This window comes from Hyphomonas johnsonii MHS-2 (assembly GCF_000685275.1).
Taxonomy (GTDB): Bacteria; Pseudomonadota; Alphaproteobacteria; order Caulobacterales; family Hyphomonadaceae; genus Hyphomonas; species Hyphomonas johnsonii.
On sequence record NZ_ARYK01000011.1, the window covers coordinates 1 to 90530 of the forward strand.

The following is a 90530-nucleotide window of genomic DNA, read 5'->3' on the forward strand; positions in this document are numbered from 1 at the left end:
CCGGAATCGGGCCTGGCTCCAGGCGGGTCGGCCATTCTTATCGCTATGCGAACATTTACAGCGTTTGGGTAGCCTGCCGTCACATTCATTGGCAGCATAACGGTATACCAACTCGAGATAGCGGCCTTTGGAGGAGTTTGAGTAATGGGTTTTGGCAACATGACGAGACGCGGCGCAATCGCAGGTGGATCTGCCGCTGGGGCGCTTGCCCTGACAGGATTTACCACCGGGTCCGAACAGCTTGCTGCGAGTGCTGCGGCCCCGTCAGATCCGTCCGCTGACCGTGTGCTGGCAAAATACCGCGCGCCCGAAAAGTTGAGCCACATGTTTGAGGCGCCCAAGCTGCTGAACACTGAGCGCGCCTACGCCATCATGGACAAGTACGGCCTGGATGGTCTGGTCGCCTCCGTTCCCCATAATATCCAATACCTGTCCAGCCATCTCGGGCCGATGACGATGATGGGGCGCTCGTTCTCTGTTTACGCCTTCTTTCCGCGCAACGAGTCTGCGCCACCTGCGCTCATCGTCCCGGGCAGCATGGTCTACCACCTGGATTATCGGCCGACCTGGATGCCGATCGAGGTCTATACTTTCCCGGGTGGTTCCACCACGGGCAAGGCAGATCCCCTGCCGTCGCCCTGGGCGCGCAGACTGCGGCCGGAAACCTTCAATGATCGCGATCTCCTGCTCATGGCAATCTATGCCGAGTTCGAGGGACGAACCAGCGCGAGCCCGCTGAGCGGCCTGGCCAAGGCGCTTACGAATGCAGGCCTTGCCAAGGGAAAGATCGGTTTTGACGATCCCCGTGTCGGATCGTGGCTCAATCAGGAATTGCTGCCGGATGTTCAATCGGTCGATGCGCTCAATATCTTTCCCGAAATCCGCATGGTGAAGACGCCGAATGAACTGACTCTCCTGCGCGAGGCTTCAGTGAAGAATGAGGAGGCGCTGCTTTATGCGATCCATAATTCGAACGTAGGCGACCGTCTTGATGATATCGAGCAGCACCACAATACCCGTTGGGGTGCGCTCGGCGGTGATTCCCTGTGGTGCGTTACAAACCAGAGCGGCCTGGCCTCCGGGCGGATCGCAAAGGATACCGTCACAAAGATCGACAGCGTCGGGCAGTATGAGGGCTACAGGGGCGATGTCGGACGCACGGTCGTCTGGGGAACGCCGACAGATGAAGTTATCTTGCGTCTTGAGACAAACTCCAAGGCCCTTGCGACTGTTTATGATGCCATCCATCCAGGCATGACGTTTGCCGAATCGGGCAAGATCGTCGCGGACGTCTTTGCCGAGGCAGGCATTCCGGGTGTCGGTGGGCCACATCCTGTTGGCCTTCAGCACACAGACCAACCATGGTCGACCGGCGCGGACGATGTGAAGCGTCTCCACGAATTGATGATTTTTGAAGAGAACATGGTTTTCACCATGGACGTTCCTTACCACGAGCCTGGTCTTGGAACATCGCATGTTGAAGACATGATGGTCGTGAAGGCGAATGGTGGGTGCGAGCCCCTGTCGTCCGGCGACACCAGTCTGATCGTAAGACCAGCCTAGTATCGAAGGCAGTCAATCGTCAGCAATTGCAGGTCTTTCCGAGGTGCCTCGGAGGGAAACGGGGAAGTGCGTCCGCCAGTGAGGAAAATACGGAATTTCACGGGCGCGCTAATCAAGAGAAACCAACATAACTCTAACGGGGTTCGGACAATGCAATACAAAGAAAGACTTCTCGTCGCGACACTTTTGACTTCTACCAGCCTGGCTGCATTTGCAGTCCCGGCCTGGTCGCAGGACGCCGGAGCGTCTGGCGAAGAGGCCGTGGAGGGATCACGGAGACTGGAGAATGTCGTCGTGACAGCTCGCAAGGCCGAGGAATCGCTGATCGATATTCCACTTGCTGTGACAGCCATTACGTCCGCCCAGATCGAAGCACGCGACATCGAGAATATCGATGATATTGCCGCTTACACGCCGGGCTTCTCCAACCAGAGCCAGTCTGTCGGCCGCAACGACCGCGGGTTCAAGCAGTTTGTCATCCGTGGCATCATTCCCAATTCCGGCCTGGCAACGCGCGCGGCCGCAACAATGTTCGTGGACGGCGCGCCTGTGAGCGGCGGCAATATTTCCGGAATCTCGGACATCGAGCGTATTGAAGTTGTCAAAGGGCCGCAGAGTGCCTTCTTCGGGCGCGCCACCTTTGCCGGGGCAATCAACCTGGTGACGCGAACGCCGTCATTTACGTACCAGGGCAAGGCGTCCGTCGATTACTCGAGCTTCAACACTGTTGACACGACGGCAACCATCGAGGGCCCCCTGGTCGAGGACAAGCTGGCATTCCGCCTGAATGGCCGGTTTTACAATACCGAAGGGGCGTTCTCCAATTACGGCAATCCGGGCGACCGGCTTGGCGCCCGCTCGACGGAGTCGATTAGTGGGACGCTTTACGCCACGCCAACGCCGCAACTCACAGCCCGGCTTTTCGCAACGGCCTTTACCGATAGCGACGGATCAGCTGCAAACGGACAGTTCGGGAGTGCCCAGCATAACTGCTTTACGGGAACCGTGGACTATTTTTGCGGCGAGCTCGGAACGGTGCCGTTCACCTCTATCCGGCGTGAAGATGACATTCGCCCGGCCGCATACGACCTGATGAAGAATGGCACGACGCTGCATGGCGGGAACTTCATTGACCATCTCGGGCTCGAGCGTGAGGCCAAGCAGGTCCGTTTCCTGGCCGACTATGATTTCGAGAGCGGTTACACGCTGAGCGGTATCGCCGCCTACAGTGACAACAAGTGGGCCTTCCTCCAGACCCCGGCCCACTTCGACCCCACGGCATTTCCCAAGGCCGGCCTCTTCGGCGATGAATACAACCTGGTGCTTGGCAACACGCGGGATGAAGACATGACGCTGGAGGTCCGGTTGACGTCGCCCCAGGATCAGGCGCTTCGGTGGACTGCCGGCATCAATTACGTTGACGCCGAGACGAACAACCTCACGCCAGGCGTGATTTCCATCGGCTACCGCATCCTGTCGCAGCACACGGTCAATTCGAACCAGACGACCGGTTATTTCGGCTCTGTTGCATATGACTTTTCAGACAGACTGACAGTGACGGCGGAAGGCCGCTACCAGGTTGATGACGTGTATCAGCAAACACGGTCGGGCGACTTTCCCGAATATGCGGAGAAGTACGAGTCCTTCACGCCGCGCCTGATTGCAGAATACAAGCCGACCGACGAGACGACACTCTATGCGTCTTATTCCGAAGGCCGGCGGCCAGGCGAATTCAATACGCGCTACTTCGCTTTCTCTCCCGAGATCCAGGCTCAGCTGTCGTCCCAGACGGCTGTGTACCCGGCCGTCCCTGAAGATGAGCTTGAAATGTACGAAGTGGGCTTCAAAGGCACCGCCTTCGACAACCGGGCACGCTTCACATTGGCAGCCTATATGGGCGAATGGTCCAACCGGCACATTCCGCAATACCTGTTCTATGAAGAAGACGGTGATCGTATCGACGTCCAGTTGACGGCGCCCGACGGTATCGTGGATCTGAAGGGTATCGAGCTGGAAGGCGCGTTCCAGGCGTCAGATGAGTGGATGCTAGAGGGCACATTCAACGTGGCTGATACAGAGATTGTGCGGACGATTTGTGCTGAATGCCAGATCATTACCGGCGATCTGTCTCCGGAAGGCACACAGCTTCCATACTATCCGAAATATTCCGGAACGTTCGCTGCGACGTACGAACGGCCGGTCTGGAATGGTGAGTATAACGGCTTTGCCCGCATGGATTACATCTATACCGGACGCCAGTATGCGACAGAATCAAATCTCGCCTGGGTTGGAGATTCCCATGTCGTCAACCTGCGCGTGGGTGTCGACACGGGAAAGTACCGTGTGGAAGTTTACGGCACCAACCTGCTTGATGATGATACGCCTGTCAGTCTGGCCCGGGGAACGGAGCCTGTGACAAACCTCCAGGCGATCACTGTTTCCCTGCGCAATCCGCCGACGGTCGGTATCCGTGGTTCGGTCAACTTCTGAGCCATTTGACAAGAGGGCGCGGCTGACTTCAGCTGCGCCCTTTTCTTGCTTTTACCGGGGTGCATTTTGATGAACGATGACGAAGCTGATGGCACGCGCGATGCCATCCGACGTGGTGCGCCACTCGATTTCGCGATCATGGGTGCAATTGGCGGCCTCTACATGGCTTTCATGCTGGCATGCGTCTGGGCGCCGGAATGGCTTGGCTCGCGTACGGCTTTCACCGGTCCGCTTTCAGTTGGTCTTGTGCTGGGCCTCGGCCTGGTCGTCATCATTGTATTCTCCGCGATCGGGTATGACATGCTTCGCCGCAGGCAGGAGAAGGACGTGAAGCGCGCGTCGGAGCCGGGCGCATGAACGTCACAGCCTTTGTCATATTCCTCGCTTTCGTTGTCGTGACCTTGGGCATCACGACCTGGGCATCCCGTCGAAGCAGCTCACGCAGTGATTTTTATACTGCGGGCGGAAATATCACCGGCTTCCAGAACGGCCTCGCATTTTCCGGGGATTTCCTCTCTGCAGCAGCTTTGCTCGGCGTGGCCGGCCTTTACTATCAGGCCGGTATGGATGGGCTGATCTATGGTCTGGGAGCGCTCATTGGCTGGCCGGCCTTGCTCTTCCTGTTTGCCGACCGGTTGAGGAAACTGGGGCGCTTTACGCTGACCGACGTCCTCTCGTCTCAACTGTCAGATCCTGGCGTTCGTATCTTCGCGTCAGTGGCCAACCTGATCGTGCTCCTTTTCTACATGGTGTCCCAGGTGGTTGCGGCGGGCCTGCTCGTTGACCTGTTGCTGGGCATCGATTTCACGATTTCGGCCCTCCTGGTGGGTGCGTTGATGATCTGTTACGTCGTGTTCGGCGGCATGGTTGCGACCACATGGGTCCAGATCACCAAGGCAGCGCTGCTCATCTTTGCCGCCTTCCTTCTCGGGTTTCTCGTGCTTCTTCGCTTTGACTTTGATATCCAGTCGATATTCACGATGGCAATGGACAAGCACCCGGCGGGCGAGAAGATCATGGCACCGGGCGGCCTGGTAACAGGGACGGGGGCGGCGATCTCACTTGGCCTGACCCTCATGTTCGGGCCTGCAGGGCTTCCCCACATCCTCATGCGCTTCTTCACTGTCCCCAATGCGGCAGAGGCGCGCAAGTCTGCCCTGATTGCCATCCTGATCATTGGCAGCTTCTGCTTCCTGATGATCATCATCGGGTTCGGCGCGATAGCGCTATTGTCAGGAGACCCGGCATTCCTGGATGAGACCGGCAACATGGTGGGGGGCGGCAATATGGTGGCATTGCACCTGGCCGATGCCCTCGGGGGGAACCTGATGCTGGGCTTTGTGTCGGCTGTGGCATTTGCGACCATTCTGGCGGTTGTGGCAGGCATTACGCTTGCTGCTGCGGCGACCATTTCACACGACATCTATTCGACACTGGTGAAAAAGGGGGCTCAGACGGAAGCAGAAGAGCTTCGCGTCTCGCGCTGGGCAGCAGTTGGGTTCGGGGTCGTGAGCATCGCTCTCAGCCTCGCCTTCCAGCACGAGAATGTGACGTTCCTGTCCGTATTCGCATTCGCCATCGCAGCCAGTGCCACCTTCCCCATCCTGTTGCTTTGCCTGTTCTGGAAGGGCCTGACGGGACCAGGCGCGGTATGGGGAGGTGTTGCAGGACTTCTGACGGCGCTCATCCTGCTGATCCTCGGTCCCTCGATCTGGGTGTCGGTCCTTGGACATGACACGCCGGTGTTTCCCTACCAGTACCCAACCATCGTTGCGATGCCGACGACTTTCGTCGTTGCTTTCATTGTCTCGATGATCGGGCGCTCCCAGGCAGTGCCCGGGCAGGCTGAAACGATCTGAAGGCCGTATTTGGGCCACCGGCGGGTGGCAGGGAGCTGCAGCGCAGCCTCGCGCTGTCGCTGGGCGAGCAATCCGGGATTACGTCACGCATGCCCTGCGGATTGATGGCACGTTCGCCTCGGACATTGGATCAGGAGCGGAGACATCATCATGCCAGCCTTCATTGTTGCGACTGTCGAGATACAGGATCTGGACAAGTTCAAAGCCTATGCCACGACGATTGCTGGGCTTGCCGAGCAGTATGGCGGCGAATCTGTCGTCAAGGGAGCAGCGATCGACGTGCTGGAGGGGAGCGCGCCAGCAGGTGAACGGATCGTGGTCACCCGCTTTCCGGATGAAGCGTCCGCCCGCGCCTATATTGCCGACCCTGTCTATGCCGACGGCAAGGCGAGGCGCGCTGGCGCGGCCACTGTGTGCATGCGGCTCGTCGTAACCTGATCTCACGCCACCGGCGGCGGACAGGGTGAGATCAAAGGGAAGGAGAAGCCTGGTGAAAAAATCTGCGCAAGTGTTGGTCATAGGCGCTGGACCTGTCGGAACGGTCGCCGCCTACAAGCTGGCTGAAAGCGGCATCGACGTGATGCTCGTGGAGGCAAATCCGGACTGCCCTGAGGATCTGCGCGCATCGACGCTGCATCCTCCCACCCTGGAAATGCTGGAGGCCATGGGCATCTTTCAGGAGATCGACGCGATGGGGCTTCGCGCCCCAGTCTATCAGTACAGGGACAGGAAATCCGGAGAGACCTTCGAGTTTGATCTGGGGGAATTGTCCGACCTGACCCCCTTTCCCTTCCGGATGCAATGCGAGCAGTTCAAGTTGAGTCGCCTTCTTGCGGGCCGCCTTGCCGCACATCCTCGCGCACAGGTCCGGTTTGGTGAGCATGTCGTGTCCATGGAACAGGATGATGATGGCGTGACAGTCAATGTGGAAACACAAGGCGGGGAGGCTGCCTACCGTGTGGAATACGTGATCGGGTGTGACGGGGCCGGATCGGTTGCGCGCAAGCAGATCGGTATTGGTTTCGGCGGCTTCACCTATCCAGAGAAATTCGTGACTTACAGCACGACAGCGCCCCTGGAATCATATCTTCCCGGACTTGCGCAGGTCAATTATGTCGCCGATCCCGACGAATGGATGGTGCTTTTGCGGGTGCCGTCAGTGTGGCGTGTGCTTGTGCCGGCGCCGGATGCAGACGACCAGTCACTCGTCTCCGACGCGCGTACCAGCGACGTGTTCGAACGCCTCACGGGGGACGGATCGATACGGACCGAGCATCGTACCATCTACAATGTCCACCAGCGTGTGGCGGAGCAATATTTCCGGGGACGGGTCATTCTCGCTGGCGATGCGGCGCATCTCAACAACCCCCTTGGGGGATTCGGAATGAACTCGGGAATCCATGATGCATGGAACCTCTGCGAGAAGCTGACCTCTGTGTTGCTTGCGAATGCTGAGGCGCCGGCGCTGCTGGCACAATACGAACGGCAGAGACGCAGTGTCATGCTGTCTTTTGTCCAGGAACAGACCATCCGGAACAAGCGCCAGCTTGAAAACAAGGACCCTGAAGCGCGCAAGGCTTATGTCAACGATCTGCGCGCCATCCTGCTCGATGACGAGCGCCGCCGGGCATATCTCAAGGGACAGTCCATGATCACCAGTTACGGTCAGGAACGGGCTATCGCCTGAAGGCGCGCGCGAGGCGCGGCGGACACGAAATCTGATCTAGAGCTAGGATGCCGATCGCGCCGCCAGGACGCCGATCGCCCATTCCAGACTGACAACTTCTGCATACTTGGCATGAAGATCAAACAGGTTCGAATTGTGTGGGGCCTCGTGGCGATCACCGCAGGCTTCCTGGACGACAAAAGGGGCGAAGCCGTGCTGGAGCGCATCCAGCGCGCTCGCGCGAACACATCCGGATGTCGAAAAGCCTGCGATAAGGACAGTATCGACCTTCAGGGCCGACAATGTACTGGCCAGGCTCGTCCCGAAAAACGCAGACGCATATTGCTTCATCAACACGATGTCATTCGGGCCCGGTGCGAGTTCGTCCGGGAATCTGCCGAACGGGGATCCGGCCTCGAAGTGACGCAGGGCAGGTACCTTCTTGAAAAAGAGGCCCCCGTCCACGCCACCCGCCTGATAGTGGACGCCCGAAAGCACGACGGGAATACCCGCAGCGACAGAGGCGGCACGCAGGTGAACGGCAGCCTTGAGCGCAGTGTGTGCGCTGTCCCCGGCGTACAGGGGGCAGGCCGGATCCAGATAGGCCATTACCATGTCGACGATCACCAGCGCAGGCCGGGTGCCAAAAGCGAGATGACCGGAAAAGCCTGCGTGTTCGTAGTCGGAATCAAGCTCGGTCATGTTTCAGCCTCATATCTTGCACCTAGTGCGTCGTATTCTTCGAGGCCGAGCTGCTCGTTGAGTTCATGCAGGGACATAATCGTGCCGGACAGAGATGTTGTCTCGCCGGTTTCGCCGAGATGTTGCAGGGAGCGTGTGCCGGATTGCACCATGCCGCCCAGAATAATCAACGGATGGAGGGCAAGCGCGATACCAAACCCGGACAGCTCATCGCGTGTGGATACCGGGCTTCCAGTGCCATCCACCAGGTTGTGGATGGTTGGCACCCTGGCGGCCAGGCGGTCCCCGATCATGGCCAGCTCCGTGATCGAACGCGGCCCTTCGACAAAGATGAGATCGGCGCCTGCTTCGAGATAGGCATCTGCGCGGTCGAGCGCGCCGTGAATGCCCTCAATCGCAAGTGCGTCTGTTCGCGCCGAGATCAGGGTTGTTTCGCTCTTGCGGGCATCCACGCACGCTTCAATTTTCGCGGCCGCCTCCCGGACGGGAATGACTGACTTTCCGGAAAGGTGTCCGCAGCGCTTCGGGTAGGTCTGGTCCTCGATCTGGATCGCCGTTGCGCCGGCCGATTCGAGCGACCGGACAGCACGCCGGGCATGGATGGCGTTTCCGAAACCGGTATCTGCATCCACGATCAACATCGCGCCCGTGGCGTCCGCAATGCGCGCGGTCGCGTCCACCAGCGTGGCGAGATCGAGAAACCCGAGATCGGGCAGCCCCATGCGCGACATTGTAAGCGCAGCGCCAGACAGGAACTGGACATCGAATCCGGCCCGGCTGGCCAGGGTGGAGGACAAGCCATCCCACACGCCCGGAACAGACAAGCAGCCCTTTGCGGCCGCGGCGCGGTTGGCGAGGTATGCCTTGAGGGTCACCTGTCCTGACCGGGTATGTGTGTCTCGTGGCATGTCAGATAGTGATCCGCAATTTCTTCACGCGTGGCGAACCAGACGCCCGGAAGCGATTTGGCGTGTTCGATGAATTCCCTCAGGGCACGGATTCGAAAGGCGCGCCCCGAGACGTGCGGGTGCAGCCCGACATTCATGATCCGGCCGGATTTTCCGCCTTCTTCATACAGTACATCGAGCTCATCAATGAGGATGTCCCTGAACTCGTCGGTGGTGTGATTGCGCCGCGTGAGAAGGGTGAAGTCGTTTATTTCGTTGGAATAGGGGACAGACACAATCGGCCCATTGTCAGTCCGGATAAGATAGGGCTGATCGTCGTTCATGATGTCGCAATAGAACTTGAAACCGTTTTGCTTGAGAATGCCACACGTGTTCAGGGTTCCGCGCAGGCTGGAGGACAGCCAGCCTGCGGGCTTACGGCCAACATGGCGCTCGTACATCTCGATGGAGCGCGTGATGATGTCGCTTTCCCCGGCCGGGTCGTGGGCATAATCGGTGAGCAGTTCGCCTTGCTCCCAATTGTGCGCAAGCAATTCCCAGCCGCGGGCGAGACAGGCTTCGACCATCTCGCTTCGCCGCTCGAACGTCACGGCATTCGTCGTGCACGATGCTTTCACACCGAGTTCGTCGAACAGGTCATAGAGGCGCCAGATGCCGATTCTCTGACCGTACTCGCGCCAGGAATAATTGGGGTAATCGGGTACATTTCCCGGCAATGTCGCCGGAAGAATCGGCGGCCCGCCGGCGTAGTAGGGCTGGTCTGTCTCCTTGACCAGGTCCCAGGTTTCCAGATTGAAGGTCAAGATGAGCGCGACCCGCGCATCATTGGGCCAGGTCAGCTTGCCTCTCCTGGGAAGCGGTACGTAGTCATAATCCATTGTCGGCCCCTAAAATTCTTCCAGTAACCTGCCATACCCGGCAATTTTGTCGTGGATCCCCATGGACCTGAGTGCATGCCAGTAGGTTGCTGTATTTATTGCGATTACGGGCTTTTCCAGCCAGAATTCGGCTATGCCTGCGACCTTTGCGAAGGCCAGGTTGGTGCCGCACTGGATGACGGCGTCGGCGCCCTCTGACACGTCCTGTGCCGCCCGTTTGAGCGTGCGCGGCGTCTCATGCGCGATTTTCATCGGCGAGGGCGACTTGAGGCCGATCAGGTTGACCACTTCAAAGCCGAGGTCTTCGAAGAATTTCCTGACATTGCGATCACCGATCGGAGCATAGGGTGTGACGATGCCGATTTTCCTGATGTTTCCATAGGCGGCAATTGCCGCTTCGACAGCAGTCGAGCCCATGATCACCGGAACACCGCCGGTTCGCTCCAGCATTTTTTTGTACAGGCGCTCAGCACCCGAAGCGCCATCCCAGAACGTCTCGGCGGACATGCCCATGATCAGGCAGCCCGGGTCCATGGTCATCGCCACGTCAACGCTGTCCATGGTTGCATTGCGGATATTGTTCAGCATCACCATGAAGCTGTCATCATCGGTGACGCTGGAATCGGGAATCGGGATGCGGCAAAAGTGATTGGTTACGCCATGCGGACGAAAGTCGTCATATTCCGGCTGTACGCTCGTGTTGGTCGACGGCGCGATCACCGAATACTTCATGCGCCATCCCAGGGAATCAGTCAGCTCAAGATCCTCCACTAAAAGGCGTCCAGTCTCCGGGCCGGCCCATTTCGTCAGACGGGCTGACGTGTCCGGTCATCGACAGTGTTCGCCATTTCAACTTCGGAGCATGATTGCCGCTTCAACGGGTTCTGCACACCAGAATTGGTGAAATGGTCGCGTGGTGAACATTCGCGGAGTGCGCTTTGCCAGCGCGAAAATCATTGATCATCATGCCCTGTTTCCAAAGGAGATGCTGCATGGCTTCGGGTGCTGGAGAGTTCCGAAATGGTTGGCGGGCGATTGTTGCGTGTGCGGCAGGCGTTGGCGTGGGGCTGACCGGGCTTCCGTTCTATACCTTTGGTATATTCATCACGCCGCTGTCAGATGACATGGGCTGGAGTCGGTCAATGATCGCGGCAGGCATGCTCTGCCTGAATGCCGGGGTCATATTCGTCGGCCCGCTGATTGGCCTGCTCATGGACCGGTTCGGCGTGAGGCTGATCGCCATCCCTTCGCTGATCGGCGTGGCGGTGGGTTTTTTCCTCTTGTCACTCTCCGGCCCGACGATCGGCAGTTTCTACATGGCGTGGTTGGCTGTTGCGGTGCTGGGCGCCGGAACCACCCCGCTGACCTGGACCCGCGCAATCTCGGAGCGTTTTGATCGCGCCCGCGGCCTGGCCCTGGGATTGACGCTTCTCGGCACCGGCCTTGCGAGCATTTTCGGCCCGCCCCTCATCCAGGAGCTGATTGCAACCGGTGGCTGGAGGAGCGGGTATCGCGGCATGGCTGGGTTCGTTCTTTTCGTCGCCGTGCCGCTCGCGGTGTTCGGATTGTGGCAACGCCGGGAACCGGTCGCCGCAAGAACCAGGGTGGCGGGCGTCGGTGCGGGCATGACATGGCCAGAGGCGGTCAAGACCAAGCGGTTCTGGTTGATCGCAGGCGGGATATTCCTAGTTATCGTCGGCCAGGCCAGTTCGACCGTGCATTTCGTGCCCTTGCTGCGCGACCGCGGGATCGAGGCGGGCACGGCGGCCGGTGTGGCGGGCCTGTTCGGGGCGTCGGTCATCATTGGCAGGATCGTGGTCGGCTATCTGCTTGACCGGTTTCATGGACCGAAGATTGCACGGATATTTCTCAGCCTGCCTGCACTTGCGCTTCTCTTGCTGATCTGGCGGTCCGATCTTGCAACTGCGCGTGTCGCGGCCGTCCTCCTCGGCATTGCAGCGGGCGCGGAAGTCGACCTGCTGGCCTATTTCGTCAGTCGGTATTTCGGGCTGCGGAGCTATGGTGCGATTTATGGAACGGCCCTGTCTGCCTTCGGTCTCGGCGCTGGCTTCGGTCCGACCCTAGCGGGCCATGCCTATGATGTCGCGGGTAACTATGATGGCGCGCTCGTCGCAGGCGTTTGTGTGTTCCTGGCAGGCGTCGCCTGTCTCGGCTTCCTCGGCCGCTATCCTGCATTCACCTCAGACAGCGAGGCCCGAAAGGTGGTGTCGGACGTTTTGAAATAGCGGGACGGGTTCCTGGCCATGTCAGGAGGCACATCACCAGCAGCGATCACCAGACGCTGGTTCCCCCACAATGCCAGTTCATGCGGCACAGTCAGCAATGACGATACTAGTCTGTCGAAACCATTTTTATGGTTTTCCACGCAGCGGTCTTTGCTTGATCAGGGGGAACGCCGAGCATTCGGAGTTGGTATTCGGCAGCGCGAGAGCCTCCCTCCTCGCCGATTTCGCCCCTGAGTCTTGCGAGTAGGAAGGCGTTCGAAATTCCCCCCATCGAATCGATCAACAGGGAGTCGACCGTGACGCTGAAGACGCCTTGACGGACACCCAGCTCGAGATCGCGTCTCAGGAATTCGGTGACTTGGCGGCGTAATTCGGGAACCGACTGGTAAGCACGGAAAAACGTCCAGCCCCAATTCATGCGTTCGCTCCCGACGTGGATGAACTGACGCGTCCCTCTTGCGACGCGTTCGACTGCGTTTTCGATCCCCGTCATGTCTGCTTCGAGTTGCCTGGCAATGTCGGTTGCGACCCGTGCCGTCACAACCGACGTGATATCCTCCTTGTCCTTGAAGTGACTATAGAATGTTCCGTTGGCGACGCCGGCTGTGCGGGTAATTTCGTTGACGGAGGCGGCTTCGAATCCGACGCGGGCAAAGACAGCGATCGCGGCGTCCATGAGCTGGGCCCGTGTACGCTCGCTCTTTCCAAGATTGCTCGCTTCGATAGCAAAAAGTTTGTCAGACACATCGGCCCCCATTCTGACCTGCTCCATACCGCAATAACGGGTAGTTGACAAATGTCTCAAAAATGAGGAGCATCCCAAAAATGAGCGATCTCCCAAAAAAAGGGGGCGGTGTTTACCTGGTTCTTTGGTCCCGGACAGGGCGGGCCAATCGCTCTCAAATAAGACCGCCAAAAGCGGCATGGGGAGGAAAAAATGAAAAAGAGTATCTGCGTTTCGGCGAAGCTTTGGGTGAGCCTTTCAGCACTCGCTGTGGCGGTGGGCCCATTTGCAATGGCCCAGGAAGCAAGAGAACCTTCCGCCGATACGACAATCACATTCGACAAGGTCGTGGTAACTGCGCGCAAGCGTGAGGAGCGCCTTCAGGATGTGCCTGTCGTTGTGTCTGCTTTTGACAAGAAGCAACTTGAAGCGTTTGGATCCAGCGGATTTGAGGATATTTCGGACTTCACGCCGTCGCTTGTAATTGACGAGAGCGGGGGGGCCGGTCTTGGCATGGTGGTGCTTCGGGGCATCTCCACTGGCGAGCTCAATACAACGAGTGACCAGGCCGTCTCCATCAACGTTGATGGCGTCCAGTGGAGCAACGCCATGGCGTTGCGTTTTGGGCAATATGACGTTGAGCAGATCGAAGTCCTGAAGGGACCTCAGGCGCTGTTCTTCGGAAAGAACAGTCCTGCGGGCATTCTCTCGTTGCGGACCAGTGATCCAACAACCGATCCGTTTGTGCAGCTGCGGATCGGATACGAGGAAAACGCAGAACAGGTTAGCGGAGAGGCAATATTTTCAGGTCCCGTGACGGACACGCTGGCCGGCAGGCTGGTCCTGCGCGTTTCGGATCAGTCCGGTCCCTTCAGGAATCTGGCGCCGGGCGTTGCCTATCCGAGCACGCCGGACGTTGAAGAGCACTTTGCGCGCCTCAGCCTGATGTGGCAGCCGAGCGACCGGCTTAGCGCTCGCTTCAAACTGGGTCTTGCCGAAACCAAGGGGTCCAATCAAGGTGTTGAGGGCCGGTTCGGGTGCGATACGTCGGGGTTGCCGGCACCAATCAGCGGTCCGATCGAGACTTGCCAGGTGGACGAAGACTTCGTCAAATCCGACCCGGATCCGAATCTGGCAACTGTGTCCGACAAATTCCGGGCAAAGCCGTCTGGCGAAACGTCGATGGTCCTGAGCTCGCTTGAGATCAACTACGATGTCACAGACTCTCTGACGGTTACAAGTCTCACCGGATATTCGGATCTGAAGAATTTCGACTATTCGAACCTCCTGCCAATCCTTCCTGTCCTTTTTGTCAGCGGGCGAGACCAAAAGGAACAGTCGCTTTCCCAGGAATTCAGGTTGGCCAGCAATTCTGATGGCCCCCTGAATTTCATGGTAGGAATGTTTGCGGACGACCGTAAGATCGATGCTGGACGTGCCATGTTGGTGCCGGCGCCGGCCCCGCCTTTCCCCGCCGGCGCAAGCCTGCTGTTTGAAAACGACCAGACCGTGGACGCCAATTCAGCGTCTGTATTCGGGCAGTTGATCTGGGATTTGAGTGATACACTCGAATTGTCCGGCGGCGCTCGCTACACGGAAGAAACCAAGAAGCTGTCGGGGCGCGGTGCATTGACACCCACCGGGTTCGGTCTTGTCTTGCCAGGCGTTTATACCCCGCCTGTGGTCGGATCGGGCCCATTCATGGCGTCCCCGGATGAACTGACATACGAGAACCTGTCACCAGAACTCACGCTGGCCTGGCGCCCCAACACGAACCTGACGCTGTTCGGCAGTTACAAGGAGGGTTTCAAGTCTGGTGGCTTCAACACGTCAGTGACCGGCGGTGCAACCCTTGCAACCGTGCCCAGCGATCAGAGCTTCAATGAAGAGTTGGTCAAGGGGTTCGAGATCGGCGTGAAGTCGGAGCCGGTGCCGGGACTCCTGCTGAACGGCGCAGTTTTCACCTATGACTATGATGACATCCAGTTGACCACATTTGACCTGACCGGAGGCGGAATTGCCACTCGGGTCGTCAACGCAGCTGAAGCGAAGACGCAGGGCGTCGAGCTCGATACCCGCTGGCAACCGGAGACCATCCAGGGGCTGTCCGTCCTGGGAAGCCTTGCGTACACGGATGCAAAATACACCAGCGATCTCTTCTTCCAGTGTAACGGAATGCAGATCGCAGGATTGCTCCCTGGTTGCGACTATGTCGCTCAACCGGGTGGGATTGCACCTGTCACGCCAGGGACAGGCGACGCCCAGAATCTGAAGGGGGAATCGCTATTGAGAGCACCCGAATGGTCGGGGTCTCTGGGCTTCCTTTACGATTCGGCGCTGACTGAAACGCTGCGCTACAAGTTCAACGGCAATGCCAGTTATACCAGCAGTTTCGACAGCAATGTCAGGTACGATCCAAGGGCGGTTCAGGACCCGTTCTGGATTCTGAACGCAAGTTTCGGGATCTACTCGGCCGACGGGCGCTGGTCGCTGGATCTGATTGGACGCAACCTGACCAATGAGATCGTGATGTCGGGCAGTGGCGGTGTCCTGCCGGCAGGTGGCACGGTTGCCAATGTGTCGCCGGGCGAACTTCAGGGACCCGCCGGGCGTCCGCGATCAGTCCTTTTGCAACTGACCTATCGTCCCTTCAGCCGCGACAGGTAACCTCCGCCTTGTTGCCTGGGCGCTGACATTCGGCGCCTGGGCAATTTTTTTCCTCCTTCACAGCGGAGTGTCTTGTGAAACTTGCAACCTTTATCCACCATGACGTGCAGCGTATCGGCATCGTTGTTCACGACGGTCTGATCGATCTGTCAGCTGCTGCACCAGAATTGCCGCGCGACATGATTGGCTTCCTTGAGGCCGGAGATGCGGCCATGGCGCGCGCGCGTGCCATTTCCAAAAAACCAGACCACCTGCTGGCCCTCGACGCCGTTGCATTGCAGGCGCCTGTGCCAAGGCCGGGTAAGGTGCTGGGTATTGGATTGAATTATGCTGACCATGTTGCCGAGTCGGGGCGCACTCCGCCTGAACACCAGATATGGTTCAACAAGCAGCGCGAAAGTATCACGGGGCCCGGCGCAGAGATTGTCCTGCCTTCCGTGTCCCCCATGCTCGATTATGAAGTCGAGCTCTGCTTCATTATCGGCAAAAGCTGCCGTCATGTTCCGAAAGACAGGGCCCATGAGGTCATTGCGGGGTTCTGCATCGGCAATGACGTGACCGTTCGTGATTGGCAATTGCGTACACCGACAATGACGATTGGCAAATCCTTCGACACGCACGGTCCGCTTGGTCCGTGGTTGGTCACGTCAGACGAAGTCGGAGACCCACACGCGCTTGATCTTAAGTGCTGGGTCAACGGCGAATTGCGTCAGAGTTCGAACACCAGGCACCTGATTTATGATTGCTATGATCAGGTTAGCCACCTAACCCAGGCTTTCACGCTGTCTCCCGGGGACGTCATATTCTCGGGAACGCCGGGCGGTGTCGGCATGGCCCAGAAGCCGCCTCGTTTCCTGAAGACAGGAGACAGTGTGCGGCTGGAAATCGACAAGCTGGGCCGACTGGAAAACTGCGTCGCTGCTGAAACGCTCGAGGTGCGGATCGATGACTGAGGTCACCAGCGTGACGACATCCGTCAGACCACCGCGGGTAGGGCTGTATCCCTACTACGTTCTGGTCCTCTTGATGCTGGTTACGATGATCAACTTCATCGACCGTCAGCTGATTGCGATCCTGTCACCGTCCATCCAGGCCGATCTGGGGCTGACGGACTGGCAGATGGGAGCGGTCAAAGGCATCTTTTTTGCCTTGCTGTATGCCTTTCTGGGCATTCCGATTGCCCGCCTCGCGGATCGGACGAACCGGACAGCGATCGTGGCCTCGGCGATTGCGGGGTGGTCTGTTTTCACCATGTTGTGTGGTGCGACGCAGAACTTCATGCAGCTCGCGATGGCGCGCGTGGGCGTCAGTATCGGCGAAGCCGGTGGCACCGCACCGGCACATTCGATCCTGTCTGATTACTTCCCGAAGGAGCAGCGAGGGTTTGCCCTGTCGGTGGTCAATATCGGTGTGCCGTTGGGCATTGGATTTTCGTTCCTCGGTGGCGGCTGGCTCGTAACGACGTTCGATTGGCGCACGACGTGCGTGATCATGGGCATTCCGGGGCTGCTAGTTGCGCTTTTGGTCGCGATAACTGTCCGGGAGCCGGAGCGGGGGCGGCTGGACCTAGAGCCGCCGACCGGCCGGTCGCCCAGGAAGCCCTCAAGTGATCTGTCCGAGATCTTGAAGACAGCCAGACACATGCTTGCGATTCCAACCTTCAGGGCCTTCGCGATTGCCGGGGCAATCGCCGCCATGGCGAGTTACGCGAAGAGCACATGGATCGTCGACTTCTTTACCCGTGCACACGCAGATGTTCCGCCGATGTATGTTTTTACTGCACTCGGACTGACCCAGGCGGTGGCGAACACAGCCGGCATATTCCTCAGCGGGTATCTGGTCGACCGCCTGTCGAAGCGAACCCGGGCAGTGTACGCATGGGTGCCCGCAATCTGTCTCGGGATACTGTTTCCGCTCTGGGGCTTGTGCCTATGGGTGGACTCCTTCTGGGTCGCGATCGCCCTCCAGGTGCCTATCTGCTTCTTCGGAAGTACATTCCTGGGGCCAAGTTTTGCGCTTGCCCAGACGCTTTCACCGGTTGCGGTGCGGTCCGTCACTGCGGCCCTCTTCCTGCTCATCATCAATCTGGTCGGAATGGGGCTCGGTCCGACATTCGTGGGCTTTCTGTCCAGTGGGCTCATGGCGCAGTTCGGGCCGGATTACAGCCTGAGGATCGCGCTGAGCGCGCTGCTGGCAGGCTACCTCGTCGCATCGGTCATCTACATGCGCGCGTCCGAGGGGATCGACGCAGACTGGGCGCGCGCCACGGGCCATCAGCACAACAAGGCAGACCATCAGTAGCGATACGTCACGACACAGCGCGGCGCTCGGGCGTCAATATTTCCAAGAAAGGTTCTATCATGACCAAATTACCGATCATCAAAGTCCGGGACGTCATCTTTCCCAGACTGCAGGCGCCTGACCTCGATGCGATGGAAGCCTTCCTCCTCGATTTCGGGATGCTGCGGGCACGCCGAACGCAAGACACGCTTTATATGCGCGGCGCAGGCGCGGCACCGTTCGTCCACGTGACCCATTTGGGACCGGCTGGATTTCGCGGATTTGCCTTTGAAGCAGCTTCACGCGAGGACCTCGAGAAAATTGCGGCATCTGACGGCTTTTCCAAGATCGAGGAGCTCGATTCGCCCGGGAAGGGCTGGCGAACGGTTGCCATCGACCCGATTGGCCTGGAGGTGGAGGTCGTATTCGGGATAGAACAAGCGCCCCCCAGCGAGGCTATTGAAGCGCGCAAGCTCAATATGGGAACCCGATTTCAGCGGATCGGGGAAGCACAACGCATCGGGCGGGGCCCCAGCCGCATCAAACGGTTCGGCCACCTGCAACTCAACGTTCCGGACCCGCAGGCCTCTTTCACATGGTATCATGAGCGTTTCGGGATCCTGATCTCCGATACGATCGACCTGGCCCCGAATACGCCCGTCGCCATGTTCAATCGGTGCGACAAGGGAGGCGAACCGGCCGACCATCATACGATCCTGTTCACCAACAGTGCGTCGACCACCAACGCGATTCCCGGGCTCAATCATGTGTCCTGGGAGGTGTTCGATTTCGACGACGTGCTGGCAGGGCACGAATACCTGGAAGCAAAGAAGCGAACTGCCGAGTGGGGCGTAGGTCGCCACCTGCTCGGAAGTCAGGTCTTTGATTACTGGAGCGACCCCTGGGGACATATCCATGAGCATTGGACAGACGGCGACCAGCTTGATGCTTCGACGCCGGCTGGCTCACATGGCTTGCATGACGCTGCAGCCAGCCAGTGGGGACCGGATGTGCCCGAATCATACCGGCGGACAAGCGCGAAAGTGGTTGCAGGATGATGGTCGACATTCCCGTTCTCATCGTCGGAGGTGGGCCCGTTGGCCTTATGGGGGCTCATCTTTTCGACCAACGGGGCATCTCGGCACTTGTCGCCGAGCGGTATCCCGGGCGGCTCGGAGCACCCAAAGCACACGCATTGAATGCCCGTTCGCTTGAAATCTGTTGCGCCGCTGGTCTGCCCATGGACGACATTCACGCTGCGAGGACGGCCGCAGATGAGGGGGCATTCGTCAGGTTTGTCACCAATCTCTCTGGCCAGGAGATCGGGCGCTTGCCCTATGAACGGCAGGACGATGCCGTGCGTGAGTACACGCCATGGCCGCTGATAAACATACAACAACCCAGGTTCGAACGGATCCTGGAGAAAGAACTGGAGGGCAAGTCACATGTGCGCTTGCAGCGCCAACTGGAATGGCTCGGCTGTGACGCTGTTACCGACAGTGTTGTATCACGCCTGCATGACCATGCCTCCGGCCAGGACATCACGTTGCGGAGCCGCTACCTGATTGGCGCAGATGGTGCTGCAAGCCAGGTGCGGGACGCGGCCGCGATCACCATGAAAGGTCCGGGATCACTCGCGCACAATGTTTCAATTCATTTTGAAGCTGATCTCAGCGAAGTGGTGAAAGACCGCCCAGCGATCCTCTATTTCATGTTCGGACTTGGAACCGGAACTGTGCTGATCGCCTATGACATCAAGAGCACGTGGGTGCTGATGCATTCCTACAACCCGGCACGTGAATCGTACGACCATTTTGACACGTCCACCTGCGAGCGGCTTGTGCGTCAGGCGATCGGGCGGGATGTACCCTTTACGATCAAGGGCATAAATCCATGGACGATGGCGGCCCAGGTCGCGAGTGAGTACCGATCCAGGAATATATTTCTCGCAGGAGATGCAGCGCATCGCTTTCCGCCGTCCGGCGGTCTTGGACTGAACACCGGCCTCGCCGACATAGAAAATCTCGCATGGAAGATCGCTGCAGTCGAGCGCGGGGAGGCGGGTGATCGCCTGCTGAACACCTATGATGAAGAACGCCGGTATGTTGCCAAGACCAATACCGGACAGAGCGTGGCGAATTCGATGCGGATGCGTGTGTTGCTGCAGGCTCTCGGCCAGGAGTTCGGAAAGGACCTTGATGGTGCCGGCCTGAGCGCCTCCCTTTCAGACCCATCCCGGAAGTCGGCAATCGATGCAGCGGTCCTTCACCAGAAGGAACACTTCGACAGCCTACGCCTGCAACTGGGATACATCTATGGCGACAAGCGCGACATGGACGAAGGGAGCCCTATAGACCGCTATGAGCCGAAAGCGGTCGTCGGGGCATACCTTCCGCATACGCTTTTGGATACCGGGCGATCTACTCACGATCTTGTCGAGCCTGTCGGTCTGACATTGATCGCAGCGCCAGATGCTGAAGTTCTCGCCGATGAGGCGTGGGACTTCGACATGCCTGTGACGGCGAAAATCGAGGGGCGTGATTTCGAAGTCAGCGGGGCGCCCTGGTGGCAGCGCATGGGTATCGGGCGAGATGGCTGGCTCCTTGTCAGGCCAGACCGCCACATTCTGCTCGTTGGAAAGGCTCTGACATCCGGCACGGCGACTTTGATAGCGCAGTCAGTTTCCGAATGGTCGGGCGGCGCCGTGCACCCATGCGCGGAGGTCGCGTAATGAAACTCGGAATAGAAGGAAAGAAGGCGCTGGTGTGCGCGTCTTCAAAAGGCCTGGGCTATGCGTGTGCGCTTGCGTTGTCGCGGGAAGGCGCGCGGGTCACGATCAATGGCCGCGACGAAGCAACGCTTGGTTTGGCAAGAGACAGCATCGAATCAGAGACCGGGCATCCTGTCGACATGATCGTTGCGGATGTCAGCTCGCAGGAAGGGCGGGAGCGCATCGTCGAGACAAGTCAGGATACCGACATATTGGTCAATAATAATGGTGGCCCGCCGCCAGGTTCCTTTGAAAACTGGAGCGAAGAGGATTGGACTGGGGCGGTTCAGGCAAACATGATCCCTGCCTTGATGCTGATCAAAAACCTGTTACCTGGCATGCGCTCGCGCGCGTTCGGTCGGATCGTCAACATTACCAGCGCAATGGTGAAATCTCCCCGGGCACCGATGGCGCTTTCAGCGGCCGCCCGCACAGGACTGACTGCGGCGTGCAAGGCGATCGTGCCTGAGATTGCGCGCGACAATGTCACGATCAACTTCATGCTTCCTGAACGTTTCGACACTGACCGCCAGGTCGGCATGGCAAAGCTGTTGGCAAAGCGGCGGCAGATATCCTACGCCGACGCCCGGATCGAGATTGCCAATTCGATTGCTGCGCGCCGCTTCGGCCGCCCAGACGAGTTCGGGGCGACATGCGCGTTCCTTTGCAGTGAGCATGCGGGGTTCATTTCCGGTCAGAATATTCAGCTTGATGGAGGATCCTATGCCGGCCTGTTTTGACCGAGCCTGTCGGCCGCCCCGGAAAGCCCGCAGCGCGCCTCTATTCGGCTCAGCACTGATGGCGCTCTTCCTGACGAGCCTGGTGGCGGCCTGTTCATCGCCTGCGACGAGGGCGGGAGAACCGGTCGATCCGGTAGAGGCGGCTGAACGGGCAGTGCCCAACATCATTATCCTTCTGGCGGACGACATGGGATGGAATGACGTTGGTTTCCACGGGAGCGAAATCCGGACACCCAATCTCGACCGCCTGGCCGCAGAAGGTGTCGTCCTCGACCGGTTCTATGTGCAGCCAACATGCAGTCCCACACGGTCTGCGCTGATGACCGGGAAGGCGGCCTTTCGCCTCGGCGTCTTTGCGCCGCTGTCGAAAAACAACGCCACAGGCCTTCCGATCAGCGAGACCCTGCTGCCGGAATACTTGAAGACAGCGGGATACAGCACCGCGTTAACCGGAAAGTGGCACCTCGGGGCGCGTCACAGGGCCTATCTTCCGAACCAACGGGGCTTTGACTATTTCTACGGAAACCTTACCGGCGGAATTGGGTATTGGGACCACGTCCATGGAGGCGGGTATGATCTCCAGCGTAATGGGGTGGCTGCCCGGGATAGCGGCTACATAACGGACCTGATCGGTCATGACGCAAGGAGAGTCATCCGATCACGCAAGGCAAATCAGCCTTTCTTCCTGTATGTCGCGTTCAACGCCCCGCACCTTCCAAATGAGGCGCCCGAGCAAGCGATTGCGCAATATGGCCCGATCGACCGGCAGGACCGGCGTGTTCATGCCGCCATGGTAAGTGAACTGGACCGGCAGGTCGGGCAGATCCTCGATACACTGGAAGACGAAGGAATCCTGGACAACACGCTCATCTGGTTCATGAGCGACAATGGCGGGCTCATCGAGGCGCCGCAATCTGTCCGGAACATGACAGACGCCGAGAGGCGGGCGCACCTCGAGACGCAATATGGCGTGCCGGTGTCCCAGCGCTTCCTCGATTTCGTTCGCATCAACCAGACCGAAGGCGGGTCCGACAATGGGCCATTGAAAGGCGGGAAAGGAACCGTGTGGGAAGGTGGGACGCGGGTTCCGTCCGTCGTCTACTGGAAGGGGACGCTGGCGCCGGGGCACCGGCCCGACATGGTGACGGTCCAGGATGTCCTGCCGACCCTCCTGTCGGTTGCGGGCCTTGCGAAACCCGCTGCGCCGATTGATGGGCGGGACGTCTGGCCTCTCATCCAGTCCGGGGCCACGCCTGATGAACGCGCCTATGTGGTTCAGGCGCGTCATGGCGGCCTGGACCTCGCTTTGTATCAGTATCCATGGAAACTCGTTCAGCCATCAACAGGAGCGGCCATGCTGTTCGATGTCGAGGCGGACCCTTCAGAGAGCAGGGACCTTGCAGCAGACTATCCCGACATTCTGGCCGCTCTTCAAAAAGTCCTGACCGACTTTCCACGAGGGAGAGACGTCGCCGAACCGTTCGACAGGATCATGCAGGATCCGGACTTTTTCGGCGGCGAAGAAGACCGTGTGCCCTGGGCGGACCAGGTGGTTGACGACTGAGCGGGACACCCCAGGAAGGACGACGGTTTGTACACATTGTATGGTGCGCTTGGATCCCCTTACTCCATGAAAATGCGGGCGCTTTTGAGATATCGCCGCCTGCCGCATATATGGGCGCATGGAAAATCTGCAGCGGCCGCGCGTAAGCAGGTCAAGGTGCCGGTCATCCCGATTCTTGAAATGCCGGACGGGACATTTCGCAACGACTCCACGCCACTCATCTACGAACTTGAGGCAATTCACCAGGCGAGATCGGTCGTTCCCGTTGACCCGGCAGCTGCCTTCCTCGCGCACCTGCTGGAGGACTTCGCGGACGAATGGATGACAAAGGCGATGTTCGCCTATCGGTGGCTGGATCCGGTTGGCAGTGTTCAGGTAAGCAGATGGCTCTCATTCGATGCGCTTGAGGGGGGCGGCCTGCAGCAGAGCCAGGCCCATGCTGAGGCTTTCAGGAAACGCCAGGTCGACCGCATTGGACTCGTCGGCTGTACGCCCGGGAATTTCGCTCTGATCGAGGCAACGACGCGGGGTGTGCTTGCCGCGCTGGAAGCGCATGTGGTTGACGGGACCTGCTTCTTTGGCGACCGCCCGAGTCTCGCTGAGTTTGCCCTGTTTGGGCAGATATCCCAGCTCGGGACTGATCCTGCCTCACAAAAAATGATGCAAGGCGACTATCCCTATACGTATCGATGGCTTTTGCACATGGATGACATGTCTGGCTGCGAAGGTGACTGGCACGGCCCAGCGGACTTCACGCCGCAGGTGGTCGAGCGATTGCTGGCCATCGTGGGCGAAGTTTACCTTCCATTCCTGGTGTCCAATTCTAGGGCAATTCTGGCAGGGTCGGAAGAATTGTCCCTATCTGCAATGGGATGCACATATACCCAACCGGTCTTCAGGTATCAGATGAAGTGCCTGGCAGAAATTCGCAGGCATTATGCGAAGATTCCCGCGTCTGAAAAAGCAACCCTGACGGAGCTTCTCCAGAGAACTGGATGTCTGGACTACGTGCAGGAGGCAGCCTGACTGAACCTGAATCCTTTTTAGTGGCCAGCGGGACGACTCTGCAAGTTCGCCCGCCGCAGCCTCATGACAACAGCCATTGCGATGAGAGAGGTACCCTGCAGTGCGAGAATTCCTTCAAATAGAAAATACCGGCCATGTGCGGACAATTTCGCTCAACAGGCCGGAGCGGAAGAATGCGCTCAATGATGAGCTGGCATGGGCGATCGTGCAGGCGATCGAAGCCGCGGCATCCGATGACTCCGTGTGGGTGGTAGCTCTGAAGGGGGCGGGGGATGCGTTCTGTTCAGGGCTTGATCTGTCGGGCAATACACCCTTTTCGGCCCTCACTCCGCAAACCGCCCTGATTGACGATCTGCACTGGGTTGGCCGGTTTCTCCTGTCCATCAGGAAGCTGTGCGACAAGCCGGTTGTCGGGGGGATAAATGGCGCTGCTGTTGGAGCGGGCCTTGGCCTCGCAATGGCGACGGACGTCCGGTTGGTAAGCCGGAACGCCAAACTCATTGCCGGTTACACCCGTATCGGCGGGTCGCCGGATGCTGGGCTCACGATCACACTCACAGAGGCCATGGGCTATGAAAAGGCGCTGCGCTTCATGATGGAAAACCGGACGGTCGACGGCGCGGCAGCGGTCGATCTGGGGCTCGCTGGTGAAGTGGTAGACGCGGCCGACTTTGAAGCTCGACTGGAAGAATACTGCCAGGAGCTCTGTCAATGGTCGCCCATTGCCCTGCGCCTTCTCAAACGGGGGTTGGTCAAGGCGCTGGAGTCTTCCGACATGGAACAGCAGCTTCGCTATGAATTGGCAAACATCCGCAGGGCATTTGCAAGTGAGGACGCAAGGGAAGCGCGCCAGGCGTTTTCCGAGAAACGTATTCCGGTTTTTGAAGGGCGGTAGGACACATCATGAAATGGCATTTCGCTGACGTACTGGAGACGGTTACCGCCCTCGTGCCCGACCACCCCGCGCTTGTTTCCGATCATCGGGTCCGAAGCTGGCGAGCCTATGAAGACCGCGCCTCGCGGCTCGCAAAGGCGCTTGTTTCGTCCGGTCTGGAACCTGGTGCAAAAGTTGCCATTTATGCCCGGAATTCCAGTGAATTTCTCGAAGCCCAGTTTGCTGTCTTCAAGGCGCGGGCTGTGCCGGTCAATGTGAACTACCGGTATGTCGAAGATGAACTCAGATACTTGTTCTGCAATGCTGATGTTGAAGCTGTCTTCTTTGATGCAGGATTTGCCGCGAGGCTGGCGGCGATACAGGATGATATCCCGCGGCTGAAGCTAAAGGTCGTGATCGGCGATGCGCCGGGCCTGGGCCTGCCAGACGCGGAGCCGTACGAGCAGCTCGTCTCCCGCCATGAGCGCCTGGATCGTCTGCGCTACGATGAGACGGATCGTTACATGTTGTATACAGGCGGGACGACCGGCATGCCGAAGGGGGTCGTCTATGAACATAAGGGCCTGATCACGGGTCTATTGGGAACACTGCTTGGCCCCGACACGCCAGTGACGCCTGAGGTGCTGATTGAGCGGGTCCGGCAACTGGCAGCCAGCGGGGAGGGGCCCGTATCGATGCCGGTCTGTCCACTCATGCATGCGACGGGTATGTGGATCGGTGCATTTCGGGCGCATTTTCTTGGCGGTGCAGTGGCGACTCTGGACAGTGAAGTGTTCGATCCGCATGCTGTCTGGTCTTTCATTGAGCGTCACCGGGTGAGCGCAATCGCGATTGTCGGAGATGCCTTTGCGCGGCCGCTGCTCGCAGCGCTCCAGGAGGCCGACGAGCAAGGCCGTCCATACGACGTATCCGCTCTGAGGTCGATTGGATCGTCGGGGGTCATGTTTTCATCCGAAGTCAAAATGGGGTTGCTCGCCTACGCAGATGTCCAGATCCGCGATGCCATAGGTTCGACCGAGGGAAGCATGGGGGCTTCAATTGTCTCGAGGCAATCGCCGCCAGGGCAAACCGCGCAGTTTGCGTTCAATCGCACGACCCGAGTGTTCAACGAAAGGGATTTGGATGTCACTCCAGGTTCGGATGAAATCGGAATGATCGCCAATGGTGGCTTCGTGCCGGTCGAATACTACAAGGATCCTGAAAAGAGCGCCCGAACATTTCGGGAGGTTGGCGGTCAGCGCTACGCGTTTTCAGGTGACTTTGCAAAGGTCGCTGCGGACGGCACCTTGATCCTGTTGGGGCGCGGTTCGAACTGCATCAACACAGGCGGTGAAAAAGTGTTTCCCGAGGAAGTCGAGGAGGCCCTCAAGGGGCATGACTCAATCTGGGACGCCCTGGTTGTTGGGGTGCCGGATAAGCGGTTCGGGGAAAAGGTGGTTGCGGTTGTGTCACCCGCGCCCGGCATGTGTGTCGATACCGATGCCGTTGACGCGTTCGTCCGCCAGCGTATCGCAGGATACAAAACGCCTCGGAAAGTGATTGAAGTTGCAGACATTCGCCGGGCGGACAATGGCAAGGGTGACTATGGATGGGCAAAGGCCATCGCACTCGAGGTATTGGAAAATTGAAACAGATGGAGGTTGAGGCGTGTCGTTTGTGCTGACCGTCTCGGGACACAGGAAATGACCGGCCACACATCGCGCCCGATCCTGGCGCAGGCCGCGGTGTGGGCGGCAGTTACCGTCTTCACTCTGGTAGGCTGTGATCGCGCGCCTGCTGGTGAGACAGCGCCAGCGCGCACCGAGCCAAGCTGCCCGGCTGCGCCTGGCGTCCAGACAGTAGACGTCCCGTCTGGTGATTTCCTGATGGGTTCGCAAGATACCTATCCGGAAGAAGCTCCGGTGCGTGCAACGGAAGTTGCAGCGTTTTCCCTGGACGCAACGGAGGTGACCAATGCTGAGTTTTCCGAATTTGTGGGCGCGACAGGCTATACGACCGTAGCTGAGCGAAAGCCAGATCCGGCCAGAGTTCCCAGAGGTGCGCCACGTGAGTTCTTCCTGCCGGGGGCTGTTGTGTTCACTCAACCTGACACGCCGACGCAGACGTGGTGGCGCTATGTTCCCGGTGCAAACTGGCGTCATCCGGAAGGGCCCGGTAGCGATATTCGCGGGAAAGCGAACTATCCTGTCGTACAGGTCGCCTATTCTGATGCATCTGCCTACGCGGCCTGGAAAGGCCGGCGCCTGCCGAGCGAAGCTGAATGGGAGTACGCGGCCCGTTCAGGCCGCGCGGCGACACGTTACGCATGGGGCGATGAGGCCGACTCGAAAGGCTCCCGGCGGGCCAACACCTGGCAGGGGCTCTTCCCGATCACGAATACTGCCGATGACGGATTTGAACTGCGGGCGCCTGTTGGATGCTTCGCGCCCACGCCTTGGGGACTCTACGACATGATCGGGAATGTTTGGGAGTGGACGAGCACGCCATATGGCGCCGGAATCGCACAACAGGGCGAACCGGTACTCGCCATCAAGGGCGGCTCATTCCTCTGCGCTCCGAACTTCTGCGCGCGGTATCGCCCGCCTGCCAGGCAAGGTCAGGAAGCGGGACTTCCGACAAATCACATTGGCTTTCGCACCGCAAAAAGTGCAGCGCCATCAAGATGACGGCATGCCCCTAGTAGGGATCCAGCGGACTATGATCCCGTGCGGCCCATCTGTAAGGGGCGGGTCAATTCCTATCGTCCTGGACGGCTAGGCACCGCCTCGTGCCCTAGAAAGTGTAAATTCCTAGAGAGTTGCGTGTTTAACATTACAACGTCGATTGAGTTGTGGCGTCAAACAGAATGGCTCACGGGTGCGCAACCGCATGTCTTCCGGATTGTTCCAGCTTCCCACGGTTTCAAAATGCACACCAAAGCGCTGCATATAGACGAAATTGTCATGAAGGGCCTCCCGCTAATGGTCTTCCCAATCAGAGGGGTGGGCGTTCGAGTCCCTCATTGGTCCATGTCCGAAACGCCTCGCTGGACATGACCTTGCGCGGCCAGACCTCAGTCCGAGAGCATTGGCTGTGACGTTCACCGATGAACGTCGTTACTTCGTCGCTGAGGCCAATGTATTTAAGCTGCTTCGTTCCCCTGCCAGCAAGCTTCAGATTCCTACAGTATCGACTGGAAGGCCTGAATCTTGTTTGCAAGAATTTTCATGCCTCTCGGCGTTGCAGCGCCGCGCAGGACAAGAGCATAACCAAGAGCTGCGGTTGGCAGGAGCTTGTCAGTTGCGAGTGCGCCCATTGACCATGAGAGCATTACACCGTTTGCAAATAATGACAGCATTCTCTCAAGGGTATCAGCCGGGTAGGCAGGTGCCAGCAGGCCCTCCTGCTGGGCATCAGAAATCAGAGCCTCCCACGCCTGGCTGTTACGCTCCAGACGTTCTGGGGTTGCGAGCCCTGTATCTTTGGCGCCCTGAACATCCAGAAGCGCCTTCCAGAGCGGCCGGTAGAAATCCGGATCTTCCGTGAAATAGCTGGTCGCGAGCGCGTGTGCATCGAACAGGCGTTCAAGCGCATTGTCGGCTTTGAGCTTGCTGAACCGCTCCGCGAAATCGCGCTCGTCCTCGAACACGGCCAAGACCACCGCATGCTTGGAGCCGAACAGGTTGTAGGGCGTTGCCAAGCTAACGTCCGCCCGTTTGGCGATCATGCGCATCGAAAGATCTGTGTCGCCGGTCTCCCGGATCAGATCGCGCGCCGCACGGACAATGCGTGACCTGCGCTCCGCTTTCGCCCGCTCCCGCTTGCCAGGTGCAGCGGTCACCATGATGCCGGACTCAACCACTCTGCTTCACGCCCCTTGCGCGATGCGGTCGATATCCGCCTGGAAGTTCAATGACAACGCCTTCATCATCTCCGTCCGCTCAGGGCCCGGCTTGGGCGGATAGGCTGCCGCATTGCGTTTTTTTCCCCGCAGCCAGTAGTAGATGACCTTGGTCAGATTACGGGGGCTGCCAAGCCATTTGTTCGGATGTTCGAGCATGTGGAATCCACGCATCGCATCACGCAACAGGTCAATGTCATTGCGCACCGCGATCGCAACGCCATCCTCGAAGAAGCTTTCAATCAGTTTTGACCGGAAACGCTTGCGATAGCCGGGGGTGAGCGCCTGGCGGGCGCGTTTGATTGCCCCGCGATCCTGTGTGCGCTGGTTGATGTAGTAGGGCCGCAATTCAGCGTGCAGAAGCTTGTGATAAGTCAGGGCGCGCGCCGCGGGATCCGTGGACTCCGCCAGCGCTTTCCTGAGCAATTGGGCACTCGCTGCTGCGAAGGAACAACCGCGCCCGTAAAGCGGGTTTGTCCGGATCAGGGTATCGCCCAACGCGAAGTATCCTCGCGTAGCGGGCTTGTTGTCGACAACGACATCGCGCCACCGGCTGATGAGATCCCCCATGCCGTGCACGCGCCCGACCGGCACTGACCGCTCGGCATTTGTCCAGGGTGCCAGTCCCGGCATCAGAAGGGTAAGATTGTGGAAAAGGTCCGGGTCCAGGATGGCCTTGCGAAGTTCCATCTCCACTTCCGGAACAGCAATGGTGATCGAGAAGCATCCATTGTCTCCCGGAAACACGCCGAACTTCAGGAATCCCAGATCGCCTGTGGCAGGCGGATTGCCGAGCCTTGGCGGCTCCTCCATGCCAGGCTTGAGGCGGTAGTGCCGTGTGAAATAGAGAATCCCCGAGGATTCCTGTTCTTCCTTGAAATGGATGCACTCTTCCTTGATCTGGTCGATCAGGAAGCCGCTTTTGCCAGAGGAATCCACGACAATGTCAGCTACCAGCGTTTCGTCGTCGTCGTCGAACTTGCCGGAAACGCCCAGCACATCGACGATGCCGTCTTCGGCCTTCTTGGTGACAAGTCGGCGCACCAGGAAACCCGACTTGATTGCAACGTTCGGGAGTGCCTCGACATAGCGGCGCATGGCGAGTTCGAGCGTCGTTCGCCGGCTTGTGATGATGGTCAGTTCGGCATCGTTCGGAACGGGCTGGTAAGATTCCAGCTGCGCTTGCGTGAGCATTGATTCAAATGGAATTTCCCTGACACCCAAATTAAGCAGGTCTTCGAGAAGCCGCGGGTGATCTCGCGTGAGCATTGTCCTGAGCCGGGCCAGGAAGGCATGGCTCTGGCGCAATTGTCCTACGCCCGTATGGCGCCATTCCTCGAACACCGTATCAGGATCGTCGCTCGGGGGTGGGGCATCACGTTCCAGAATGGTGATGCTCCGGCCCGTCTGCGCCAGGGTAAGCGCCGTACAGAGACCACCGATGCCTGCGCCAACGATGATGACTGTTTCGTTCATCCGTCGATCTCTCGCAGGAAGGAAAGGATGGTGTCGTTGACCGCTTCAGGCGCTTCCTGCTGGGTCCAGTGGCCAATTTTCGGGATCAGCTTGTTGATGCGCAGGTCGGTAACGAAGTGCGGCATGATCTTGATCGCTTCTTCTGCCATCATCACGACGCCATCATTGCCACCCGCAACAAAGAACGCCGGTTGGGAGACAGTTTGCGGCGCGTCTTTTGTCAACTCCCAGGTCAGGTCGTGGTTGCGATAGTAGTTCAATGGCCCGCGCATACCGGAGCGTCGGAATTCGCCTTCGTAGAAATCGAGGTCTGCCTCCGTCACCCAGGCCGGGAGCGTCACCGGATCGGGCAAACCGGAGAACATGTCATCATCCTCCGTTTTCACGGGCAGGGCGGTCAAATCTGTTTCGCCGCCCGCCATGACAAGGAACTTCTTCAAGGCGAGGCGAATATCGGCTTCGAACTCCGCTTCGGCCACGCCAGGCTCGAAAAAGTAGAGCTGGTAGAAGAATTGTCCCTTGAACATCTCGCGCATGAGCGCCATCGGCGGCACAAGCGAGCGTGGCATGAACGGAACGGACAAAGCCCCGACGGCCCGCACTACATCAGGATGGTTCAGTGCGGTCGCCCAGGCCGTGGGAGCACCCCAGTCATGCCCGATCACTACGGCCGATTCCTTTCCAAGCGCCGGAACGAGGCCGATAATGTCGTTGACCACCTCGACCTGATTATATGCCTCGATCTCGGCAGGCTTGTCGCTCTTCCCATAGCCGCGCATGTCGGGGGCAACGACGTGATACCCCGCGTCGGCCAGAGGTCTGAACTGGTGCCGCCACGAATACCAGGACTCCGGAAATCCATGGAGCAGCAAGACGAGCGGGCCTTCGCCAGCCTCGGCGATATTCAGCTCTATCCCGTTGGTCCCAATTCGCCGCTGGGACACGCCCGGCCAGCTCATGCCGCAACCGTTTTGGCTTCAGGTCCGGGAAGGACTTCACCACACGCGTCCTTGTATCCGCCTTGCTTCGTCCAGGCGATGGCGCCGCTAACGATCACCGTCTCGATGCCGTGAGAATCGCGAACATAGCGATATCCGTCCCCGGGCACGTCGTTGACGAATTTCTCTTCGCCGCGCTTTACGGTGGCGGGATCAAAAACGGTAATGTCCGCCACATAGCCAGGCTGCAGGAGGCCGCGCTCCGGGATCCCCCAGATCGCCGCTGTATCGGACGTGATCTTCTTCACAGCCGATTCGAGGCTCATTGCCTTCAGGTCACGGACAAAGTGGGAGAAGAGATACCCTGTATCGCCATAGGTCGAGAAAGACAGGATGTGCGCGCCGCCATCGCTTGCGCCAATATGGACGTGGGGGTGATTGAGAAGGCCACCGACAGCGGCGGAGTCATTGTGCCCCATGCCGGATGCCAGGAAGTGGGCGTCCAGGTCTTCTTCCAGTGACAGGTCAATCATCGCTTCAACCGGCGTTGTCCCACGCTGCTCGGCAATCTCTGCCAACGTTTGACCGATATATTTCTGGTTCGCATCCGTTTTTCCGTGACGGAAAACCAGGTTCGGCCAGAGTGGTGCAAGGGCTGCTGCTTCCTCAATCAGCTTCTTGCGATTATCCTTGTCGGCGAAGGCTGCCATGATGTCGTCAGGCGTGCCAAACCGCATGATGTGATACCAGGACGGAAAGCGGATGAACAACAGGCTGGGAACGGCGAAGCTGAAACTGATATCGATCGGCCGGGTTTGAACCTGGGGCCAAACGCGTGCACCCCGCGCAAACTGTTCATCCACACGCTTCATGACCCGCGCCACGGCATCGACGTTGTCTGCGTTCAGAAAGACAGGTGAGAAGGTGGTCGGAATATTGTGCTTCAGCGATGTTTCGGCGAGCTGGTCGAGGCGTGCAATCGTCAGGTCGGCATCATAGAATTCCGGTACGATCTGCAGCACGCGGCCAAATTCACCGAGCACACTGGCAAGCGCATCGATTTCCCGGGCATCCGCAAAGCGACTGGGCACAGGCTGCAGGCGCTCATCCATGTCGACATAGCTTGTCGACAGGCCGACAGCGCCCGCTTCAAGACATTGGCGCAAGACAGCCTGCATGCCCGCGATTTCCGCGTCCGTCGCGGTGCGCTCCATGGCGGCGTCATTCATGACCCAAAGACGGATCACACTGTGGCCGACCAGCGGCGCCACGTTTATGGCAAGATCCTTGCGGATGCGCGTTATGTATTCGCTGAACGTTTCCCAGTCCCATACGACGCCTTCTTCGAAGGCCTTCAGCGGCATTTCTTCGATCTGGTTGAACATGCCCACCAGTTTCATGCGATGCTTGGCCTTGAGGGGGGCGAGCGACAAGGAGCAGTTGCCCGAAACGATGGTTGTTACACCGTGCGAGAGCGCAGGCTTGGCGCAGCCGTCCCACAGCAATTGGGCGTCAAAGTGGGTGTGGGGGTCAATAAAGCCTGGCGTGACCACTTTGTCCGTAGCGTCGATCTCTTCGCGCGCCGCACCGGTTATCTCGCCGATCTCGACGATCCGGTTTCCCTTTACGGCTACATCTGCCTTGTATGCAGGTGCTCCCGAACCATCGACGACATTTCCGTTTCTGATGACAAGATCATGCATTGCCGTATCCTTCTCTCACTGGTCGTTTGAATTCATGAATCTGTTCGAGGACGCTTCGAGCGCGTCACGCACGTGTCCCCATCCTCGCCCGACCAACTGATCGGGGTGTTCTGCACGGCACGATTCCAGCAGGATCCGAACGGCATGTTCGTCCAGCGCGACGGGCGTCTCCCCACCATTCTCGAACCGGATCGTCACCATCAGTCCAGCCTCGCCATCATGCGTGGCAGCCAGCTGGACGCGACTGATGACGGCGCCACTCATCAACTCGCCAACGGCGGCTCGACGAAGATCACGTCGCTGGGAAGGATCGGGTTCGCTGAGCCGGCGTGGCCCATGCCGGCAGCAGCGCGCATGAAGACATGCAGGTTCCAGCTTTGCAGTTTTGCCACCGCTTCATCCTCAGCCAAACCGGGGAGTTCGCGTTTCGCAATTTCGTTCCAGGTGTCTCCTTCAGACGGGAGAATCGATTTTCGCACTTGTGTAAGGCCTTCGACTGCCATGAGTTTTCTTCCCCAGCTTTCCTGCTTCTCGAACGAATTAGAATGCGTTCTAATTTTTGTAGCAAGATGTTCCGTCGGGGAACGGGCGCGAAATCCAGTAAATTTCTTGGCATGGGAGCGACCATTTCGCTGAGAGTGACAGGACTTGATCCTGCGCTACGCGCCGTGCTGCGGCCCGCTGACGGCATGGCACAAAAGGCTCGCGATTATCGAAGACAGGTTGGCAATGGGCAGATGCTGCCTCCATTCCCTTTGCTCAGAGGCAAGCAATCTTCAGCGCTCATGGGGTATATCTACATCATTGTGATGCGCGAGCGGAAATCGGACGTAGATCGTTAGGGGAGTTGGATGACTGCGAGCAAAGCTGTGGCGTAGTGAATTGGGTTCCCCGCCAACTTCCGAGGCCAAATGCGAGAGAGGGGCGCCTCAGTTCGGCTCCCTTTGAAGGCGCCCGTGCGACGGTTATCGGGATTTTCCTGCGTGTAACCAGCTGCCAGGGCAGGAAGTACCAAGGCGTCGGCCTGCCTTGTTGTTCTGGCGATCGGTGAAGCGCACCCAGTCTGCCCGGTTCTGGGATATGCCGCGTACTCTGATCGCAAAGGCGTGGGGTCAATTGTCTGGGGGCGACGGTTTGGCACGAGACGTTCATCTGAGGGCAGGCCCCCGTACTTGGCCCGGAGATCATTCGGTCGATACTGATGTTCAAGAGCGGGCCTTGGTATGAACGTCTTTTAGGGAGTCCTGCCTCCTGTTCAGACCGAAGTTGCTTCCGGCTTGCGATGCGGCCCTGGCGCGAGAATGCACTTCAACAGGCCTGCAGCACGTGCTGGCGAAACGTTGCCCGCAGCAGGTACTTCCCGCCGTGACCTCGTTAGTTCGGATATTGACCATTAGGCAGCCTATACTGCCTACAGCGGTGAATTGCAGGGTGTAAGCAGCGGGGCAGATGATGTCCGTCAAAAGGATAGGGATTCGAGCGCCTTAAAATCCTCGACCGTGTCGACTTCCGCCCAGGCACGGCCCTGAATGGAGAATGTCTCCACCTCTCCCGTCGTGCGGGCAATGGCATCAATCGCCTTGAGGAACCACGCGGAGACGCCATCCTGAGTGCGCATCATCTGCTCGAGCTTGGCACGGAACAAGCCCGGACCGGACCCCATGAATCTCAAGAGGCCGATCGACTCTGCATGGCTGACGGACTGACCCAATGACTTGCCGATGGCCTTCAGGTGCGTACCTTCCAGAGTCACTTTCATGTCATCGGAATCATAGGATGCCTTGCGGTCGATGGTTACCTGAATGGGCCGGGCCGGGCTCGACAGGACATCCTGCAGGAGGGCGACTTCAAACAGGGTGTCTCCATTTATCAGCAGGAAATCCTCGTTCATTTGCTCGCGGACCATCCAGCAGGTCGCAAGGTTGTCGGCAACCTGGAAGAACGGATTGAAGAATGCAGAGGCCTTTAGCGGGCCGCTGCGTCCGGCAAGCTCAGCCTCGACGAGGCCCGGCAGGAATCCCGTCACGACGGTGGCCTGCCGTATGCCAGCTCTTTCCAGTGTATCCAGCTGGCAACCAAGCAGGGTGGTGTTTTTAACGGGCAGCATGCACTTCGGCATACTTTCAGTCAGTGGCAGAAGGCGCGAGCCGCGGCCGGCGCTCAATATGATGGCTTTCATGCAACCTCCGATGTGCCACTTGTGTGCGGATAACCGCTCGCAATCCGATAGTCCACCACCCTGACCTGATGGCCTGGCGCGGCGCGGCGTAAGCCGCGGGAGGGGTTGACCGCAATCCCGTGGTCGGCCTGAGCCAGCATGGCGAGATCGGAAACATGATCGCTATAGGCGAAGACCGGGCCATGAAATCGGCAGTCGTCAATCCGGCGCAATTTTTCGGTGCCATAGCAATTGAGACCGGCCAGTCTTGGGGGACGAACCTTACCGCCCGTGGTCCAGTCAAGGCGGGTCGCGATGACCTGGTCGAAGCCGAGCGCTGCCGCAAGCCGGTCTGCCAGAAGGTCTACTGCGGCGGTCGCAATGACGAGGCGGTCACCGCGTCGGGCATGCCACTTTATCGCGGCGACAGCACCGGGGTGCAGCCCCTGCGCGACTTCGCGTGCGATGAACGTGTCGGCAGCCTCCTCCAATGCGTCACGGTCGAGCCAGGCAAGTGTTCGCAAGCTGTGGGCCTTGACCGAGTCGCGGCTGGCGAGGCCCATCTTGTGTGCGATGCCATGTCCGATCAGCCACGGCAGGCGTAGCAGGAACGGGACCCGCGCACGGTTCACAAAGAAGACGAACCGCGTCCACGTTGGTGCGCGCGTGATCGTTTTATCGAGATCGAAAATGGCCGTTCCGGGCATGATGGCTAACTCTCCATCCAGACGACCGGTTTGTCCGGTTGTGCGAGCGCCTGGAACAACCGGACACCATGAAAAACGAGGCAGAGGATCGTCCAGACGGCAATTGCCACAAATCCCCAGCCGGGCTGGCCAACCAGGACAGCCAGCATGAAGATAAGCATGTTCGGGTTGCGCCGCGCGGTAATGACGCGCGCGCGTGAATCGATCGGACGCCACACATGAATGTGAAAGCCGAAATACCGCATGAAGAATCCTTCTTCGAGGCGGTTCAGGACGTACCCGACAAGAATCGCACCCAGTGACATGAAAAGGAGCCCGTCGGAGGGGCCGCCGGGTGCCTGCATGAGCCCGTGAAATATTGCCCAGTACCAGAAGGGTGGATGGATCAGGTCGATGCCGTGATCGTAGATGTTGCCCCAGCGTGAATAGGTCATGGTGGTGCGGGCAAGCTTGCCGTCAACCGTATCAAGGAACGTCATGCTCCATGCGGCCAAGATGCCAGGGAGCCATGCGCCTATCCAGAAAAACCAGAACGCAAGACAGACAAAGCCGAGGCTGGCCGTCGTGACCATGTTGGGTGACAGGTGCAGCCGGGCGGCGAGACGCGTGGCGTGAAAGGCGGGGATTGGCCAAGCATATTTGGTAACGAGGTCCGTAACCCCTTTATACGATCCCTTGAAGAGGACGCGCTCGACCTTGTGGGGCGGTGTTTCCTGCAGGGATAGCGCGTAGGGGGCTTCTCGCTTGCGGAGGGCTTTGTCATAGGGGTCTGCAAAGTCATTGACGTTGCCTGGGGTCAGGCCAGCGGCGCGCAAGGTCTCCGGGTCGGCAATGGTTTGCCCGACCAGGCCGGCGAAACGGTCGGCCTCAACCTCGTCGGGCAGGTGAAGGGCGGCAAGGCGCTGACCGGAACCGGAGCCATCCTCGACGAGCAGGGCAGCGCCAGGGGTTGCCAGCAACGTACGCTGCAGGGCAGGTGACAACACCCACTCCATGCCCGTCAGCAACCGGCCGTCCTGCGTGCCGACCTTGGCAGCGCCGACCTTGGTCCACGACCGGCGCTGCCATTCGGCCAGATCAAGGCCCCAGAGCCTCACGGAAGTCTCACCAAGCAGGCGGACCACGACATGTGGTTTTGTCATTCTAAAAATACGCCTCAAAATTCTTTGCGAAGTGATAGGGTCAACCGATACGCTGGTCCCTGTAAAGGAATGAGGTCCTTATGAACAGAAACGCGACATTTGAAACTTTCGGCGGGATGCGAACACTTGTCGCAGACTACCGTCACTGGAGTGTCCAGGCGCGCCCCCGGCAAGTGACCCTCGGTGCCATGGTTCTCCTGTCTCATGGCCCGGCGCACAGTTTTTCGGAACTTCCGCCGGAGGCCTTTGTCGAGCTCTCGCACGTCGTTGGCGATATCGAGGCGACTGCCGCTGCGACGTTCGGCTACGCCAAGATCAATTACCTGATGTTGATGATGGTCGATCCGCATGTGCATTTCCATGTGCTTCCCCGCTACGATGCACCGGTGGAATTCGAAGGAGTGGCCTATCCTGATCCGGGTTGGCCCGGTCAGCCCGACCTTGGCGCATCGGCGGGGCTTGCTGATGCTGTCCGTGTCGCGTCCGTGCTGAAGGCGGCATGGCCGAAATCGCGTGTCTGATCCAGTCAGGAGCGGCTGAGGCTCACGGTGCGCAACGATCATCACCTTGCTCGGGTGAAGATGTCGCGGACCAGTTCCAGGTCGCGGGTGGAATCGACATCAATCGCTGCCTCGGCGAACGGCAGGAGCACTGCTTTTATCCTTGTTCCAAGGCGTTTCGAAACCGTCTCGAACACCTTCTCCACCCCTGGACGACCAATCAGGATGTGCAGCGCCGTCAAAGGGCCAAAACGCCAGGCAATAAGCCAGGGGCGTTTGCGGTCCTGTTCCGCAGCGCGCCAGAAGCGCACGGCCCGCAAGGCATCAGGGGTCGCGATGTAAAACAGGTTGCAACCTGAAAGCTCCGGTCCCCCGAGCGACAGGTAGGTCCGCTTCGTTTGTGGATAGACGGATTCGATCGTCTGGCGTGTTGCCAGACCCACCGTCAGGTCGGCGTCGCCTGCAATGGCCTCCCGTAGAAAATGATCGACCATCTGAGGAGTCAGGAGGGCGTGGTCACAGGTTGTCACCAGCAGGGGGATCGGAACATCCAGGCCAAGTGCTCCGAGCAGGCTGGCTGCAGGCCCGCCTTCCACGGAGATGACGCCCCTCACGGGCAGGCCACCGCTCGCACGCTGAAGCAATTCATCGTCAAGGCCGGAGACATGAACCGGTTCTCGCACGCGCCGGCTAAGGGTCAGCGCTCGCAGCACCCTCGCGAGCATGGGTTCGCCCTGAATGTCGATAAGCGCCTTGCTTGGTACGCGTTCGGATACGCAAAGGGGGTCGCCGCTGGCGCGTGCGCCAGCGAGGACGAGCGCTGAGACAGGCGGTAACCGCTCTGGTCCGGTCATAACGCTTTGTCGTAAATGCGATAAGTCTTGTAGCGGGGAGCAGCGTAGACCGAGACAAGTTTGATGAGATCCCGGTTGGTCTCGAGAATCCACGATGCCTCGACTTCCCGGACGCCCCGTGCGTGCTGCGCTGCAAAGGCCGCCTCACAGCTCGCGACCATGGCCAGCATGCCCCGACGGGTCTTGTGAAATTTTCGCCGCATGCCGGCAAGCGGCAGTCTGGCTGTCCGCGTGCCCCGCAGGTTCAAGCGGTGCAGCAATTGCAGCCAGCCGAAGGGCAACAACCGGCCATCGAGCCCCTCTGTTGCCTCGTTCAGGTTTGGCAGCACCAATGTGAAACAGGCCGGTTCGCCGTCGATCAGGCCGATCCATAGCCCGTCGCGTCGTATCAGCGGCTTCAATTCGTTAGCCAGGTGCGTGATCTCGTCTTTGCCGAATGGTACAAAGCCCCAATTGTTGGACCATGCATCGTCGAAGATATCGAGAACGAGATTGATTTCGCCCTTGTAGTCCTGCGAGTTCAGCATGCGCACTTCGAGGCCGGGATCACGGCCGAAGGCCTCCTTGAGCTTGCGGATTTTTTCAGGCACCCGGTAGGGCTCGCCAAGCGAGCACATATAGGCATGCAGGTCCATCGCCTTGGTGTAGTGGCACGCTTCCAGCGCCGGCGCATAGTCAGGCCGGCCGTGCGGCATCATCATCACCGGGGGGGTGTCAAACCCGTCCACCAGCAAGCCGCATTCCTCATTGACCGAAAAATTGAACGGCCCGGCGATTCTCTTCATGCCGCGTGAGCGCAGCCAGTCTTCGGCGGCCTGCATGAGTGCACCGACGACTTCGCCGTCTGGCGAAATTGTATCCAGAAAACCAAAGTGCCCTGTCGCATCCTTGTGCACTTCAAGGTGGGCCGGATTGATGAAAGCGGCGACGCGCCCAACCACGTCATTGCCTCGGCGCGCGACCATCAGGACGTGCTCCATGCGCGCAAGCGACGGGTTCTTGGCGGGGTCAATCTGCGCCGCCCGCTCGAATCGAAGTGGCGCACGCCAGTCCTCAAGATGCCCGTAGGCTTCGTAGGGGACCTCGAGGAACGCCTTTCGGTCGGCCGTCGTTTGCAGCGGGCGGATCGAGATGTCGCCGTTTGTCGAAGGCTTCGTCCGGACCAATGTGTCGTCGGTCATTCCTGCAGCTCGATCTGGATCAGTGTCGAGCCGTCACCGGCCTCGAAAGCAGCATCCTTGAAACGGGGCATGCCGAAACCCAATGGCTTGTTGTTCGACAGCGCAAAGGGTTCGGCCGGCAACCTGTTCCACTTGCGGGCAAGGTCACGATCACCGTTCAGGTCATTGTAGGCTGCCAGTGCGTAGGTCCCGGCCGCGTTGATATCGAAGCACACGGTCTGCGTGCCGTCCGTGGCTGGCACACGAATACGGTGCAGTCTGGATGCCTTCCGGAGAAAATCGTGCACGCTGGGAGCATACAGTTCAACCGTCAGGATCCCTCCAGCCCTTACGCCCGCGACGTCAACCTGGATTTGCGGCGCGTGCGAACCGCATACCGCTGGCGCTTCATGCTGGCGGATATCCAGGGTCTGGCCCGAGTCTGCGATTGCCCCGGTCGCAAGCAAGGCCGGAGCAAGGAGCAATGCCTTCGAGACTTTCAACATGATCCTCCAAATCTGACGCAAACGTGACGTATCGGTTAAGATGACATTATAGTAATGACAAGGTGACGGTCGTATCAATGGAAGCCTGCAGCAGGGGCTGTTCGGGCACTGTCGCAATGCGGCAGATTCAGCTGACGGGAGATTGCGCAAGGGATGATCGTGAAGCTCGATCGCTATCTGCTGCAAAGCTGCCTCGGCCTGTTTGGCGGGCTGACCATGCTCGCGCTTGCCTTGCTGCTGCTTGAACGGCTGATACGCATCATCGATATCGTCTCCGGGTCCAACGATACGGTCGTGGCGGCCAGCCTGATGGTGGCGAATCTTGTCCCTCATTACCTCGACCTTGCCCTGCCAGGGGCATTCCTGATCGCCATGATCATCACCATTGACCGGCTCAGTCGTTCTGGCGAAATCGTCGCCCTGATGGCGGCGGGTGTGTCGCTGTACCGGATCGTCACACCTTACCTCGGGCTGGCTATCATACTGGCCGTGGTGTCGTTGTTCATATCCGGGTTCCTGCAACCCTTGTCGCGCTACAATTACCGACAGGTCGTGTATGACCTGCAAAACGAATCTGTCGTGACGGCATTCCAGGAGCGCAAGTTCGTCCAACTCAAGGATCGTATTGTCTGGACCGACCATGTGGACGGCTCCAAGCGTAATCTGGGGCAGACCTTCATTCTCGAAACCGAGCCGGATGGCGCACGCCACTTCCTGACAGGGCAAACCGGCGAGTTGAATGAGATGGGGGATGGGACCATCATCATTTCGCTCAACAATGGAGCGGGCGGGACCGTCGGCGGGGCCGATGAATCCGGCTCGAACCATACAGTGTCTTACGGCCAGCTGAGTTGGCCGATGCCGACCCCTGATGGTGACTTTCGCAAGCGGGGCCAGGACGAGCGCGAGCTGGTCTTGCCGGAACTCGTCGCTGCATCAAAGGGGGCGAGTGACGCTGCGATCGACCCGGTTGTTGCCAATGCGAGTTTCCATGACCGTGTGAGCCGCGCCGCGATATTACCCATCCTGCCATTGATTGGCGTCATCCTCGGACTCAACCTTGGCCGCACGCCGCGTTCCGGTGGTATCGCGATTGGTATCCTCCTTCTTCTGTCGGTCCAGAAAATCCTGGAATACGGCTTGGCATTGGCCGAACGCGGCGCTGTTCCGGCATGGGCCGGCTTCTGGCCGGTCGTCCTGGTTCTTGCCGTGGCGGCGCTTTTCATGTTCCGCCGCCTTGCTCACGGTCACATACTGTTCGGGCCAGGGCGGGTTCGCCGGCGATGGAAATCGCTCCCGGCTAAACGCGTGAGTGACACCACCCAGATATGACAAGCCGCCTTTCGCGTTACCTGTCGGTGCTATTTTTGCAGCGCCTTTTCATCACCTTGTTCGGCATGGTGACGCTGCTCGGTGTGCTCGATGCGCTTGGCAATGCTGACCTTGTGCCAGACGGTGCGGGATTGGTGGGGCAGGTGAGATACATGGTGCTCAGGATGCCCATCCTGTTCGACCGGACGTTCGTGTTCGGGCTCCTGTTGGCCGTCCTGCTAACGTACGCGTCTCTGTATCGACGAAACGAACTGGTCATCATATCAGGCTCCGGCTTGTCGGTTTTTGGTCAGGTCCGCGCTCTTGCTCCTGCTGTTATTTTTGTCAGCGTCGTATCTGCAATCGGGATTGACCAGATCAATCCGGTTGCCAGCAAAGCGCTGGAGGATTGGCTCGGCACCTCTGTCCTGCGCGAGAATTCGCAGACGCCGGAGCGCGTGTGGTTGTCCGATGGCCGGTTGCTCGTCGAAGTCGCTGGAATGCAGAACGAACGCCTGTCTGGCCTGACGATTTTCGAACGTGATGCGAACGGCGCCGTGATTGCTGTCACGACGGCAGGCACGGCAAGCCCGGTCGCGGGCGGGTGGCGGCTTGAAGATACCGAGCAGCAGCGATTCGACGGGCGAACACCGCAGAACGATACGTTCTGGTCCAGCGCGCAGACCCCCGACAGTCTTCACCTCCTGTTGACGGAGCCGCGTGACCTTGCGCTCGCAGACCTGCTTGCTCTCCACCGGATGCGGGGCTCCGGCAGTCGCCCGGCCAGCGCATACCTGCTTTGGGCGCTACACCGGATTTCGCTACCGCTTGCAGCCCTTGCGGTCCTCATGCTCGCAGTTCCGATCATGCAGCTTTACGGCCGGCGTGACAGCAGCGACATTGCCCTGGCGCGCGGCGTGGCGGCGGGGTTTGTCTTCATGGTCACGGACGGTGTGCTCAAGACGCTTGCCGAGAGCGGTCGTTTCAGCGCCCCGCTCGCGGTCGCCCTGCCAATACTCGGTCTGGCCTTGGCCGGTTTATGGCTGGCCCTTGGTCGGGAAGTTCAAAAATGAGGGCCCCGGTTGGGCTGGTCGTAAATCCGCGGAGTCATACCGTCCGGCGGAAAGGCTCTGTTTTGGAAGCGGCCGCCGCCAATATGCCGGGTGTGTCGCTGGTGAAGCTCGATGACTTCAACCATCTTGAGGTCCAGATGGCTGGCCTCGCGCGCCAAGGGGTCCGGCAGGTCTATGTCGAAGGCGGCGACGGCACCTTGCAGGCCGTGCTGACAGCCAGCCTTGCACCCCGGTCAGGTTTCGACGACGTGCCCGAATTTGCAATCCTGCCGGGCGGCAGCACAAATCTTGCCTACAAGGTCTTCGGCCTGAAACTGAAGACTCAAAATGTGGCGCGCGCGTACATAGAGCGCCGTGCCCAGCAGGGCGACAGGCTTGCCACGGCCTGGCACAGAGCGCTGGTCGTCGACAACGCAAGCCTGGCAAGCCCCGCAATTGGATTTCTCCTGTCGACCGGGTCTCTGGCACGCGCCATGGCGTACACGCAGCAGCAACTGCATGGCGAGGGGCATCGCGGATCACTTGCCATCGCGGGGGCGATGGCACGGCTCATGGCGAGGCCCAGCCGGCATCTTGGCCGTGATGGCCAACCTGTGCTCTGCCCCAGTCCGCTGACGGTCGAAGCGCCACAGTTTCGGGTGGAAGGCAGTCATGCGCTCAGCCTGATGACAACCCTGCCTTCGCTCAACCTTCGCCTCCGGCCTTTCTGGGGTGAGGGAGCTGCACCCATCGCGGTCACACACGCCGGCTGGCCGATCAAGGGTCTACATGCTGCACTGCTGAAGGTATTGGTCGGTCAGGCAGGTCACCGCATGGTCCAGCATGGGCTGGTCAGTCATCGCGCCGACGCTGTCAGGTTGGACTACAAGGGGTGGATCATGCTTGATGGAGAAATGCTGCCCGCCCCCCCCGACGGACATCTCGCAGTCGGCGTCACACCGCCGATAAGGTTCATGAGATGATAGAGGATTCGGTGCGTGAGGGCCTGCGCGAGATTGTACGTGCTGACCAGCTGCCGCTTAACCGGGCGGCAGCCTGCATGGCTGATGCGATCCGTGCGAAGCACCCCGGTGCCGTGCGCGCACTCATCTTTTACGGCTCAGCCCTGCGGATGGGAGAGCGCGCCGACAAGATGCTGGATTTCTACGTTATCGTCGACAGTTACCGAGCGATCCACGGGGTGGGTGTGAAACAGTTTGCGTCATTCCTCGTTCCTCCAAGCGTCCATTTCCTTGAGGTCGTGGATGGCGATGGCGTGCGGCTGCGCAGCAAGTACGCCATCGTATCGGAAAAGGCCTTTCACCGGCGCACGCGCGGCGATGCATTCGAGTCGATGCTGTGGGCACGCTTTGCCCAGCCAGCAACCATCATTACCGACGATCCGGCTGTTCACGACGCCCTCATCGACACGTTGGCAAGCGCCTGTGCGAAGCTCGCCAGGGAAGTTGCGCCGATGCTGGACGAGCCCGTCCAACCGCTTGACCCTTGGGTGAGGGGCCTGACCGAGAGTTACCGAACCGAGCTACGCCCGGAAACGCCCGAGGCCCGTGCGCAAGAGATTGTCGGTCGATTTGAGGACCGCTACCGCAAACTCACGTCTCTGCTCTTTGCCCAGCAACCCCCGCCATCAACTGGCCGCGGTGCGGCGGCCGCGCTTTGCCGGGTGCGCTGGTTCCTGCGGCGGGTCATCGGCAAACCCGTCGGAGCGCTGCGCGTACTAAAGGCCGCCGCGACCTTCGATGCGGGACTCGACTACATCCTCGAAAAAATCGAAGGCCACTCTGGCGTGACGCTTGTTGTCAGCGAGAATGAGCGGAATCACCCGGTGCTGCATGCGCCAGTTCTGGCTTGGCGCCTTTTCCGAGCCGGGGCTTTCCGCTGAACTGGGCCGTTTAACTGACCAGATCCGACAGGGCGTTGAACACTTCGAGGATCTGATCAATTTCGCTTTCGCTATGTGCGGCAGACACACTCAGTCTCAGCAGGGATTTGGCTTGTGGCGTTGCCGGCGGCACAGCGAGATTGACGTAAACTCCGGCCTCCAGGAGTGCGTTCCACTCGCGCACGGCTGTCGTCTCGTCTGCCCTTGGCAGGGCAATGATCGGCCCGGGGGCGGAGGCAGGTTCGAAGCCTGCTGCCCGCAGGCCGGAATGGAGTTGGTTGGCACGATCCCAAAGGCGCCTGCCAAGCTCATCGCTACCGGCAATCGTGGCGAGCGCCGCGCGCGCGGCCGCAATGTTTGCCGGCGACCCGGATGCGGTGAACAGGTATGGGCGGCTGACAAGGCGTGTGTATTCAAAGGATTCATGGCGCGACACGCAAAAACCGCCAAGCGAGGCAAAGCTTTTCGAAAATGTGCCGGACAGGAAATCAACCTTGTCGAGAACCCCCTGCGCCTGCGCAACACCTCGCCCGCGTTCGCCGTAGCAGCCCACCGAATGGGCCTCGTCAACGTACAGGAACGCGCCATGCTCGCTGGCCACGTCAACGAACTCTGCCAGTGGAGCAACGTCGCCCAGCATGGAATACAGGCCCTCAACCACGATCAGGCGTGCGCCGTCATCCGGAAGGCGTGAGAGGCGCTTGGCTAGGTCTTCCGGGCTGTTGTGGCGGAACCGGATTGTCTCGGCATCGCTCAGGCGGCAGCCATCATAGATGCAGGCGTGACTGTCGGCGTCGATCAGCAGATGGTCTCCGCGCCCGACGAGGGCACTTATGGCTGCGAGGTTCGCCTGGTATCCGGTTGTGAATACGATGGCCGAGGCAGCGTTGAAGTAGGCCTTCAGGGCTGTTTCAAGTTCCAGATGCTCGCGGAATGTACCGTTGGCCAGACGGCTTCCGGTCGTGGCGGTCCCTTGATGGTCGATGGCTGCCTTGGCAGCGGTTGTGCAGGCTTCTGAGAAGGTCAGGCCAAGATAATTGTTGGTTCCAGCCAGGATAACTTCGCGTGAACCTACTCGCGCTCGCGTAGGTGACAGGATTTCGTCAAACACCATGCCGAAGGGCTGCGTCCCAAGGGTCGCAACGCCGTGATAGCGCTCAGCCAGCTTTTCGAATTTTTCGAAAATGTCGTTTTTCTTCATGCCACTGTCAAACATTGGTCAATTGCCCGATTGTTTCCACAAGGTCCCGGACGGTATCAATGCTGGACGCGACCTCTACCGGAAAGCTGATGTCATAAATGTCTTCAATTTCCATGACGATATCGAAAATTTCAACGGAATCGATTTCGAGATCGGCGCTGATGCGCACGTCCGGCGTAATCAGAATATCGGCATGTGCATGGGCCTTGAGTATCTTGGATACATTTTCAAATACGTGAGAATCTTGCACGTTACACATCCCTTTTTTCGATCCCGCCGCGATGTACAGGCCGGAACCCGCCAGGAGCAAGAAACGGGGCGAGACAGCGCGCCATTGTCACGTCGAGTGCTGTCGGTAGTTCGATGGCCCTATCAGCGAGCCAGTCGCCCGCCTGCAGTTCGCGCACCTTTCCGGTCGAGAAGACATGGGGTCTGCCTGTAATACGGGCGGTGCCATCTGCAATAAAACCAGCAGCATCGAAAAGCAAGGCAGGCACGGCCAGCATGTTGATCTTGCGTCCTGTCACGCGGGCTGCGCTGTCTGCAATATCGTTCCAGCGCAGGCTGAGGTGACCGGCAGGAGTCATCACCTCGGATCTCGGTTTGTCATCGCGTGCGCGCCGGGCCAGCAGAGCTGCCAGGTCGTCGACGTCTATCACCGAAAACCTGTAATTCCTCGCGCGGCCCCCCGGTACGGGGAGAAGCCCCCTTGCGAGCAGTCTGAACATCGTTTGCGTTGCAGAATCTTCTGGTCCGATCACCGCTGGTGCCCTGATTATGCTAACAGGCATTGTCCCTGCCGCGTCGCGCGCAAGGCGTTCCCCCGCAGCCTTGGACCGGGCATAGGCCGATACGTCCGCTCGTGTCGCCGTAAGGGATGACACATGAATGAAGTGCCGGACTCCGGCGTCCCTGGCGATTCCGGCCAGCAGGCCTGTGGCGGCTGCATTTACTTGATCGAATTCTGCATTGCTGCGCGCCTTCGTGAGGCCGGCGAGGTGTATGATGACGTCTGTATCGGTCGCCAGGCGCTCAAGCGCGTCCGGGTCCCTGAGATCACCGGCCACCCACTCAAGGCCGGGCCGGGGCTCCATCTTGCGGCCGGATGCGGGCCGAGCGAGGACCTTGACCGAAACACCTTGCTCAAGCAGCAGCGGTAATAATTTCCGGCCCACAAACCCGGTCGCGCCCGTCAGGCCGATGCGTGTGTGGTCGGGGATAGATGTGCGGGCGATTGCTGATCAGGCCCCGAGTGTGCCTGCGACGACATTGCCCTGCCTTTGCGGCACAAAATCACCCGCGAGAAAGCCGATGCGCGCGGCCGCCCGGCTCAATTTTCCGGAGCTGGTTGTCGGCAAGGAACGGATGGCGACGAACTCGACAGACACTGGCGCACCTGTTGCCGCGCGGGTCGCCGCCGAGATGTCGCGCCTGAGTTCAGCGCGAACGGCTTCATCGCGTGACCGACATTCGGCCAGGAGCAGGATTTTGATCGCGCCATTTTCGTCCTGTACGTCGAATGCAGCCGAGCGGGCGATGTTCCGACCACCGGCTTCCTGTGCGACGCCTTCAATATCCTGTGGCCAGATATTGCGACCATTCCAGAGGATCAGGTCCTTTGAGCGTCCGGTGATGACAAGCTCGTCCTCATTCCAGTAGCCTAGGTCGCCCGTTTCGAGCCAGCCATCCTCATTGGTAAGAGGCTGCAACGGTTCATTCACGCGGAAATAGCCTGCGGCGATGGATGGACCGCGCACGATAATGCGGCCGACTTGCCGGTCGCCCAGCGCTTCGTCGTTGTCATTGACGATCCGCAGGTCGAGCGAAGGCAGCGGGCGGCCGCTGGACACGAATCTCCGGGCTGTTCCCTCAAACGTCAGGTCGGAAGCGGGCAGGGCGCGGCCGGACGTCTGCATCCTCGCCAGATCGATGTCGTCTGTTCGCAGGCCCGCCCTGAGGGGCGCGAACGACACCGCAAGCGTTGCTTCTGCCAGTCCGTAGCTTGAGACAAAGGCGGACGGATCGAACCCGGATGGAGCGAAGGTCTGCGTGAAGGCCGACAGCGCCTCGCTACGCACCATGTCGCCGCCGATGCCTGCGGCTCGCCAGGATGAAAGATCCAACACCTCACCGCGATAACGACGGGCGCAGAGTTCATAACCAAAACTCGGGCTGTAGGAGAGCGTGCCGCGGTTTTCGCTGATAAGTTTGAGCCAAGTGCCGGGGCGTCGGGCAAAATCCGACGGCGACAGGAAATCAATCGACAGCTGGGAATACAGGGGGGCGATAAAGAAGCCGACCAGGCCCATGTCGTGATATAGCGGTAGCCAAGACACGGCCCGGTCGCCCTCAACAACCTGCAAGCCTTCCTGAATGATCGCGCGACAATTTGCAGAAACGCTCGCTTGTGTTGCCACAATGCCCTTGGGCTGGCTCGTGCAACCGGATGAGAACTGGATGTACGACAGGTCGTTCGCGCCGTGCCGCAGCGCAAGTGCGGTGCCGGATGGAAGGTCGGAACCTGACATGTCAACTACACGTACCGACGTTCCCGATAGTGCCGAATTGATGATATCCCGGACGGAGGCTGGCGTCATCAAGGCAGCAAGGCCGGCCTGTCTGACCATCTGTCCGACCTGGCGCTCGTAAATCTTGCGCCCGCCGAAGGCCGCGGGCAGGCTGAGCGGGGCAGGCACCATGCCGGCATATTGACAGGCCATGAAAGCAGTCACGAAGTCTGCAGAGGTTTCTGCGACAAGGCCGATGCGGGACTCGCGCGCGAATGCGGCGGCCAGTTGGCCGGCCATGCCCAAGGCGTTGTTTCGTAGCTCACCATAGGTGAGACTATTCATCAGGCGTCCGTCTGAATGATAGAAATTGACACCCGAATTGCCTTCGGCCGCATAGTCCAGTGCGTCACATATTGTCTCGAATGTCCCCGCGCGTAGTTCAATCCCTGCCGTCGTTGCTGTTGGTTTCAAAGCGAACTGCCCCTGAGTCTTCGATCTAAATCCTAATGATTTGCTCTATACACGCAATACTCCAAGTTGAAGTCACAAGATTGGCATGTGTCATATAACCAACTGACGCAGGTCAGGAGGACGGACTCATTGCAGCCACCAGGTGCGGCGGCTTGCAGGTCATTCGTTTTCCGATGCTTGCTGACCCACCCCGCGGCTAGCAGACCAACCCATGATCGGCAGGGATCGAGCCAGGTATTGTGCTCAATGCGCATGAGACAACCAGAAGCAACCATCTCATTGTCGTCGCCCCGGTGGCGACGATAAATCACGCTCAGCAAAGACCGGAAGCCCCTTTTGGGCCGAGCCACTGATGGGTTGTTGTCGATTTTCCTGCCGAACCTGCGACGAATTCGGCAATTTGCAGGTGATATGGAGCGTCTGCGCAAATGGTCAGTTTGAACAGGACGCGGGAAGAGGGAGGGGGCGGCCTTCGGAGAAGTATGTCAGCGTGCGCCACCGCGCGTATCGTCGGCGACTATGCTGCTGGCAGTTGCGTTCACTGCGCGCCGGAATACGGCGTAGAGGCAGGCGACAAGCATCAGGGAGCTGCAAACGGTCGCCCAAGCTGCACCAATGAGGCCGAATGCCTGGATCATCCAGACCAGGAGCGGGACGTAAACAGCAGCGACGATCACCCTGACCAGCAGGACCTGCCAAGGCCTGCCGAGCGCCACGAGAGCTGGCTCGACAACGACACCGCACAGCTCGACGGCTGCCGCGATTGTCAGCACGACCAGGACGGAATAGACGAAAGAATAGGCATCCCCGCCTACCAGATCGAGGGCGAACCGGCCAAAAATTGCCATGATGGCCACCGCCAGTATGCCAGCCATGCCGGCGGCAACGGATGAACGGACGACCACTCGTCTGACGTCTTCGTAGGCGCCCAAGGCGAGCTTCGCGAGTTCGGGATAGACGGATCGGGCGAGGGCGAGGGTCGGCTTGTGTATTGCGCCTGCCAATTGCGTGGCGATCTTCAGACCGCCTGCTGCAACGCTGTCGAGCGCCCAACCGACGGCCAGCACGGGAAACTGCTTCCAGACAAGGCGCAGGGATGTTGTGAGATTCGTCGCCCAGGCGAATTTCCAGATGTCTGGGTTTTCCCCTACGACGCCGCGCAGTCTTGGGCCCTTCGTGTGCACGTGACCGGCATTTCGGCGTTTGACTTCTCGTAGGCTGGCCCACCAGATCGCGGCGGTCGTCGCCAGTTCGGCAAGGCTCCACGCGACAAGGTACCCGAGGATCGAGGCACCGGTTAGCCAGGCCAGCAACGCGCCTGCGAGGCGCATCGCCGGCAGCACTGTTTCCGCGTATGCGGCGGTGTCGAAGCGATCGAACAGACGCAAGATGCCTGTGGGTGTGCCCCTCAGCCCGAACAGCAAGGACGTACAGAACAGAAGTGCGAGGGTCTGCTCTTCGCCAGACCACCCTAACTGTCCGCCCACAAGGTAGACGCCTGCGATACCGAGCGCGGCACCCACCAGGGCGGCCCCGATGTCGAGAAGGACCGTGAACCATATGACCCGCCGCAGTTTGCCATAATCACCGGCGGCCTCATGTGCGGCGCCATAGCGGATAAGTGTCTGCCAGGACTGGAACTGGGCGAGGTTTGAGACGGCCTGTCCGTATGACAGGATAAGTGCAAACACACCAAACCGCTCCGCGCCGAGGCTTTGAGCGGCCAGTCCCAAATAGACCAGACTGAATACGCCCCCGACGCCCTTGCCCGCCAACAGCCAGCCTGCATTTCGAATGGCGCGTTTGATGGGCCCGTCATCTTGCCTGACTTTGATCGTCAACGTGTTGTCCTTGTGGCCCTGACCGGGCCCTTCTGCGCATGGAAGAAATCCGTCACCAGCACATCTTTCAACTGGGCGAACCGCTCGCCTGATACAGGCAGACCTGATTTATTTATGCGGGTCTGGCAAGCTCTTGGGGTTCGTCATGTGTGCTTTCATGAGAGGGCGATCCCGTTTCTACAAGGGCAGAATTCGAGGAATCTCGATCTGAAGGACAGGGTCGTGTGTCGGTGCGGGTTGCAGACTTTTGCTGTGATTGGCGCCTGATGGAGCTTACCTGTCGCGATCAGTCAAATGCGAACCCGTCTTGCGTTACTCGTGGACGAGAAGGTGCTGGCGACGAGAAGGTCGCGCGGTGGCACTTCAAGTTCGAATAACAGTCTATCGCGGCCTGCTTCAACGGTAACGGCGCAGCTTGAACGCTTTGCGAGCGCCGTCGGCGCTCATGGGTGACAGGCCGAGTGACCCAAGTGCGGCGGCCACTTCACCCACCCGCGAGGCATTGGATCCCGCCAGCGATCCATCGGCCATGAGAAAATTGTTCTCAAACCCGACACGGACATGCCCCCCACTCCTGGCGGCCTCCGACAGCAGATTTGTTTCGCCCTGTCCAAATGCACAGGCGGCCCAAACGGGCTTGGCAGCGGGGCTTTCATCCAGCGCATCCAGCATCGCCCGCAATTCAAGCGTGTCACTCTGAGATTCACTGCGATAGCGACCGACGACCAACAAAATGAAGGGCAGCTCTTCGCCATAGACGCCATCTGCCCGCAAGTCTGAAAACCGCCGCACATCATCCGCGTCATAGAGGATATGCTGCACCCAGATGCTTTCGCGTCGGCAATCTGCCAGGAACTGGCGATAGGTGGCGACTTCCTCCTGCGATCCGTTGGGGGACAACTCTCGCAATGCTACCGAACAGGATTCGGGTCGAACGCTTTCCACGACGGCAATCTGGGCGGTGCGATCAAATATGCCGGCAGATTCCGTCGTGATCTGAATGATGAGGTCACTTCCCGTCTGATCGCGAACAGCGTTGATCGCGGCCTTGTAGGCATCTGCTGACAATGAGTGACGACCTTCTGCATCCCGTACATGCAGATGCAGCAGGCTGGCCCCTTCGGCCACGCATGCGGCCGCATCCGCGGCAATGTCTTCGGGAGAAAGAGGCAGGGCCGGATGGTCTGCCCGCAACTTCCTCGCACCGTTCGGCGCTACCGAGATCAGGCGCTCGGGATTGTTCATGCCGAAACCGGAAGCGCCGCCTTGATCGCTCTCTCCAGACGCTCGACCAGGATTGCAATTTCGGACTCGCTGATGATGTAGGGCGGCGCAATCAGCACATGATCTCCCAAGCCATCTCCCGCCGACCCGCGCCCGGGGTAAATGATCAGTCCGGCTTCCATCGCGGCGTCCTTGATGCGTTGGTCGAGACGTAGTTCTGCAGGGAAGGGCCGCTGCGTCGCCGTATCTTCGACGAGCTCGACTCCGATCATCAGGCCCCGGCCGCGAACGTCTCCTGCAATTCCGAGCGGTCCGAGCGCCTCTGATAGCATATCGCGCAGGATCTGGCCTTTGCGTACGACGCTGTCCAGAAGTCCCTCCTCCTCGATGACCATTTGCACCGCCAGCGCAGCTGCGGTGGCCATCGGGTGGCCCATATAGGTGTGTCCGTGCTCGAACCGTCCCCTCCCGGCGGTGACAACGTCATGGACTTTTTTATGCAGTAGCGTCGCGCCGATCGGCTGGTATCCTCCACCAAGGCCTTTCGCCATGACAAGGATGTCCGGCGTCACGCCTTCCTGCTTCATGGCAAACAGCGTCCCGGTTCGCCCCATGCCGCACATGACTTCATCTGCGATCATAAGAACGCCGTGCCGCGTACAGATTTCGCGAATCCGCTTGAAGTAGCCAATGTCGGCCGCCACAGCCCCCAGGGTCGCGCCGACAACGGGTTCAGCGATAAAGGCAGCTACCCGGCCGGGACCGACGCGCAGTATTTCTTCTTCGAGCGCATCCGCCGTGCGCATGGCGTACGCCTGCTCGGATTCGCCGGGGCGAGCGTGCCTGTATCGATAGCAGGGCGCAATAAAATGACACGGCGCAAGCAGCGGCTCGTACGGCGCCCGGCGCCCTTGATTGCCGCTGATCGACAACGCGCCAAGCGTAGCGCCATGATAGCTGAACTGGCGGGCGATAAACACAGTTCTGTCATTAGCGCTATTGGCGACATGGAACTGACGCGCAAGCTTCAGGGCCGTTTCAATGGCCTCTGACCCTCCTGATGTGAAGACAACATGATCCAGCCCCTCCGGCGCGCGCTGCGTGAGAAATTCCGCAAGTTCTTCACCGGGTTCGTGTGTGAAGAATGCCGTGTGTGCGAATGCAAGCTTGCGGGCTTGTTCGCACATGGCTTCCACGACACGGGGATGGCCGTGCCCTAAAGCAGATACGGCTGCGCCGCCCGACCCATCCAGATAATGCTTGCCGGATGTGTCAAAAAGCCATGCGCCACTGCCGCCGGCTGCGACTGGCAATGTCTTCCCAGGACTACGATGAAGGATTGAAGTCATTATGAACTGTCCGCGCGAGAATTTACGTACAGATCATTCAGAATTAACGTATGCGTCAACAGAAAATCTTGACATTATCCATTACTAAAAGTAATACTTAGAAGAATGAACTATCGCCTCTTCGAAGTATTTCATGCTGTCATGCTGTCCGGTACGGTGAGCAGCGCCGCCGCCGAGTTGGGCGTTTCCCAGCCATCGGTGACAAAGAGCATCAAGCAGTTGGAGAGCGAACTCGGTTATCTTCTGTTTGACCGAATATCGGGGCGGTTGCAGCCGACGCCCGCAGCTTTGGTATTGCTCAAGGAGACAGAACGCGCGCGCAGCGCTTTCGAAGACCTGACGGCTTCGGCACTTCGCCTTCGCTCTGGAGCCAGCCGGCACTTGCGGATTGTCACCACCCCGGCCCTGGGACTCGATCTTGTGCCGGACGCTGTCATGGCATTCAGGTCGACGGATCCGGAAATGCGTTTCACCATTTCGACGCGGCATTCCGGTGAGGTTCTGTCGGAAATTTCAAGGCCTGCTTACGGATTTGACATGGGGCTGGTGTTTGATGCCTCAACGCGATCAGTATCCGTTGGGGCCATTCCCATCGGACAAGTGCCAGTTGTTTGCGTTTCGAAACGGGGAACGCTGGGCGACATTTCCGCTGAGGAACTGGGCAAGACGCTTTTCCAGCATGAACTCGTGGCGCTGGAGGCGACCGAGCCACTTGGGAGAATGCTGGCGGAGATTGGCGTTGCGGCGGGGTGGCGTGGTGATCCGCTGCTTCGCGTTCAAACCTATCAGATGGCGTGCAGCCTGGCCCAGCGCGGCGCCGGCCTTGCAATTGTAGACGCCATGAGCGCGATTCATGCCGCTGAGCACGATCCCGGCATTGATCTGCACGCATTGCCCAAGGCGCTCACCCTGCCGGTCAACATGGTTTATCCGCTTGGCAAGGGGCTCGACGTTCCTGTCCGAGCGTTGATTGACGACCTGTCTGCAAGTCTGCGCAAGCGGCTGGCCGTCATGTCGAAGCGCATGGAGAGTCGGTAGGGTTTCTTCGAATACAAGTATAACTAAAAAGAATATAAACCCTCATGCAATAATTTTGTTTACATTTTTTCATTTCTGGTTTTTGCTTCGAATCTGCACGGCGGGAGGTCGTGTTTTTCAGGCGGGGAATAGACGTGAAAAAAGCATCATCGATCAAGGCGGGACTTCTCGGCAGCGTTGCACTGCTGGCATTTCCATCTGTGGCGCAAGAAGTCGGCCAGGTGCCGCCTCCGGCGGACGAGGACACACTGGTTGCTGAAAAAGTTGTAGTGATCGGATCTTATCTACAGGGAGTAGGTGATTCCGGAGCCCTGCCTGTCACGGTTATTGGCCGGGACGAACTGGACGCATCAGGCGGGCTTTCGACAGGTGAACTGCTTGCAAACCTGCCGTCGATTGGCGACATCGAATTCACTGACAACAATACCGGCACCAATGGTGCGCGGGGTGATGTGACCGGGATCAACTTACGTGGGCTGGGTTCGGGCCGTTCACTTGTCCTGGTCAACGGGCGTCGGATTGTCGGTCACCCGCAATCGGAGTCAGTTGATAGTGTGCCTGTCACATTTACCAACGTGAACTCGATTCCTGCCAACCTGATTCAGCGCGTTGAAGTGCTGCGCGATGGGGCGTCGGCTCTGTACGGCTCAGACGCGATTGCGGGCGTCGTGAACCTGTCATTGTACGAGGATTATGACGGCACGTATGCTTCTCTTCGCTACGGCGAAAGCACCGAAACGAGTCTGACTGAACTGTCGGCTTCGCTGCGGCACGGTTTCAAGTTCGCAAGCGGCAAGACGCACATGACAATTGCTGGTTCTTACTACGAGCGTGGCGATGTCAGTTCGACAGAGCTTCCGGAATGGTATTCGACACTTGACCGGCGCGATCTGCTGCCAGCCGACTGGCTCGGCGACACACAATTCGACAACACGTCGACCATTGGTCCTTATGGGCGCTTCCAGTCTGGGATGTTGAACGGGGATGGGACGTTCACAGGGGTGCGTGTTCGCCAGGGAGGCGCCAACCTCACGTCGAGCAGCGGCGTGTTTCACCTCCAGCCGGATGCGTTTCCGGGTAGTGTCGCCTCGCTTGGCAATGGCATTTCGATTGATGACGGCAGTCAAGACCGAGAGCTGCGGTATAATTTCTATGCAGATGAAACCGTCATTCCAAAAGTCAACCGGACCAATCTCGCTCTGACTTTTACCCATGACCTGGACAGCGGATTTCAGGTGTTCGGCGAAGGCATGTATTATGGCTCAGAATCCGACACGCAGCGTGCGCCCGGGCCGTTTGATGCTTCACTGGCGCTGATCATTGTTCCGGCATCAAACTACTATAACCCGTTCGGGGCGGTTGGCAGTCCCAACCGCGTGGCTGGGATTGATGCACCGGCGGAGGGGCTGGACCTTGTCATCCAGGGCTATCGGCCGCTCGAGCTGGGACCACGCAAAATCAAGGTGAACCAGGACCTCTATCGGCTCCTCGGCGGTGTTCGCGGTGAGTTCGGCGGATGGGATGTTGAGAGCGCACTTGGTTGGTCGGAAGCGGATGCGCGGGACGAAGAGTTCAACCGCCAGTCCAAAACCTTGTTGCAGGACCAGATATCCCTTTCAACGCCAGATGCGTTCAACCCGTTTGGCGGTCCTGACGCCAATCCAGAGAGTGTTCTCTCGAAAATCAGAATCAGTTCGGTGCGTGTCGCCGAGTCGTCAATGGTGACCTGGGACGCCAAAGCGTCCAGGCCTGACCTGTTCAGCCTGCCGGGCGGCGACGTCGGTGCTGCGATTGGTGTCGACTTCCGGCACGAGAAAATCTTCGATGACTCCGACCCGCGCCTTGATGGGACAATGACGTTCACAAACGGCGCGATTCCCGATGAGAGTGACCTCGTCGGCGTATCGGCGACCCGAGATTTCGGCGGCGACCGCGATACATCAGCTGTTTTTGCCGAACTTAATGTGCCGCTGATTGGTGAAGCCAATCGCTTTCCCCTCGTTCATGCACTTGACCTGCAACTGGCTGCACGGTTCGAGAATGCGTCGGACTATGGCGATAGCCTGAAGCCAAAAGTCGCTGCGCACTGGTTCATTGTTCCGTCTCTGTCTGTTCGCGCGGCGTATGGTGAAGGCTTCAGGGCGCCAAACCTCGTTCAGATCAACCAGGGAACGATTACACGGCGCAATCAAGGGGATGCCGATCCCTATCGGGAAGATGTTACCGGCACACCAAACGATATCGGCGATACATATCGCACGTCGACGCGCTTCGGGAATCCTGACCTGGAGGCTGAGGAGAGCGAAAGCACGGTGCTGGGCATCGTATTCGATCCTGATGATACGGTGCTCGATGGCCTTCGTGTTTCCGTTGACTACTTCAAGGTAGAGACGACGAATGCGATCACGGTGATCGGCGTGGATCGTCTTCTCGACGATGACTTTGCCCGGCTGACCGCTGGCCAGGCTGGCAATCCCAACGTCATCCGCGGAGCTGCGACACCGACAGATATTGCCGCTTTCGATGCTTACAATCTGGCAAACCCCGGTACGCAGCGCGCACCCGTTGGCGAAGTTCTGAATGTAATTGACGGGTATGTGAATCTCGATGGGCGGGAAGTGTCCGGCTACGATATGTCCGTGTCTTATGAGACACGCGAAACTGCGGTCGGGAATTTCCGGTTCGGGGTTAACGCGACGAAGCTCGATACGTTTGAAGAGACGCGCGACGGAGCAACTTTTGATGAGCTGCGTCGCAACGGCAATCCTGAATGGCGTGGCAGTGCCTCGGTGACCTGGAGCATGGGAGGCTGGCAGTCCGGATGGCAAGTCCGTTATGTCTCCGATGTCGAAGATACCAGCGCGACCAACGATACAACCGGCGATCTGTGGCAGGTCGATGATTGGTACTCCATCAATGGGTATGTTTCCTACGAGTTTGATCAGGGCATCGGTCCGCTTGGTGGAACGGGTATCAAGCTCGGAGTCAGAAACCTCGCGAACGAGTTGCCCCCACGCGCCGATGAAAGCCCTGGTTACCTTTCCGGCCTGTATCCCATTGAGGGTCGGGTCATTTACGGCGAAATTTCGAAGTCCTTCTAGGGGAGATCGCCAGTCGATGAGCGGGCCAGAAATTGATCGCCGCCACCTGCTCATGGGCCTGTGTTTTGCGGGGACGGCGTGTGCCGGGGCATTGCGGGCTCCGGCCACGCTTTCGGGAAGCAGAGCGCGCCTTGTCTTCACTGATTGGTCCGGACCGGCTCTGCCTGTCTGGACCTATCGGCCGGCGCAGGCAGGAGCGCATTCGCCGCTCGTCTTTGTCATGCACGGTCAGGGACGCAATGCGGAGGAGTATCGTGACCAGTGGGCCCCAGTTGCTGAGGCAGCGCGCCTGAACATCGCGGTGCCGGAATTCAGCAGGGCCGACTTTCCGGATGCACGCAGCTACAATCAGGGTAATCGGTATTCACCTGACGGTGCATCAATCGATCAGGCGCTTTGGTCCTTCTCAGCGTTGGAACCAATGTTTGATACATTGCGCACGACGATGGGGCTGACGGCATTGCGATACAGCATCTACGGCCATTCCGCCGGTGCGCAATTTGTCCATCGGTTCCTGTTGTTTGAGCCGGCGGCGCGCGTGCACCGCGCTGTTAGTGCAAATGCCGGCTGGTATACAATGCCCGACCCGAACATCCCGACGCCGTTCGGGTTGGGTGGTGCGGGGATTTCAGACGACCAGGTGCGCAAATGGCTCGCGCGGCCATTGACGATTCTGCTCGGGACAGATGATACGGATACGACCCAGTCCTCGCTCAATCGGTCTCCGGAAGCCATGGTTCAGGGGCGCCACCGGCTTGATAGGGGGCGCGCTTTTCTGGAGGCAGGCCGGGTTCGCGCCGAAGCGCTGGCCGTGCCGCTGGGTTGGCGTCTCGCCTATGCGCCGGGTGTTGCGCATGACAATACGAGGATGGCCCCACATGCTGTCGCACATCTTGAAGTCTAGGTATTTCCTCACTGCGTGTCTGGTTCTCTTGCCTGGATGTGTCAGCGATCCTGATTGGCACTTGCCCGCATTCCAGAACGGTCCGGTCTGCGTTTATGAAGGCGTCGCGTTTTCAGGCGATTTTGAGTCGGGTCGCCTGACAGCTTGCGAGCAAACGGGCACCAATCAGTTCAGTTTGTATGTCCGACCAGAAGACACCCCGATTAACCCGAGTAGCTGGTATGCCTTTTCGATAGACGCCCGCTCGCAGGCAGATCTCAGCCTGACGTTGACGTACATTCACGGTAAGCACCGCTACGCGCCACAGATTAGTCGAGATGACGGCCTGACGTGGGCTGCGCTTCCTGATGCACCAGAACCGGGTGCCACGTCAGCGACAATAAGCGTTGATGTCAGGAAAGGGCACACGCTGATTGCCGCTCAACCTCTTTTCGGCCTGGATCACTACCGTGCCTGGTTGCGGCAGGCTGCAACGAGGCCAGGTGTCGCCTATCAGCAAATAGGCGTGTCCGAAGCAGGCCGGGATATTGAAGCTCTGACATTCGGCGCAGAAGGTGCGCCTGTCCTGGTCCTGATGGGCCGCCAGCACCCGCCTGAGATCACCGGAGCACTGGCGCTGGAGGCGTTTGTCGGCCGATTGCTTGAGAGCGATCCGCTGGCGGTCCGATTCCGCGATGGGTTTCGCGTGGCGGTCGCGCCGGTCTTGAACCCCGATGGAGTCGCGCTCGGACAGTGGCGACACAATACGCGCGGCGTGGATATCAATCGTGACTGGGGGCCATTTACGCAAGCAGAAACGCGCGCTGCGCGTGACTGGCTTGCCAGTCTCGGTGAGCTTGCCGTTGCCATGGACTTTCATTCGACGTGGAAGGATACGCTCTACACGCAGCCAGATGGCGCAGACGGTAGCCGCCCCGAATTTGCGGGCGCACTGTCTGACCGCTTGGTGCACTCCCTGGGCGAAGGCGCGCCACATCGCGACGCGTCACACAATCCTGACTTGGCGACGTCAAAGACGTGGATCCACGAAACATACAAGATTCCCGCGCTGACCTATGAAGTCGGTGATTCCACGCCTGGCGACGAAACTATCCGTATCGCCCGATTGGCGGCGGAAGAAACAATGGCTCTGCTTCTGGGAGAAAATGAATGATACGGATCTTGGCAATCGGGTTGGCCGCGCAGGCTCTTATAGTCCTGCAGGCAGGTGCGGATCCTGCCGGAATTGTCAGTTCAGCTTCGCCTGAGGCCACGTCGGCGGGCGTCGAGATTTTGGAACAGGGCGGAAATGCGATGGATGCTGCCATTGCGGTTCAATTCGCACTTGGCGTGACCGAGCCAGCGATGTCGGGCCTTGGGGGGCAGTCTCAGATCATCCTTCAACGACCGGGAGAGGCACCGGTGGTCATCAACGGCACGTCCTTTGCGCCCGGACGCTTGCCGGATACGGTTGACCCGGCAGACCTGAAGACGGGGTGGACCGCGATGACAGTGCCATCGACGGTCAAGGTCATGGATTTTGCGCACCGCCAATATGGCGGTGGTGAGATAGCCTGGGCTGACTTGCTGGAACCTGCGATCCGCTATGCCGAAGACGGTTTTGTTGTGGGCAATTTTCGCGCAAAGGTCTATGCGCACACTGAAGAGGCTTTGCTTAAGTCACCGACAATCGTGCCCTTTGTCGTCATGCCGGATGGTCATGTACCAGCCAAGGGTGACCTGATGCGCCAGCCTGTCCTGGCAGACACACTCAGGCGGCTGGCAACAGCAGGAGCAGATGATTTCTACACCGGGGAAATTGCCGGAGCGATTGCGGACGACATGGCCCGTTACGGCGGCTGGATTACTCGCGCAGATCTTGCGGCAACGTCTGACCCACGGATTATGGCACCCCTGTCGACAAGTTATCGCGGCGTTCAGGTCTACACACTTCCGCCGCCGGCAGGCGGCTGGGTCATGCTGTTGGCCTTGAACCTCCTGGAGCAGTTTCCAGCAGAACACCTTGCCCAAGAGAGCCCGGCCCGGACCGAGGCGCTCCTGCAAGCCCTGCAGGCGGCTCATCGTGCCCGGCATGATTTGCCGGAGTCGGACCTGGTGAACTATGAATCTGATATCCGGGCGCGCCTGTCGAAAGCGCATGCTGGCAGTCTTTCCAGCGCCTTCGTACCGCCGGGAGGGGAAACCACGCATTTCAGTGTCATGGATGCAGACGGAATGGTTGTGTCCGTGACGGCCAGCATCGATTCCTATTTTGGCGCCCGGGTGGCCAGCCCGTCTCTGGGGTTCTTCTACAACAACTATATGCAGTCTTTCGATCTGGAACCAGGTCGGCCATTTTCGCTGAAGCCTCGCGGAATGGCCTATTCCTCAATGAGTTCGACGATCGTGACGCGAGACTCAAATCCCGTCTTGGTCCTGGGTAGCCCCGGTAGCGAGCGGATCATCTCGACCGTTGCGCAGGTGATCAGCCATTGGGTCGACGTGGGCGCAGGAATTGAAGCCGCAGTCGATGCACTGCGCGTCCACGTGGCGGTGGACGCGGAGGATGGCCGGGACAATGCCTATCTGGAGGGGCCCGTTGAAGGGGTTGATCTCGCCCGACTTGGCCTCGATCTCAGCACAGCAAGTGACGCGTACATCCAGCGGGACCGCAACGCATATTTCGGGGGAGTGCATGCGCTTGCTCTTGAAACACCAGGCTGGGTTGGCGCTGCTGACCCACGGCGCGACGGCGTCGTCGGCTATACGGATACCAGAGCGGCATCAATTGGCCAGTGTGGTTTTCCGCCTCAAAACGGTGAGCATGCTGTTCGAGGCGATGAGCGAGCCTCTGGTGTGCCTGGTGAAAGGTTAAGGCACGAACCTTCCGAGGGCATCTGCCAGTAAACGCATACTGGCCACGCGGACCGGTTTTGGGCTGTCGCGACCGCTCCAATTTATTCACAGTGTCCGTTTGCAGGTAAGTCAGCATACGGAAAACGTAGACTGTATGTAATAGTCATTGACGATCTAGGGGGATTATCGAGGCAATGAACAAAGCGCTGGCCTTTTGGTTTGAGATGGTTCTCTGGAAGCGCATATTGATCGCGCTCGTTTTAGGCGGTGTTGTCGGAGCGCTCGTCGGCGACAGCATAGTCAATATCTCCTGGGTTGGTGCGCTCTTTGTGCGCCTGATCAAGATGTTGATTGTGCCCCTTGTGTTCGTCACCCTGGTGTCGGGTGTTGTGTCGATGCACGACCCCAAGCGACTGGGCTCCATAGGCGGTCGTGCGATAATTTTGTATCTTGGAACGACCCTGGCGGCGATCGCTATCGGTCTTGTCTTGGCTGTGATCGTGAGACCCGGTGTGGGCATTGATCTCTCCAGCGCCAGTCCGGCAGAGTTTCAGGCGCCGATAGATTTGAAGGACCGCTTGCTATCCATCGTTCCCGTGAACCCGTTCGCCGCGTTTGCGCAGGCAGACCTGTTGGCGATCATCTTTTTTGCGCTCCTCACAGGTGCTGGACTCCTCATGATAGGCGAGAAAGGGCGGCCCCTTGCAGCCAATTTCGAATCCGCTACAGAGCTGATGCTCAAGATGACGGGCCTCGTCATGGAATTCGCACCGTTTGGCGTTTTCGCCTTGGTTGCAGTTGTGATGGGCACGACCGGTCCGCAGACATTCGTATACCTTTTCCTGCTTTCGATCGTCGTTCTGGTTGGGTGCGCCTTGCAGGTATTCGTTACGCAGGTCCTACTTCTTAAGCTATTGGCGCGATTACCAGTATTGCCATTCCTGCGCGGCGTCAGAGAGGCGCAGCTTGTTGCATTCTCAACCTCGTCAAGCTCCGCAACCCTTCCGGCCAGCCTCTCCGCGGCAGAACACAATTTGGGGATCAAGCCCGCTGTTGCGTCGTCCGTCTTGCCATTGGGCGCGACGATCAACATGGACGGAACGGCGCTTTATGTCGGTGTTGTCACCATCTTTTCTACTCAGGCATTCGGTATTCCGCTCGATTTTTCAGACTATGTCCTGATTGGACTAACGACCACTCTTGTGTCTGTGGGCACGGCGTCCGTCCCATCAGCATCTCTCTTCCTCTTGGCTGCCGTACTTGAAAGCGTCGGAATGAGCCCCGCGCAGACCGCACTCGTGGTCGGTTTCATCCTGCCGTTTGACAGGGTACTGGATATGACCCGCACAGTCGTGAATGTTACTGGCGACCTGTGCGTTGCGACCATCGTGGCCCGATGGGAAGGGGAGATAGATACTGACATCTACAAGGCGCGACCGGTCGAATAGGTTAGAAGGAAATTCTTCCAGTAGCCTGATCTTGTCTGGGCATGCGCCTGGAGGTGCCTTGTCCTGCCCGCCAGCCTCAGGAAATGTCATCTCAAGGTCGGTTCCTCTCACAATACCCCCGCACCCACACTAGAGTTCGGCTCAAACTGAAACGAGCGGACTCCCTTCGTCGATGGCGCGAACTTTAGCGACTGGTGCACATTAAACTGACGTCGCCAGTTTGGCGCGATTATGAATCAGTTTCTGCTAGCTGCTTAGTCTTCTAATACCTGGAAAGATGTGAGCCAGGCAGGAGAGCCGGATTAATGGAGGGTGCTATGCGGGAAGAGAATGCGCGATTGGACGAATTGTTAAGCCAGCACGAGATTTACGAGGTGCTGACGCGCTATTGCCGTGGCGTCGACCGCGGTGACGTGGAAGTGCTGCGTTCGGTTTATCATCAGGATGCGACGGACGATCACGGCATGTTCAAGGGCCGCGGAGTTGATTTCAGTGAATGGATCGTCGATTGGATGCGCGATAATCTTCGCGCCTGCCAGCATTTTATCGGAAATTTCCGCTGTGATCTGCAAGGGGAAGTGGCCCTTACTGAAACTTACTGCATTTCGTTTAGTGAGTATAAAGACGGTAGAAATTCAACGGTTTTCAGTCGCTTTATCGATCGGTTTGAGAGGCGAGACGGGGTGTGGAAGATTGCGGATCGTCTCCTCGTTCCGGATCTGTCGCGTTCTGATCCGGCAAGTCCGGGATTCGGCGCTGTCCAAGGCTGGGATTTCACCTGGGGCAGTCGCGACTCCTCCGACCCGTCCTACCGCCGCTAAACGCATTTCTTCCCTGCGATTTCCCTGCTAGCAGGGAAATCGGGCCAAACCTGACCACCGAAAAGGCAAACGGTGACGGCGCGTCATTTTGGCCCGGCGTGAGGCGAGTTGTCTGTAAACCATCAGAGATTGGTTGCGGAACAGCCGCCCAAGTCCCGGAAAGTCCGGCAATAAATGTCGGGCTATGGGAAGTCGCTGAATTCGGCAGACTGGCTGGCGGTGCTGTCAGTCTAATACGAGCCAGTCTCCGATATTCGCGGACGAGCAGGTGTTAGGCGATGAGAAGATCGCGCCACTCGTGAAGAGCGGCGTCACGCATCGATGCCGCGCTGGCGGAGCAGGTCCTCTACATCGCGAAGTGATAGCGGAAATCGGACGTGCTTGAGCGCAGCGAGATGGATGATCTCGGGCGAAGTACTGAAGGAGGGAAAGGGTTTCTTGGCTATATTCTAAGCCCAAGCGCCAGAATTGGTCACCTAATTCCCGGTGGCCCGGACAACACCCTAAAGAGGTCGCTGACAATTCCTGTGATAAAGGGGCCAAGCCTCACGCCGATTATGGTCGGCAGGGTCAGGGTGACCGCGGACGTGAGCGTACCGCTGTCTCAGGCATGCCGTCCGCTCACGTATCCGTTGCAGCAGACTAGTCGTCCGCGTGTGCGATCTTGGCGCAGATACCACCAAGGCTGGACGTGACCTCAATCTGGCAACTCAGCCGTGAGTTACCGTGCCGGTGTTCTGTGCTATCGAGCAAGGCATATTCAAGCTCATCCATTTCCGGAAGGGATTTCAGAACAATTTGGTATCTTCCCGGTCGCCGGCCATGCTGAGGTCCGGGACCACCGCCGGCTGCCCAAAGTACTTGGCCATTCGATCTCTCAACCACTGCACGGTTGCGTTCCATCATTGGACGAATATAATAAAGCATCGGTCGTCCGACTGGCGTGTCGCGTCACAAAGCGCCATGGCTTCAGTTTAGGCGGTTAGCATGCACGCAAGTTCGTTCGAAAATATGCTCAAATGCTATTGGCGTTACGTGGTGGGCAATCCAGACCTTCGAGACCGATCTCTGCGTGTCATCGACATTGGCGGAGCCGATGTAAACGGCAGTTACTCCGAGATATTCTCAGGGCCCGGTTTCGAATACAATGGCGCCGATCTTGTCGCGGGCCCGGGCGTTTCGATCGTATTGGACGACCCATACCAGGTACCGTGCGAAGATACGTCATTCGACCTTGTCCTGTCCGGGCAGATGCTGGAGCACAGCGAGTATTTCTGGCTGGCATTTGCGGAAATGGTTCGGCTGGTCAAGCCGGACGGATTCATCTTCCTGATCGCTCCGTCCGCCGGTCCGATTCACCAGTATCCTGTCGATTGTTACCGTTTCTATCCTGATTCCTACAAGGCACTTGCAAAGCTCACGGGGTGCCACCTGGTCGATTGCTGGCATGACCAGCGCGGCCCCTGGAATGACCTGGTCGGTGTGTTCAGCAAGACACCACGCGCGAAGGTTTCGCAAACAGCGCCGGATGTTGGCGCCGTTGCGCCGATCAACCAGTTTGCTGGCGATGCCGATTCGGACCTGGATCTCGTCAAGGGCGGAGCGCCCTATTTGCGTGTCCTGGAACGCCTGCATACCGTCATCAAACCGAAAAATTACCTGGAGATCGGCGTGCGGCACGGTCGGAGCCTTGCGCTTTCCAGAGGCCAGGCAGTTGGCGTGGATCCGGATCCCGACCTGAAGGTGCCTCTGCCACCGTCAGCGGAAATCGTGCAGCAGGAGAGCGACGTCTTTTTCGAGCTGGGGTCGCACCCGGTCCTGAAAGCCAAGCCCGAACTAATCTTCATAGACGGCATGCACCTGTTTGAGAATGTCCTCCGGGACTTCATGCACGCAGAGCGGATCGCCAGCAGTGGCGCCGTCATTGTGATAGACGACGTGCTGCCCAATCTCCCGGAGCAGGCAACGCGAGAACGCAACACCCGCGTCTGGACCGGCGATGTTTGGAAAATCCACGCCTGCCTGGAGAAGTACCGACCGGACCTGCAGCTTGTCCTCCTGGACACAGCCCCGAGCGGCCTCCTGATTATCACGGGCCTTGATTCAAAAAGCCGGATTCTGTGGAATCGGTACAACCCGATTGTCCGGGAATATTCCCAGTCGGATGAAGGGCCACCGCCCCACGTTCTGGACCGCCAACAGGCGATTTCACCGACAGGCCAGGCCTTTGACGATTTCATGAGAGTCTTGGCTGAAACCAGGCAGGCGGACTCCAAATTCCGTTGGCGAAAGCATGACGTGAAGCCTGGCTACGAAGCGTCCCATGCGGCCAGGAGCAAGGTTTCCAATCGACCAAGGCTCTCGATTGTTGTCGTTGCTTACAACATGGCCCGCGAACTGCCCCGGACACTGCGTTCGCTCACGCCTCCCATGCAGCGCGACATCGATGTCGCCGACTACGAGATTATCGTCGTGGACAATGGGTCCACCAGGCCCTTCGACCGGGACGCTTGCCAAGCCATTTCGCCAAACATCCGGTTCGTGTTTGAGCCACCAGGAGATCCATCGCCCGTAAAGGCAATCAATCGTGCGATACATGCCGCGCGAGGGGAACTGGTAGGCGTGTGTATAGACGGCGCGCGCATGGCCTCACCAGGCCTTCTGGCGAAAGCGCTCCAGGCAGAGGCAACATCCGACTGTCCGGTCATCGGGACTATCGCCTTTCACCTGGGCGGCGAAGTCCAGACGAAGGCCGCCCAGAAGGGGTACAATCAGGAAGTCGAAGACGAACTCCTGAAGACTGTGCCATGGGAAAAGGACGGGTACAGGCTCTTTGACATCGCAGCCCTTGCCGGTTCGTCCAGCAGAGGCTGGTATTCTTGGCCAACTGAAACCAATGCGCTCTTCATGAAGAAGGCCACATGGCAGGAGATCGGCGGGTTCGATGAGAGTTTTCAATGTCCCGGCGGCGGACTCGCAAACCTGGATGTATGGACGAGGGCCTGCCATCATCCCAAAGCGGATGTCATCATGTTGCTGGGAGACGCCACGTTCCACCAGTTTCACGGAGGTGTCGCGACCAATGCGCAAGTGTCTCGCTGGGACGAGTTCGATTCCGAGTACAAGGCGATCCGGGGAGAGAAGTTCAAACGCCGAGCGGTTCCATTCCGGTTGATCGGCGAGTTCTTGAAAGTGCACGGCAAGTCGATTGCTGCGTCAGCGCCTCCCGGAAGCTGATGGCAAAACGCTACACGACCTTCAGCCAGGCGTTCGGGCAATAGGTCACATTATGACCGTAGAAGTCACATAGACCTGCATCAATTTCGTAGCGGTCCCGCACATCGGTCAGGAATTGAGCGACCGCACGGTTGGGACCGTCTTCAAACGCCCGATACTGTTCGCCCGGCAGGTCCGCGACAACGCCGTCTTCGACGACAACATAGTCACCACGCACGACGAGACGGTCGAAAAAGCGCAGAACTGCCAATGTCGAAGCATAATTATGGGCACTATCCTCCACCACAAGCCATGGGTGGGGCAAGTCGCGAAGCAGGTCTGCCGGCAACGTCGCGTCGGGGGCGTACGCGTCTGCTTTTCCAATGAGGATTCCGGGCTCGTCCAAATCGGTCGGTGGGTCAATGTCGAATGACAGAATCCTGGTTTCGAGCCCCAATGCGCGACACTGGTCCCGGAACCAGACGGCGCTTCCGCCCTCCGACGTGCCGATCTCGATAATCGTGGCCGGTTTAAGCCGCTCGATCAGCTGCAGGTAAAGCACAACATCGAAGGGATTCTTGCAGAACCGGCGCCCCTTGTAACGGGTTTTGAGCGTTCCTGACTGGATCCGCATCAGCGCATCTTGCGGCAAGTCCACGGCAAAGGCTCGCCCCTCGCAGGCTTCGACAATTCTCATGCGCCGTTCACTTTCAATGTTGAAGTCACTTACTAGAATGACATGGCTATGAAGAGGTCAAGCCTTCCCACTCGAATGGGACAACAGTTGAAGATGTGCTTGACGTTGTACTTCGATGATTGTCAGGTTTCCTGATCATCAGTCGCGAACCGATCGACCCAAGTGCGGGTGCTGTCAGGCTAATGCGAACCCGTCTCCATTATTAGCGGACGAGCAGGTGTTAGGCGACGAGAAGGTCGCGCCACTCGCGAAGGGCGGCGTCGCGTTTCTGTCTGAAGCGAATTCTGGTGTTGATGTGCCTTTCAAAGTTGAAGTGACTGTACACTGACGAATGGATTGAGACGAACTTCTGCAGACTTCGCATGCGACGAAATCGCGAATTTGCTCGCTCTCTTTGTCGAAGGAGGAGGTATGAATTCTCGGCGCGATTGTTGAGATGCTGGCCAGTCTCCTGGCAGCCCTCGTTCTCAATCACTTTCATTGCCGCCCGATAAGAAGGGCATCTGTCTGTCACGATAACATGTGGATTGTCACATCTCTTCATTGCATTCTTTAGGAATTTCAGCGCGGCCGCTTTGTCGCGTTTCTTCGTGACGAACGACTCCAGTACTTCGCCTTCTTGATCGACGGCCCTCCACAGATAATGCCTCTCGCCCCGGATTCTGACGAACACCTCATCCAGGTGCCACCGCCATTGCGGGCTGCGCCGCATGGATTCCAAGCGCCGTTTCCTGATCTTGTGAGCGAAGCAAGTCCCGAACCGATCGACCCAGAGACGGACGCTCTCGTGACAGACATCAATGCCACGTTCGTGGAGAAGGGCCTCGACATTTCGAAGTGAGAGCGGATACCGGACATGCGTGAGTACAGCGAGTGGATAATCTCGGGCGAGGTTTTGAAGTGGCTAAACGGGTTCCTATTCATTTCCTGAGGCTAAACGCCTGGATTGCTCACCTCGAGTCCGGTTCCGCTGACAACACCTTTTCCCTGAACAGGGGAAGACGCGGCGCCGGATCCTGCGCTATAGGTCTGCAATAGCAAGCAGACCTGTATCTTGAAAATCAGCCACCTCTCCCTCCGGTCCACGCCGGCCACGCGTTTGTTCTGGCTCTCAGCGGTCGGCTGTAGCGTGTTTCTGGCGACCGCCTCGATCGGGCTCCAGCCGGCGAGCGGGGCAACGGCCGATATTTCCAGGTGGCGGTCGATCTGGGAGACCCATCCGGCGTTCTGGGTATCACTCGGCGTGGGACTCGGGGCTTATCTCATTTCGGCCTGGATATGGTCGCTGCGGCAGCGTGAGCCGGCCGCCGTCTTGTTTGCGGTCAGTGGTGTGCTGACGCTGCTGTTTTCGTTCTCATCGGTGTTCTGGTTGGTGGCCGTGCCCTTGCCGGACTACCTGTTCCATGTGGCGGCGATGGTGAACATGTTGTCGGCGTCCGGGTTCGGCATCGTGATGGTCTGCCTGTTCCTGATCTATCCTCGGCGGCTACCCGGCTGGAAGCCATTGGTGGTCGGCGTTACGATCGGCTTCGGCGCATGGAGTCTCGTCCGAACTGTTGGCCCGCTGCAGAACTTTGCCGACGTACAGAGGATCACCTTCTACGAGATGCTGGCCATCATGATCACGATCATCTGGCAGGTCGTGTCGTCCGGCAAGGACCCGAGGCAGCGCGCCATCGCGGTCTGGCTTGGTGCGTCTGTGCTTCTCGGAGCAGGCGCATTCATCGTGACCGTGGCGGCGCCGCTGACCTTCGGCTACGATCCGCTGATCCTCGAGAATTATGCGTTCTCGTTTTTCTTGCTCATTTATGTTGGCCTCGCCGTCGGTCTGGCACGGTATCGCCTGTTCGAGCTGGGCGGATGGGCGTATCAGATCCTGTTCTATGTAAGCGCAGCGATCCTGTTGTTGGGTCTGGATGTGGCTATTATCAGGCTACTGACCCTGGAGCCGGGGACGGCGCTGGGTCTCTCCCTGTTCCTGGTGGCGCTGGCCTATCTGCCGGCGCGGGACGTCTTCTGGCGGCACCTGTCCCGGGGCAGGCGGCGTGCAAAGGCAACCTTGTTCCAGGACGTCGTCGCCGCGGCGCTTCAGCCGGGGACCGACCAGCGCGCGGGTCGATGGCGTGGCCTGCTAAAGGACCATTTCCGCCCCCTTGAGTTGACGGCCCTGGCCGGTATGGGGGCGGTTTCGCTCGAGATCGGGGAAGAGGGCTTGTCGATGACCATTCCGTGCGTCGCGGATTCTCCGGCTTTGTTGATGCGTTACCCCTATGATGGGCGTGCTCTGTTCAGTCCGCGCGATCTGTCGAATGCCGAACAGATGGTTGTGTTGATGAACCATGCCGAGGCGAGCCGCGGGGAATATGATCGCGGAGTGTCCGAGGAGCGGACGCGGATCGCGCGCGACATTCACGACAATATCGGCGCGCAGCTCATGATGGCGCTGCATTCCGAAGAGAAAGGGCGCAAGGATGACATGATCCGCGATACGCTGGCGGATCTCAGGGATGTCGTCAACAACGCGGAAAATGCCCTCCTGCCACTGGACGACATGTTGGCGGATCTGCGCTCGGAGACAGCCGATCGACTTGATCCGCACGGGTTGACGTTGGAATGGACCGTCGATGGCTCCGATGGGGTGACGCTCGGCGCGCCGATGATCCACACACTGCGCTCGCTCGTGCGGGAAGCGATCAGCAATACGATAAAACATGCAAAAGCGCAGAACGTTTCGATCACGGTTTCGATCTCTGCAGACAAGCTGGAACTGGCGGCACGTGATGACGGGACCGGCTTCGACAAGGGCAAGACAAATCGTGGACATGGTCTGGTCAACATGGCCTCCCGTGTGGAAAGCCTCGACGGGCAATTGACGATTTCGGGTGGGGCTGAAGGCACGCAGATTGAGGCGAGTCTGCCTGTTAGGGGGACGCGGACATGAAACGTATCCTGATCGTCGAGGATATCAGCGAAACCCGAAAATGGCTTTGCAATGCCGCGCGGGCGGCCTTTCCCGGTTGTGAGATCCGGGAATGCAGTTCGGCCCGCGAGGGCATGTTTGCAGCGAGCAGAGAACCTGTCGATCTGGCCATCGTGGACCTTGGCCTGCCAGACGGCAGCGGGCAGGACGTCATCTTCGCCCTGAGTAAAGCGCAACCGGAGGCGCTCGTGATCGTTGCGACAGTGATGGGAGACGACGCGTCGATAATCAGTGCACTGTCTTTAGGTGCGCAAGGCTATCTGCTCAAGGATACGCCGGCGGACATGTTTGTTCGCCAGCTGGCGCACATCGGGGATGGCGTGCCGGCACTGTCGCCATCCATCGCCCGGCGTATCGTCGATCATTTTCGTGCCACCGCTGAAGTGCCGGTGGAGGGCGCCGGCCTGACACCGCGCGAGCGCGATGTGCTGAGACTGATCGGTAGGGGGCTGCGCAATGCTGAGGCGGCACGGGCGTTGGGCTTGTCGGACAGCACAGTCGCGAGCCATATCAAATCGATCTACTCGAAGCTTGGAATTACGACTCGCGCAGAAGCAGCGCTCCGGGCCTCACGCATGGGCCTGACCCGCGACTGAGATACAGGCTGTCTTCACCGAAACATCCGAGCGGACATACCCTGAACCGGGGAGGTGGAAACGATTGGTTGCAGTTAGAAAGGACGGACGAATCAACCAACCGAAAATGGAATGTCCAGGATGAATACAAAAATGTTTCTCACGTCTGTCGTGGCGTTGAATCTTCTGCTCGCTGTTTCAGGATGCGGCACGGTCGCTGGAGCCGCCGGATCGGCGATCGCTGGGTCAGCGGTAAGCGGAGCCCTGGCTGGCGGCGGAAACAAGGCACGCTTTTCGCGTATGAGCTGTGATGAGCTGTCTAAGGAAATTGCCTCGGCACAGCGCTCAATGATGAACCCGACAAACATTCCTTACGCCCGCGCCTATATCAAGGATGCGCAGGAAGTGGCAGCGGAAATGGAATGCGAAATGGGCGTGTAATTTTCTGCGGGGCGGGATCGCAGGACAGCGAGTCCTGAACTCTCGCCCCGCGTGTCAATGCACTTCATCCGCGCTCTTTCCATCGCGCCGCTCCGTCCTTGGTCTATCACTTCCTTCATCGACGGAATCTGGATGGATATCCCCTGAACCGGGGAGGCGGCGGCTTGCCACGACATCTACAAAGGATGCCGGAACAGCAATATCATTTACAGGAGTCCGCATTTTATGCGCAGGATGCTTATTGTTACCCTTGTCGGGCTGTGTGCCGCTGGCCTGGCGTCTGCCGAAACGGAATCCGAACCGGCATGCGCGGCAGGTGATGCAGAAGCCTGTTTCTATACAGGATCTGAATACGCGCAGGGGCTCGGTGTTGCGGCCAGCCCGAACACGGCAATCCCGTTCTTCCTGAAGGCCTGCGACGGGGGCGTGCCTGACGGGTGTTCCAGCGCAGGCATGCTGGTGATGGATGGAAAGGGCGACCTTGCTGCTGACCCGGAAGCCGGGATGTTTTTCCTGGAGCAGGCTTGCAAGAGAGGACATGAAAAGGGGTGCGAATGGGCCGTCGGATACCGGATTGCAGAAACGCATGTCATGCGTGACACGACCATTGTGGTCGATCTTCTGATTGATGGTTGCAAGGCAGGATCCATGTGGGCCTGCGGATGGGGCGCCCGTGCCGCTCTCGATGGCTCTGACGGCAAGTATCCGGAAATGGTCGACATCGCCAAGGCCGCCACGATTGGAGAAGTGGGGTGTGAGCAGGGCAATCTGTCCGCATGTGTCGTGTCGGAGAGGATTTTTGCCGATCCCGCATCACCGCTGTTTGACCCGGAAAATTCTCTGAAATACTCGGACATCAATTGCGACTCGGATATTGCAGCCAGCTGTAGCAACCTGGCGCGTGTCTACTACATGATCGACGAGATCGAACTCGGAACGGTCGCGTACGAGAAGGCCTGCCAACTTGGAAAGCAGGAAACCTGCGCCGAAGCCAGGGAGATGCGTGCCTATCTGACCGAGAAGGCTGCTTATGATGCGGCCGAGGCCCAACGTTCTGCCAGCATCAACGGCTTGATCAATGCCGGGCGCTACGGTGAAGCCGTCAACAGCGCGATCCATGAATTTGGCTCAACCAGTTACGTTGAGACAGCGGTTCGCGCTGCCCAGCGGGCAAGTGCCATGTCGTCGCTGAACACGCAGGACCTTTATGTTGTTGCCTCGTGGTTCCCATCCGGCGATATCCGCAACATCGCCGATGCAGAAATGTCCGCACGCGGCACAGGACTGGAGGGCCGGTTCGGAACGGGGACAAACACGGCAGGCGCCGCCGATGCCCGCTGGAAACAGCAACATGGATCCCCGATGCCGACCGCGCGGGCTTCGTCTTCGCCGTCTGCTCCGTCTTCCACCGTGCTCAGCTCCGGCGATGCGGCCGCTCAGGTTCGTGAGAAATACCGTTCTGCTCACTGCGATATGGCGGGAAGTAACTCCAGTTCATCTATTTGCCGCTGATCCCTGGGGGGACGCACGCGGCGCCCCATTCGGCACCTTCCTCCGAGCCGGATGGGGAATGATATATACGATGCCGGCCCGACGCTTGCGTCCAATGCGGTGCGCTGCTCGCGGGACATCTCGCTGGTTCTGTGTGGGCTGACCCTGGAAAGGTGCTGTCGGTTGAATGCGAACTGGTCTCCGGTTTTCGCGGACGAGCAGGTGCTAAGCGACGAGAAGATCGCGCCACTCGCGAAGAGCGGCGTCTCGTTTCTTCGTGACACAGGGTTCCATTACTTCACCTTCATGGTCACCGGCGCGCCAAAGATAGTGGTGCCCCCCTCGGATTTTCACGAAGACCTCATCCTGGCGCCACTACCATTTCGGGCTCTGCCGCATCGACTCCGATCGACGCTTTCCGATCTTGTGAGCGAAGTTAGTTCCGAACCTATCAACCCAGGGACGGACGCTTTCGTGGCAGACATCAATGCCACGCTCGTGAAGCAGATCCTCTGTGCTGCGAAGCGAGAGTGGAAATCAGACTTACATCAGCACCCCTAGCTGGATGATCTCCGGCGACGTCTTTAACTAGCGAAACGGGTTCTTGGCCATTTCCTAAGGCTAAACGCCTGGATATGTGGTCTCAAGCCCGGTGCCCCAGACAATGTCCGTTGACAGATAGACTTAGCTGCCAAAATCGTCGAACGCGATCCTGTCTTCCGGAACGCCCAGAGCGGCCAGAGATTTGAGAACAGCTTCCAGCATGGGAGGTGGCCCGCAAACATAGAATCTACAACGCCCGATGTCTGGATGTGATGCAAGATACTGATCTCGTACGAATTCATGGATCAATCCCCGCTCCCCGCTCCAAGTGTCATCCTTGTCGAGATGCGAAAGTGCGACATGCCAGGAGAAGTTTCTATAGGTATCGGCAAGCTGCGCGAACTCATCACTGTACACTATATCCTCAGGTGTTCTTGCGCCATACCAGAAGGAGATCTTCGACGTACGGCCTCGCACTGACAGTTGGTCCTGTATCATGGAGCGTATCGGTGCAATGCCAGCGCCGCCTCCGATAAAGATGATTTCATCATCAGCGTCCTTGACGTGAAAATCTCCGAAAGGACCCTTGAGGGTGATTGAATCGCCTAGCGTCAGTGTTGACAGGAAAGCCGAACCGATACCAACGGGAACACCCGAAGTATCTGGTCTAGCGAGCGCGAGGCGGACATTCAGCATAATATCATTGCCGAGCTCACCGGGTGAATTGGCGAGTGAATAAGTCCGGTAGACCGTCCTGTCGGTTCCGAAATGTTCCGCTGTGCCGGAGGCATGCCAGCGCTCCCTGACGAATTCGGGAAGATCAAGTTTGTCCAAATGTGATTCAAAGGGAGGAATTTTGACCTGTAAGTAGCTGCCGGCTCTGAATGCGAGCATTTCTGGAAGGGTAATGCGGAGTTCGCACAGGTCGGGTGATATGAAGGTTGAGGACACGATCTTTCCCGTGAACGTCTGTGCGTCGAGAAGGCCATGCGGAAGCGTTACACAGAGGTCCGTGCTGACCGGGTGCTGGCATGCCAGCCGGTAGCCGGCCTGGATTTCCGATTCGGGAATTTGTCGGCGATCTGCAGGCAAGACAGTTGTTTCGGGACTGATCTTCACCCTGCAAAGCCCGCATGTCCCACCGCCCCCGCATGAGGATGGGAGAGGGTAACCATTCGCGTCCATCGCGGCATACAGGGTTTGCAACGGAGTGGCCCTGACGGCCTTGATGGCGCCACCGTCGCTGTCCGTCACTGACAGGGTGTGACTATTGTTGCGGTTACGCCACTTGCCGATCAGATTGAAGTCATGACGCCGTAAACTGTCCCTCCACAGAACGATCCCGCTGAGCCCCATCCAGACGGCCAAGATTGCCGAGATCACGATAATTGGATGGTTGAAGTTCGAGCGATTCTGATAGTCCATGATATGGAGCATCCAGAATATGTCGAAGGTTCTCCAATAGTTGTTTCGTCTTTCCTGGATCTGTCCGTTAGTGGCAGAGACGTAGATGCTTGTATGTTCCGGATCATCGAAGCTTACCCGCCATGCTGGTGCTGCATGGCTTCGCGTCTCAAGTTTTGGTATTGAAACATATGCCATTTCAGTCACTGCACCGGGTCCAGAATAATCATTGAGCGCCACCTCCATGGCCAGGGTCTCGTCTATGGCGATTGGATATCCGGTGACAGCGTCAGACAGAGACGCGCCGTCTGTTGAGACGGTTTCCAGCACAGCTCGTCCATTCAGGATATTCAGTCGTATTTCATGGATATTGGATCTCTCGACAGGCGTCGGGTCCCGAATCTCGAGACTAGACAATTGCACGGGGGGCAGAGCGCCGTGCTCGGCCCGGCGATGGTCGCCGGAAACCAGATCATGGGGCAGCACAGCCATGCCAAGACCACTGAGCATCCATAGCGCTAACTGTAATCCCAGAATGAGACCAATCCATTTGTGTATCCGGCGCACGATAATCATATGCCATTGATCCTTTTGCGACGGTTGAAGCTGAACCAGAGCAGCCACATGCCGATGATGGAAAGTGTAAGACCCATTCCCGCTGCGACACGCAAAAACGTGTTGTTCACATCCGCTCGCTCATCGTAATCCATGATGTGCAGCATCCAGGCGAAGTCGAATATGCGCCAGTATGTGTGACGCCTCGCGACCAGCGTGCCGTCATGGGGAGAGACGTAAAACGATGTCGCTCCGGCATCGTCAAAATCGATCCTCCAGAGAGGTAGCTTGCGTGATTGCAGCTCAGTGGGGGCGTCGGCCTCGGTTTCGATGAGTGTTGCTGAGGCGACGCCACGCGAACGGGCGTAATGATACTGCGCGACAGCGATTGCATCCGCCTTGCCGAGGGGAGAGCGTTGCGTGCCATCCTGCGCGTCAACCAGAAGCGAGCCTTCAGCTGTGTATATGCGATAGACGGGGTTCCCGATCCAGTTCGCCAGGACGATTTCGTCAGCCTCAGGATAGTTGGACAAGATGTCTGCGAAGCCGACCTCGGGACTGTATCCCGCCATGAATGTGTCCGGGCGCTCGCGCACGAGATGATCGCCATGGATGAAGTCCAGGTCCATGATGACCATGTAAAGACCTGACGCGAGCCAGATCATGACTTGTGCTCCGATGAACAAAGATAGCCACTTGTGCCACTGGCGAACTCTAAATGCGATCATTCTCGTCACGTATGACCCTCCTGCAATATTTGTATCGTTTGTCGTCTGCTGCGTGCGCTGTTTTCCAAACAGCGAGTGGGGGTGCCCGGTTGATCGCACCTTCCTGGAGAAGGCAGGCGGTGACGGGCATGGCTCGGCGCCAACACACTCGCACCCTTGTCCAACTCGCGTGGCCGGGCACCTGTTGTCTAATGGTCCAACATGCTAGCAAGGCAGTCGGTACCTTCTACTTGCGTGTTGCAGATGTTGGTGATCCGATAGGAATTGTCGCGGCCTTTCTTGACCATGAAGGCAACCGGGTCACCTTCTGCAAATGCCGATACATCGACGCTGCCCATGGTTTCAAAACCCATGGTCATGGCGCCCATGCCAATGCCGTCAATCGGGCCGTGGTCAATGGTTAGGAAGTCACCATTGCTTCCGCGTGATTTGACGATGCCAGTGCCATGCCCCATTATCTGGTCCGGCATGTCGTGAGCGGAATGGTCCATCGTGTCGCTGCCTGTCATTTCCATGTGCATTTTGGCCGATCCGGTTTCAGCAGGCGCTTCCTGGCCGCAAGCTGCGAGAGAGACGACAAACAGGCTGGCAGTCAAAAGTGTAAGGGTCTTCATTGTTTCGGTTCTCCTAAAGGGTCGCTTGTTGGAAGGGTTTTGCGCGTGTCATCCGGCTGTAATACACCGCATACGGAAAAAGATCGTCCAACCCAGATGTAATAGATTGCTGGGATCACGATAAGAGTTAGCAAAAGCGTGGACACCATGCCGCCGAGCATGGGCAGCGCGATTCGCCGCATGACATCTGCGCCAAGACCATCGGTCAGAAAGACGGGTGACAAGCCAACCAGAATGGTCAGCACCGTCATCAGTTTGGGGCGCACGCGCATGGCGGCGCCGCGGCTAATCGCCCCGAACAATTCCGTGCGGTTGGTCGGTTGTTCTTCCCGAACCTGGCCATCAATGTAGAGCAGCATGATGACAGCCGTTTCAACCGCAATGCCGCCCAGGGCGATAAAGCCAACGGCGACAGCGACTGACAGATTGTACCCTGCCAGCCAGACGGCCCAGAGCCCGCCAACCATGCCGAAGGGCAGGGAGAGCATGATGATCGCCGTTCGATCGAGGCGACCGAAATGTAGCATTAGTAGCAGGAAAATGAGCATTACAGCGGCCGGGATCGCAATCTGCAGGCGCGCGGCGGCTTCTTCCATTTGCTTATACTGGCCTGCAAACTCGACAGCGTAGCCGGGCGGCAAGGTGATGGCGTCCGTCACGGCCTGACGCGCCTCGCTCACAAAGCCGCCCATATCACGGCCTGCAATATCAACGAACACCCAGCCGGTGAGACGTGCATTTTCCGACCGGATCATGGGCGGCCCTTCGTTAAAGGCGATGGTCGCGAGATCGCCCAGGGGAATGTGGGCTCCGGTTGGAGTCGGGACGAGGATGCTTTCCAGATCACCGGGGCTTTCCCGGAATGGCCGGTCATAGCGCAGGATGATATTGTAGCGTTCGCGTCCCTCGACCGATTGCGCAAGCCGCATGCCTCCCAGTGCGGTCTGCACCACGGTCTGGAAAACGCCCATATCAATATTGCGCCGGGCAAGCTCTGCCCGGTCGGGTGTGATATCCAGATACTTGCCGCCAAGGACGCGGTCTGCAAAGGCTGAACGGGTGCCGGGAACCTCCGAGACGACCGCTTCGATGTCTCGCGCAATCCGTTCGATCTCGACCAAATCATCGCCTGTGACCTTGATCCCGATGGGTGTGCGTACGCCGGTCGAAACCATGTCCATCCGGATCTTGATTGGATAGCCCCAAGAATTGACGAGACCGGGCATTTGCAGCCTGGCGTCCAGCTCTGCGGTGATGTCATCGACTGTGATGTCTGGGCGCCATTCCGATTTTGGCTTCAGCTTGATCCAGGTTTCAATCATCGTGAGTGGCGCAGGATCCGTTGCGGTGTCGGCACGTCCGGCTTTTCCGAAGACGCGCTCGACTTCGGGTACGGTCATCAGCAAGCGATTGGTCTGGCCAAGAATTTCCCGCATCTTGGTAGAGGAGACGCCGGGCAGCGTGGTTGGCATGTAGAGCAGTTCGCCTTCGTACAAAGCCGGCATGAATTCCGTGCCGAGGCGCTGGGCAGGAATGATAACACTCGCAGTCAGAAGCAGCGCAATTGCAAGTGTGACCCATTTGAATCGCAGCGCGGCGTGCAGGAGGGGCTTGTAGATCCAGATGAAGAAGCGGTTCAGGGGATTGGCGGTTTCGGGACGGAACTTGCCCCGCATGAGATAGTGCATGAGCACCGGGACCAGTGTCACGGACAGGATCGCTGCGAATGCCATTGCATATGTTTTTGTAAAGGCGAGCGGGCTGAACAGGCGGTAGCTTTCACCCGTGAGTGCGAAGACCGGCAGGAAGGACACGGTGATGATGAGCAAGGAGAAGAAGATGCCGGGACCAACCTCCTGCGCAGATGCGAGCAGGGTGGCCCTGCGATCTGATGTCGTCGCCTTGTCACCAAGATCGGCGAGTTTCCGGCTGCCGTTTTCGACAAGGACGATGGAGGCGTCCACCATCGCCCCGATTGCAATGGCGATCCCGCCAAGGCTCATAATGTTCGCGGTGACACCCTGCAACGACATGATCAGGAATGCCCCAAGGACGCCAAGCGGCAGCGTGATGATGGCGACCAGAGATGAGCGCACGTGCAGAAGAAAGATCAGGATCACGAAAGCAACCGCGACGCCTTCTTCAAGCAGCTTTTTCTTCAGGTACTCGACTGCGCCCTCGATCAAAGGGGCGCGGTCATAGACGGTCACGATCTCGACCCCTTCGGGCAGGCCGCGCTGGAGTTCGGCAAGTTTTGCCTTCACGCGGTCGATCACGGTCAGCGCGTTCTCGCCGTCTCGCATGATCACGATACCTGCGACGGTCTCGCCCTCGCCATTGAGTTCGACAATGCCGCGGCGAAGAGCAGGGCCTTCAACAATTCTCGCGACCGCAGAGAGCAGGACAGGTGTGCCGTCTGACGCATATAGAACGACCTGTTCAAGATCGGGCTGTTCATCAACATAACCCGATGAGCGGATTACGAACTCGCTTTCGCCCTGTTCCAGTACGCGGCCACCGACCTCGCTTGAGGCGGTTTTCACCGCTTCAGAAACGCGGCGCAGCGAAATGTCATAGGATCGCAGGAGGTTCGGATCGACCAGGACCTGATATTCGCGGACGAACCCGCCAACCGAGGCGACTTCCGAGACCCCTGCCACGCCTGAGAGCTCCAGTTTGAGGAACCAATCCTGAAGCGAACGCAGCTCTGCCAGGTCGGTGTTGCCGGTCTTGTCGACCAGCGCATACTGGTAGACCCAGCCAACGCCTGTGGCATCCGGGCCGAGTTGTGGCACTACGCCATCCGGCAAGGTGGTGCCGAGCCGCGACAAGGCTTCCAGAACACGAGAGCGAGCCCAATACAAATCCACCCCATCTTCGAAGATGACATAGACGAAGCTGGTGCCGAACATGGATGAGCCGCGCACATCCTTTGTCTTTGGCAGGCCGAGCAGGTTGGTCGACAGGGGATAGGTAACAAGGTCCTCGACGATTTGCGGGCTTTGGCCTGGAAAATCGGTGCGGATGATGACTTGCGTGTCGGTGAGATCCGGCACGGCATCAAGCGGCGTACGTTCAACGGCCATCCATCCCGCGAAGGCGAGTCCCGCGCAGAGGACGAGGACGATGAGCTGGTTCGAAACCGACCAGGAGATCAGTTTCGCAATGGCGGACTTTGCAGGATCGCGCCCACCAAGATCGTGGATATGATTGTCTGGCATGATCGTGTCCTACCGATGCCTGGCGTCGGGATCGGCTGGGTCGCCTGCTGCGCGGCCTAAATCCACCGCGGCCATGGGGTCTGGCCAGGCGATGGCTTTGGCCGGCTTGTTGCCATACGGATTGCGTGGTTCGCCGCCTTCCTGAAGCCAGAGGCGTCCGGTCCCGTCTTCCCTGAACAGGGAGAGTCCGGCATCGCGGTAGTGAACGGGCGCCCCTTCCAGAAGCCAGGGCTCGAGCACTGTCATCAGGCGTGAAAGTTCGGCCGCGAGTGCATCACCTTCGCTGGCGCCCTTTGCGGCCCTGAGGGCGGCTTCGGCTTCTGTCAAAACAGGGACGAGCTTTGTGTCAGCAAATCGCACCTTGAGGGTTGCGCTCATGCTGAGAGCGGGGTCGATGAAAAAGGGATCGATCCTGTAATCGTCGGTAAGGGCTTCATGGAAATAAAGTGCCATGTCCGTGAAGTGGTCGATTCCGGCCAGGGTCGTGGCATCGACGGGCAGCTGGCCGAGCGGCGTGTCAGGTCCGGCCATCATGACGACGGGGGCTTGCAGCTTTGAAAAGCCCTCGCGCAGATTGACTTCGCTATCGAGCATGAACTGGCCGCTGACCACGACCCGCTCACCTGATGCGAGGCCGCCAAGGATTTCGGTTCGGCCACTGGCGTTGAGCCCGGTCTGGACGCTCCGGCCAACAAAGCGGCCATTTCCCAGCGCGAGAATGACGTGTGAGCCGCGACTATCGCGCAAGACAGATTCGGTCGGGACAGAAAGCCTTGGCTCGCCGCCAAGGTCCATGGAGATGTCCGCATAGGCGCCGGGCCGGAGATAGCCAGCGACATTGTCAACTTCGATCCGAACGTCGCCTGTGCGGGTTTTCGGATTAATTTCCGGATAGATGTAATTGATCCGGCCTTCAGCGGGGGCGCCGGGCGCGCTCGGAAAGTCGAGACGCACAGGCATGCCGGTATCGACGAGGGCAAGATCCTGCTCCGGTACCCTGGCTATGATCCAGACACCGGAATAGGACTGCAGGCGCAGGATCGGCGTGCCGGGTCTGATGAAGTCGCCCTCTCGCACCTGGAGCGAAGCGACAATCCCGCCGGACTCCGCGTAAACGGGTACACGTTCAATTATATTTCGGGTTTCGGTCAGCCGGTTGATCGTGCTCGTCTGCATGCCGAGCGAGCGCAGGCGTTGTCTGACAGCGCCAATCCGGTTCTCATTCCCGATCTTGAGAGAATTGAGGTAATCCTTCTGGGCGGCGATCAGGTCGGGGCTATAGACACGGTAGAGCAATGCGCCGGGGCGAACGGTGTCGCCTTCCGCTCGCACACGCAAATCCTCAATCCAGCCTTCGATACGTGACACCGCAACATTCTCAAGCCGTTCATTCGTTTCGACGGTCCCGAATGCGCGCAGCGAACGTCCAAAATTGGCGATCTCGACCGGCGCGATACGCACGCCCATGGTCTGGATCATTTCAGGGGCAACGGCGATGGAACCATCAGCATGCGATAGGTCGGCATAGACCGGAATGTAATCCATGCCCATCGAGTCTTTCTTTGGAGTCGGTGATGTGTCGGCCTGACCCATGGGGTGCTTGTAATAAAGGATTTCAGCCGTTCCTGCGCCGCTTCTGGTTCCGGAAGCAGGGCTGGCCGGAACAAGGTCCATGCCGCAGATCGGGCAGGTGCCGTCCGGATCCGTCGAGATGTAGTGCGGGTGCATCGGGCAGGTGTATTGTGCTGCTTCAGTCGCGTTACGGGGCTGGGCTTGCGGCGCAGACGCATCGGGTGCGGACGTCGTGCCGCCGCAAGCTGAGAGAAGCAGCGTGAGCGCTGAGGCTGTGAGGAAAAATATCTGTTTCACTGTGTGACCAAAAGCGCATTCATGCGCGCTGTGGCTGTGGCGATACGCGCTTGTTCGCCAGCCATCTCTGAACGGAGTTTGAGTATGGCGAGTTCGCCATCAATGATCGGTGCATAGTCACCGACCCCAGATTCATAGATCGTGGTCCGGGACGTGATTTCGTCTTCGATCGCGACAATCTTCCGGGACAGGACAGCTGCGCTTTGCTCTGCTGTCAGGCGCATGGACCGATACGTTGAATACTGGGCGGCGGCGGTTCTTGCGGCCGCTGAAAAGTTGGCGCGGGCGGCGGCGCGTTCAGCCTTGGCGGCGCGCAAACGCGGTGCTTGGTTCTTGCTTGCCCAGAAAGGAACTGTCACGCTGACCATGCCTGACACCCAGTCGTCACCGGTATAGTTGGCACCTGATTCCCGCTGCTGGTAGGTCAGTTGCACGCCCCATTCCGGTTTCCAGCCGGCTTTGGCGTCATCGATCCCGCGATCGCGGACGGCGATGCCGGCGTCAGCGACGCGCACGGCATGGAACGCCATGGCGTCTCCCGACCAATCGATGGGCATCACCGGCGGCGGCGGCGTGTCCGGTACCGTTCCCAGAAGCTCAACCAGGCGCGCATCGATTTGTTCGGCCTGGCCGTTCAATTCCACCAGCGTTCGATCAAGCTCAGCGCGTTCGCCCTCAATTTCAGCCAACCGGAACAAAGCAGGGCGTCCTGCATCGAGTTCCCGTTCTGCGACTCGCGTCAGGGCGTCGTATTTTTCTGTGCGCTCTTCTGCGAGATCGCGCTGGATGCGGGTGCGCTGTTTTTCATGGAGCAGTGCGATGAGGTCGCCCCGGAGGGCTGCATAGCGCTGCGCGCGCATTTCACGTATTTCACTGGCGCGGGCAAGGGCTTCTCCGGCACGGGCATTTCGGCCAGCAAGGCTCGGGAATTTCTGCTGGATGCCAACCGATTTACTGGTCGGCAGGAAATCACTGAACGAGGGATCGAAAATGGGAAAGTTATTAATCCCGGCTGAAATCACGGGATCCGGCAACGCAGTGGCGGCATTTGCGCGCTCGCGGTTCGCTTCGGCCTGCCATGCCATGGCTTGCAGACTTGGATGGTCGTGCAGCGCAGATTCCAGATCAGGAAAACTCTGGGCATCAGCCGCCGCAATCAGCGCGGAGGATATCCCGGCACAGGCCAGGAGCAAACGAGGACGAAACATGGGAAATTCCTGTGTTCTGAAAACGGACGGGTACAAGGCGCGTTATCCTCTTGGATATCGCGCGCATGGAGACCGTCTGGATCAGACCAGGAGGCGTTGCTTCAGCGAGATGGGGGTGGTGGACAATTGCGGCGAGGCGCGTGGTGGCCCCGTTGTTCGTAGGGTGCGGGGTGTGCCGTACCCGGTCCAGCGATTGACCTCTGCCGGCGACAGATCAAGCTGACCTGCCGAGGAGAGCAGAGTGGCCTGATCAGTTGTCCTTGAGGCGAGCATCGCGGATTCACAATCCGCACAACCGGGGCAGTCTGCCACCATATCGCTGGGCATTGGTTTGGCGGCGTTAGGTGCCATCTCGTCATGACAGGGCAGTGCTTCAGCTTGAATTGTCATTGCGTGCGTCTGGGCGTGACCGGTCATACAACACGCCATGATGGGGGTCGCCGCAAGTGCAGCAACCGCAAGAATCATCGAAAGGCGGGTAAACAAAGTCATAAACTGGCAGGTAACACCAGAGGCGCTAAAGCGCAAATACGGTCAGGGGGGATTGCCAGGGCAAACGCCTTCAGATGAGTGATAGGGCGTTTAAACTGGACAGATTGTAGTGTCAGTCTAATGCGAACCGGGTTCGGTTATTCGCGTATAAGCAGGTGCTAGGCGACAAGAAGATCGCGCAACTCGTGAAGGGCGGCAGCGTGTTTTGTTTGAACCGAGTTTTGATGTTGATTTGCCTTTCGAAGTTGAAGTGATTGTGCACTGAGGAATGGATTGAAACGAATTTCTGTTAACTTCGCATGCGCCGGAAACGAAACATCGCTCGCTCTCGTGTGCGGAAGGGCAGGTGTGAATTCTTGGCGCGATTATTCAGAAGTCGGCCCGCTTCCAGGCGATCTTTGTTCCCGATGACTTTCCTCGCGGCCCGGTAGGAAGGACACTTGTCCGTCGCGACGATGTGCGGGCTGCCATAGCGCTTCGTTGCTTTCTTAAAGAATTTCAAGGCAGCGGCTTTGTCGCGCTTCCTTGTGACATTGGGTTCGAAAACAGCGTCTTCATGGTCGACAGCCCGCCAAAGATAGTGCCTCTCGCCGCATATCTTCACGAATACGTCGTTCAAGTGCTACCGTTAATGTGGGCTACGTCGCATCGATTCCGATCGGCATTTCCGGATTTTGCAAGCGAAGTATGTGCCGAACCGATCGACCCAGAGACGGACGTTTTCGTGGCAGACATCGATGCCGCACTCGTGGAGAAGGTCTTCAACGTTTCTCAGGGGCGGAGCGGGTATTGGACATAGACGCGTACGCTTAGCCAGATGATCTCGGGCGAAGTCTTGAAGTGGCAAAATGGGTTCTTGGCCATATTAGAAGGCTAAACGCCCGGATATGCGTGTCTCATGGCCGGTTCGCCTGACAATGCCTGCATTTTAGGCGGAGAGCAGGGAACGTGGTGTCTTAGCTAAAAACACATTGACCGTCGGTTTTATTCAAAATACGCTCAACCTATCAATTTGTCCCGGAAGGCTTTTACATGTCGGTGCGAACTGGAAAAATTGCTCTGGGTCCGCTTGAGATTTCGATCCTGAGGTATCTTTGGCGTAAAGAGGGCGCTGAAGTTAAGACTGTTTTCCGCGAATTGGGTTCGTCAGATGCGAACTCGCTGAATACGGTGCAATCCGCCATGGAGCGACTTTTCCGCAAGGGGCTATTGTCCCGCGAGAAGGTCAGTCACGCCTATGTTTATCGGGCCGAAGTAAACCGCATGCAGATGATATCCCGGGTGATCGATGATATCCTGCAATCGTTCACGACGGATTCCAAAGACAGTTATCTCCTCGCCTTTCTGGACCATGCGGTGGAAAGCGACACACAGGCCCTGGACATGCTGGAGCAGATGATCAAGGACAAGCGCGAAGCGGCGGCAGCCAAATCCGGAGAGGGGAATGGTTAGCGCATCACTCTACGAGAGTTTTGGTATTGCGCTTCTCGCCGCGATTGTTGTCTTTTTTCTGGCCGGCGTTTGCCTGAGTGTTGTCTGGCCGGCCCTCCATCGCCGTCAGGCGCAGCTTAACCCACGTCACTATTCTCGCGTTGTTTTTGGTTATGCCGCGCTTCCTCTCACGATCAGTGCGGCCGTTCTCGTCTCCTGCGCTGCCGTTCCTGTGGCAGCAGGTTTCAATGTCGTTCCCGCTCACTGTCATGTTGAATTGGCCGCTCGTGCCTGTTTACCGCACGAACCTTCGGGCGTTGCGGGACTCTGGTTCAGCCTGTTTGCCGCGATGATGATCATTCTATGTGGTGGAATGACCGCGCTTAGCACGTGGCGCCTGTTCGTGCATTCCCAACTCTGCCGAAAACTTGATCTGTGTTGTTCTTTTGATGCACGACTAGACGCGTGGGTTCTGGATACCGACAGGTCGGTAGCGTTCTGCGTGGGTATCCTTCAGCGGCGCGTCATCATAAGCCGAGGCTTGATCCAGAGACTGGAGCCGGACGAATTGGATATCGTCCTCTATCATGAACGCAGCCATGCGAACCGGTTTGACGGCATCGGAATGTTCATCCTGCAAATACTGACCGTTCCATTTCTGCCGCGCGCGAAAGCAGGTCTGACTGAAGAGTTCTTACTCTCGGCAGAATTTGAATGCGATCGTTTTGCCGCTGAACAATGCGGGGATGGGCTCGCGGTTGCGGACATGCTTGTAAAGCTTGGGCGCATTCGATTGGGCGAAATGATGGAAATCGGTGCGCGTGAAGACACATATGTATTCTCCGTTTTCGGCCAATCAATTGAAAGACGGGTTGCCTGGCTTATCAATACGCCGGGCTCGAGTGAGCAGGGGCTGTCTGAGATAATCGAACGGCTGATTTGCTACACGGTCATTGCCGCATTCATCCTGGCAGAACCGATACATCATGCGCTCGAAAAAGCGCTTGGCTATCTTTTGAAATAATCTGGCGCCCAATTGCATTCGGCGTCGACGCAACTAAAAAACCGATTAATGGTCGGTGTTTAATCTGAGGGAAGAGCTGCATATCATGAGTAATCCCAACGCGAGCAAGGCTATGCGAGTTTGGCCGGTTCCGTCGGCTAAGGTAAGGGCAACTGGCAGCGGACGGTTTGTGAAAGCTCTCATGTCGGTCGGTGCGTGTATCGGATTTGCGCCACTGATGGCTCAGGCGGAGGGCGCACGCTTCCTGGTGGAATCAGTCATGTCGTCCGCTGTGATGGACCGCGGCGAGCAAATCGGCAGTTCATCACTCGAGATCGCCTCTGGTGTCGAATTTCCGGTTGGCGACAGCTTTCTCTACGGTGCGGTCTATCGACGGGTAACACTGGAAGACAAGGCGATCTTTGAAGATGAGGCCGATTACTCTGTCGGCATGATATGGGCGGGCAAGGGGTTCGCGGTGGATGTGTCATCAAACTGGCTGACTTATCCCGGGGAGGCCTCAGCCGATAGCCTTGAGTTCGATCTGGTGGTCGATCTGGATGCGCCGATGTCGCCGACCATTCTCGGATTCTATGACGCGCATAATGAAGACTATGGCGTTGAAGTTTCCGGTGGACCCGAATGGGGAGCGGGGCGTTGGTCATATTACGCTATCGGACGAGGCGGCTTCGTCGTTCCAGGTGATGGGTCGGCGCAAAGGACTTATGTCGGGTTGGAATTCGGGACGGGATATGCCGTTAGGCAAACCGTAGAAGTGGGCGCCTATTTGCGTTGGGATAGCGCGGATAAGAATTCTTTTGTGGATGGCGTGGATAATACAGGGTCCGCAACGGAATCCCGATCAGGAATCGCTGCGGGGATAGCGCTTTCACTCGCGCTGTGAGCCCAGTAATGCAGTCTACAGATCGTTTTCAAGAACCGTTATCTTTAAGATAATCTCGAAAACACATTGACAGTCGGTTTTTGGGCAATAGTCTTTCGGTTATGTAATGTTCACGCTGGAGCCCAAGAATTGTTCATTCTGCCGAATATTCTGGAAGTGCCGCAAGGTGAGACTGACAAGTGCCGAGTCGCTGCTTGCGATTCCAAATTCGGGCAGTTGGACAGATCTCCTACCTGCAACGCTCAAGCCAAGAAAATCATGACTGCCGAAGTGTCAGAACAGGCAAGCCCATACTTCGTGCCAAATTTTGAGCAAAATACCGATCATGTGTCGGTGTTTTGTGCGAGCATCCTGAATTCACGGGATTTCCCCCTTTTTAATAGTGGCCTGAATCGAAGTTCGTCAGGTTGTTTTGAGGGCCTCTATCAAGGCTAAATTATCGGAACCCAAAATCTAGGAGCGGTGGTTATGGATATGAAAATTGTTAAGCAAGAAGGTGTGCTAACCAAGCGGCTTTTGCTGTCTACGGCGATGACGCTCGGGCTGTCGTGCATGTTTGCAGGCGGTATGCAGGCGCAAGAGGTAGGCGAGGTTGTTGCTGTACAAACCGAACCGGAAGAAGACAGTGTGTCGACGCAGAAAAAGGTGGTAGTCACGGGCAGCCGGATTCAGCGCCTGGACCTGACAAGCGTCGGCCCGATTTCGGTACTGGACAATGAAGACATTTATGGTTTGGGGATCACAAATGTCGAAGAGTTGCTTCAAACACAATCTTTCTCGGCTGGCTTTGCTGGCAACTCAAATGCCGCCTATTGGGTGGCGGGGGGCTGGGGCACCGCGCAGGTAAACCTTCGCGGTCTTGGCTCTAACCGGACACTGGTGCTGTTGAACGGACGCAGAGTGGTCGCCGGTGGTTCGGGCGCGAACAGCTCGGTCGATCTGAACATGATACCCGTCTCGATGCTGGAACGCGTAGAGGTGCTTAAAGACGGCGCTTCGGCGGTCTATGGTGCAGATGCGGTGGCAGGTGTTGTCAACCTGATCACCAAGGATCGGTTCGAAGGTTTCAAGCTGGATACGAAGTTTGGTATCTCTGACGAAGGGGATGCGGAAGAATACCTGGTCGATCTGACCTGGGGCGTCGCCAGCGAACGCGGTAGTCTCCTGTTCAGCGCCAACTATCAGAATAACAAAGCTGCTCCACTTGATACTCGGGCGCCGTGTTCGCTTGCCGATACTGACGGAGACGGCGACCTCGAGTGCACGTCGGGCAGTTCGAGCACGGCTGGTGGTCGCGCCGTTTTTGCGAATGGCGATCAGATCAACTTTATCGGCGGCGATGCATATGAGCCGTTTAACATTGCCGCGCATGGTTTCAATTCTAACCCGTTCTTCAACGCGTCAAACCCAGTAGAGCGGGTGACCTTTGGCGCGGTAGGAAAATATGAACTTACTGACTCCATCAACTTCTTCAGTGAAGCTCTGTTCAACTGGAGAACATCGAACCAGCCAGGTTCGCCAGCAACGCTGAGCGACATCGCATTCGACGCCTCGCACCCGACAAATCCGACCGGACAGGATATTACGCTGCTGCGTCGCCGCACTGCGGAATTTGGTGCGCGCCAGTTTGAGCAGGATGTTTCGACGTGGCGCTTGGTTGCAGGCATTGAAGGCGATCTCTTTGATGGTTGGAACTATGACGTAGCGTTCAACTGGGGCCGGAACACGGCTGTTGATGCCTTGCAGAATAATATCAATACGCGTCGCCTCGGTGAGGCGCTCGATCCTGCTCTTTGCGGAACGAGCGGAATTCCGTGTGCAGACATACTGGGCGAGGGGGATCTGACAGCTGAAGTCGGCGACTATATTCTCATGAACCAGCGCGATACGGGTGGAAACGAGCAAATCAGCTTTAGCGGAAACATTGCTGGGGCGCTGTTCGATCTTCCTGCCGGACCGCTCGGCTTTGCCGCCGGGTTCGAGTATCGTGAAGACAAGGGTTGGATTGAGCCCGATTCCCTGCTGGTCGCAGGCGATGCACTTGGCAATGCCCAAGACCCAGTCAGCGGTTCCATTGAGGCGCAGGAACTGTATGCGGAGGTCAATGTGCCGGTCGTTCGCGGTGTGCCGATGATTGAATCGCTCGATCTCGATCTTGCCCTGCGCTACTCGGACTATGATCTCTTCGGATCGGATTCAAACTACAAGGTTGGCGTCAACTGGCAGATCATTCCTGATCTCAAGATCCGGGGAACATATTCGACTGCGTTTCGCGTTCCCAGCGTGACGGAGCTTTTCTCCGGCGTAAGTGAGGGCCAGATTCCGACTGCCGACCCATGCTCCAACTGGGCGAGCCTAGATCCCGCAAGTGTCGTCTATCAAAACTGCCAGGCCGCTGGTGTGCCGACCACCTATACGCAATTCGGGTCGGCTATTCTCACGGACAGGGGCGGCAACATCAATCTTGAGCCTGAAGACGCAACAACCTTCACTGTTGGTGCCGTGGTCCAACCCAGATTTGCCCCCGGTCTGTCATTTACGGTCGACTATTTCGATATCGATATCCAGGACGCTATTCGCCAGACATCCGGTTCTGCCAAACTCGCGTCCTGCTACACGTCTGTCGGCCTGTCGCATCCATTTTGTGGGCCGACTCATCACTCGCGCAATAGCCTGACAGGCGACATTAACTTCCTGTCTGCTCAAAGCGCGAATACCGGTGACGAGGTTATGACTGGCATTGATTTCAGCGCTACATATGATTTCTCTGCCTTCGCGTTCAACCATTCGGTGGCCTTTCAGGCGACGCATCTGATGAAATATGAAGTCAGCGCGTTCGAGGGCGATACACCATTCGTCTATGATGGCGGTGTCGGGTGCTGCGATGGTGGCTATCCCGAATGGCGGGCAAACGCCTCATGGACGGCCAGAAATGATCGCCTGACTGGCGTATACAACGTCCAGGTAATTGGTTCAGCTACCGACTATTTTGGCGCGCCAGGAGCGGTCGGAACGGATATTGACGCGGTGCTCTATCACAATGCGCAGGGCAGCTATCAGGTCAATGACCAACTCAAGCTTAGCGCCGGTGTCGACAACCTGTTCGACAAGAAAGCTCCGTACGTCCGCTCCTGGTCTGACGGCAATACAGATACCATGACCTATTCTCTGTTGGGGCGGTATTTCTACGCTCGCGCAACATGGGTTCTGGAATAGTCCTCTCAGCTAGCCCTACGCCGGGACGAGGCAATCTCGTGACGGCGTAGGGCCTTTCGACACCAAAGCACACCATACATAAATTATACTGGAGTAAAAAATGTTACTTAAGCGAGTGACGAAATTGGCGCCGCTACTCGCCTTTCTCGCGGTCTATGCGCCGATGTCGAGCGCCCATGGAATTTCGGAGGAAGCCCGACGACGCATGATCGAAGGCGGCGACCTTCAGTACCTTATTCTTGGTGCTGAACACATGATCACTGGCTATGATCACCTTCTTTTCCTGTTTGGTGTGATGTTCTTTCTCACCAGTTTTTCGTCGATACTGAGATTTGTGACTGCATTCACGATAGGCCATACGATCACATTGATATCGGCAACCTATCTTGGCATTACGACCAACTACTATTTCGTAGATGCAATCATCGCGCTGACAGTGATCTACAAGGGATTTGAAAACCTCAATGGTTTTCCAAAACTGTTCGGTACGAAATCGCCCAACCTCGTGATGATGGTGCTGATCTTTGGGCTGATTCACGGATTCGGATTGTCGACGCGCCTACAGCAGTTGCCTATACGTGAAGATTCCGGCCTGCTGATGCATATTTTGTCCTTCAATGTTGGCGTCGAATTCGGACAGATTGCTGCGTTGGCTGTCATGTGGGTTGTTCTTGGGTTTCTGAGGCGCACCAAGTTTTTCAATTTGGCGAGCGTATACATAAACGTGGCGCTCATGTTTGCTGGCTTTGTTCTTTTCATAATGCAGATGCATGGTGTATTTCACACAACTATGGCCGAGGATTATCCGATCAGCCGGGATGATCACATTCATGCCCATCTGGAAATGGAAGCTAGCGGTGGCCGGCAGACCCGTGATCAGACCAGTGCAGTTTCTGCACCGGTGCCCTCAGCAGAAACCGCCCAATCGGCG

General features: G+C 58.4%; 71 protein-coding genes and 4 pseudogenes. 40 read left to right on the plus strand and 35 right to left on the minus strand.

Annotated features, from left to right (window positions below; genetic code table 11):
• Nucleotides 1-159 precede the first annotated feature (159 nt).
• The 6 genes from HJO_RS16025 (at nt 160) to HJO_RS16050 (ending at nt 7599) form a co-directional block, all read left to right on the plus strand.
• Nucleotides 160-1563 (plus strand): M24 family metallopeptidase, encoded by a 1404-nt coding sequence (locus HJO_RS16025; protein ID WP_162173847.1) that lies wholly within the window; start codon nt 160-162, stop codon nt 1561-1563.
• 150 nt (nt 1564-1713) lie between these two features.
• Nucleotides 1714-4053 (plus strand): TonB-dependent receptor, encoded by a 2340-nt coding sequence (locus HJO_RS16030; protein WP_084142132.1) that lies wholly within the window; start codon nt 1714-1716, stop codon nt 4051-4053.
• 69 nt (nt 4054-4122) lie between these two features.
• Nucleotides 4123-4410, plus strand: a complete 288-nt coding sequence (locus HJO_RS16035; protein ID WP_035619042.1) for a DUF485 domain-containing protein — start codon at nt 4123-4125, stop codon at nt 4408-4410.
• Nucleotides 4407-5912, plus strand: a complete 1506-nt coding sequence (locus tag HJO_RS16040; RefSeq protein ID WP_051618713.1) for a sodium:solute symporter family transporter — start codon at nt 4407-4409, stop codon at nt 5910-5912. The genes HJO_RS16035 and HJO_RS16040 overlap by 4 nt, the downstream gene beginning before the upstream one ends.
• A gap of 150 nt (nt 5913-6062) precedes the next feature.
• Nucleotides 6063-6350: a DUF1330 domain-containing protein gene (locus HJO_RS16045; RefSeq protein ID WP_051618714.1), complete on the plus strand. Its 288-nt coding sequence runs from the start codon at nt 6063-6065 to the stop codon at nt 6348-6350.
• 52 nt (nt 6351-6402) lie between these two features.
• Nucleotides 6403-7599, plus strand: coding sequence for an FAD-dependent oxidoreductase (locus HJO_RS16050; protein ID WP_206741864.1), 1197 nt, complete (start codon nt 6403-6405; stop codon nt 7597-7599).
• A 42-nt stretch (nt 7600-7641) separates the two neighbouring features.
• Here HJO_RS16050 and HJO_RS16055 read toward each other — a convergent pair whose 3' ends face one another.
• The 4 genes from HJO_RS16055 to HJO_RS16070 are packed head-to-tail and all read right to left on the minus strand — an operon-like array spanning nt 7642 to nt 10798.
• Complete coding sequence (locus HJO_RS16055; RefSeq protein ID WP_035619045.1) at nt 7642-8280, minus strand: isochorismatase family protein; 639 nt, start codon at nt 8278-8280, stop codon at nt 7642-7644.
• Nucleotides 8277-9155 (minus strand): isocitrate lyase/PEP mutase family protein, encoded by an 879-nt coding sequence (locus tag HJO_RS16060; protein WP_051618715.1) that lies wholly within the window; start codon nt 9153-9155, stop codon nt 8277-8279. The genes HJO_RS16055 and HJO_RS16060 overlap by 4 nt, the downstream gene beginning before the upstream one ends.
• Nucleotides 9152-10066: a polysaccharide deacetylase family protein gene (locus HJO_RS16065; RefSeq protein ID WP_035619046.1), complete on the minus strand. Its 915-nt coding sequence runs from the start codon at nt 10064-10066 to the stop codon at nt 9152-9154. The genes HJO_RS16060 and HJO_RS16065 overlap by 4 nt, the downstream gene beginning before the upstream one ends.
• Before the next feature lie 9 nt (nt 10067-10075).
• Nucleotides 10076-10798 carry a maleate cis-trans isomerase family protein gene (locus HJO_RS16070; RefSeq protein WP_206741865.1) on the minus strand — a complete coding sequence of 241 codons (723 nt, stop codon included), beginning with the start codon at nt 10796-10798 and terminating at the stop codon, nt 10076-10078.
• Nucleotides 10799-11058: 260 nt separating this feature from the next.
• Between HJO_RS16070 and HJO_RS16075 the strand changes: the two genes are divergently transcribed.
• Nucleotides 11059-12312, plus strand: coding sequence for an MFS transporter (locus HJO_RS16075; protein ID WP_162173848.1), 1254 nt, complete (start codon nt 11059-11061; stop codon nt 12310-12312).
• Between the two features lie 106 nt (nt 12313-12418).
• On the opposite strand, the gene HJO_RS16080 is transcribed toward HJO_RS16075, so the two are convergent.
• Nucleotides 12419-13069: a TetR/AcrR family transcriptional regulator gene (locus HJO_RS16080; RefSeq protein WP_162173849.1), complete on the minus strand. Its 651-nt coding sequence runs from the start codon at nt 13067-13069 to the stop codon at nt 12419-12421.
• Nucleotides 13070-13249: 180 nt separating this feature from the next.
• On the opposite strand from HJO_RS16080, the gene HJO_RS16085 reads away from it, so the two are divergent.
• The 11 genes from HJO_RS16085 (at nt 13250) to HJO_RS16135 (ending at nt 27644) form a co-directional block, all read left to right on the plus strand.
• Entirely contained in the window at nt 13250-15703 is a 2454-nt protein-coding gene (locus HJO_RS16085; protein ID WP_084142139.1) for a TonB-dependent receptor, read from the plus strand.
• A gap of 74 nt (nt 15704-15777) precedes the next feature.
• Nucleotides 15778-16656 (plus strand): fumarylacetoacetate hydrolase family protein, encoded by an 879-nt coding sequence (locus HJO_RS16090; protein ID WP_035619052.1) that lies wholly within the window; start codon nt 15778-15780, stop codon nt 16654-16656.
• The gene (locus tag HJO_RS16095; protein ID WP_084142141.1) at nt 16649-18004 is read left to right on the plus strand and encodes a spinster family MFS transporter; all 1356 of its coding nucleotides are present in this window, start codon (nt 16649-16651) and stop codon (nt 18002-18004) included. Before HJO_RS16090 ends, HJO_RS16095 begins: the two co-directional genes overlap by 8 nt.
• Before the next feature lie 59 nt (nt 18005-18063).
• Nucleotides 18064-19041 (plus strand): VOC family protein, encoded by a 978-nt coding sequence (locus HJO_RS16100; RefSeq protein WP_051618718.1) that lies wholly within the window; start codon nt 18064-18066, stop codon nt 19039-19041.
• Complete coding sequence (locus tag HJO_RS16105; protein WP_277813176.1) at nt 19041-20714, plus strand: FAD-dependent monooxygenase; 1674 nt, start codon at nt 19041-19043, stop codon at nt 20712-20714. Before HJO_RS16100 ends, HJO_RS16105 begins: the two co-directional genes overlap by 1 nt.
• On the plus strand, nt 20672-21493 hold the full coding sequence (locus tag HJO_RS16110) for an SDR family oxidoreductase (RefSeq protein WP_206741866.1): 822 nt from the start codon (nt 20672-20674) through the stop codon (nt 21491-21493). The genes HJO_RS16105 and HJO_RS16110 overlap by 43 nt, the downstream gene beginning before the upstream one ends.
• Nucleotides 21494-21551: 58 nt before the next feature.
• Nucleotides 21552-23057 (plus strand): arylsulfatase B, encoded by a 1506-nt coding sequence (locus HJO_RS16115; RefSeq protein WP_051618719.1) that lies wholly within the window; start codon nt 21552-21554, stop codon nt 23055-23057.
• Nucleotides 23058-23093: 36 nt separating this feature from the next.
• Nucleotides 23094-24083 (plus strand): glutathione S-transferase N-terminal domain-containing protein, encoded by a 990-nt coding sequence (locus tag HJO_RS16120; protein ID WP_277813177.1) that lies wholly within the window; start codon nt 23094-23096, stop codon nt 24081-24083.
• Between the two features lie 100 nt (nt 24084-24183).
• Nucleotides 24184-24978, plus strand: a complete 795-nt coding sequence (locus HJO_RS16125; protein ID WP_035619057.1) for an enoyl-CoA hydratase/isomerase family protein — start codon at nt 24184-24186, stop codon at nt 24976-24978.
• An 8-nt stretch (nt 24979-24986) separates the two neighbouring features.
• The gene (locus HJO_RS16130) at nt 24987-26606 is read left to right on the plus strand and encodes an AMP-binding protein (RefSeq protein ID WP_035619060.1); all 1620 of its coding nucleotides are present in this window, start codon (nt 24987-24989) and stop codon (nt 26604-26606) included.
• Nucleotides 26607-26660: 54 nt separating this feature from the next.
• Complete coding sequence (locus tag HJO_RS16135; RefSeq protein WP_084142147.1) at nt 26661-27644, plus strand: formylglycine-generating enzyme family protein; 984 nt, start codon at nt 26661-26663, stop codon at nt 27642-27644.
• A gap of 494 nt (nt 27645-28138) precedes the next feature.
• Here HJO_RS16135 and HJO_RS16140 read toward each other — a convergent pair whose 3' ends face one another.
• From HJO_RS16140 to HJO_RS16185, 9 genes are all read right to left on the minus strand, one after another.
• Complete coding sequence (locus HJO_RS16140) at nt 28139-28801, minus strand: TetR/AcrR family transcriptional regulator (RefSeq protein WP_035619154.1); 663 nt, start codon at nt 28799-28801, stop codon at nt 28139-28141.
• Between the two features lie 24 nt (nt 28802-28825).
• Entirely contained in the window at nt 28826-30334 is a 1509-nt protein-coding gene (locus HJO_RS16145; RefSeq protein ID WP_035619063.1) for an NAD(P)/FAD-dependent oxidoreductase, read from the minus strand.
• Nucleotides 30331-31293, minus strand: coding sequence for an alpha/beta fold hydrolase (locus HJO_RS16150; protein ID WP_035619065.1), 963 nt, complete (start codon nt 31291-31293; stop codon nt 30331-30333). Before HJO_RS16150 ends, HJO_RS16145 begins: the two co-directional genes overlap by 4 nt.
• Nucleotides 31290-32975, minus strand: a complete 1686-nt coding sequence (locus tag HJO_RS16155; protein ID WP_035619068.1) for an N-acyl-D-amino-acid deacylase family protein — start codon at nt 32973-32975, stop codon at nt 31290-31292. The genes HJO_RS16150 and HJO_RS16155 overlap by 4 nt, the downstream gene beginning before the upstream one ends.
• Nucleotides 32976-32990: 15 nt before the next feature.
• Nucleotides 32991-33239: a hypothetical protein gene (locus tag HJO_RS16160; protein ID WP_035619069.1), complete on the minus strand. Its 249-nt coding sequence runs from the start codon at nt 33237-33239 to the stop codon at nt 32991-32993.
• Entirely contained in the window at nt 33239-33478 is a 240-nt protein-coding gene (locus HJO_RS16165; RefSeq protein WP_035619070.1) for a hypothetical protein, read from the minus strand. The genes HJO_RS16160 and HJO_RS16165 overlap by 1 nt, the downstream gene beginning before the upstream one ends.
• A 956-nt stretch (nt 33479-34434) precedes the next feature.
• Nucleotides 34435-35154: a phosphocholine cytidylyltransferase family protein gene (locus tag HJO_RS16175; RefSeq protein ID WP_035619072.1), complete on the minus strand. Its 720-nt coding sequence runs from the start codon at nt 35152-35154 to the stop codon at nt 34435-34437.
• On the minus strand, nt 35151-35840 hold the full coding sequence (locus HJO_RS16180; RefSeq protein ID WP_051618721.1) for an HAD family hydrolase: 690 nt from the start codon (nt 35838-35840) through the stop codon (nt 35151-35153). Before HJO_RS16180 ends, HJO_RS16175 begins: the two co-directional genes overlap by 4 nt.
• A gap of 5 nt (nt 35841-35845) precedes the next feature.
• Nucleotides 35846-36982 (minus strand): CDP-alcohol phosphatidyltransferase family protein, encoded by a 1137-nt coding sequence (locus HJO_RS16185; RefSeq protein ID WP_035619074.1) that lies wholly within the window; start codon nt 36980-36982, stop codon nt 35846-35848.
• 116 nt (nt 36983-37098) lie between these two features.
• Between HJO_RS16185 and HJO_RS16190 the strand changes: the two genes are divergently transcribed.
• Complete coding sequence (locus tag HJO_RS16190) at nt 37099-37503, plus strand: HIT family protein (protein WP_241764773.1); 405 nt, start codon at nt 37099-37101, stop codon at nt 37501-37503.
• Nucleotides 37504-37544: 41 nt separating this feature from the next.
• Here the strand turns inward: HJO_RS16190 and HJO_RS18255 are convergent, their stop codons facing one another.
• From HJO_RS18255 to HJO_RS16205, 3 genes are read right to left on the minus strand one after another with little or no spacing between them, the layout of a single operon-like run.
• Nucleotides 37545-38336 (minus strand): nucleotidyltransferase family protein, encoded by a 792-nt coding sequence (locus tag HJO_RS18255; protein WP_035619078.1) that lies wholly within the window; start codon nt 38334-38336, stop codon nt 37545-37547.
• Entirely contained in the window at nt 38333-39517 is a 1185-nt protein-coding gene (locus HJO_RS16200; RefSeq protein ID WP_051618724.1) for a hypothetical protein, read from the minus strand. The genes HJO_RS18255 and HJO_RS16200 overlap by 4 nt, the downstream gene beginning before the upstream one ends.
• A complete protein-coding gene (locus HJO_RS16205) occupies nt 39514-40002 on the minus strand; it encodes a DUF2141 domain-containing protein (RefSeq protein ID WP_084142149.1) in 489 nt (162 codons plus the stop codon). The genes HJO_RS16200 and HJO_RS16205 overlap by 4 nt, the downstream gene beginning before the upstream one ends.
• Nucleotides 40003-40155: 153 nt before the next feature.
• On the opposite strand from HJO_RS16205, the gene HJO_RS16210 reads away from it, so the two are divergent.
• The 4 genes from HJO_RS16210 (at nt 40156) to HJO_RS16225 (ending at nt 44268) form a co-directional block, all read left to right on the plus strand.
• Complete coding sequence (locus HJO_RS16210; protein ID WP_035619081.1) at nt 40156-41334, plus strand: LptF/LptG family permease; 1179 nt, start codon at nt 40156-40158, stop codon at nt 41332-41334.
• Entirely contained in the window at nt 41331-42386 is a 1056-nt protein-coding gene (locus HJO_RS16215) for an LptF/LptG family permease (protein WP_084142151.1), read from the plus strand. Before HJO_RS16210 ends, HJO_RS16215 begins: the two co-directional genes overlap by 4 nt.
• A complete protein-coding gene (locus HJO_RS16220) occupies nt 42383-43348 on the plus strand; it encodes a diacylglycerol kinase family protein (protein ID WP_162173850.1) in 966 nt (321 codons plus the stop codon). Before HJO_RS16215 ends, HJO_RS16220 begins: the two co-directional genes overlap by 4 nt.
• Before the next feature lie 77 nt (nt 43349-43425).
• Nucleotides 43426-44268, plus strand: a complete 843-nt coding sequence (locus tag HJO_RS16225) for a hypothetical protein (RefSeq protein ID WP_156945815.1) — start codon at nt 43426-43428, stop codon at nt 44266-44268.
• 10 nt (nt 44269-44278) lie between these two features.
• Here HJO_RS16225 and spt read toward each other — a convergent pair whose 3' ends face one another.
• The 7 genes from spt to HJO_RS16265 all read right to left on the minus strand — a co-directional run bounded on the left by spt (nt 44279) and on the right by HJO_RS16265 (nt 52864).
• Nucleotides 44279-45469, minus strand: coding sequence for a serine palmitoyltransferase (gene spt / locus HJO_RS16230; RefSeq protein ID WP_241764774.1), 1191 nt, complete (start codon nt 45467-45469; stop codon nt 44279-44281).
• A 7-nt stretch (nt 45470-45476) separates the two neighbouring features.
• Nucleotides 45477-45719 (minus strand): acyl carrier protein, encoded by a 243-nt coding sequence (locus HJO_RS16235; RefSeq protein WP_422120075.1) that lies wholly within the window; start codon nt 45717-45719, stop codon nt 45477-45479.
• Nucleotide 45720: 1 nt separating this feature from the next.
• Nucleotides 45721-46644, minus strand: coding sequence for an NAD-dependent epimerase/dehydratase family protein (locus HJO_RS18260; RefSeq protein ID WP_162173851.1), 924 nt, complete (start codon nt 46642-46644; stop codon nt 45721-45723).
• Nucleotides 46645-46710: 66 nt separating this feature from the next.
• Nucleotides 46711-48450, minus strand: a complete 1740-nt coding sequence (locus tag HJO_RS16250; RefSeq protein ID WP_035619094.1) for a fatty acyl-AMP ligase — start codon at nt 48448-48450, stop codon at nt 46711-46713.
• 485 nt (nt 48451-48935) lie between these two features.
• A complete protein-coding gene (locus tag HJO_RS16255; RefSeq protein ID WP_084142156.1) occupies nt 48936-50291 on the minus strand; it encodes a lipopolysaccharide biosynthesis protein in 1356 nt (451 codons plus the stop codon).
• A 396-nt stretch (nt 50292-50687) separates the two neighbouring features.
• On the minus strand, nt 50688-51536 hold the full coding sequence (locus HJO_RS16260) for a beta-keto acid cleavage family enzyme (protein ID WP_035619095.1): 849 nt from the start codon (nt 51534-51536) through the stop codon (nt 50688-50690).
• Complete coding sequence (locus HJO_RS16265; protein ID WP_035619097.1) at nt 51533-52864, minus strand: aspartate aminotransferase family protein; 1332 nt, start codon at nt 52862-52864, stop codon at nt 51533-51535. Before HJO_RS16265 ends, HJO_RS16260 begins: the two co-directional genes overlap by 4 nt.
• A 105-nt stretch (nt 52865-52969) precedes the next feature.
• Between HJO_RS16265 and HJO_RS17965 the strand changes: the two genes are divergently transcribed.
• The 7 genes from HJO_RS17965 (at nt 52970) to HJO_RS18270 (ending at nt 63011) form a co-directional block, all read left to right on the plus strand.
• Nucleotides 52970-53902: a LysR family transcriptional regulator gene (locus HJO_RS17965; protein ID WP_051618726.1), complete on the plus strand. Its 933-nt coding sequence runs from the start codon at nt 52970-52972 to the stop codon at nt 53900-53902.
• A gap of 134 nt (nt 53903-54036) precedes the next feature.
• Complete coding sequence (locus HJO_RS16275; RefSeq protein ID WP_051618727.1) at nt 54037-57003, plus strand: TonB-dependent receptor domain-containing protein; 2967 nt, start codon at nt 54037-54039, stop codon at nt 57001-57003.
• 421 nt (nt 57004-57424) lie between these two features.
• A complete protein-coding gene (locus HJO_RS18560) occupies nt 57425-57907 on the plus strand; it encodes a carboxylesterase family protein (protein WP_162173852.1) in 483 nt (160 codons plus the stop codon).
• On the plus strand, nt 57882-59060 hold the full coding sequence (locus HJO_RS18265; protein WP_162173853.1) for a M14 family metallopeptidase: 1179 nt from the start codon (nt 57882-57884) through the stop codon (nt 59058-59060). The genes HJO_RS18560 and HJO_RS18265 overlap by 26 nt, the downstream gene beginning before the upstream one ends.
• Complete coding sequence (locus HJO_RS16295; protein WP_051618730.1) at nt 59057-60793, plus strand: gamma-glutamyltransferase family protein; 1737 nt, start codon at nt 59057-59059, stop codon at nt 60791-60793. The genes HJO_RS18265 and HJO_RS16295 overlap by 4 nt, the downstream gene beginning before the upstream one ends.
• Nucleotides 60794-60936: 143 nt before the next feature.
• Nucleotides 60937-62190 (plus strand): dicarboxylate/amino acid:cation symporter, encoded by a 1254-nt coding sequence (locus HJO_RS16300; protein WP_051618731.1) that lies wholly within the window; start codon nt 60937-60939, stop codon nt 62188-62190.
• A gap of 317 nt (nt 62191-62507) precedes the next feature.
• Nucleotides 62508-63011: a nuclear transport factor 2 family protein gene (locus tag HJO_RS18270; protein WP_162173854.1), complete on the plus strand. Its 504-nt coding sequence runs from the start codon at nt 62508-62510 to the stop codon at nt 63009-63011.
• A 317-nt stretch (nt 63012-63328) separates the two neighbouring features.
• Here HJO_RS18270 and HJO_RS18975 read toward each other — a convergent pair.
• Nucleotides 63329-63457: pseudogene (locus tag HJO_RS18975) on the minus strand (IS6 family transposase); the annotation flags it as partial.
• Nucleotides 63458-63998: 541 nt separating this feature from the next.
• Between HJO_RS18975 and HJO_RS17975 the strand changes: the two are divergent.
• Nucleotides 63999-66248 carry a glycosyltransferase gene (locus HJO_RS17975; protein WP_051618732.1) on the plus strand — a complete coding sequence of 750 codons (2250 nt, stop codon included), beginning with the start codon at nt 63999-64001 and terminating at the stop codon, nt 66246-66248.
• 10 nt (nt 66249-66258) lie between these two features.
• Here HJO_RS17975 and HJO_RS16320 read toward each other — a convergent pair whose 3' ends face one another.
• Together HJO_RS16320 and HJO_RS16325 are read right to left on the minus strand one after the other, a co-directional pair.
• Entirely contained in the window at nt 66259-66924 is a 666-nt protein-coding gene (locus HJO_RS16320) for a CmcI family methyltransferase (protein WP_051618733.1), read from the minus strand.
• Nucleotides 66925-67144: 220 nt separating this feature from the next.
• Nucleotides 67145-67848: pseudogene (locus HJO_RS16325) on the minus strand (IS6 family transposase).
• Between the two features lie 130 nt (nt 67849-67978).
• On the opposite strand from HJO_RS16325, the gene HJO_RS16330 reads away from it, so the two are divergent.
• The 4 genes from HJO_RS16330 to HJO_RS16345 all read left to right on the plus strand — a co-directional run bounded on the left by HJO_RS16330 (nt 67979) and on the right by HJO_RS16345 (nt 72432).
• Nucleotides 67979-69865 (plus strand): sensor histidine kinase, encoded by a 1887-nt coding sequence (locus HJO_RS16330; RefSeq protein ID WP_156945818.1) that lies wholly within the window; start codon nt 67979-67981, stop codon nt 69863-69865.
• Complete coding sequence (locus tag HJO_RS16335; RefSeq protein ID WP_035619109.1) at nt 69862-70500, plus strand: LuxR C-terminal-related transcriptional regulator; 639 nt, start codon at nt 69862-69864, stop codon at nt 70498-70500. Before HJO_RS16330 ends, HJO_RS16335 begins: the two co-directional genes overlap by 4 nt.
• A gap of 120 nt (nt 70501-70620) precedes the next feature.
• Nucleotides 70621-70920 (plus strand): hypothetical protein, encoded by a 300-nt coding sequence (locus tag HJO_RS16340; protein WP_035619111.1) that lies wholly within the window; start codon nt 70621-70623, stop codon nt 70918-70920.
• A 453-nt stretch (nt 70921-71373) separates the two neighbouring features.
• Entirely contained in the window at nt 71374-72432 is a 1059-nt protein-coding gene (locus tag HJO_RS16345) for a hypothetical protein (RefSeq protein ID WP_156945820.1), read from the plus strand.
• 237 nt (nt 72433-72669) lie between these two features.
• Here the strand turns inward: HJO_RS16345 and HJO_RS18980 are convergent.
• The 8 genes and pseudogenes from HJO_RS18980 to HJO_RS18985 all read right to left on the minus strand — a co-directional run.
• Nucleotides 72670-72981 (minus strand): annotated as a pseudogene (locus tag HJO_RS18980) (DDE-type integrase/transposase/recombinase); the annotation flags it as partial.
• 114 nt (nt 72982-73095) lie between these two features.
• Nucleotides 73096-74934 carry an NADH:ubiquinone reductase (Na(+)-transporting) subunit F gene (gene nqrF, locus HJO_RS17980; RefSeq protein WP_051618734.1) on the minus strand — a complete coding sequence of 613 codons (1839 nt, stop codon included), beginning with the start codon at nt 74932-74934 and terminating at the stop codon, nt 73096-73098.
• Nucleotides 74931-75578, minus strand: coding sequence for a hypothetical protein (locus HJO_RS16360; protein ID WP_241764776.1), 648 nt, complete (start codon nt 75576-75578; stop codon nt 74931-74933). Before HJO_RS16360 ends, nqrF begins: the two co-directional genes overlap by 4 nt.
• A gap of 251 nt (nt 75579-75829) precedes the next feature.
• Nucleotides 75830-76255, minus strand: a complete 426-nt coding sequence (locus tag HJO_RS16365) for a copper-binding protein (protein ID WP_241764777.1) — start codon at nt 76253-76255, stop codon at nt 75830-75832.
• Nucleotides 76252-79476: an efflux RND transporter permease subunit gene (locus HJO_RS16370; RefSeq protein ID WP_051618735.1), complete on the minus strand. Its 3225-nt coding sequence runs from the start codon at nt 79474-79476 to the stop codon at nt 76252-76254. Before HJO_RS16370 ends, HJO_RS16365 begins: the two co-directional genes overlap by 4 nt.
• A 9-nt stretch (nt 79477-79485) precedes the next feature.
• Entirely contained in the window at nt 79486-81345 is a 1860-nt protein-coding gene (locus HJO_RS16375) for an efflux RND transporter periplasmic adaptor subunit (RefSeq protein ID WP_051618736.1), read from the minus strand.
• Complete coding sequence (locus HJO_RS16380) at nt 81342-82553, minus strand: TolC family protein (protein ID WP_035619122.1); 1212 nt, start codon at nt 82551-82553, stop codon at nt 81342-81344. Before HJO_RS16380 ends, HJO_RS16375 begins: the two co-directional genes overlap by 4 nt.
• Before the next feature lie 650 nt (nt 82554-83203).
• Nucleotides 83204-83909, minus strand: a pseudogene (locus HJO_RS18985) (IS6 family transposase).
• A gap of 168 nt (nt 83910-84077) precedes the next feature.
• Between HJO_RS18985 and HJO_RS18280 the strand changes: the two are divergent.
• The 5 genes from HJO_RS18280 to HJO_RS16415 form a co-directional block, all read left to right on the plus strand.
• A complete protein-coding gene (locus tag HJO_RS18280) occupies nt 84078-84497 on the plus strand; it encodes a BlaI/MecI/CopY family transcriptional regulator (protein WP_084142163.1) in 420 nt (139 codons plus the stop codon).
• Complete coding sequence (locus tag HJO_RS18285; RefSeq protein ID WP_084142165.1) at nt 84490-85500, plus strand: M56 family metallopeptidase; 1011 nt, start codon at nt 84490-84492, stop codon at nt 85498-85500. Before HJO_RS18280 ends, HJO_RS18285 begins: the two co-directional genes overlap by 8 nt.
• Nucleotides 85501-85585: 85 nt before the next feature.
• Nucleotides 85586-86383: a hypothetical protein gene (locus HJO_RS16405; RefSeq protein ID WP_156945823.1), complete on the plus strand. Its 798-nt coding sequence runs from the start codon at nt 85586-85588 to the stop codon at nt 86381-86383.
• 468 nt (nt 86384-86851) lie between these two features.
• Nucleotides 86852-89599, plus strand: a complete 2748-nt coding sequence (locus tag HJO_RS16410) for a TonB-dependent receptor (protein ID WP_206741868.1) — start codon at nt 86852-86854, stop codon at nt 89597-89599.
• Between the two features lie 100 nt (nt 89600-89699).
• A partial coding sequence (locus tag HJO_RS16415; protein ID WP_084142169.1) for a HupE/UreJ family protein occupies nt 89700-90530 on the plus strand: 831 nt, incomplete at its 3' end.

Coding starts and splice junctions, on each gene's coding strand:
- HJO_RS16025 (WP_162173847.1), top strand. CDS start 160: ATGACGAGACGCGGCGCAATCGCAGGTGGATCTGCCGCTGGGGCGCTT.
- HJO_RS16030 (WP_084142132.1), top strand. CDS start 1,714: ATGCAATACAAAGAAAGACTTCTCGTCGCGACACTTTTGACTTCTACC.
- HJO_RS16035 (WP_035619042.1), top strand. CDS start 4,123: ATGAACGATGACGAAGCTGATGGCACGCGCGATGCCATCCGACGTGGT.
- HJO_RS16040 (WP_051618713.1), top strand. CDS start 4,407: ATGAACGTCACAGCCTTTGTCATATTCCTCGCTTTCGTTGTCGTGACC.
- HJO_RS16045 (WP_051618714.1), top strand. CDS start 6,063: ATGCCAGCCTTCATTGTTGCGACTGTCGAGATACAGGATCTGGACAAG.
- HJO_RS16055 (WP_035619045.1), bottom strand. CDS start 8,280: ATGACCGAGCTTGATTCCGACTACGAACACGCAGGCTTTTCCGGTCAT.
- HJO_RS16065 (WP_035619046.1), bottom strand. CDS start 10,066: ATGGATTATGACTACGTACCGCTTCCCAGGAGAGGCAAGCTGACCTGG.
- HJO_RS16070 (WP_206741865.1), bottom strand. CDS start 10,798: ATGAAGTATTCGGTGATCGCGCCGTCGACCAACACGAGCGTACAGCCG.
- HJO_RS16075 (WP_162173848.1), top strand. CDS start 11,059: ATGGCTTCGGGTGCTGGAGAGTTCCGAAATGGTTGGCGGGCGATTGTT.
- HJO_RS16080 (WP_162173849.1), bottom strand. CDS start 13,069: ATGGGGGCCGATGTGTCTGACAAACTTTTTGCTATCGAAGCGAGCAAT.
- HJO_RS16085 (WP_084142139.1), top strand. CDS start 13,250: ATGAAAAAGAGTATCTGCGTTTCGGCGAAGCTTTGGGTGAGCCTTTCA.
- HJO_RS16095 (WP_084142141.1), top strand. CDS start 16,649: ATGACTGAGGTCACCAGCGTGACGACATCCGTCAGACCACCGCGGGTA.
- HJO_RS16100 (WP_051618718.1), top strand. CDS start 18,064: ATGACCAAATTACCGATCATCAAAGTCCGGGACGTCATCTTTCCCAGA.
- HJO_RS16105 (WP_277813176.1), top strand. CDS start 19,041: ATGGTCGACATTCCCGTTCTCATCGTCGGAGGTGGGCCCGTTGGCCTT.
- HJO_RS16110 (WP_206741866.1), top strand. CDS start 20,672: ATGGTCGGGCGGCGCCGTGCACCCATGCGCGGAGGTCGCGTAATGAAA.
- HJO_RS16115 (WP_051618719.1), top strand. CDS start 21,552: ATGGCGCTCTTCCTGACGAGCCTGGTGGCGGCCTGTTCATCGCCTGCG.
- HJO_RS16130 (WP_035619060.1), top strand. CDS start 24,987: ATGAAATGGCATTTCGCTGACGTACTGGAGACGGTTACCGCCCTCGTG.
- HJO_RS16135 (WP_084142147.1), top strand. CDS start 26,661: ATGACCGGCCACACATCGCGCCCGATCCTGGCGCAGGCCGCGGTGTGG.
- HJO_RS16140 (WP_035619154.1), bottom strand. CDS start 28,801: ATGGTGACCGCTGCACCTGGCAAGCGGGAGCGGGCGAAAGCGGAGCGC.
- HJO_RS16145 (WP_035619063.1), bottom strand. CDS start 30,334: ATGAACGAAACAGTCATCATCGTTGGCGCAGGCATCGGTGGTCTCTGT.
- HJO_RS16150 (WP_035619065.1), bottom strand. CDS start 31,293: ATGAGCTGGCCGGGCGTGTCCCAGCGGCGAATTGGGACCAACGGGATA.
- HJO_RS16155 (WP_035619068.1), bottom strand. CDS start 32,975: ATGCATGATCTTGTCATCAGAAACGGAAATGTCGTCGATGGTTCGGGA.
- HJO_RS16160 (WP_035619069.1), bottom strand. CDS start 33,239: ATGAGTGGCGCCGTCATCAGTCGCGTCCAGCTGGCTGCCACGCATGAT.
- HJO_RS16165 (WP_035619070.1), bottom strand. CDS start 33,478: ATGGCAGTCGAAGGCCTTACACAAGTGCGAAAATCGATTCTCCCGTCT.
- HJO_RS16175 (WP_035619072.1), bottom strand. CDS start 35,154: ATGAAAGCCATCATATTGAGCGCCGGCCGCGGCTCGCGCCTTCTGCCA.
- HJO_RS16180 (WP_051618721.1), bottom strand. CDS start 35,840: ATGCCCGGAACGGCCATTTTCGATCTCGATAAAACGATCACGCGCGCA.
- HJO_RS16185 (WP_035619074.1), bottom strand. CDS start 36,982: ATGACAAAACCACATGTCGTGGTCCGCCTGCTTGGTGAGACTTCCGTG.
- HJO_RS16190 (WP_241764773.1), top strand. CDS start 37,099: ATGCGAACACTTGTCGCAGACTACCGTCACTGGAGTGTCCAGGCGCGC.
- HJO_RS18255 (WP_035619078.1), bottom strand. CDS start 38,336: ATGACCGGACCAGAGCGGTTACCGCCTGTCTCAGCGCTCGTCCTCGCT.
- HJO_RS16200 (WP_051618724.1), bottom strand. CDS start 39,517: ATGACCGACGACACATTGGTCCGGACGAAGCCTTCGACAAACGGCGAC.
- HJO_RS16205 (WP_084142149.1), bottom strand. CDS start 40,002: ATGTTGAAAGTCTCGAAGGCATTGCTCCTTGCTCCGGCCTTGCTTGCG.
- HJO_RS16210 (WP_035619081.1), top strand. CDS start 40,156: ATGATCGTGAAGCTCGATCGCTATCTGCTGCAAAGCTGCCTCGGCCTG.
- HJO_RS16215 (WP_084142151.1), top strand. CDS start 41,331: ATGACAAGCCGCCTTTCGCGTTACCTGTCGGTGCTATTTTTGCAGCGC.
- HJO_RS16220 (WP_162173850.1), top strand. CDS start 42,383: ATGAGGGCCCCGGTTGGGCTGGTCGTAAATCCGCGGAGTCATACCGTC.
- HJO_RS16225 (WP_156945815.1), top strand. CDS start 43,426: ATGGCTGATGCGATCCGTGCGAAGCACCCCGGTGCCGTGCGCGCACTC.
- spt (WP_241764774.1), bottom strand. CDS start 45,469: ATGAAGAAAAACGACATTTTCGAAAAATTCGAAAAGCTGGCTGAGCGC.
- HJO_RS16260 (WP_035619095.1), bottom strand. CDS start 51,536: ATGAACAATCCCGAGCGCCTGATCTCGGTAGCGCCGAACGGTGCGAGG.
- HJO_RS16265 (WP_035619097.1), bottom strand. CDS start 52,864: ATGACTTCAATCCTTCATCGTAGTCCTGGGAAGACATTGCCAGTCGCA.
- HJO_RS17965 (WP_051618726.1), top strand. CDS start 52,970: ATGAACTATCGCCTCTTCGAAGTATTTCATGCTGTCATGCTGTCCGGT.
- HJO_RS18560 (WP_162173852.1), top strand. CDS start 57,425: ATGTTTGATACATTGCGCACGACGATGGGGCTGACGGCATTGCGATAC.
- HJO_RS18265 (WP_162173853.1), top strand. CDS start 57,882: ATGCTGTCGCACATCTTGAAGTCTAGGTATTTCCTCACTGCGTGTCTG.
- HJO_RS16295 (WP_051618730.1), top strand. CDS start 59,057: ATGATACGGATCTTGGCAATCGGGTTGGCCGCGCAGGCTCTTATAGTC.
- HJO_RS16300 (WP_051618731.1), top strand. CDS start 60,937: ATGAACAAAGCGCTGGCCTTTTGGTTTGAGATGGTTCTCTGGAAGCGC.
- HJO_RS18270 (WP_162173854.1), top strand. CDS start 62,508: ATGCGGGAAGAGAATGCGCGATTGGACGAATTGTTAAGCCAGCACGAG.
- HJO_RS17975 (WP_051618732.1), top strand. CDS start 63,999: ATGCACGCAAGTTCGTTCGAAAATATGCTCAAATGCTATTGGCGTTAC.
- HJO_RS16320 (WP_051618733.1), bottom strand. CDS start 66,924: ATGAGAATTGTCGAAGCCTGCGAGGGGCGAGCCTTTGCCGTGGACTTG.
- HJO_RS16335 (WP_035619109.1), top strand. CDS start 69,862: ATGAAACGTATCCTGATCGTCGAGGATATCAGCGAAACCCGAAAATGG.
- HJO_RS16340 (WP_035619111.1), top strand. CDS start 70,621: ATGAATACAAAAATGTTTCTCACGTCTGTCGTGGCGTTGAATCTTCTG.
- HJO_RS16345 (WP_156945820.1), top strand. CDS start 71,374: ATGCTGGTGATGGATGGAAAGGGCGACCTTGCTGCTGACCCGGAAGCC.
- nqrF (WP_051618734.1), bottom strand. CDS start 74,934: ATGATTATCGTGCGCCGGATACACAAATGGATTGGTCTCATTCTGGGA.
- HJO_RS16360 (WP_241764776.1), bottom strand. CDS start 75,578: ATGATCTGGCTCGCGTCAGGTCTTTACATGGTCATCATGGACCTGGAC.
- HJO_RS16365 (WP_241764777.1), bottom strand. CDS start 76,255: ATGAAGACCCTTACACTTTTGACTGCCAGCCTGTTTGTCGTCTCTCTC.
- HJO_RS16370 (WP_051618735.1), bottom strand. CDS start 79,476: ATGCCAGACAATCATATCCACGATCTTGGTGGGCGCGATCCTGCAAAG.
- HJO_RS16380 (WP_035619122.1), bottom strand. CDS start 82,553: ATGTTTCGTCCTCGTTTGCTCCTGGCCTGTGCCGGGATATCCTCCGCG.
- HJO_RS18280 (WP_084142163.1), top strand. CDS start 84,078: ATGTCGGTGCGAACTGGAAAAATTGCTCTGGGTCCGCTTGAGATTTCG.
- HJO_RS18285 (WP_084142165.1), top strand. CDS start 84,490: ATGGTTAGCGCATCACTCTACGAGAGTTTTGGTATTGCGCTTCTCGCC.
- HJO_RS16405 (WP_156945823.1), top strand. CDS start 85,586: ATGAGTAATCCCAACGCGAGCAAGGCTATGCGAGTTTGGCCGGTTCCG.
- HJO_RS16410 (WP_206741868.1), top strand. CDS start 86,852: ATGGATATGAAAATTGTTAAGCAAGAAGGTGTGCTAACCAAGCGGCTT.